Annotated in this window: 106 protein-coding genes and 1 tRNA gene (1 of these 107 only partly in view); 51 read left to right on the top strand and 56 right to left on the bottom strand. The window is 66.9% G+C overall.

Going from position 1 to position 112,008, the window contains the following annotated elements:
* Window positions 1-207 precede the first annotated feature (207 nt).
* Complete coding sequence (locus ACP15H_RS07350; protein ID WP_425065551.1) at window positions 208-882, top strand: alpha/beta hydrolase; 675 nt, start codon at window positions 208-210, stop codon at window positions 880-882.
* 15 nt (window positions 883-897) lie between these two features.
* Here the strand turns inward: ACP15H_RS07350 and ACP15H_RS07345 are convergent, their stop codons facing one another.
* Window positions 898-1,980: an anhydro-N-acetylmuramic acid kinase gene (locus ACP15H_RS07345; RefSeq protein WP_425065550.1), complete on the bottom strand. Its 1,083-nt coding sequence runs from the start codon at window positions 1,978-1,980 to the stop codon at window positions 898-900.
* A gap of 54 nt (window positions 1,981-2,034) precedes the next feature.
* Between ACP15H_RS07345 and tyrS the strand changes: the two genes are divergently transcribed.
* On the top strand, window positions 2,035-3,288 hold the full coding sequence (gene tyrS, locus ACP15H_RS07340; RefSeq protein ID WP_425065549.1) for a tyrosine--tRNA ligase: 1,254 nt from the start codon (window positions 2,035-2,037) through the stop codon (window positions 3,286-3,288).
* Window positions 3,289-3,294: 6 nt separating this feature from the next.
* Here tyrS and ACP15H_RS07335 read toward each other — a convergent pair whose 3' ends face one another.
* Window positions 3,295-6,441 (bottom strand): DUF3971 domain-containing protein, encoded by a 3,147-nt coding sequence (locus tag ACP15H_RS07335; RefSeq protein WP_425065548.1) that lies wholly within the window; start codon window positions 6,439-6,441, stop codon window positions 3,295-3,297.
* 85 nt (window positions 6,442-6,526) lie between these two features.
* Between ACP15H_RS07335 and ACP15H_RS07330 the strand changes: the two genes are divergently transcribed.
* Together ACP15H_RS07330 and bcp are read left to right on the top strand one after the other, a co-directional pair.
* Entirely contained in the window at window positions 6,527-9,469 is a 2,943-nt protein-coding gene (locus ACP15H_RS07330) for a bifunctional [glutamine synthetase] adenylyltransferase/[glutamine synthetase]-adenylyl-L-tyrosine phosphorylase (RefSeq protein WP_425065547.1), read from the top strand.
* Window positions 9,466-9,930 carry a thioredoxin-dependent thiol peroxidase gene (gene bcp, locus ACP15H_RS07325; RefSeq protein ID WP_425065546.1) on the top strand — a complete coding sequence of 155 codons (465 nt, stop codon included), beginning with the start codon at window positions 9,466-9,468 and terminating at the stop codon, window positions 9,928-9,930. The genes ACP15H_RS07330 and bcp overlap by 4 nt, the downstream gene beginning before the upstream one ends.
* 162 nt (window positions 9,931-10,092) lie before the next feature.
* Here the strand turns inward: bcp and ACP15H_RS07320 are convergent, their stop codons facing one another.
* Window positions 10,093-10,989, bottom strand: coding sequence for a LysR family transcriptional regulator (locus tag ACP15H_RS07320; RefSeq protein WP_425065545.1), 897 nt, complete (start codon window positions 10,987-10,989; stop codon window positions 10,093-10,095).
* Window positions 10,990-11,063: 74 nt separating this feature from the next.
* Here ACP15H_RS07320 and ACP15H_RS07315 point away from each other — a divergent pair, with 74 nt between their 5' ends.
* Window positions 11,064-11,798 (top strand): GNAT family N-acetyltransferase, encoded by a 735-nt coding sequence (locus ACP15H_RS07315; protein ID WP_425065544.1) that lies wholly within the window; start codon window positions 11,064-11,066, stop codon window positions 11,796-11,798.
* Here ACP15H_RS07315 and ACP15H_RS07310 read toward each other — a convergent pair.
* Entirely contained in the window at window positions 11,771-12,613 is an 843-nt protein-coding gene (locus tag ACP15H_RS07310; protein ID WP_425065543.1) for an amidohydrolase family protein, read from the bottom strand. The genes ACP15H_RS07315 and ACP15H_RS07310 overlap by 28 nt on opposite strands.
* A gap of 166 nt (window positions 12,614-12,779) precedes the next feature.
* Between ACP15H_RS07310 and ACP15H_RS07305 the strand changes: the two genes are divergently transcribed.
* From ACP15H_RS07305 to ACP15H_RS07295, 3 genes are read left to right on the top strand one after another with little or no spacing between them, the layout of a single operon-like run.
* A complete protein-coding gene (locus ACP15H_RS07305; protein WP_425065542.1) occupies window positions 12,780-13,316 on the top strand; it encodes a VOC family protein in 537 nt (178 codons plus the stop codon).
* Window positions 13,313-13,786 (top strand): YbaK/EbsC family protein, encoded by a 474-nt coding sequence (locus tag ACP15H_RS07300; protein WP_425065541.1) that lies wholly within the window; start codon window positions 13,313-13,315, stop codon window positions 13,784-13,786. Before ACP15H_RS07305 ends, ACP15H_RS07300 begins: the two co-directional genes overlap by 4 nt.
* Entirely contained in the window at window positions 13,783-14,472 is a 690-nt protein-coding gene (locus ACP15H_RS07295) for a substrate-binding domain-containing protein (RefSeq protein ID WP_425065540.1), read from the top strand. The genes ACP15H_RS07300 and ACP15H_RS07295 overlap by 4 nt, the downstream gene beginning before the upstream one ends.
* A gap of 6 nt (window positions 14,473-14,478) precedes the next feature.
* On the opposite strand, the gene ACP15H_RS07290 is transcribed toward ACP15H_RS07295, so the two are convergent.
* Window positions 14,479-15,453 (bottom strand): aldo/keto reductase, encoded by a 975-nt coding sequence (locus ACP15H_RS07290; RefSeq protein WP_425065539.1) that lies wholly within the window; start codon window positions 15,451-15,453, stop codon window positions 14,479-14,481.
* Between the two features lie 99 nt (window positions 15,454-15,552).
* Between ACP15H_RS07290 and ACP15H_RS07285 the strand changes: the two genes are divergently transcribed.
* Window positions 15,553-16,245 carry a TetR/AcrR family transcriptional regulator gene (locus ACP15H_RS07285; RefSeq protein ID WP_425065538.1) on the top strand — a complete coding sequence of 231 codons (693 nt, stop codon included), beginning with the start codon at window positions 15,553-15,555 and terminating at the stop codon, window positions 16,243-16,245.
* Window positions 16,246-16,348: 103 nt separating this feature from the next.
* On the opposite strand, the gene ACP15H_RS07280 is transcribed toward ACP15H_RS07285, so the two are convergent.
* Entirely contained in the window at window positions 16,349-16,795 is a 447-nt protein-coding gene (locus ACP15H_RS07280; protein WP_425065537.1) for a VOC family protein, read from the bottom strand.
* A gap of 155 nt (window positions 16,796-16,950) precedes the next feature.
* Here ACP15H_RS07280 and ACP15H_RS07275 point away from each other — a divergent pair, with 155 nt between their 5' ends.
* From ACP15H_RS07275 to ACP15H_RS07245, 7 genes are all read left to right on the top strand, one after another.
* Complete coding sequence (locus tag ACP15H_RS07275) at window positions 16,951-18,195, top strand: acyl-CoA dehydrogenase family protein (protein ID WP_425065536.1); 1,245 nt, start codon at window positions 16,951-16,953, stop codon at window positions 18,193-18,195.
* A gap of 44 nt (window positions 18,196-18,239) precedes the next feature.
* Window positions 18,240-19,376: an ABC transporter substrate-binding protein gene (locus ACP15H_RS07270; RefSeq protein WP_425065535.1), complete on the top strand. Its 1,137-nt coding sequence runs from the start codon at window positions 18,240-18,242 to the stop codon at window positions 19,374-19,376.
* 70 nt (window positions 19,377-19,446) lie between these two features.
* Complete coding sequence (locus ACP15H_RS07265; protein ID WP_425065534.1) at window positions 19,447-20,334, top strand: branched-chain amino acid ABC transporter permease; 888 nt, start codon at window positions 19,447-19,449, stop codon at window positions 20,332-20,334.
* A 4-nt stretch (window positions 20,335-20,338) separates the two neighbouring features.
* Window positions 20,339-21,292, top strand: coding sequence for a branched-chain amino acid ABC transporter permease (locus tag ACP15H_RS07260; protein ID WP_425065533.1), 954 nt, complete (start codon window positions 20,339-20,341; stop codon window positions 21,290-21,292).
* Window positions 21,285-22,043, top strand: a complete 759-nt coding sequence (locus ACP15H_RS07255) for an ABC transporter ATP-binding protein (RefSeq protein ID WP_425065532.1) — start codon at window positions 21,285-21,287, stop codon at window positions 22,041-22,043. Before ACP15H_RS07260 ends, ACP15H_RS07255 begins: the two co-directional genes overlap by 8 nt.
* Before the next feature lie 3 nt (window positions 22,044-22,046).
* The gene (locus tag ACP15H_RS07250; protein WP_425065531.1) at window positions 22,047-22,763 is read left to right on the top strand and encodes an ABC transporter ATP-binding protein; all 717 of its coding nucleotides are present in this window, start codon (window positions 22,047-22,049) and stop codon (window positions 22,761-22,763) included.
* A 217-nt stretch (window positions 22,764-22,980) separates the two neighbouring features.
* Window positions 22,981-26,136: an AsmA family protein gene (locus ACP15H_RS07245; RefSeq protein WP_425065530.1), complete on the top strand. Its 3,156-nt coding sequence runs from the start codon at window positions 22,981-22,983 to the stop codon at window positions 26,134-26,136.
* 49 nt (window positions 26,137-26,185) lie between these two features.
* Here ACP15H_RS07245 and ACP15H_RS07240 read toward each other — a convergent pair whose 3' ends face one another.
* The 5 genes from ACP15H_RS07240 to ACP15H_RS07220 form a co-directional block, all read right to left on the bottom strand.
* Window positions 26,186-26,902, bottom strand: coding sequence for a DUF7168 domain-containing protein (locus tag ACP15H_RS07240; RefSeq protein ID WP_425065529.1), 717 nt, complete (start codon window positions 26,900-26,902; stop codon window positions 26,186-26,188).
* Window positions 26,899-27,171 (bottom strand): hypothetical protein, encoded by a 273-nt coding sequence (locus ACP15H_RS07235; RefSeq protein ID WP_425065528.1) that lies wholly within the window; start codon window positions 27,169-27,171, stop codon window positions 26,899-26,901. The genes ACP15H_RS07240 and ACP15H_RS07235 overlap by 4 nt, the downstream gene beginning before the upstream one ends.
* A complete protein-coding gene (locus ACP15H_RS07230) occupies window positions 27,171-28,130 on the bottom strand; it encodes a hypothetical protein (RefSeq protein WP_425065527.1) in 960 nt (319 codons plus the stop codon). The genes ACP15H_RS07235 and ACP15H_RS07230 overlap by 1 nt, the downstream gene beginning before the upstream one ends.
* A gap of 66 nt (window positions 28,131-28,196) precedes the next feature.
* Complete coding sequence (locus tag ACP15H_RS07225; RefSeq protein ID WP_425065526.1) at window positions 28,197-29,192, bottom strand: Bug family tripartite tricarboxylate transporter substrate binding protein; 996 nt, start codon at window positions 29,190-29,192, stop codon at window positions 28,197-28,199.
* A gap of 39 nt (window positions 29,193-29,231) precedes the next feature.
* Window positions 29,232-29,453, bottom strand: coding sequence for a KTSC domain-containing protein (locus ACP15H_RS07220; RefSeq protein ID WP_425065525.1), 222 nt, complete (start codon window positions 29,451-29,453; stop codon window positions 29,232-29,234).
* Between the two features lie 61 nt (window positions 29,454-29,514).
* On the opposite strand from ACP15H_RS07220, the gene ACP15H_RS07215 reads away from it, so the two are divergent.
* Entirely contained in the window at window positions 29,515-30,192 is a 678-nt protein-coding gene (locus tag ACP15H_RS07215; protein WP_425065524.1) for a hypothetical protein, read from the top strand.
* Here ACP15H_RS07215 and ACP15H_RS07210 read toward each other — a convergent pair.
* From ACP15H_RS07210 to ACP15H_RS07185, 6 genes are all read right to left on the bottom strand, one after another.
* Entirely contained in the window at window positions 30,176-30,571 is a 396-nt protein-coding gene (locus tag ACP15H_RS07210; protein WP_425065523.1) for a hypothetical protein, read from the bottom strand. The genes ACP15H_RS07215 and ACP15H_RS07210 overlap by 17 nt on opposite strands.
* Before the next feature lie 155 nt (window positions 30,572-30,726).
* Window positions 30,727-31,521 carry a hypothetical protein gene (locus ACP15H_RS07205; RefSeq protein ID WP_425065522.1) on the bottom strand — a complete coding sequence of 265 codons (795 nt, stop codon included), beginning with the start codon at window positions 31,519-31,521 and terminating at the stop codon, window positions 30,727-30,729.
* A complete protein-coding gene (locus ACP15H_RS07200) occupies window positions 31,521-34,604 on the bottom strand; it encodes a hypothetical protein (RefSeq protein ID WP_425065521.1) in 3,084 nt (1,027 codons plus the stop codon). Before ACP15H_RS07200 ends, ACP15H_RS07205 begins: the two co-directional genes overlap by 1 nt.
* Before the next feature lie 492 nt (window positions 34,605-35,096).
* The gene (locus ACP15H_RS07195) at window positions 35,097-35,516 is read right to left on the bottom strand and encodes a hypothetical protein (protein WP_425065520.1); all 420 of its coding nucleotides are present in this window, start codon (window positions 35,514-35,516) and stop codon (window positions 35,097-35,099) included.
* 321 nt (window positions 35,517-35,837) lie between these two features.
* The gene (locus tag ACP15H_RS07190; protein ID WP_425065519.1) at window positions 35,838-37,391 is read right to left on the bottom strand and encodes a hypothetical protein; all 1,554 of its coding nucleotides are present in this window, start codon (window positions 37,389-37,391) and stop codon (window positions 35,838-35,840) included.
* 186 nt (window positions 37,392-37,577) lie between these two features.
* Complete coding sequence (locus ACP15H_RS07185) at window positions 37,578-39,425, bottom strand: hypothetical protein (protein WP_425065518.1); 1,848 nt, start codon at window positions 39,423-39,425, stop codon at window positions 37,578-37,580.
* Between ACP15H_RS07185 and ACP15H_RS07180 the strand changes: the two genes are divergently transcribed.
* Window positions 39,415-40,233, top strand: a complete 819-nt coding sequence (locus ACP15H_RS07180) for a helix-turn-helix domain-containing protein (protein WP_425065517.1) — start codon at window positions 39,415-39,417, stop codon at window positions 40,231-40,233. The two genes, ACP15H_RS07185 and ACP15H_RS07180, sit on opposite strands and share 11 nt — an antisense overlap.
* On the opposite strand, the gene ACP15H_RS07175 is transcribed toward ACP15H_RS07180, so the two are convergent.
* Together ACP15H_RS07175 and ACP15H_RS07170 are read right to left on the bottom strand one after the other, a co-directional pair.
* Window positions 40,191-40,946, bottom strand: coding sequence for an SDR family NAD(P)-dependent oxidoreductase (locus ACP15H_RS07175; RefSeq protein ID WP_425065516.1), 756 nt, complete (start codon window positions 40,944-40,946; stop codon window positions 40,191-40,193). The genes ACP15H_RS07180 and ACP15H_RS07175 overlap by 43 nt on opposite strands.
* A 16-nt stretch (window positions 40,947-40,962) precedes the next feature.
* Window positions 40,963-41,940 carry an NADPH:quinone oxidoreductase family protein gene (locus ACP15H_RS07170; RefSeq protein ID WP_425065515.1) on the bottom strand — a complete coding sequence of 326 codons (978 nt, stop codon included), beginning with the start codon at window positions 41,938-41,940 and terminating at the stop codon, window positions 40,963-40,965.
* A 105-nt stretch (window positions 41,941-42,045) separates the two neighbouring features.
* On the opposite strand from ACP15H_RS07170, the gene ACP15H_RS07165 reads away from it, so the two are divergent.
* Genes ACP15H_RS07165 through ACP15H_RS07155 form a run of 3 tightly spaced genes read left to right on the top strand, consistent with a single transcriptional unit; the run spans window position 42,046 to window position 43,996 of the window.
* On the top strand, window positions 42,046-42,501 hold the full coding sequence (locus ACP15H_RS07165) for a MaoC family dehydratase (protein ID WP_425065514.1): 456 nt from the start codon (window positions 42,046-42,048) through the stop codon (window positions 42,499-42,501).
* A gap of 5 nt (window positions 42,502-42,506) precedes the next feature.
* Window positions 42,507-43,370: an HpcH/HpaI aldolase/citrate lyase family protein gene (locus ACP15H_RS07160; RefSeq protein ID WP_425065513.1), complete on the top strand. Its 864-nt coding sequence runs from the start codon at window positions 42,507-42,509 to the stop codon at window positions 43,368-43,370.
* A complete protein-coding gene (locus ACP15H_RS07155) occupies window positions 43,367-43,996 on the top strand; it encodes an exopolysaccharide biosynthesis protein (protein WP_425065512.1) in 630 nt (209 codons plus the stop codon). The genes ACP15H_RS07160 and ACP15H_RS07155 overlap by 4 nt, the downstream gene beginning before the upstream one ends.
* Window positions 43,997-44,107: 111 nt before the next feature.
* Here the strand turns inward: ACP15H_RS07155 and ACP15H_RS07150 are convergent, their stop codons facing one another.
* The 3 genes from ACP15H_RS07150 to ACP15H_RS07140 are packed head-to-tail and all read right to left on the bottom strand — an operon-like array spanning window position 44,108 to window position 48,429.
* On the bottom strand, window positions 44,108-45,274 hold the full coding sequence (locus ACP15H_RS07150; protein WP_425065511.1) for an acyl-CoA dehydrogenase family protein: 1,167 nt from the start codon (window positions 45,272-45,274) through the stop codon (window positions 44,108-44,110).
* Window positions 45,275-45,284: 10 nt separating this feature from the next.
* Window positions 45,285-46,205, bottom strand: coding sequence for a glutamate cyclase domain-containing protein (locus ACP15H_RS07145; RefSeq protein ID WP_425065510.1), 921 nt, complete (start codon window positions 46,203-46,205; stop codon window positions 45,285-45,287).
* Window positions 46,186-48,429 (bottom strand): CHASE2 domain-containing protein, encoded by a 2,244-nt coding sequence (locus tag ACP15H_RS07140; protein WP_425065509.1) that lies wholly within the window; start codon window positions 48,427-48,429, stop codon window positions 46,186-46,188. The genes ACP15H_RS07145 and ACP15H_RS07140 overlap by 20 nt, the downstream gene beginning before the upstream one ends.
* Window positions 48,430-48,501: 72 nt before the next feature.
* Between ACP15H_RS07140 and ACP15H_RS07135 the strand changes: the two genes are divergently transcribed.
* The 4 genes from ACP15H_RS07135 to ACP15H_RS07120 all read left to right on the top strand — a co-directional run bounded on the left by ACP15H_RS07135 (window position 48,502) and on the right by ACP15H_RS07120 (window position 51,795).
* On the top strand, window positions 48,502-49,389 hold the full coding sequence (locus tag ACP15H_RS07135) for a DMT family transporter (RefSeq protein WP_425065508.1): 888 nt from the start codon (window positions 48,502-48,504) through the stop codon (window positions 49,387-49,389).
* Between the two features lie 57 nt (window positions 49,390-49,446).
* The gene (gene erpA / locus ACP15H_RS07130) at window positions 49,447-49,779 is read left to right on the top strand and encodes an iron-sulfur cluster insertion protein ErpA (protein WP_425065507.1); all 333 of its coding nucleotides are present in this window, start codon (window positions 49,447-49,449) and stop codon (window positions 49,777-49,779) included.
* Window positions 49,780-49,986: 207 nt separating this feature from the next.
* On the top strand, window positions 49,987-50,967 hold the full coding sequence (locus tag ACP15H_RS07125; protein ID WP_425065506.1) for a Bug family tripartite tricarboxylate transporter substrate binding protein: 981 nt from the start codon (window positions 49,987-49,989) through the stop codon (window positions 50,965-50,967).
* 39 nt (window positions 50,968-51,006) lie between these two features.
* Window positions 51,007-51,795, top strand: coding sequence for an exodeoxyribonuclease III (locus ACP15H_RS07120; protein WP_425065505.1), 789 nt, complete (start codon window positions 51,007-51,009; stop codon window positions 51,793-51,795).
* A 112-nt stretch (window positions 51,796-51,907) separates the two neighbouring features.
* Here the strand turns inward: ACP15H_RS07120 and ACP15H_RS07115 are convergent, their stop codons facing one another.
* Window positions 51,908-52,675, bottom strand: a complete 768-nt coding sequence (locus ACP15H_RS07115; protein WP_425065504.1) for an SDR family NAD(P)-dependent oxidoreductase — start codon at window positions 52,673-52,675, stop codon at window positions 51,908-51,910.
* A 190-nt stretch (window positions 52,676-52,865) separates the two neighbouring features.
* Between ACP15H_RS07115 and ACP15H_RS07110 the strand changes: the two genes are divergently transcribed.
* A complete protein-coding gene (locus ACP15H_RS07110) occupies window positions 52,866-53,462 on the top strand; it encodes a hypothetical protein (RefSeq protein WP_425065503.1) in 597 nt (198 codons plus the stop codon).
* Between the two features lie 126 nt (window positions 53,463-53,588).
* On the opposite strand, the gene ACP15H_RS07105 is transcribed toward ACP15H_RS07110, so the two are convergent.
* Genes ACP15H_RS07105 through ACP15H_RS07090 form a run of 4 tightly spaced genes read right to left on the bottom strand, consistent with a single transcriptional unit; the run spans window position 53,589 to window position 57,822 of the window.
* Window positions 53,589-54,842, bottom strand: a complete 1,254-nt coding sequence (locus tag ACP15H_RS07105; protein ID WP_425065502.1) for a class I SAM-dependent RNA methyltransferase — start codon at window positions 54,840-54,842, stop codon at window positions 53,589-53,591.
* An 8-nt stretch (window positions 54,843-54,850) separates the two neighbouring features.
* Window positions 54,851-55,852: an asparaginase gene (locus ACP15H_RS07100; RefSeq protein WP_425065501.1), complete on the bottom strand. Its 1,002-nt coding sequence runs from the start codon at window positions 55,850-55,852 to the stop codon at window positions 54,851-54,853.
* The gene (locus tag ACP15H_RS07095) at window positions 55,849-56,556 is read right to left on the bottom strand and encodes a PP2C family protein-serine/threonine phosphatase (protein ID WP_425065500.1); all 708 of its coding nucleotides are present in this window, start codon (window positions 56,554-56,556) and stop codon (window positions 55,849-55,851) included. The genes ACP15H_RS07100 and ACP15H_RS07095 overlap by 4 nt, the downstream gene beginning before the upstream one ends.
* Before the next feature lie 30 nt (window positions 56,557-56,586).
* Window positions 56,587-57,822 (bottom strand): cytochrome P450, encoded by a 1,236-nt coding sequence (locus tag ACP15H_RS07090; protein WP_425065499.1) that lies wholly within the window; start codon window positions 57,820-57,822, stop codon window positions 56,587-56,589.
* A 60-nt stretch (window positions 57,823-57,882) separates the two neighbouring features.
* Here ACP15H_RS07090 and ACP15H_RS07085 point away from each other — a divergent pair, with 60 nt between their 5' ends.
* Window positions 57,883-59,442 (top strand): acyl-CoA synthetase, encoded by a 1,560-nt coding sequence (locus tag ACP15H_RS07085; protein ID WP_425065498.1) that lies wholly within the window; start codon window positions 57,883-57,885, stop codon window positions 59,440-59,442.
* On the top strand, window positions 59,442-60,974 hold the full coding sequence (locus ACP15H_RS07080) for an acyl-CoA synthetase (protein WP_425065497.1): 1,533 nt from the start codon (window positions 59,442-59,444) through the stop codon (window positions 60,972-60,974). The genes ACP15H_RS07085 and ACP15H_RS07080 overlap by 1 nt, the downstream gene beginning before the upstream one ends.
* Window positions 60,975-61,085: 111 nt before the next feature.
* On the opposite strand, the gene ACP15H_RS07075 is transcribed toward ACP15H_RS07080, so the two are convergent.
* Window positions 61,086-61,439, bottom strand: coding sequence for a cupin domain-containing protein (locus tag ACP15H_RS07075; protein ID WP_425065496.1), 354 nt, complete (start codon window positions 61,437-61,439; stop codon window positions 61,086-61,088).
* A gap of 117 nt (window positions 61,440-61,556) precedes the next feature.
* Between ACP15H_RS07075 and ACP15H_RS07070 the strand changes: the two genes are divergently transcribed.
* Window positions 61,557-62,201: a glutathione S-transferase family protein gene (locus ACP15H_RS07070; RefSeq protein ID WP_425065495.1), complete on the top strand. Its 645-nt coding sequence runs from the start codon at window positions 61,557-61,559 to the stop codon at window positions 62,199-62,201.
* A 3-nt stretch (window positions 62,202-62,204) separates the two neighbouring features.
* Here the strand turns inward: ACP15H_RS07070 and ACP15H_RS07065 are convergent, their stop codons facing one another.
* The 3 genes from ACP15H_RS07065 to ACP15H_RS07055 form a co-directional block, all read right to left on the bottom strand.
* Entirely contained in the window at window positions 62,205-62,723 is a 519-nt protein-coding gene (locus ACP15H_RS07065; RefSeq protein WP_425065494.1) for a hypothetical protein, read from the bottom strand.
* A 131-nt stretch (window positions 62,724-62,854) separates the two neighbouring features.
* Window positions 62,855-63,310: a GNAT family N-acetyltransferase gene (locus tag ACP15H_RS07060; protein WP_425065493.1), complete on the bottom strand. Its 456-nt coding sequence runs from the start codon at window positions 63,308-63,310 to the stop codon at window positions 62,855-62,857.
* Between the two features lie 395 nt (window positions 63,311-63,705).
* On the bottom strand, window positions 63,706-64,647 hold the full coding sequence (locus ACP15H_RS07055; protein WP_425065492.1) for a dihydrodipicolinate synthase family protein: 942 nt from the start codon (window positions 64,645-64,647) through the stop codon (window positions 63,706-63,708).
* Between the two features lie 19 nt (window positions 64,648-64,666).
* Here ACP15H_RS07055 and ACP15H_RS07050 point away from each other — a divergent pair, with 19 nt between their 5' ends.
* The 3 genes from ACP15H_RS07050 (at window position 64,667) to ACP15H_RS07040 (ending at window position 68,147) form a co-directional block, all read left to right on the top strand.
* A complete protein-coding gene (locus ACP15H_RS07050; RefSeq protein WP_425065491.1) occupies window positions 64,667-65,842 on the top strand; it encodes a fumarylacetoacetate hydrolase family protein in 1,176 nt (391 codons plus the stop codon).
* A gap of 131 nt (window positions 65,843-65,973) precedes the next feature.
* Window positions 65,974-67,395 (top strand): amidase, encoded by a 1,422-nt coding sequence (locus tag ACP15H_RS07045; RefSeq protein WP_425065490.1) that lies wholly within the window; start codon window positions 65,974-65,976, stop codon window positions 67,393-67,395.
* 86 nt (window positions 67,396-67,481) lie between these two features.
* Window positions 67,482-68,147 carry an RluA family pseudouridine synthase gene (locus ACP15H_RS07040; RefSeq protein WP_425065489.1) on the top strand — a complete coding sequence of 222 codons (666 nt, stop codon included), beginning with the start codon at window positions 67,482-67,484 and terminating at the stop codon, window positions 68,145-68,147.
* Here the strand turns inward: ACP15H_RS07040 and ACP15H_RS07035 are convergent.
* From ACP15H_RS07035 to ACP15H_RS07020, 4 genes are read right to left on the bottom strand one after another with little or no spacing between them, the layout of a single operon-like run.
* On the bottom strand, window positions 68,119-68,781 hold the full coding sequence (locus tag ACP15H_RS07035) for a hypothetical protein (RefSeq protein WP_425065488.1): 663 nt from the start codon (window positions 68,779-68,781) through the stop codon (window positions 68,119-68,121). The two genes, ACP15H_RS07040 and ACP15H_RS07035, sit on opposite strands and share 29 nt — an antisense overlap.
* Before the next feature lie 23 nt (window positions 68,782-68,804).
* The gene (locus ACP15H_RS07030) at window positions 68,805-69,419 is read right to left on the bottom strand and encodes a glutathione S-transferase family protein (RefSeq protein WP_425065487.1); all 615 of its coding nucleotides are present in this window, start codon (window positions 69,417-69,419) and stop codon (window positions 68,805-68,807) included.
* A gap of 40 nt (window positions 69,420-69,459) precedes the next feature.
* Window positions 69,460-70,479, bottom strand: a complete 1,020-nt coding sequence (locus ACP15H_RS07025; RefSeq protein WP_425065486.1) for a zinc-binding dehydrogenase — start codon at window positions 70,477-70,479, stop codon at window positions 69,460-69,462.
* Entirely contained in the window at window positions 70,476-71,363 is an 888-nt protein-coding gene (locus ACP15H_RS07020) for an alpha/beta fold hydrolase (protein WP_425065485.1), read from the bottom strand. The genes ACP15H_RS07025 and ACP15H_RS07020 overlap by 4 nt, the downstream gene beginning before the upstream one ends.
* Before the next feature lie 46 nt (window positions 71,364-71,409).
* Here ACP15H_RS07020 and ACP15H_RS07015 point away from each other — a divergent pair, with 46 nt between their 5' ends.
* Genes ACP15H_RS07015 through cutA form a run of 4 tightly spaced genes read left to right on the top strand, consistent with a single transcriptional unit; the run spans window position 71,410 to window position 75,551 of the window.
* Window positions 71,410-72,741, top strand: coding sequence for a Rieske 2Fe-2S domain-containing protein (locus tag ACP15H_RS07015; protein WP_425065484.1), 1,332 nt, complete (start codon window positions 71,410-71,412; stop codon window positions 72,739-72,741).
* A 4-nt stretch (window positions 72,742-72,745) separates the two neighbouring features.
* A complete protein-coding gene (locus ACP15H_RS07010) occupies window positions 72,746-74,176 on the top strand; it encodes a glutamine synthetase family protein (RefSeq protein ID WP_425065483.1) in 1,431 nt (476 codons plus the stop codon).
* A 29-nt stretch (window positions 74,177-74,205) separates the two neighbouring features.
* Entirely contained in the window at window positions 74,206-75,240 is a 1,035-nt protein-coding gene (locus tag ACP15H_RS07005; protein ID WP_425065482.1) for a S1C family serine protease, read from the top strand.
* Entirely contained in the window at window positions 75,237-75,551 is a 315-nt protein-coding gene (gene cutA / locus ACP15H_RS07000) for a divalent-cation tolerance protein CutA (RefSeq protein ID WP_425065481.1), read from the top strand. The genes ACP15H_RS07005 and cutA overlap by 4 nt, the downstream gene beginning before the upstream one ends.
* On the opposite strand, the gene ACP15H_RS06995 is transcribed toward cutA, so the two are convergent.
* A complete protein-coding gene (locus tag ACP15H_RS06995) occupies window positions 75,548-76,015 on the bottom strand; it encodes a VOC family protein (RefSeq protein WP_425065480.1) in 468 nt (155 codons plus the stop codon). The two genes, cutA and ACP15H_RS06995, sit on opposite strands and share 4 nt — an antisense overlap.
* A gap of 45 nt (window positions 76,016-76,060) precedes the next feature.
* Between ACP15H_RS06995 and ACP15H_RS06990 the strand changes: the two genes are divergently transcribed.
* On the top strand, window positions 76,061-76,654 hold the full coding sequence (locus ACP15H_RS06990) for a TetR/AcrR family transcriptional regulator (RefSeq protein ID WP_425065479.1): 594 nt from the start codon (window positions 76,061-76,063) through the stop codon (window positions 76,652-76,654).
* On the opposite strand, the gene ACP15H_RS06985 is transcribed toward ACP15H_RS06990, so the two are convergent.
* Window positions 76,635-77,588 (bottom strand): formylglycine-generating enzyme family protein, encoded by a 954-nt coding sequence (locus ACP15H_RS06985; RefSeq protein ID WP_425065478.1) that lies wholly within the window; start codon window positions 77,586-77,588, stop codon window positions 76,635-76,637. The genes ACP15H_RS06990 and ACP15H_RS06985 overlap by 20 nt on opposite strands.
* A gap of 78 nt (window positions 77,589-77,666) precedes the next feature.
* Window positions 77,667-79,271, bottom strand: a complete 1,605-nt coding sequence (locus ACP15H_RS06980; protein WP_425065477.1) for an arylsulfatase — start codon at window positions 79,269-79,271, stop codon at window positions 77,667-77,669.
* A 78-nt stretch (window positions 79,272-79,349) separates the two neighbouring features.
* On the opposite strand from ACP15H_RS06980, the gene ACP15H_RS06975 reads away from it, so the two are divergent.
* On the top strand, window positions 79,350-80,330 hold the full coding sequence (locus ACP15H_RS06975) for a LysR family transcriptional regulator (protein ID WP_425065476.1): 981 nt from the start codon (window positions 79,350-79,352) through the stop codon (window positions 80,328-80,330).
* 12 nt (window positions 80,331-80,342) lie between these two features.
* Here ACP15H_RS06975 and ACP15H_RS06970 read toward each other — a convergent pair whose 3' ends face one another.
* Complete coding sequence (locus ACP15H_RS06970) at window positions 80,343-81,416, bottom strand: NAD(P)H-dependent flavin oxidoreductase (protein WP_425065475.1); 1,074 nt, start codon at window positions 81,414-81,416, stop codon at window positions 80,343-80,345.
* 94 nt (window positions 81,417-81,510) lie between these two features.
* Here ACP15H_RS06970 and ACP15H_RS06965 point away from each other — a divergent pair, with 94 nt between their 5' ends.
* From ACP15H_RS06965 to ACP15H_RS06955, 3 genes are read left to right on the top strand one after another with little or no spacing between them, the layout of a single operon-like run.
* Window positions 81,511-82,383 (top strand): LysR family transcriptional regulator, encoded by an 873-nt coding sequence (locus tag ACP15H_RS06965; protein WP_425065474.1) that lies wholly within the window; start codon window positions 81,511-81,513, stop codon window positions 82,381-82,383.
* A complete protein-coding gene (locus ACP15H_RS06960; protein WP_425065473.1) occupies window positions 82,380-82,742 on the top strand; it encodes a VOC family protein in 363 nt (120 codons plus the stop codon). Before ACP15H_RS06965 ends, ACP15H_RS06960 begins: the two co-directional genes overlap by 4 nt.
* Before the next feature lie 11 nt (window positions 82,743-82,753).
* Window positions 82,754-84,160: an amidase gene (locus ACP15H_RS06955; RefSeq protein ID WP_425065472.1), complete on the top strand. Its 1,407-nt coding sequence runs from the start codon at window positions 82,754-82,756 to the stop codon at window positions 84,158-84,160.
* An 8-nt stretch (window positions 84,161-84,168) separates the two neighbouring features.
* Here the strand turns inward: ACP15H_RS06955 and ACP15H_RS06950 are convergent, their stop codons facing one another.
* Together ACP15H_RS06950 and ACP15H_RS06945 are read right to left on the bottom strand one after the other, a co-directional pair.
* Entirely contained in the window at window positions 84,169-84,429 is a 261-nt protein-coding gene (locus ACP15H_RS06950) for a hypothetical protein (protein ID WP_425065471.1), read from the bottom strand.
* Window positions 84,430-84,484: 55 nt separating this feature from the next.
* Window positions 84,485-86,275: a hypothetical protein gene (locus ACP15H_RS06945; RefSeq protein WP_425065470.1), complete on the bottom strand. Its 1,791-nt coding sequence runs from the start codon at window positions 86,273-86,275 to the stop codon at window positions 84,485-84,487.
* 67 nt (window positions 86,276-86,342) lie between these two features.
* On the opposite strand from ACP15H_RS06945, the gene ACP15H_RS06940 reads away from it, so the two are divergent.
* Complete coding sequence (locus ACP15H_RS06940) at window positions 86,343-87,374, top strand: 5-methyltetrahydropteroyltriglutamate--homocysteine methyltransferase (protein WP_425065469.1); 1,032 nt, start codon at window positions 86,343-86,345, stop codon at window positions 87,372-87,374.
* A 13-nt stretch (window positions 87,375-87,387) separates the two neighbouring features.
* Here the strand turns inward: ACP15H_RS06940 and pobA are convergent, their stop codons facing one another.
* From pobA to ACP15H_RS06920, 4 genes are all read right to left on the bottom strand, one after another.
* Complete coding sequence (gene pobA, locus ACP15H_RS06935) at window positions 87,388-88,569, bottom strand: 4-hydroxybenzoate 3-monooxygenase (RefSeq protein ID WP_425065468.1); 1,182 nt, start codon at window positions 88,567-88,569, stop codon at window positions 87,388-87,390.
* Window positions 88,570-88,643: 74 nt separating this feature from the next.
* Window positions 88,644-90,809: a hypothetical protein gene (locus ACP15H_RS06930; protein ID WP_425065467.1), complete on the bottom strand. Its 2,166-nt coding sequence runs from the start codon at window positions 90,807-90,809 to the stop codon at window positions 88,644-88,646.
* Window positions 90,806-91,522 carry a class I SAM-dependent methyltransferase gene (locus tag ACP15H_RS06925; RefSeq protein WP_425065466.1) on the bottom strand — a complete coding sequence of 239 codons (717 nt, stop codon included), beginning with the start codon at window positions 91,520-91,522 and terminating at the stop codon, window positions 90,806-90,808. Before ACP15H_RS06925 ends, ACP15H_RS06930 begins: the two co-directional genes overlap by 4 nt.
* 109 nt (window positions 91,523-91,631) lie before the next feature.
* On the bottom strand, window positions 91,632-93,350 hold the full coding sequence (locus tag ACP15H_RS06920; protein WP_425065465.1) for an N-acyl-D-amino-acid deacylase family protein: 1,719 nt from the start codon (window positions 93,348-93,350) through the stop codon (window positions 91,632-91,634).
* Between the two features lie 183 nt (window positions 93,351-93,533).
* Between ACP15H_RS06920 and ACP15H_RS06915 the strand changes: the two genes are divergently transcribed.
* From ACP15H_RS06915 to ACP15H_RS06900, 4 genes are read left to right on the top strand one after another with little or no spacing between them, the layout of a single operon-like run.
* Entirely contained in the window at window positions 93,534-95,237 is a 1,704-nt protein-coding gene (locus tag ACP15H_RS06915) for a GMC family oxidoreductase (protein WP_425065464.1), read from the top strand.
* A 9-nt stretch (window positions 95,238-95,246) separates the two neighbouring features.
* Window positions 95,247-96,212 carry a peptidyl-alpha-hydroxyglycine alpha-amidating lyase family protein gene (locus tag ACP15H_RS06910; RefSeq protein ID WP_425065463.1) on the top strand — a complete coding sequence of 322 codons (966 nt, stop codon included), beginning with the start codon at window positions 95,247-95,249 and terminating at the stop codon, window positions 96,210-96,212.
* 11 nt (window positions 96,213-96,223) lie between these two features.
* Window positions 96,224-97,195, top strand: a complete 972-nt coding sequence (locus ACP15H_RS06905) for an NAD(P)-dependent oxidoreductase (RefSeq protein WP_425065462.1) — start codon at window positions 96,224-96,226, stop codon at window positions 97,193-97,195.
* Window positions 97,192-98,169 carry a Bug family tripartite tricarboxylate transporter substrate binding protein gene (locus ACP15H_RS06900; RefSeq protein ID WP_425065461.1) on the top strand — a complete coding sequence of 326 codons (978 nt, stop codon included), beginning with the start codon at window positions 97,192-97,194 and terminating at the stop codon, window positions 98,167-98,169. Before ACP15H_RS06905 ends, ACP15H_RS06900 begins: the two co-directional genes overlap by 4 nt.
* Window positions 98,170-98,178: 9 nt before the next feature.
* Here the strand turns inward: ACP15H_RS06900 and ACP15H_RS06895 are convergent, their stop codons facing one another.
* Entirely contained in the window at window positions 98,179-99,435 is a 1,257-nt protein-coding gene (locus ACP15H_RS06895) for an MFS transporter (RefSeq protein ID WP_425065460.1), read from the bottom strand.
* A gap of 150 nt (window positions 99,436-99,585) precedes the next feature.
* Window positions 99,586-101,085, bottom strand: a complete 1,500-nt coding sequence (locus tag ACP15H_RS06890) for a flavin-containing monooxygenase (RefSeq protein WP_425065459.1) — start codon at window positions 101,083-101,085, stop codon at window positions 99,586-99,588.
* Between the two features lie 290 nt (window positions 101,086-101,375).
* On the opposite strand from ACP15H_RS06890, the gene ACP15H_RS06885 reads away from it, so the two are divergent.
* Together ACP15H_RS06885 and ACP15H_RS06880 are read left to right on the top strand one after the other, a co-directional pair.
* Complete coding sequence (locus ACP15H_RS06885) at window positions 101,376-102,980, top strand: GMC family oxidoreductase (protein ID WP_425065458.1); 1,605 nt, start codon at window positions 101,376-101,378, stop codon at window positions 102,978-102,980.
* 10 nt (window positions 102,981-102,990) lie between these two features.
* Window positions 102,991-103,434: a hypothetical protein gene (locus tag ACP15H_RS06880; protein ID WP_425065457.1), complete on the top strand. Its 444-nt coding sequence runs from the start codon at window positions 102,991-102,993 to the stop codon at window positions 103,432-103,434.
* A gap of 7 nt (window positions 103,435-103,441) precedes the next feature.
* On the opposite strand, the gene ACP15H_RS06875 is transcribed toward ACP15H_RS06880, so the two are convergent.
* Both ACP15H_RS06875 and ACP15H_RS06870 read right to left on the bottom strand, forming a co-directional pair.
* Window positions 103,442-103,804, bottom strand: a complete 363-nt coding sequence (locus tag ACP15H_RS06875; protein WP_425065456.1) for a hypothetical protein — start codon at window positions 103,802-103,804, stop codon at window positions 103,442-103,444.
* A gap of 80 nt (window positions 103,805-103,884) precedes the next feature.
* Window positions 103,885-105,162, bottom strand: coding sequence for an acyl-CoA dehydrogenase family protein (locus ACP15H_RS06870; protein ID WP_425065455.1), 1,278 nt, complete (start codon window positions 105,160-105,162; stop codon window positions 103,885-103,887).
* Between the two features lie 171 nt (window positions 105,163-105,333).
* Between ACP15H_RS06870 and ACP15H_RS06865 the strand changes: the two genes are divergently transcribed.
* Both ACP15H_RS06865 and ACP15H_RS06860 read left to right on the top strand, forming a co-directional pair.
* Window positions 105,334-106,137 (top strand): cobalamin-binding protein, encoded by an 804-nt coding sequence (locus tag ACP15H_RS06865; RefSeq protein WP_425065454.1) that lies wholly within the window; start codon window positions 105,334-105,336, stop codon window positions 106,135-106,137.
* Between the two features lie 118 nt (window positions 106,138-106,255).
* Window positions 106,256-106,459: a hypothetical protein gene (locus tag ACP15H_RS06860; RefSeq protein ID WP_425065453.1), complete on the top strand. Its 204-nt coding sequence runs from the start codon at window positions 106,256-106,258 to the stop codon at window positions 106,457-106,459.
* 26 nt (window positions 106,460-106,485) lie between these two features.
* Here ACP15H_RS06860 and ACP15H_RS06855 read toward each other — a convergent pair whose 3' ends face one another.
* Together ACP15H_RS06855 and ACP15H_RS06850 are read right to left on the bottom strand one after the other, a co-directional pair.
* Window positions 106,486-106,917 carry an FKBP-type peptidyl-prolyl cis-trans isomerase gene (locus tag ACP15H_RS06855; RefSeq protein ID WP_425065452.1) on the bottom strand — a complete coding sequence of 144 codons (432 nt, stop codon included), beginning with the start codon at window positions 106,915-106,917 and terminating at the stop codon, window positions 106,486-106,488.
* A 163-nt stretch (window positions 106,918-107,080) separates the two neighbouring features.
* Window positions 107,081-107,173: transfer RNA gene (locus tag ACP15H_RS06850), tRNA-Ser, on the bottom strand.
* Between the two features lie 148 nt (window positions 107,174-107,321).
* Between ACP15H_RS06850 and argE the strand changes: the two genes are divergently transcribed.
* Window positions 107,322-108,482, top strand: coding sequence for an acetylornithine deacetylase (argE, locus tag ACP15H_RS06845; protein ID WP_425065451.1), 1,161 nt, complete (start codon window positions 107,322-107,324; stop codon window positions 108,480-108,482).
* A gap of 20 nt (window positions 108,483-108,502) precedes the next feature.
* Here the strand turns inward: argE and ACP15H_RS06840 are convergent, their stop codons facing one another.
* The 5 genes from ACP15H_RS06840 to ACP15H_RS06820 all read right to left on the bottom strand — a co-directional run.
* Window positions 108,503-109,021, bottom strand: a complete 519-nt coding sequence (locus ACP15H_RS06840; protein WP_425065450.1) for a Dps family protein — start codon at window positions 109,019-109,021, stop codon at window positions 108,503-108,505.
* Window positions 109,022-109,077: 56 nt separating this feature from the next.
* Window positions 109,078-109,461 carry a DUF3574 domain-containing protein gene (locus tag ACP15H_RS06835; protein WP_425065449.1) on the bottom strand — a complete coding sequence of 128 codons (384 nt, stop codon included), beginning with the start codon at window positions 109,459-109,461 and terminating at the stop codon, window positions 109,078-109,080.
* A gap of 40 nt (window positions 109,462-109,501) precedes the next feature.
* Window positions 109,502-110,128 (bottom strand): glutathione S-transferase family protein, encoded by a 627-nt coding sequence (locus ACP15H_RS06830; RefSeq protein ID WP_425065448.1) that lies wholly within the window; start codon window positions 110,126-110,128, stop codon window positions 109,502-109,504.
* Between the two features lie 44 nt (window positions 110,129-110,172).
* A complete protein-coding gene (locus tag ACP15H_RS06825) occupies window positions 110,173-110,859 on the bottom strand; it encodes a DUF2076 domain-containing protein (protein ID WP_425065447.1) in 687 nt (228 codons plus the stop codon).
* Window positions 110,860-110,928: 69 nt separating this feature from the next.
* Window positions 110,929-112,008: the 3' portion of a serine hydrolase domain-containing protein gene (locus tag ACP15H_RS06820; protein ID WP_425065446.1), read on the bottom strand. 210 nt of this gene lie beyond the right edge of the window; only the last 1,080 of its 1,290 coding nucleotides appear in the window; its start codon lies off the right edge, out of view — the gene reads right to left on this strand; the stop codon is at window positions 110,929-110,931.

Here is a 112,008-nt window from a genome sequence, read left to right as displayed (position 1 = left end):
TTCGCTACGGAAACGCCTAAAGTTCTTGAAAACCAAGGCGTTACTACGATATGCCAGCGCCCCAGACTGGGGCTCTGGGCAAAACCAACTGCGTAGCTCGGATTTAATTAATCCCAGTAGGTTGGTCAAGTATCAATAATCCCCCCGAATCCGCCGCCGAATCGGTTACGACCGGAGGGTCGAATAAGGTGAAGAACCGGAGTTTCGATGCCTGACGTGATGTTTACCGGCCCCGAGGGTCGTCTCGAAGGCCGCTATCACCAGAGCAAGGAAGAACGCGCGCCCATCGCGCTGATCCTGCACCCGCACCCGCAATATGGCGGGACGATGAACCATAAGGTGGTCTTCTCGCTGTTCCATGTGTTCGTGAACCGCGGCTTCTCGGTGCTGCGCTTCAACACCCGCGGCGTGGGTCGCAGCCAGGGACGCTTCGACAACGGCATGGGCGAACTCTCCGATGCCGCGGCCGCGCTCGACTGGCTGCAGGGCATGAACCCCAATGCCAAGTCCTGCTGGATCGCCGGCTATTCGTTCGGCGCGTGGATCGGCATGCAGCTCCTGATGCGCCGTCCCGAGATCGATTGCTTCGTCTCGGTGGCGCCGCCCGCCAACTCCTACGACTTCGCCTTCCTCGCCCCCTGCCCCTCGTCCGGTCTCATCGTCGGCGCGGAAAAAGACGAGGTCGTGCCCCAGGCCGACATCCAGAAGCTCGTGGCGCGCCTGTCGCTTCAGAAGGGCATCACCGTCGAGTCCCGGACCATCAAGGGCGCCAACCACTTCTTCCACGACGCGCTCGACCGGCTCGCGGTCGACGTCGACAAGTATGTCGCCCAGAGCCTGCTCAACCCGCCGGGCCGCGCGACCAGCAACAAGGAGCCCTGATCGGGGCTCTCCGGACTAAGGCTCGCTGAGGCGCCCACCCGTCATCGGACGGGGGGCGCCGGTGGTCCCGGGAAAGGTTAACGGCAGGCCTTTCACGGACCGCACCGCGAGGAAGGCGAAAGCCTGCGCTTCCAGCGCATCGCCGTCCCAGCCGAGATCCGCTGCGGTGAAGACCCTGGCCCGTGTTTCCTCGGCGATGGCACGCAGCAGCGTCGGATTGCGCGCGCCGCCGCCGCAGATCACCCATTGCGACACCGGCGCCGGAAAGTGCCTTTCGGAGAGTGCGATGGCGCGGGCCGTGCCCTGAGTCAGCGTGGCGGCACCGTCGGCGGCGCTCAGCCCGTCGGCCCAGGCATCGTTGAAATCGCCGCGATCGAGCGACTTGGGCGGGGCTTTCGCGAAGAAGCGATGCTCCGCGAAGCGCTCCAGCCTGCCGCGATCGACCTTGCCCGCTGCCGCCAGCGCCCCATCCTTGTCGTAGCGTTGCCCGGCACGGCGCGCGCACCAGTCGTCGATCGGCCCGTTGCCCGGACCCGTATCGAAGGCGAGCAGCGACCCATCGGCGCCGATCCAGGTGACGTTGCCCACGCCGCCGACATTCACGACGGCGAGCGGCCGCGGCAAGTTGGCGGCCAGGGCGGCATGATAGACCGGCACCAAGGGTGCGCCCTGCCCGCCCGCCGCCACGTCGGCGGTGCGCAGATCGTTCACGACCCGCACGCCCAGCGCCTGCGCGAGCGCAGCGCCGTCGCCGATCTGCCAGGTGAAGCGCCTCTCGGGGCGGTGCGTAATGGTCTGGCCGTGGAAGCCCACGAGGTCCAGGGACGACAGGTCCACCCCTCGCTCGCTCGACCAGCGGCGCACGGCCGCCACATGGGCCGCGGTCACGGCGTCCTCGGCGGCATGCGTCGCTTCCGACCGCTGCTCGGCACCGAAGACCGCACGAATGGTGCGCCGCACCTCGTCGGCATAGGGAACGGTCAGGCTGGGGCCGAAGGCCGCGATGCGCTCGCCGTCGGTTTCGATCAGCGCTACGTCGACTCCGTCGAGCGAGGTGCCGCTCATCAGGCCGAGAGCCCGGAGGGGTGATGATGGCATGGCGGGAATGTGTTACACCCGCCGCCCTTCAGGAACAAACGGCCGGACGGCGAGATGGCGGACTTCAAGTCGGACTTCATGCGCATCGTGCACGAGCGCGGCATGGTGCATCAGTGCAGCGATACCACACGGCTCGACGAGCTGCTGTCGAGCGGCGTCCGCACCGCCTATATCGGCTTCGACTGCACCGCCGATTCGCTGCATGTCGGCCATCTCCTCCAGATCATGCTGCTGCGCTGGTGGCAGAAGAGCGGCCACAAGCCGATCGCGCTGATGGGCGGCGGCACGACCAAGGTCGGCGACCCGTCGGGCCGCGACGAGACGCGCCAGCTGCTCACCACGGCACAGATCGACGCCAACATGGCGAGCATCAAGAAAAGCTTCGCCAACTACCTCGCCTTCGGCGACGGCGCGACCGACGCGGTGATGGCCAACAACGCCGACTGGCTCGACAGCCTGCTCTACATCCCGCTGCTGCGCGACGTCGGCCGGCACTTCTCGGTCAACCGCATGCTCACCATGGATTCGGTGAAGCTGCGGCTCGAGCGCGACCAGCCGCTGTCGTTTCTCGAATTCAACTACATGATCCTGCAATCCTACGATTTCGTGGAGCTCAACAAGCGCCACAACTGCATCGTCCAGATGGGCGGATCGGACCAGTGGGGCAATATCGTCATGGGCGCCGACCTCGGCCGTCGCATGCAGGGCGCCGAACTTTTCGCGCTGACCTCGCCCCTCCTGGCGACCGCATCGGGCGCCAAGATGGGCAAGACCGCGGCCGGTGCGGTGTGGCTCAATCCCGAACGGCTCTCGCCCTACGAGTTCTGGCAGTACTGGCGCAACACCGAAGATGCCGATGTCGGTCGTTTCCTCAAGCTCTTCACGGACCTGCCGCTGACGGAGGTCGCCCGGCTCGAGGCCTTGCAGGGCCAGGAGATCAACGAGGCCAAGAAGATTCTGGCCACCGAGGTCACCACGCTCGCCCACGGCAAGCAGGCAGCCGAGAGCGCCGCCGAAACCGCACGCCGTACCTTCGAGGAAGGCACCAAGGCCGATACGCTGCCGACCGTGGAGCTGCCGCTCGCCCGGTTGAAGGCGGGCATCGCGGCTTTCGAACTGATGCACGAGGCCGGGCTCGCCGACAGCAAGACCGAGGCGCGCAAGCTGATCAAGGGCGGCGGCGGGCGCCTGAACGACAAGCCGATCGCCAGCGACACTGCGACGGTGGGCGAAGCCGATCTCGATTCCGAAGGAACGCTGAAGCTCTCGGCCGGCCGCAAGCGGCACGTGCTGGTGCGCGCCGTCTAACGACGGTCAGGGCGCGCGCTGGGGCTCCGGTGACCCGCCAGGCTGGGCGGGCGGCGCGCCGGTATTGCCAGGCGCGGTCAACAGATCGCGCAGGGCACCCGGCGCCATCGCCGACATCATGTTCACGTCCGTCTTGAGGTCGCCGAACGGACCGTAGAGCTGGTAGGAAACGGCGAACAGGCCGCCGTCCTTGCCGCCGGTCAGCAGGGTTCCGAGCAACGGCACGTTGGACAGGAGATTGTTCAGCGCGAAGGCCGGAACCACGACACCGTTCAGCCGCGCCGTGTCCTGCGCGAGGTCGATGACGCCCTGGGTGGTGAGGCCGATCGACTGACCGCTGGTGCGGCCGTTGCGGACCTGGATGAGATCCCCCGTTTTCGTCAGGTTGGCGCTCAGGCTGTCGAACTGCTGCAGCGCGTTGCCGGCGCTGCTCAACCCGTCGATCGCCGAATTCAGCGTGCCGATGTCGCGACGCGCGGTCATGCGCTGGAGCCGGAACGGCCCCATCTTCAGCGTGCCCTCCAGGGGCGGATTTGCCCAGGTATCATTGAACTTGCCTTCGATGTGCAGGTAACCGTTGACCAGGCCATCGATCCAGCCTGCCTCGCTCAGCAGTTGGCCGAAGTCGGCGACATAGAAGAACAGCGTGCGGCCCTGCGCCGCCGGCGTCACCCGGAACGTCGAGCCCTTGCCGCCGCCCATCGTCAGATCGGCGGAGGCGACGCGATCGCCGATCATCTCGAGGCGGCCGTTGAGGTAGCCGAGGGACCCCCGCTTCACGAGCACGTTCTGCAGCTGAATGGTCGCCCGGGTGCTCTGCCTCGAGACCGACGCCGCGCCCTTGGGCTCGTGTGTCGCGACCTCGTCGCGTGCGTGCAACATGTCACGTACGCGCTGCAGTTCGAGCGACTGCCCCTTGATGGCGATGTCGACACCGCCCGGACTCCTGCTCCAGTCGACAGCCACGTCGGTCTGGCCGAGCGTCACCTGCGGCAGGCTGATCTGCTGCACGCTGCCGTCGCTGCCGAACCGTACCTGCCCCTTGGTCTGCAGACCACTGCCGCGGCCCTCGAAGTCGGCCGTGGTGATCTTGCCGCCCGGGGCGAGTTTCAGCGTCGTGGTGGCGAGCGCATCCGTGCCGGGCTCCTTGCTCCAGGCCAGGGGAGCGACCGACAGTTTCGCCGCCTTCATGTCGAAACGGCCGACGACTTCGCCCGTGCCATTGGTCGCGACCTGATAGCTCAGCGTCGTGCCGATCGGACCCATGACATAGGGTTCGATCGAAGGGAATCCGGCCTTCTCGACGAGGCCCGCTTGTATCGTCCCCTTCACGTCGTACCGCCGCCGAAAGGGTGCCTTCGCCGCGAACATCTCGCGCCAGGTGACGTCGACGGCGCTGCCGTCGAGCTTTCCCTGCCCCACGACGTTCAGCTCGGAATTGCCGTACTTCACGCGCGCCGTCGCGTCCGTGAGATCGACGTGGCCCAGAACGTCCTGCAGCGAAAAGGCGGTGAGTTGGGCATCCGCCGCGACATCGATCTCCGCGACGGTCAATGCATCGATCAACGGGAAACCGAGGGACACGTCGACCGCGACCTGCCCTCCCAGGCGGCGATGATCGTAGAGAGTCTCCTTCGGCAGGCCGAGTCGCGGCCGTGCGAGGAAGCGCATCACGTCCTGCGCGGAACCGGTGATCGGCAGCCGGATCGCCGCCATTTGACCCGACTCTTTGTCGAGCCCCGTAAGGTCGATCGTGCCGTCGGTCACCTTCAGATTGACCGCGCCGCCACGGGCGATGTCGAAGTGCAGGCTGCCATTCTCGTAGCGGGCCTTCCCCGACACGTCCTGCATCTCGGGCATGTCCGGCATGTAGCGCACGGTCAGGCCGCCGTAGTCGAGGAAGGCGGCCATGCCGTCCATCTTGATGTCGGCGATGTGGTCGACGGGCGCACTCGCAGAGAACTCGGCGGCGACGTCGACGGTCCCGGCTGTAACGTTGGCAATCGCCCACCTGCGGCCGCCTTCGGCGAACTCCAGCGGCCAATAGTCGGCGAGCTTGTCGACCGGAATCTGCCTGATCTCGGCGCGTCCCGCGAAGTGCCGGGTGTCCGAGACACGGTGACCGGCGCCGGTGACGACCACCCTCGCCGCGCCGAAATCGAAGTCGACACGCTCGATCTTCGAGGTGTGCTCCACATTGTCGATGCTGAACCGCGCATCCATCGAACGCACCTGATGCGCCACCGGCAGGATGCCCGGCAGGGTCACGCTCCCATCGGCACCGCTGATGTCGACGGCGACCGACTTGAGCTCTCCGTTGCCCGTGCCCTCGATCTGCAGGCGTCCCGACAGGGCCAGATCGACACCGCGCAGGATGGAAAGATCGGACGAAAGGTCGGCGAATATCCAGGGTTTGAATCCCGATACCTTGGCCTCCAGCGAGATGCGGCTGCGGTCTCGCGTGTAGACCCCGGCCAGCGAGAGGTCGACGGGGTCGCCGTGCCCGGCGAACCGGGCGTTGGCCGTGATGAAGACGCCCGCGGCGTCGCGCCGGAGCTGCGCGGTGGCATCCGGTGCGGTCCAGGTCAGTCCCGATTTCAGATCCCGGATCGTCACGTTGGCCCGCTCGATCAGCACCGAATCGAGCTGGCCGATCAGCGATTGGTAGTTCGGCTCCGCCAGCAGCTGGTCGACCAGGATCGAAATCGCCTCGCCCTGCGCGCCGCCTTCCGGCGACGTGAAAATCCGCTGGAAGGCTCCGCCCTCACGGGCGACGTCGGCCTCGATGACGGGCCGGATGATCGTGATCGACGTCGGCAGGAGTAGACCCCGAACGACCGAGCGCGGTTCGAAGGTCAGGGCCGCCTCGGGGGCGGTGGCGATGACCTGGCCCTGCCCGTTCGTGAAGCGCAGACCGGTGAAAGCCAGCCTGATCGGCCGGCTGATGCCGCTCCATTCGAAGAATATCCGATCGAAGTCCGGGTGAATGTCGTTGCCCGGAGCGTCGATCAGCCCGGCAATCCGCGGCTTCATGAAGTCGAGATCGACGGGGCCGGCCATCAGCCTCAACGCCGCCACGACAACCAACGCGGTCGCGGCAAGCACCAGACCGACCGCAACACGCACAACTACCCGGCAGGTCCGCTTGACCAAACTCGACTCTTCCGTTTCTTGACGATGGCGGCGCGCTTGGGCAAGCGTTCCGCAGCAAATGAGAATTTACCCGTCGACACATTGAATGTCTTGGCTTTCGACTGCCCGCCTTCCACGTCCGCACGATCCCGAACGGCAAGCCGTGGCGTGGACGCGCTGGGATGAGCGCGCCGCACGGCCTGACGATCCCTTGGCCGTCGCGCTGCTCGATGCTCTGTTCGGCAACAGTCCCTACCTGACGGAGACAGCGCTACAGAGCCCGGATTTTATGACCGATCTATGGCGTCGTGGTCCGGACGCCGCGGCCGCCGACCTCACGGCCGAACTCGCCATCGTTCGAGACGACGCCTCGGCGGGCGCCGTACCAACCGACATTGCGTCCCGGCTCCGACGCCTGAAGCGCCGCGTGGCGCTCGCGGTCGGCGTCGCCGACATCGCCGGCGCCTGGCCGCTCGACCGCATCACCGGCGAGCTCAGCGACTTCGCGTCGGGCTGCCTGTGCGCCCTCACCGATTCGATCCTCCTCCAGCTCGAACGCGACGGACAGCTCGCGCTCGGCGGAAAGCCCGAGGCCGCCGCCTTCACGGTGCTGGGCATGGGCAAGCTGGGCGCCGGCGAGCTGAACTATTCGAGCGACATCGACCTGATCCTCTTCTACGACCGCGATGCGCCGGCGCTGTCGGGAAACGAGCAGGTGTCGCGCCACTTCGTACGCGCCGCACGTCTGCTCGTGCAGCTGATGTCGGAGACGTCGGCCGACGGGTATATCTTCCGCACCGACCTGCGGCTCCGGCCCGACCCCGGCTCGACACCGCTGGCCATGTCGGTCCAGGCGGCCGAACTCTATTACGAGAGCGTCGGCCAGAACTGGGAACGCGCCGCCATGATCAAGGCGCATCCCGTAGCCGGCAACGAGGCCGTAGGCGGCGCTTTCCTGCGCGACATGACGCCGTACATCTGGCGCAAGCATCTCGATTTCGCGGCCATCCACGACATCCATTCGATCAAGCGCCAGATCGACGCCCATCGCGGCGGCGGCACGGTCAAGGTGCTGGGCCACAATGTGAAGCTCGGCCGCGGCGGCATCCGCGAGATCGAGTTCTTCGCCCAGACCCAGCAGCTCATCTTCGGCGGCCGCAACCCGTCCCTCAGGCTGCGCGCCACCTGCCCTACCCTGCGCGCGCTCGCGGCCGCCGGTCACGTCACGGACAAGGCGGCGGACGAGCTGATCGAGGCCTACGGCTTCCTGCGCCGGGTCGAGCATCGCCTGCAGATGATCGACGACCGCCAGACCCATTCGATCCCGGCCGACGAGGCGGGCGTCGCGGCCGTCGCGACCTTCCTCGGCTATGACACGTCGCAGGCCTTCCAGGCCGCCCTGCTGCAGACCTTGCGCCTCGTCGAGGGCCACTACGCCAAGCTCTTCGAGGAAGCCCCCAGCCTCGCCGGGCCGGGCGGCAACCTGGTCTTCACGGGAACCGACGACGATCCCGGCACGCTGGAGACGCTGACGTCCCTGGGCTTTCGCGATGCCTCGGCCGCCGCCGGCATCGTGCGCCGCTGGCATCATGGCCGCTATCGCTCGACCGCGACGGCGCGCGCCCGCGAGCTGCTCACCGAGTTGATGCCCGGCCTGCTCAAGGAGCTGGGCGGGACGGCGGCGCCCGACCAGGCGCTGCTGAACTTCGACCTGTTCCTGAGCAACCTGCCGGCGGGGGTGCAGCTCTTCTCCCTCTTCAAAGCCAATCCCGCCCTGCTCGAGTTGCTGGCGACGATCATGGGCAGCGCGCCGGGCCTCGCGGCCCATCTGGCGCGCCGTGCCCTGCTGCTGGATTCGGTTCTGTCGCCCGACTTCTACAGACCGCTGCCGTCGGCGCCCGAGATGACCGCGGACCTGGCCGCTACCCTCGCGCGGGTCGACCACGAACAGGACATCCTCGACCTGGCGCGGCGCTGGGCCAACGACCGCCGCTTCCAGGTGGGCGTTCAGCAGCTCAAACGCATCGTCACGCCCGCAGAGGCGGGCCGCGCCTATTCCGACATTGCGGCCGCCACGATCTCCGCCCTCTGCGACCGGGTGGAAAAGCGCTTTGCCGAGACCCATGGCGGCTTCCAGGGCCAGCGGCTGGCGGTGCTGGGGCTGGGCAAGCTCGGCAGTCGCGAGATGTCGGCCACCTCCGACCTCGACCTGATCTTCGTCTACGACATTCCGGGCGGCATGGAGGCGTCCGACGGGGCGAGGCCGCTGTCGCCCATCCAGTATTACACGCGGCTCAGCCAGAAGATGGTGACGGCGCTCACTGCCCATACCAACGAGGGGGCACTCTACGAAGTCGACATGCGCCTGCGGCCGTCGGGCCGCTCCGGACCGCTCGCCAATTCGCTGGAAGGCTTCGAGACCTATCATGCGCAGTCGTCGTGGACATGGGAGCACATGGCGCTGACGCGCATGCGCGTCATCCATGGCCCGCAAGCGCTGGTCGAGCGCCTGACCGAGATCGTGAAGCGCACGCTCTGCCGCCCGCGCGATGCCGACACGCTGGTCCGCGACGTTGCCGACATGCGCAACCGCATCGCCCAGCATGCGCCGGCCAAGAGCCTGTGGGACTTCAAGCATCTGCCCGGCGGCCTCTTCGACATCGACTTCGTGGCGCAGTACCTGGCGCTCCGTCACGCCTGCGAACACCCCGCCATCCTCGATCCGCACCCCGCCGAGATGCTGCAGCGCATGGCGTCGGCGGGGCTCATCGACCCCGCGGACGCCGACCGGCTGCGCGCCACGCGGACCCTGCTGTCGGACGTCCAGAGCCTGCTGCGCCTCACGCTCAACGGCGACGAGGCGGCGTTCGACGAGACCAAGGCGCCGGAAGGCCAGCAGCGCCTGATCGCCGCCACCGAAGGCGCGACAGATCTGGCGACCCTGCGGGCGCGTATCGAAACCGAATCGCAGACGGTGCGTGCTATATACCAGCGCATCGTGGAGGCGCCGGCCCTGGCGGCTGGCTGGCAACCGAGGAGCAGGAAATGAGCGTCGTCGAAGGCAAGAAGGCCCCGGATTTCACCGCTGCGACCGATGGTGGCGGCACGCTCAAATTGTCGGACCTGCGCGGCAAGCCGGTGGTGCTCTATTTCTATCCGAAGGACGACACGCCCGGCTGCACCACCGAGGCCTGCGGCTTTCGCGACGGGGCGGCGGCCTTCAAGAAGCTGAAGGCCCAGGTGGTTGGTGTGTCCAAGGACAGCGTCGCCCGCCACGACAAGTTCAAGGCCAAGTACGAACTCAACTTCCCGCTGGTGTCCGACGAGGACGGCAAGGTCTGCGAGAAGTACGAGACCTGGATCGAGAAGAGCCTCTACGGCCGCAAATACATGGGCATCGATCGCGCCACCTTCCTGATCGACGGCGAAGGCGTGGTCCGCAAGATCTGGCGGAAGGTCAAGGTCGCCGGCCATGTGGAAGACGTCCAGGAAGCCCTCAAGGCGCTTTAGCAGTCTGCCGCAATAAGTTTTTCAAAAGGACTGGCGAGCGCCGGGTCACCACGCCCCCGATTCCCAGGGGGTGCGACTCCGGATTCGTTTGTTGCGTTTATTTCGTTTGTTTCGTTTAGTAGCCGGGACTCCGGCAATTTCGACGACCTGCCGGCCGTCCGCTCAGGGCCCCATGCGTTTCAGGGTCTTCAGAGCGCGGATCGTCTCACGCAGGCCGAGATGCAGGACCTTGTCGCGCCGGATCACGATGGCGAGTTTCCGGTAGAGCCGCGGCGAGAGCGGCCGGACCACGAGGTTGGCCCGGTCGGCGGCCTCGCGCACCGCGACCGCCGGGAGGATGGCGCAGCCCAGACCCGCCTCCACCAGCCGCTTGATCGCCTCGACGCTGCCCAGCGCCATCTTGGGCTTGAGCTCGGCACCGCCTTGGAAGAACCATCGATCGGCGACCACCCGCGTATGGCCGCCGGGCTCGAACATGATGACCGGGAGGCGGGCCATGATCGCGGGCGTGACCCGGCTCGGCAGCGTCACGCCGTCGCGCGCGGTCACTGCCACGAACTCGTCGTCGAGCAAGGGCGTCACGTCGAGGCCCCGGCCGCTGGCGGGCAGCGTCACCAGGCCGATATCCAGCGCATTGTCCTGCACGCCCTTCACGATGTCGGAGGTGTTGCCGGTGGCGATCGTGATCTCCAGCTCCGGCAGCCGGCGGCGCAGGTCGCGCAGCAGCGGCGGCAGGCGGAAGATCGCCGCGGTCGCACCGGTGCCGAGCCGCACCCGCCCGACCTCGCCGCTCCCGAATCGCGCCAGCGCTTCGAGCAGCGACGCCACGGCGCCGTCGATCCGGGCTGCATGGTCCAGGAGTTCGCTGCCCGCCGCCGTCGGCATGGCGCGCCGGCCCATCCGTTCCAGCAGCCGCACCCCCAGGCGCTTCTCGAGCTGGCCGATCTGCTGGCTGATCGCCGGCTGGGTCAGGTTGAGCTGGGAGGCCGCGGCCGAGAACGAGCCCAGCCGCACGACCTCGGTGAAGGCATGGACATGATCGAGATTGAGGCCGCGCATCTCAAATTCCTGCTTATGGCTCTCATAAGATAACAAGATTTTCCTTATGCCTCTACCCGCCGCAGAGTGCCCGCATGTCGCTTCGCAACGGGTTTGGAGACATCGTCATGGAGATCGGTCGCTTTATCGGCGCCTCGCCCTGGTCGCGCCTCCGCCAGCGCGAGGCCCTGCGCAATCTGGACGACCGGCTGTTGTCGGACATCGGCCTGTCGCGCGAGCAGGTTCTATCGGGAGGGACTGTGATGAGAACGGCGGTCGATGTGCGCGACGCCCGCGAAGGCGACGTGCGCTTCGTGCAGGAGATCTACGCCCACCATGTGCGGCACGGCCTGGCGAGCTTCGAGGAAGAACCGCCCACCGTCGCCGAAATGATCGGCCGCCGCGAAAGTGTGCTGGCGCTCGGCCTGCCCTATCTCGTGGCCGAGTTGGACGGCCGCATCGTGGGCTACAGCTATGCCTCGCTCTACCGCCCGCGCCCGGCCTACCGCCATACGATCGAGGACTCGGTCTATGTCCGCGACGGCTTCGCGGGCAACGGCATCGGCCGCGAGCTGCTGGCCACCCTGATCAAGCGGTGCGAAAGCGGCCCGTGGCGCCAGATGCTCGCCGTCATCGGCGACAGCGCCAATGCCGGATCCATTGGCCTGCATGGCAGCCAGGGCTTCCGCCAGATCGGCAAGCTCGACGCCGTCGGCTTCAAGTTCGGCCGCTGGGTCGATTCGATTTTGATGCAGCGGCCTCTCGGGAAGGGCAGCCTGGCCCTTCCCCGAAGCCCGACGAGCTACTTCTTCGACGGCGACCAGCCGTAGATCTTCTCCAGCGATCCCCCCATCAGCGTGGCGCGATCGCTGTCGGACAGGCGGTCGGTCACGCGGAAGGCATCGACGCCCTCCTTGTAGGTGAGCAACGCCACCGCGCGCGTCCAGTCGGTGCCCCACATGCAGCGATCGAGGGTGAAGGCATCGAAGATGCGGCCCAGCGGGTCCCAGATGTCCTTGAAGGGGAACTTCTCGTGGCTCAGCGTGCAGGCGCCGGTGATCTTCACGACGACGTTCTTGTGCTCCGCCAATGCCAGCAACTGCGGCAGCTCGTGCCACGGCTCCTTCGGGGCCGGCGGCGCCATCGGCTGTTCCAGGCCGAGATGATCGATCACCAGGGTGGTGTTCGGGTTGCGCCTGGCGAGTTCGGCGACCTGCGGCAGGCGCCCACGCGCCATCAGGTTGACCGGCAGGTCGTGTTTGGCCGCCGCGGCCAGCACCCGGTTGATGCCCGGGTCGGCCGCGTCGGTCGAAATCTCCGGCGTGAACATGATGCGGATGGCGACCGTGCCGTCCATCGCCGCCCAGTCGGCGATCGTGCCCTCGACCTTGGGATCGTTGGCATTGACCGGCTTGATGACACCGAACCGGCCGGGATGCGCCCTCTGGACGCCGACCGCATAGCTCTCGTCCCAGCGGTACATCGTGTAGACCGAGACCAGCAACGCGCCGTCGACGCCGACCGAGTCCATCGCCTTGATCATGTCCTCGGCGGTGACCTCGGGCGGGCCTGCAAGCACGGCCGTCCACGGGCGGCCCGGGTGATTGCGTTCGTAGCAGTGAACCTGGGCGTCGATGATCGGCATGCGCTTCTCCCGTGGTGAGTTGGCGGACGGTACCGCCGCCTCCGCATTTGTCATGGAAATTCGCGCGGCCCCTTCACCATGCGGTACGATTCCCACAGCGCGATGAAGGCATCGATCCCGTAAGAATCGACGCCACGCTCACCCCTCTCCACCGGAGGATGTCGCAATGGCCATCAAGGGCAAGCAGTCGGTCGGACAGATCGGCATCAGCCTCATCGTTAAGGACGTGGCCGCCGCGGCCGACTTCTATCGCGACATCATCGGCGCCGAGGAGATCCGGCGCCGCTTTGCGCACAATCCGGGCGAACCGCCGGGTCCGGAGCCTCTGAGCGCCGAGTTGGTCGTTGCGGGTGCTCGCCTCTATGTGGCGAAAGAGAACCCGCGTTGGCGCGAAGCGCCCCGGCCCGACTGGCCACGCTCGCCTCTCTCGGCCGGAGCCTCCTCCGGGTTCCTGATCGTCTATGTCGACGACGTTGACGACGTCTTCGCTCGCGCCCTGGCCGCCGGCGCGACATCCCTTGCCCCGGGACAGACTCCGGAAGAAACCTATTGGGGCGACAAGGTGGTTCGCATCCTCGATCCCTTCGGCCATGGCTGGGTCCTCCAGAGCCGGCTCGAGGATGTTGCAGAGGAGGATCTCGCCGCGCGCTTCGCGGCCCAGCGCGACCGCATCCGCGCGGAGCGGGCGGCGCGGCAGGCATGACCGTCGACGCCGTACGCGCCTTCCTGTCCGCGCATGCGCCCGATCTAAAGGTCGTCGAGCTGGAAGCCAGCACCGCCACCGTCGAGATGGCGGCACGGGGCCACGGCGTCGCGCCGGCGCAGATCGCCAAGACCCTCTCGCTGCGCATCAAGGACCGCGCGCTGCTGATCGTGACGTGCGGCGATGCGCGGCTGAACAATCGCAAGATCAAGGACGTGCTGGGTGGCAAGCCGCGCATGCTGGGCGCCGACGAGGTGGTTGCGCTCACCGGCCATCCGGTGGGGGGCGTCTGCCCGTTCGGCCTGGCGACGCCGCTCCCGGTCTATTGCGACGTCTCGCTCAAGGCCTTCGACGAAGTCGTACCCGCCGCCGGCTCGATCAACTCGGCCGTGCGCATCGCACCCGAGCGTATGGCGAGCCTCGTAAACGCCGAATGGATCGACGTCTGCGATCGGCCGGAGCCCGCATGAAGCTCTTCAGCGCCATCGCCGTCCAGGGCGTCGTCGAGCCGCTGATCCCGGCCTTCGAGCAGGCGCACGGCTGCAGCCTCGACGTCACCTGGGCCACGGCCCCCCTGCTTCTGAAGCGGCTGCAGGCCGGCGAGACGGCCGATGTGTTGATCCTCAACCGTGCGGTCACCGACACGCTGCTTGCCTCGGGTGGGATCGTTGCCGGGTCCGATGTCGTGATCGCCAGCTCCGCCACCGCCATTGCGGTGCGCGCGGGCGCACCGAAGCCCGACATTTCCACACCGGAAGCCTTGAAGCGCACGCTGCTGGAGGCCAGGGCGATCTCCTACACCGATCCCGCGGCCGGCGGTGCGAGCGGCATCCATTTCGCGAAGCTGCTGGAGAAGATGGGCATCGCGGACGAGATCAACGCCAGGACGAAGTTCCCGCCACCCGCGGGCTACTCGGCCGTGTTCCTGCCGACCGGCGAGGCCGACCTCGCGGTCCAGCAGGTACCGGAACTGCTGCATGTTCCCGGCGTCGAGATCGTCGGGCCCCTGCCCGGCGACCAGCACATGGTCACGGTGTTCGTGGCCGCCATTCCGGCCGACAGCGCCCAGCCGGTGTTGGCCAGGGCGCTGATCGAGAGCCTGCGGACGCCCGAAGCGAAGGCCCTCTTCCGCGCAAAGGGCCTCGAGCCGGGCTGATCCGGCTCAGGCCTTCACGACCTTCTGCTCTTCCAGCCGATCGGTGGCCGGCGGCGGCGTCCGCGACAGGGCGGCGATCTCGGCGCGCAGTTCCGGCGTCATGTCGACGTTCACCGAGGCGAGCGAATCCTTGAGCTGGTCGAGATTGCGCGCGCCGATGATGGGCGCGGTGATGGCGGGATGCGCGCCCACCCAGGCGATGGCGGCGCTGACCGGATGCAGCCCCTTCTGCTGGCAGAGGGCGACGTACTTCTCGGCCGTCTCGAAGGCCCATTCCTCGCCGTAGCGCGCCTCGTACATCTTGTTGGTCTTGAGCCGGCCGGACGCCTGCCCGAAATACTTGCCCGACAGGAGACCGGCGGCCGCGGGGCTATAGGGAATGACACCGATGCCGTTGGCCGCCGCCATCGGCAACAGCTCGACCTCGGCCTGGCGCTTCACCAGATTGTACATCGGCTGGATGACCTGCAGGCGCGCCCAGTTGTTGCGCTCCTGGATGTCGACCGCGCGCTGGGTCTGCCAGGCCGACCAGTTGCTGACCGCGGGATAGATCACCTTGCCCGCGCGCACGAGGTCCTCGAGGCCGCGCATCATCTCGTCGATCGGCGTCACCGGATCGAAGCGATGCAGGAACAGCACGTCGATCCGGTCGGTCTGCAGGCGGCGCAGGCTCGCCTCGACGGCCTGCACGACGTGCCGGCGGTTGGCGCCGCCCGCGTTCACGTCGGGGCCGGTCTTGTTGAAGCACTTGGTGGTGATCACCAGATCGTTGCGATGATCCTTCGCCAGCCGGCCCAGGATCTCCTCCGACTTGCCTTTGTTGTACTCGTTGGCCGTGTCGAAGAAGTTGATGCCAGCGTCGCGCACCGCCTTGTACATCGACGCCGAGGTGCCCTCATCGGCGTCGCCGCCGAAGGACATGGTGCCGAAGCAGAGTTGCGAGACGTGGATGCCGGTGCGGCCGAGGAGCTTGGTTTTCATGGCTGCCTTCTAGCATGCGGCGACACGGTTCGGCAGCCACCATGGAAAACCACGCCGCTTCCCCTTATGAGAAGCAAACGAGTTCGAGCAGGGTGTGTCGTGGCGAGAAAGACAATCGCGAAGAAGCCGAAGGCTGCGACGCCGCGGCGCAAGAAGGCCAACCGTCCCAACCTGCCGGAACGCATCCTCGATGTCGCGGAAGAACTGTTCGGGCGTGTCGGTTATGGCGGCGCGACCACGCGGGCCATCGCCAGCCGCGCCCGCGTGAACGTCGGCCAGCTCCACTACTATTTCGAGTCCAAGCGCGCGATCTTCGAGGCAGTGGTGGCGCGTCACGGCAAGGAAGTGACCGAGCGGCGGCGCCAGCTCCTGCTGGAGGCCGAGGCCCGCTATCCGCGCGGCATCGTCCCGCTCGACGTGCTGGTCGATGCGCTGGTCCGGCCCCTGCTGATGGCCGAGCCGCGGGCCAGCGGGCGCCGGGCGTCGATGCAGATGCACGCCCGCCTCTTCACCGATCCCGACGATACCGCGAGCATGGTCCGCGCCGACATCTACGACGAGACCAACGCGCTCTATGTCGACGCCATCCGGCGCGCCTTGCCGAAGATTCCGGCCAAGACGCTCTACTGGCGCTACTACTTCATGATGGGCGCCTACGTCTGGACCCTGCTGCAGCCCGGCCGCCTGGAGGCGATCTCCCAGGGCCGCTGCGATCCCGCGGACATGGAAACCGCCATCCGCGAGATCGTTCCCTTCGTCTGCGCCGGCCTCGCCGCGCCGGTCGGAGGCTAGACCGGTTCAGCCGGGCACCTCATTGGCGCGCGCAACTCCAGTTGCGCTCATGAGGTGGCGGCGGATCAAGCATGAGCGCAACGGGAGTTGCGCTCTCCCATGACTAGGCCGGCTTCACCCGGCTCTTCAGGCGGCAGCGGCATTTGTCGTACTGGTGGAGTTCCACCATGTTGCCGCACGGATCGTTGAGGAAGAGCTGCTCGGCATCGGGGCCCGTGGCGCCCTTGAGCGACCAGTAGTCCGCACCGAGCCGGTCGAGTTCGGCCTTGGTCTCGACGATGTTCTCGACGGCCAACGCCACGTGCGGCACGGTCGGATCCTTGCCCGGCCCCTGGGCGAAGCGCGACGGCAGGTCGCCGCCGATCAGGTGGATCTGTCCCACCTCGCCGATGTTGATCCACATGCCCGGGATGCCCGGGATCTCCGGCCGGCCGGTGTCGTGCTCGAGGCCGAGGACGCCGGTGTAGAAATTCTTGAGGTCCTGGATCGTCTTGTCGTCGGCGTCGATCCGCACGCCCTGATGATGAAGTTCGAGCACCTTGATCGCCATCTCTGCTCCTCCCGAGCGCTGTCTGATTGACGCGAAGTATCGTGATCGCGCGCGACATGGTCAATCGACCAACAAATTAGGTCGCTTGACCTGAACGCGCGACGCAAGCATCGTTGCGACAAGAACAAGCGCCGCGGCGCCGGGAGGAATTCGATATGCGGACCAAGCGGGCCGCCGACTGGACACCGTCGGCGACGTTGCCCAACACGCCGGTTTCGTTCACCGGCGTCACCTACGCGGAGATGCTCGACCGCGCCCGCGCGCTGGTGCCGGCGATCGCCGCCCGCGCCGAGACCTGCGAGAGGCTGCGCCGCCTGCCCGACGAGACCGAGCGCGACCTGCACCGCACCGGCCTCTTCCGCATGGTCCAGCCGGCGAGGGTCGGCGGTGCCGATCTCGATGTCGGCATCCTGGTCGATACCTGCGCGGAGATCGCGCGCGTCTGCCCGTCGACCGCGTGGAACCTCGGCAATCTCTCCAGCCATCACTGGATGCTGGGCTACTTCCATCCCGAGGCGCAGGACGAGATCTGGGACGCCTCGCCCGACGTGCTGATCGCCACCTCGCTCGTCTTCCCCGCCGGCCGCGGCCGCAAGGTCGAAGGCGGCTACGAGGTCTCGGGCCGCTGGCCGCTCTCCTCCGGCGTCGACAATTCCGACTGGAACATGCTGGGCTTCATGGTGCGCGAGCGCGACGACGGCCCGCCCGTCGACCAGCGCTTCGCCCTGGTCCATCGCTCGCAATACGAGATCATCGACACGTGGCATGCGGTCGGTCTCTCCGGCACCGGCTCGAACGACGTCGAGGTAAAGAACCTCTTCGTCCCGGACGTGCGCACGATCTCGGCCTGGACGATGAACGGCAAGGCGCATGCCGGCTCGACGGTCAATCCCTCGCCGCTGTTCCGCCTGCCCATGCTGGCCCTCGGCCCCTACGTCCTGTCCGGCGTGATGCTGGGCTGCGCGCGCGGCGCCTACGAAACCGTGGTGGGTACGGCCCGCAAGCGCAACGCGACCACGACCGGCCAGCCGGTGGGCGCCAGCCAGCCCGTGCAGATCAAGGTCGCCGAGGCGAGCGTGCGCATCGACACCGCCGAGATGCTGATGCGCCGCGCCTGCGAGCATGCGATGGCGGTGGCGCGCTCGGGTGCCGACGCGGCCCACGAAGACAAGCTGCGCTACCGGCGCGACGCCTTCTTCTCCGCCCGGCTGTGCCTCGAGGCCGTCGACATCCTGATGGGCATCGCCGGATCGGGCGGTCTCCATCTCGCCGGCCCGGTGCAGCGTCTGTTCCGCGATGCGCACGCAGCCAATGCGCACATCATGTTCTCGACCGACGTTCAGGGTGCATTGTTCGGTCAACACGCCCTCGGCATGGCCGGGCCGCCGCCGCTGCTCTGAACCAGCGGCGCCATAAGAAGATCAACGAGTGGGAGGAAAGAAGAATGTCACTGTCGTCGTTCATTGCAAGATTGGCCGGCGCCACGGCGCTGGTCGGCCTGTCGGCCCTCGCCGTCCAGGCCCAGACCTCGGGCGAGCCGGTCAAGATCGGCGCGATCGTGTCCGTCACGGGCGCCGGCGCCGGCCTCGGCGTGCCCGAGCGCAACGGCCTGCTGCTGGCCGAGAAGGACATCAACGCCAAGGGCGGCATCAAGGGCCGTCCGATCAAGATCATCGTCGAGGACGACGCGTCCAATCCCGACACCGCACTGAGCAAGGCCAACGACCTGATCTTCGGCCAGAAGGTCCAGGCGCTGCTCGGCCCCTCCCTCACCGCCAGCACCGTCGCGGTCGGCGGCGTGACCCACGCCAACAAGATCCCGCAGATCGCCTTCACCGGCATCGGCCCGGCGGTCGAGCGCGAGCGCAAGTGCGTGGCGCACGTCCTGCCGCCGCAGCGTCTCAATGCGATGGCGCTGCTCGAATACGCCAAAAGCATCAAGGCGACCAAGGTCGGCGTGCTGCATGACGCGGGCTACGGCAACGTCGTGATGGCCGAGCTGAAGCCGCTCGCCGACAAGTACGGCGTGAAGCTGGTCGCGGTCGAGAAGTTCGAGATCGGCGCCACCGACACCACCACCCAGGCGGCCAAGGTCAAGGCCGCGCAGCCCGATGCGGTGTTCATCATCGCCACCTCGGCGACGCCGTTCCGCAACGTCAAGCAGATCCAGATCGCCCAGCCGGTGGTCGCCGCGATCGGCTCCTCGTCCTACGAATACGTGAACGCCATGGGACCGGCCGCCGACAACATCGTGATCCCCGAATTCGTGGTCGGCGAGGATCCGCTGCCGCACCAGAAGGCGTTCGTCGAGCTCTACAAGGCGGCCTACAACTCGACGCCGAAGAACTACGAGGCGGCAGCGTGGGATGCGGCGCACATCATCGCCGCGGCCCTCAACAAGGCCGGCGCCGATGCCACCGGCGAGAAGCTCTGCGACGCCATGCGGGCGCCCTATAGCGGCGTGCTGGCCAACTACGACTTCTCGGCCGACGACATGACGGGCATTCCGATCTCGAGCTTCGTCTTCTCCAAGCTGGTCGGCGGCAAGTACACGCGCACGCCCTTCCGAGTCGCCCAGTAGCGGTCCCGGCGGCGCAGGTCCCCCTCGCGGGTCCTGCGCCGCGCCTTCATTCGCGCGGAAGCATCATTCCATGACCCTGAGCCTGGTCCTGCAGGCCCTGTTCGCGGGCGTCACGAACGGCATCGTCTACGCGCTCGTCGGCATGGGCCTTTCCGCCATCTTCAAGGGCAGCCGCGTGATCAACGCCATGCAGGGCGAGTTCGCCGTGATCGGCGCCATGACGACCGTACTGCTGCTCACCAAGACGGGCTGGCCCTATGCCGCCGCCATCGCCGGGGGCGCGATTGCCGGCGCCCTGGTCGGCGCCTTCATCGAGGTCGCGTTCGTGCGCTACATGGCGAAGAAGAATGCGAGCGAGGACAGCTTCCTGCTGCTGACCATCGGTCTCGCCCTCACCCTCTCGGCCAGCGTGCTGTTCTTCATCGGCCGCGACGGTCACCTGCTGCCGCCGCTCGGCGGCGAAGGTGTCCTGATCGTGCTCGACGCCGTCATCCAGTTCCACGCGCTGTGGCTGATCGCCATCGGCATCGGCGCCACCCTGGCGCTGCGCGCCTTCTACCATCGCACCACGATCGGCCTGTCGATGATGGCGGCGTCGATCGATGCCGACGGCGCGGCGACCACCGGCATCAACGTCGCGCGCATGCGCACCTTCACCTTCGTGCTGGGCGGCCTGCTGGGCGCCCTGGGCGGCATCCTGGTGACGCCGCTGATCGGCGTCGACTATCAGCTCGGCCTCAACCTCACCCTCAAGGGCTTCGCCGCCGCCGTGCTGGGCGGGCTCACCAATCCGCTGGGCGCCGCCGTGGGCGGCCTCACGCTGGGGCTGGTCGAGTCGCTGGCCATCATCGGCATCTCGTCGAGTTACAAGGACGTCGTCGCCTTCTCCGTGCTCATCATCATCATGATCCTGATGCCGCAGGGCATCCTCGGCCGCGCCGGCCGGCGGGGAGGCTGAGCCCATGGCCCCGCGCACCCTCCTCTGGCTGGCCGCAGGCCTTGTGGTCTGGGCCGTCCTGCCCTTCGTCGTGCCGCGCCACACGGCCGACCTGCTGGTGTTCACCGGCATCTACACGGTGGCCGGCCTCGGCATCGGCCTGCTGCTGGGCCATTGCGGCATCGTCAACCTGGCGCAGGCGACCTTCTACGGGCTCGGCGCCTATGCCAGCGCCTACTGCACGGTCATGATGGGCCTGCCCAGTGTCGTGGGCTTCCTCGCCGGCGCGGCGATCAGCATGGCCCTGGCCTATGTCATCGGCCGCCCGATCCTGCGCCTCACCGGCTACTTCCTGGCGCTCGGCACGCTCGCCCTCAGCGCCATCGCCAGCGCGCTGTTCTTCGAGTGGGACTGGCTGACCGGCGGCACCCTGGGCATCGGCGGCATCCCCAAGCTCGACCTGTTCGGCTTCCTGCTCGACCGGCCCTCGCGCTACTACTTCTTCGTCTGGATCGTGGCCTTCGCTTGCATGGCGGTAGCGCGCAACCTGGTCGACAGCCGTACCGGCCTGATGCTGCGCGCCATGCGCGATTCCAGCACCGCGGCCGCCGCCCTCTCGATCGACCTCCAGGCGCTGCGCACCAAGGTGTTCGTCGTCTGCGCCCTGTTCGGCAGCCTGGCCGGCAGCCTGTTCGCCCACCACGCCTCGTTCGTGAGCACGCAGAGCTTCACCGTCGACCGTTCGATCAGCTTCCTGCTGATCCCGGTGATCGGCGGCGCGACCTCGATCCCCGGCATCGTCGTCGGGGCGCTGTTCGTCACCTTCCTGCCCGAGCTGCTGAGCAAGCTGGGCGACATCCACCAGATCCTGTTCGGACTGGCGCTGGTCGCCGTCGTCGTCCTCATGCCGGAAGGTCTGGTCGGCGCCTTTGGCAAGCTGCGGACCCGACTCGCCCGCAAGGGAAGCGGCAATGGCTGAGCCCCTTCTCGCCCTCAAGGAGGTCGGCCATTCGTTCGGCGGCCTCTCCGTGCTGCGTTCCGTCACCTTCGACGTGCCCGAAGGCGGCATCATCGGTCTCATCGGGCCCAACGGCTCGGGCAAGACCACGCTGTTCAACATCGTGACCGGCTATATCCGCCCGCTCGCCGGCACGGTCACCTATCGTGGCGCCGTACTGGGACGCGACACGATCCAGCAGCGCGGCCTGCAGGGCCTCGTGCGTACCTTCCAGACGCCGCAGGTCTTCGAACAGATGACCGTGCTGGAGAACGTCATGGTCGGCTGCACCAAGCTGACGCGCACCACCATGCTGCAGGACCTGCTGCGCACCCCGGCCGCGCGCGGCCAGATGCGCGAGATCCGCGACCGCGCCGAGGCGGCCTGCGAGCGCTTCCAGCTGACGGCCTTGCGCGACCTGCCGGCGGCCAGCCTGACCGCCGGCCAGCGCCGCATCCTCGAGATCGCCCGCGCCGTGGCCGGCGAGCCGCGCCTGCTGATGCTCGACGAGCCCTCCTCGGGACTTAACGTCCAGGAGATCGACGATCTGCGCGACTGGATCGTGCGGCTGAACCAGGAAGGCATCACCATCCTGCTGGTGTCGCACGACATGGGCCTGATGACCGTCGCCCGCACCGTGCACACGCTCTATTTCGGCGAGATCATCGCCAGCGGCGACATGGCCGCCATCCAGCGCGACCCGCGGGTCCGCGAAGTCTATCTCGGGGTCTGAGCCGTGCTGGAAGTGACCTCCGTCTCCGCCGGCTACGGCGCCCTCACCGTCCTGCGCGACGTCTCGCTCACGGTTGGCGACGGCGAGGCCGTGGCCCTGGTCGGCGCCAACGGCGCGGGCAAGACCACCCTCGTCCGCACCGTCTGTGGCCTGTTGCGCGCGCGTGGCGGACGCATCGTCAAGAACGGTACCGACATCACCGCCACGCCCGCGCATGACCTTGCCAAACACGGGTTGGCCGTCGTGCTGGAGAACCGCCGCCTGTTCGGCGAACTGTCGGTACGCGAGAACCTGATCCTGGCCGAGACGGTTGGCCGCAAGGTCCGCGGCGCCGACCTGCGCTTCTCCTGGGACGAGGTGACGGAACTGTTCCCCGTCGTGAAGGAGCGCATGGCCTCGCCGGTCGAGCTCTTGAGCGGCGGCCAGCAGCAGATGGTGGCGATCGCCCGCGCGCTCCTGCTGCAGCCCGACCTGCTGATCATGGACGAGCCCTCGACCGGCCTCGCGCCCAAGGTCGTGAAGGACATCCTGTTGGTCATCAAAGCGCTGCGCGAGCGCGGCATGGGCCTGCTGCTGATCGAGCAGAATGTCGGCATCGCCTCGGAGATCACCGACCGCGCCTATGTCATGTCGGTCGGCACCATCGTGCACGAGATCGGACCCGGCGAATGGCAGTCCTTCCTCACCGACGAGCGGCTGGTGAAGGCCTATCTCGGCTGACCCGGCAGGGATCCCTGGCGGTACTCCGCTTACGGGCATACATACGGCCCGCTGCGCCGGCCGGTGCCTCCGTCGGGTCATGCCGCGGACGCGGCCGCCATCATCCAGATAGAGCCGTTTTGGTTCTATCTCCGCTTCCCTGCAGGCCAAGGCCCGTTATGAGTGATCCTCGCCACCGTCGCGACGGGCCGGCGGTTGGAATTTCGTGAATCCCCCAATGTCGATGCAACTGCTCGGGTGGTGCCTCCGCCAGACCCTTTTACTCGTCAAGATCGTGGCATGGACGGTCGGCTTGACGTCGGCCGTGGCCGGGACGTTGCTCGCACTGCCGGGCGCGATCGACTGGAATGACCTGAAGCCGAAGCTGGCCAACGAATTGACCGCCATCACGGGCCGAACGGTCTCGCTGGAGGGGCCGCTCTTCGTCGAATTTCTCCCATGGCCGACTGTGACCGTCGACGATGCCCGCATCGCGAATGCGCCAGGCGCCCTGGCTCCCAGCTTGCTCGCGGTACGCCGCCTCAGCATTCGGCTGTCCCTGAAGTCGCTCATGGGCGGACGAATCGAAATCACGCGCATCATCCTCGACCAGCCCCAGCTGGCCATCGAGCCCGGGGCAAATGGCCGGCCAAACTGGTGGTTGCCAAGTCTCGAATCCGGCGGTGCCGAAGGGGCAACAGTCTTGCCTCTCACCCTCGACCGACTGGAGGTTCGCAATGGGCGGCTTCTGCGCGCCGTCGGCCTGGTCGACCAGCCTCTTGAAGCGCAGGCCATCGACTTTCTCGTCACGCTCGATTCCCGGACCGGACATACCCATCTCGAAGGCAGCGGCATCGTCAACGGATTGGCGACAAAAGCCTCCGTCGACAGCTACCCCGCAAGGGAGTCGCGACCGCCTCTCGTCGTCCGGGCCGATCTGCCCGGAGGCCGCCTGACCTTCGAAGGTTGGACGGGGCAACGCTCCGGCACCGATCCGCTGCGCGGTCGCATGACCGTGGCGACCAGCTCACCGGCGAAACTCATCAGCTCCCTGGCGCAGATGATGGGCCGCCCGCCCGTACATCTCGACGAGGCCTTGCTGCAACAGCTCGATGCATCCGCCGACGTCTCGTTCGATGGCTGGCACTTCTCCATCAAGCAGCTGGCCTTCGCTGTGGACGGCGTGAAGATCGACGGTGACCTCGACGTCTCCTATGGCGACGCCACCGTCGTAAGCGGTCATTTGTCAGCACCGACCCTAGATCTCGACCGATGGATCGCCCGCCTGCGGACCCATCCTCTGCTTGCACGCTCCGAAACCACGGCAGGCAGCGCCCCGGCGGCCTTGCCGGTCGCCCCTCGCCTCGATCTCGTGGTCCGCATCGGCGAGATGCGCTACCGCCGCGATCTGGTCCGAAACGTCGTCGTCGCGTTCGAGTTCGACGACGGGAGCCTCCATGTGCGGGAGGTCGTGGCCGTCCTTCCGGGTGATTGTCGCCTGTACTATCGCGTCGACCCGGCAGATCAGTCGCGTACCGACCGGCCCGACATGGTCGATATCGAGACGCACCGCCTGCGCGAGACGCTCGCATGGATCGGCATCGAGACCCGCTCCGTTCCGGCCGACCGACTCCAGCGCCTCCACCTGAGGGGTCGAACCGAGGTCGTCGAAGGCGCCATACTGGTCACCGACGCGACATTCGCTCTCGACGATCAAGCCGGTACCGGGACGGCCCGGGCAGCCTTTGCAATCCCGACGACGATCAGTGCCCAGTTCCAGTTACCGCGCCTCGACCTGGATTCCTACCGCCTGACCGAACAGGCGTTGCATGAGATCGCCCCATCCACCGGCGAGAGCCCCCGTGGTCAGGAGGACGCGGTTGCTCCCCCGAAGATCGACATCAGCGTCAAGGTGGACCAGGTCAAGTATCGGAGCGAACCGGTCCAGGGGGTGGAGGCGCAGCTCACGGTCCAGGGAAACCGGCTGACCCTCGAGCGCGTCGCAGTGGAAAATCTGCTCGGTTCCCGCCTCGAGATCACCGGCGCGGTCGATGACTTCGCCACGCGTCCGCGCCTCGACCTTGCCTGGCAGGGAGTCCTGCCAGACGCCGATCGCGTGCTCGACTATGCCGGTTTGCCGCGCTTCACACACGGTCGCATCGGGGCTGCCCGGACGGCCGGGCACGCCATCGGCACGCTCAGCTCAGTCCGGCTTTCCGAGCTCTCGATCGACATGCTCGATGCCAAGATCGAGGCGGTGGGCCATGTGTCCTTTGGCGAAACGCTGAGCTTCGACTTCACGCATCTGTCTCTCGTCACGCCCGACATCGGCGTGCTCGCCGCGGCCGCGAGCGGCGCGGCGCACCGGTCGATCGCCGCTCTCAGCGCCACCGGCAGCTTTCGCGGTGACGCTCGCCGCGCCGCGTTCAAGGGCGAGGTCACGGTCGATGGGATGCAGATGTCGGGTGAGTTGTCGTCGACCCTGGACAGCCATCCGACCGTGTCCGTCGCGTTGCAGACGCAGCAGACCCTCAGGCTCGATCGCTGGCTGCCCGCGCCACCGGTGCCGGCGGCGGGATACGCCTTGCCCGTCTCGGCCAATGACACGATGCCGGAAGGCGAGCCGAACTGGCCCTCGACCTTGAAACGGCTGGATGGCAGCCTCTCGCTGATTGCTCCGGCCCTCGCCTGGGGTCCCTACGAGATGACCGGCTTCGCGCTGTCGGCTCGCCTGGACAAGGGACTCCTCACGGTCGAAAGCTTCGCCGGCAGCCTGGGAGGAGCGACGTTTCGTCTCTCGGGAACGGTCGACGCGCAACAAGTCCCGGTCGCGCTCTCGGTCGACGGCGAGCTGCGCGACGTCGACGTCTCGCGTACCATTGCCGGAGCACAGACGGCCAACGACTTCGGGACCGATGAACTTGCCGTGGCTCTGAAGGGGAAGGTCTCGCTCGAGGGAGTGACCCTCCGCGCCCGCGGCGCAACTCTGCAGGCAGCCCTCCCGACGCTCTCCGGCAAGGGGCAAGCGACCGGGGTCATTCAGCCCGTCGTCACGCGCGGCTCACTTTCGATGGCGAGCCTGGCGACGGGCATATTCAGCCTGTTCAGCAGCGAGATGGGTTTCGCCTCGGCCATAATCGAGAACTTCGTGGGACGCTGGGTGAATTCACGGGGCACCGTGGAAGTCAGCAACGGCATCGTTCACGTGCGCGAATACCTGTTCGAGGGCGAGAATGCGACGGCGCTCTTTCACGGCCAGATCGATGCGTTGAACGAAGCTCTGGATACCCGCATCGAACTCAACAACAAGGACGGAACGATCGACTATTCGATGTCGTTGCGCGGCCCGTTGCGCACGCCGGAGCTGAAGAGCCATACGCCCCAAGGTCGATAGCGGCGAGAGCCGATGCCGAGCCTGAGCGATGCCCGGCCCGCGCGGCAACCTACTTCCGGCGGATCGCCGGATTGAGCGGCACCGCGCCGCCCGCGACGCCGCCGGCATCGTAGGCATCGGGTGAGATGAAGCGCCCCGGTCCGGCCTCGACGGTGCGCAGTTTCAGACCCAGCTTTGCCAGTTCGGTCTCCACGACAGCGGCCTTCAGCACGACCAGCCCGCGCCCGCTGCTCTGGATCACCCCGTCGCGCTCGGCCTTCATGGCCACCAGCCGGTCGGCGATGGAGGCGCACATGCCCAGGGTGAAGGACGCGTTCGCGAGATGGCGCTCCTGGTGGCGGAAGCGCTTGTAGTCGGCCGAGACCTTGTAGCGGCCGAGTTCGGCCCGGACCGCGCCGTCGATCAACTCGGTCAGGTAGTGCGCCACCTCGACATCGGCGGGCAGGCCGAAGAAGACATAGCGCGCCTCGCCGGCCGCGTTCTTCTCGCGCCAGACGCGGCAATCGCAGAAGGCGGCGATGGCGCCGATGCATTCGTCGATCGGGATGCGCTTCTTGAGATGGGTCTCGTAGACCCGCTCCTCGCACTGGGTCTCGCGGATCTCGACGTCGCTCAGAGACAGCTCGTAGCGGTCGAGCAGTTCGGCCACCTTGGCCGCCGCCGCCAGCGCCTCGCCCTCGGTGCAGCCATTGTCGATCGTCTTGGCGCGCAACGCCTGGATGCGGCCCCGGAGCTTGTCGAAGGCCGAAGCGTCCGGCGTCGTCACGACTGCACGGCCGGTGGCGAGGGCGGCGTCGAGCGCTTGCTGCGGAAATGCCGGTACAGGGCGAAAGCCACCCCGATCGCCAGGCCCGGCAGCGCCGAGAAGAGGCCGATCGACGCCGCGCCCATTTCGCATCCGCCCGAATCCCCGGGCGTCCCGCAACGCGGATCGAACAGATGCGCGAGGGTCAGGACCGTGATCGCGACCACGATCGGCGTCACGACCAGACCGAGCAGGCCGAACGCCAGAATCCGTCCGACGAGTCCGGCCATCAGCCGGCCACCCGCCGCGCGGCTTCCTCGAAGCGCTTGCGGCGCATCTCGACTCTCGGATCGTCCATGTCGGGGGCTGTCGGCTCAGGCACCCAGCCGTCCCGGCCCGGCACGTAGCTGCGATTGGTCTGGAGCGGATTGCGGTTGACCAAAGGCCGCGCATGCATCGGATGACGCAGACTGCGAACCTCGTGCTCGATCTCGAACAGCGCCTTGCCGGTGGCCGGATCGGCGATGTGCTGGAAGCGGTACTGGTGCTGGTTGCTCTCCTCGGTCAGGAGGCCGCGTTCGACCAGCCCGCGATAGGGGCCGGAGAAATTGGCGACATAGACCTGGATGTGATGCCCGTCATAGGCCTCGGGCGCGGCATCGCTCTCGCGGAAGATCAGCTCCTGCCCGATGCCGACCGAGACGTGCGCGGCCGATCCGGCACCCGCTCTCTCCACGCGCGCGCCGGTCGAGAAGACCTCGCGGTAGAAGCCGGCGATCCCCTCGGCCGCCCCATGCGGCACGTCGAATTCGACATAGGCCATTCCCAGCGTCATGCCGTCGAAGCGCGCCGAGGGATCGTGGCAGAGGATGCGGTTGCCCCAGGGACAGATCGTCTCGACATGGTCCTCGCGCTCGACGAAGGCGAACCGCGTCTCGCCGAGCAGGCCTTTCACCCGGTCGAGCCGCTGCAGCAGCGATTCGCGGTCGGGGATCACGAGGCCCACGCGTCCGCGCAGGCGTTGCGCCCGGACCATCGTCGGCAGGTGGAACTGGCTGCGCCCGACATTGACCCACATATTGTCGATGCTGGTCATCATGTAGGGATCGCGCGTCAGGCCGAGCCCGCTCATGTAGAAGACCGTCGCCAATCCCTGGTCGGCGATCCCGAGATTGACGTGCTCCAGCGCCACGACGTTGCCCACGTCCTCGGCGGCGCGATCGTACTGTTTCACACCCGGCTCGCTCATGGCCTGCCCTCCTCAACCCACCGCAGTATAGGGCGGTGAGAGATACCTGTCAGAGGGCGACGCCTCTCAGATCCTGATGTCCGCCTTCCTGATGATGTCGCCGAACGACACACGCTCGCGCTCGATCGTCGCCTGGAAGGTCTTCGTGTCCTGGAAGCTCGAATAGTTTCCGCTCGCGACCAGCTTCTCGTTGAGCGCGGGATCCTTGACCGCCTCGCCGATCGCCGCCGACATCCGGTCGATGGCGGCCTGCGGCGTCCCCCTGGCCGCCAGAATGCCATACCAGGCATCGCCGCCGATCTTGCCCAGCCCCTGCTCCTTCAGGGTCGGCACGTCGGGCTTGCCGGGCCAGCGCTTCTCGCCCAGCACGGCGAAGCATTTCAGCCGGCCGGCCGCGATGTGCGGCAGGGTGGTCGGGTCGAACTGGACCTGGATCTGGCCGGACAGCAGGTCGACGGTCGCCGGCGCGCTGCCCTTGTAGGGCACGTGGACCATCTTCACGCCGGCCTCGATGTTGAAGATCTCGCCGTAGAGCTGGGTGATGGTGGCAAGCCCCGCCGAGCCGAAATTGACCTTGCCGGGATTGGCCTTGGCGTAGGCGATGAACTCCTGGAGGTCGTTGGCCGGCACCTGCGGGTTGATGCCCATGCCCATCCACGAGGTCGCGGTGCGGGCCACCGCCACCAGGTCCTTCGACGTATCGTAGGGCAGCGGCTGGAGATGCTCGGTGATGCAGACCATGGCCGTGGTCGTCGTCAGGAAGGTGTAACCGTCGGCCGGCGCGCTCTTGATGACGTGCTCCGCCCCGATCGCGCCGCTGGCACCGGCCTTGTTGTCGAACAGGATGCTCTGTCCCAGAAGCGAACCGGCGCGCTCGAGAACGATGCGGGTCGTGACGTCCGAGGGGCCGCCCGGCGGATAGGGAATGACGACGCGGATCTGCTTGTTGGGCCAATCGTTCTGGGCCGACACGATCGCCGGCGCCGCGACGAGACCCGCCGCCGTGCCGCCGAGGAAAAGACGTCGTCCGACCTTCGCCGGAGTCTTCCTGCGGTTGTCCATGGTCGTTTGCCCTCCCAGGCACTTGTTTTGCCGGGAAGGCTACACCAAACGTCGGGAAAGGCCAGTCGGCGCCCCTTCAGCGTTGCGCTCGAACGCGAAGTGATCGCGGATGTGCCGGTTGAAGAACTCGCCCTTGGAACGGGCTGCGTTCATGGCCTCGTATGTCTCCTGCGGCACGTCCCGGTAGGTGTAGCGACGGCGCGACTGGAAGACGATGTCGAGCGCTCGCCGACGGCGGTCGTAACGATAGGATCGGATCACGCTCGAAGGCATGATGGGATAACGCCCGGTGCCGTTCCGAGGATGCGAGGAGGAGAACGCCGTGAGTCTGGCCGAAGGAAACCTGCCCACTGTCTCGCCGACCGGTCCCCTGCGCCCTGCCTTTCCGGTCTGGGGCCTGTTCGGACGTTCGCTGCTGTACGTCGTGGGTCAGGTCCTGGTCATACCGGCTCCCTGGACGGCCACGGGGTACTACCGTTTCCTCTGCGAACAGGTGGCCCTGCCCGACGGAAAGCGCCTCCGGTTCTCCGGCCAACCGGCCGACATCTGGTACGTCTTCATCGGGCTGGCCGTGCTGGGATGGTTGCACAATGTCCACCATGCCGGCGTGAGCGGCGCGGTGACACTGGCGACCATCCTTCTCACCTTCCCGGTCCTGCGCTGGTTCTGCGGCAACGTCCGCACCGAGGACGGCCAGCTCAAGCTCTCGTTCGATGGCGAGGCGCTGGCCTGGCTCGGCTGGAACCTCCTCCTCTTCGTCTCCATCCTCACCATCATCGGCTGGGCCTGGGTGCTGCGGGCGATGGTGCAATGGATCTGCCGCAACACCAGCGGGACCGTCAGCTTCGCCTTCACCGCGACGGGGCCGGCGATCCTCGGTCACGCGCTGCTGCTGATCCTGATGTGTGTGTTCATCCTCCCGATCCCCTGGGCGATGCGCTGGTACGCCGACTGGTTTGCCAGCCAGTTCTCCGTGGTCGCGCCTAGCGCGGCCCGCTGACCCGGCGCCACAGGCCGAACAGGCCGAACAGGCCGAACAGGCCGACGCCGAAGGCGAGCGTTCCGCCGATGAGGAAGCCGGTGGCGTAGCCTCCGGTCAGCGACAGGGCCGCGCTGAACAGAAGCGGCAGGACCAGCGCACCGGCATCGCCGAACGCCAGCACGGCACCCGTGGTCGCGCCGATCCGGCCGACCGGCGACAGGCGCGCCAGCTCGGCCAGCAGCACGCCATGCCATCTCAGGCCGGTGACGCTCAAGGCGGTGGCGGTGGCGATCGCGGCCGCCGCCCAGGTGGGCCAGTCGGGATCGATCGAGGCCGTGAGCACGGCGGCGGCCGCCATGCCGATGCCGAGGAAGGCCAGCAGGGTCGCGGGCGGCACGACCGAGGCCAGCCAGCCCCAGCCCTTGGAGCCTGAAGGGTTGTTCTGCCGCCGCTTACATCGACGCGGCCGGGCTTCCCGTCACCGGCGATCCTTGCCTGGCTCGACGGCATCGCCGTCCGGTGCCGCAGCTGCTCGCTAAACTGTTCGCAACGTCAGATCTTTGCGAAGGCTGGCTTCTCAACGCCGGTCATGGTGTCGTAGGCCTTGAGGATCGTCTCCTCCGGCGTCCGCGTGACGCCGCTGTCGTGGTAGATCGCCTTCAGCCACATCGCCAGCGGGATTCGGGACCCGTTCGGGATGAAACGCTCTATCGTCGTCTTGCGCAGCATCTCCTCGCCCTTGGCGACATAGGCCGCGTCGGGCTTGCCACCGTCGGCAAGATGACGACAGGCCCACTGCCCGTACATCAGTTCCGCCCGCGAGATGGCCGGCGCCGACGAGGCCTTGGAGGTGAGTCCCGCCTCCTGACAGAGCTTCAGGCCGACGTCATGGCGTCGCGCCGCCAAGTTGAGCGGCAACGCTCCTTCGAGCACCTCCCGCATCAGCAGCTTCCTCCCGTTAGGCAGGAGGCGGTCGAACTTGTCCCACTTCCGCCAGACGGCTTCGCTCGCGCGCCCGAACTCGGCTACCGCCGGATCACCGTCGATCAGCCACTTGCACACCCCCAATGTCTCCCACCATTGGTAAGCACGGAAAGATTCGCGGCTATCCTTGCCCTCCGGGGGAGCGGCTTGTCCTTCCATCCAGGCGACGAGCGCCTGCGCGTTCGGCAGCACCCGATCGCGCAAGCCCAACAAGTAGCCCTGGATCACTTCACCCAAGCTGCACGCCATGTAGTGCGAGCGATTGGATGGACCAGTCTTTTCCGGTTCGAACTTCATTATGCGTGGCAAATACACGTCTAAGTAGAACTGGCGATCTTTTTCGAAATCGAGTGTCCTTGACATCACGGCCTCCGTTTCGGATGGACGACAGCTCGCTCGTCCCCGGCAATTCGTTCAATCACACCGTTGCGTGCGTTGCCAGTACCCACCGTGACGATCGTCAGGTTCCCGTTTCTCCAATTCTCCATCGCCGTGGCGCCGGCCTCTGGCGACACGCGTCCGCTCTTCATCGCCGCGTCGATGCTGAGTCCGATGCGTTGCAGCGCGCTTTGGAGTGAATTTTCCGTCTGATGTGCGCGCCTGCTCGGACTGATCGACGTATCCGCCCCGCGCCATTTGGAATCCAAGACGGTGATCTTGCCGTTGGGGTCGACCGAGATCACGTCCGGCCCGTGCTCGCCCGCCTTGCGGCCGAACTCGATGATCGTGTGGTCGGGGAATTGCCGCGCGAATTCGTTGACCAGACCGAACTCTCCTTCCAATCCCTTGCGATGGTTCGGGTGGTCGGGCTGGTAGTCTCGCCCTGCCGCCGGTTCGCCGACACGAGGATCGAGCCGGACGCCGATAGCCGTGTCGGTGCCGTCGGCGGCCTTGTATTTGTCCTTGTCGGCCCGCAAGTCCCTCTTGGTCAGCCAATCAATAATGTGCTCGAATTCCCCGAAGTCGGGCTCTTCGGGCGGCGAGCTGTTCGGGCTGGCTGCGGTGGAATTTCCGGTGCCATCGCGTCGCCCCTCCTTGACCAGCGGACGGCTCGAATAGATCGGCACGACATCGAAGCGAGTCTCGGCCTCCGCCAGCACGCGGTCGGCGGCCTCCGGCCCGATCGCCCTCTCCAGCGCCGTGGCGTCGATCGTCAATATCCGCGGGCGATCCGACGTGGCGCCGTCCCGGATGTGCACTGCCACGGGCGTGCGATCCCACAGGCTGCCACCAAGGGCGCTCTTCTCGATGACGCCGCTGGAACCCCCCGGCGGTTGGCGCAGACGCACGCCATCGCCCAAGTCAACCGTGGTGCCCTGGCTGTTCACCGGTGTGAGGAGTACCGCAGCGCCTGCCGCGACTCCGGCCGCGGCTCCGGTCACTGCGGCACCAGCCAGGCCGAGAGCTCTGGCTCCCAGTGCCAGCATGTCGCCGGCGATGGCCTTGGCAGTAGCGGTCAGCGAGTCGGCCGCCAGCGATCCCGCGGAGCCGAGACCTCCAAGAGCGCCAATGCCGGCGTTCGCCAGGTGCACGTCGCCGGACGGCGGCTCAGCTTCCCAACTCGCCGTCTGCGCGGGGCCATCGGTCGGCTCCCATGTCTGCGTGACGCGCGTGCCATCGAAGGTTGTCGTTTGCGTGCCGACGACGGTGCCTTGCGGATCGCGGATCGTGTCGATTTGCGACCAGATCCCGCCGTTGGAGTTGGTCCGCCGGCTCTCGACCCGGTGCCCGTTGGGCAGGACCATCTCCGACGACGCGCCCGACCGGTCGCGATCTATGTGGATGGTGGCCTCGGCCGGGCCACCCGGCGTGGGGATTTTGCCGGCGGTGACCTCGGCGCTGCCGTCGTCATTGTGGACGACGCGGGGCTCTGTCCCATCGAACGCGCCCTTCGCCGTATATTCAGGAGTGCGCGGAACCGGCTTGGTTGGCGGCGCAACCTGCCGGGACGAGTCGATTGGCTGTTGCAGCGGCGCAATCTCCGTATTGCCGCTCGCTTCGACTGGCTCGCTGCCCGACGTCCGCACGGTATTCGGATCGCCTTCCCCGCGCGGCAGCACATCGCCGACGAGGCCGCGAATGTCCACCATCTTCGGCGGCTTGCCCTCGACGGATTCGAAGGCGCCCAAAAGCCTGTCGAGCTGTTGCCGTGCGGTCTTGGCCTCCTCACCCTCGGGATCGAGGTTGGCGGTGCGCAGTCCTTCGTCCAGGAACAGGCGACCGAGACGGTGGCGCTCGAAGGCCGGATCGGATTTGCCTTCGGCGAGAGCCTGCTGGAGTTTGGTCAGTCGGTTGTAGTCGCTGTCGCCGAGCGACAGCCGGTGTTGCGTGAGGTCGAGGCCGGCAAAGTCTTCCGGCGTGCGCACGGCCAGGTCATCGAGCTTGTCGTAGAGGTCGCGGTCCGTGACGACGCGGCCGCCGTTCATGGCCGTCCGGTCGAGCGCCTCCATCTGCTCCGGGCTCAACCCGTCGCGCAGCGCCGTCGGCATCGCCATCAGCGGTGCGGCGGGATTCTCTCCCAGCCAGTCGAGCGCGCTTGCGGCCGCGCGGCCCCGCGTCGCCTGCCACGCCCGGTCGGCGCGCGCCTGTTCGATCCGCGCCATCCGGGTCACTTGCGCCCGCACCTCGGGCGAGGCGTCTGGCGGCGTCAGTTCGGCGGCCCGCGCCTGGTAGTCGTCGAGGTCGGGCCGCCGCGTCGGATCGTCCGGCGTGTCGGACAGACCGCCGACGATCTCCGTCACACGACGCTCCTCGCGCGCCCGCTCGATCCTGCGCTCGACCGCGGCCTGCCGCTCCGGCTGGATCACGTCGCGTGCGTGGTCGTAGAGTTTCGCCGCGCGCTCGGGATCCTGGTCGATCGCGGCCTCGACCGCGCCGGCATAGAGATCGCTCAGGCCGGTGCGCACCGCCGTATCGGTCCGGCCCGCGTCCCAGCCCTTTCGTTCGCCCTGGTAACGCAGCTCGCCCACCGTGGTGCGGCCCAGCGTGCGCAGATGCGCCGGGTCCTGCCAGGACAGCGACGCGTCACGCGCCAAGTCGGCGAGGCGCTCGGCCACGATGCGGTCGTCCAGCACCGACGTCGCCTGCTCCGCGATCCGCCCGAGGTCGTCGCTGGCGCGGTCGAGACGCCGGTCAATCACCGGTTCGAGCAGGGCCTTCTGGCGGGGCCCGATCGCCTGCGCCAGATAGCTGTCCTTCAGCTCGCCCAGAAGCCGCGTCGTCTCGCCGATCCCGGCCAGCGCTTCCTCCGGGTCCTTGCCCGCGAGACCGGTCGTCGGGTCGGTCACCAGGCCACGCACCTCGCCCGCGAACCGGGTGTCGAGCTGGCGCGCGAACATCTCGTCGGCCTGGAGGCCGAGTGCGCTGTCGTCGCCTAGCTCGTGACGCGGCCATGGGTCCGCGGCAGGCGCTGCCGAGAGCAGCCCATCTGTCATGATGCTTGCCATGTTCGTCTCCGTTCAGCGCCGATCGGGGCCTGGAGGGCGCTCCTGCCGTCGCGTGCCGCCTCGCAGACGAAAGCGGCTCCGACGCCCGGACAGCCCCGGTCAGCGTGCTCGTTGGTTCTGGTGATTTCGGCGCGTTCGACCCGGTCGATGCGACGGTCTGCAGTTACGCCGTGGGGTCAGCCCTCCGGCTGATCGGTGCTCAATGGCCGCGACAAGGCATGCGGCAAGAGGGCCGACGACGACGAGGGATAGGCAGTGTCATCGCCAGGGGCGTCAAATGTTCCCAAAGACATCTCTCCTGTGAGAAGCGAGCCCTCGAGTTACTGATGAGCCGGACTTTGAACTTGCAAGCGGGTCGTTTGATAAGGCCTTGAAAAAATTCGGCGGTTTCGGTGTAGCCGCAGCGCGGCAGAACCTCGAACAGGCGACCCGCGAAGGGCGCGCTAATGACGAGACCGGCGAGCCGTTCTCGTGGGCCGTCGAGCGTGGCGCTCAACGCATGCAGTACCGCGGCCTGGCCGAGCGCTCGGTAGGTCTCCATTCTGGCGGTCGGCGGCGGCATCGCCGCAATGATCCGGCGGAGGCCGCCCCGGCGTGGTAGAGACGGCTGTTGATCAGCGATTCGAAGATGGCCCTCTGGCGCGGGCCCTGCGCCTGCGCCAGATAGAGGTCCTTCAGCGCGCCCAGCAGCTGGATCGTCTCCGCGATACCGGCCAGCGCGTCCTCGGGATGCCGGCCCATGTGGCCCGTCGCCGAATCGTGCGCCGCGCCCGCGAACCCGGTGTCGAGCTGGCGCGCGAACATCTCGTCGGCCTGAAGACCGAGCGCGCTGTCGTCCCCAAGCTCGGTGCGCGGCCATGGATCCGTGGCAGGCGCTGCCAAGGGCAGCCCTTCTGTCTCGATGCTTGCCATGTTCGTCTCCGGGTCAAGCTGCTGAGGCCAATCGGCTCAATCAAGATGCGAAGGCTTGGCCACATTCCACCAGTCATGATAGTGTTACTTTATGCATACACAACTATACGTTGTCTTATCCGGTGGGATGCGTTTGCTGGCGCGCTTCGTCATTCTTCTGGTCGTCCTGTCCGTTCTGTTCGACCTGATCGGATGGACTTCCATGTGCTTCGATCCGTCACTGCCTTTCGTAGCGCTAAGCCCGCCTATTTGCTTCGTTCTTAGCTCTAACCTGCTGATCGAAGATTTGGAGAAAGGCGGCCTTCCCGGCCTCCTGTGGCATTATCTGCCGGCGAAGCCCGTTCTCGAGTCTTCGCTTGGCATACTCTTACCATTCGGCAAGATCACGATCTTTTCCCCGTTCGGGCTCGTGGCCGTCTTCGCCATTGCAGCTTGAAACTCAGGGCTCCCCGGGGCTGGCTCCGTTGGCGGTGCAATTCCTCGGAGAGCCTTAGCTGGCTCTTGCAGTGGCGCGATTTCCGTATCGCCGCTCGCTTCGACTGGCTCGCCGCCCGACGCCCGGACGGTATTCGGATCGCCTTCCCCGCGCGGCAGCACGTCGCCAACCAAGCCGCGAATGTCGGCCATTGTCGGCGGCTTGCCCTCCACGGACTCGAAGGCGCCGAAAAGCCTGTCGAGCTGTTGCCGTGCGGTCCGGGCCTCCTCTCCGTCGGGATAGAGGTTGGCGGTGCGCAGTCCCTCTCCCACGAACAGACGGCCGAGACGGTGGCGCTCGAAGGTGGGATCGGATTTGCCTTCGGCGAGAGCCTGCTGGAGTTTGGTCAGCCGGTTGTAGTCGTTGTCGCCGAGCGACAGCCGGTATTGCGTGAGATCGAGGCCCGTAAATTTCTCGGGCTCGTTTACCGCCTGGTCGTCGAGCCTGTCGTAAAGGTCGCGCTCGGTGACGACGCGGCCGCCGTTCATGGCTGTTCGGTCGAGCGCCTCCGTCTGCTCCGGGCTCAACCCGTCGCGCAGCTCCGCAGGCATCGCTATCAGGGGCGCCGCGGGATTCTCGACGAGCCAGTCGAGAGCGCTCGTCGCCGCACGTCCCCGCGCCGCCTGCCACGCCCGGTCGGCGCGCGCCTGTTCGATCCGCGCCATCCGGGCGACCTGCGCCCGCACCTCGGGCGAGGCGTCTGGGGGCGTCAGTTCGGCGGCGCGCGCCTGGTACTCGTCGAGGTCCGGGCGGCGCGTTGGATCGTCCGGCGTGTCGGCCAGGCCGCCCACGATCTCCGTCACGCGACGCTCCTCGCGCGCCCGGTCGATCTGGCGCTCGACCGCCGCCTGCCGCGCCGGCTGGATCACATCGCGCGCGTGGTCGTAGAGCTTCGCCGCGCGCTCGGGATCCTGTCCGATCGCGGCTTCGACCGCGCCCGCATAGAGATCGCTCAGGCCGGTGCGCACCGCCGTATCGGTCCGGCCCGCGTCCCAGCCCTTTCGTTCGCCCTCGTAGCGCAGCTCGCCCACCGCGGCGCGGCCCAGCGTGCGCAGATGAGCCGGGTCGTGCCAGGACAGCGACGCGTCACGCGCCAAGTCGGCGAGGCGCTCGGACACGATGCGGTCGTCCAGCACCGACGTCGCCTGCTCCGCGATCCGCCCAAGGTCGCCGCCGGCGCGGTCGAGACGCCGGTCGATCAATGGTTCGAGCATCGCCTTCTGGCGGGGCCCGATCGCCTGCGCCAGATAGCGGTCCTTCAGTTCGCCCAGCAGCGGGATGGTCTCGGCGATCCCGGCCAGCGCCGCCTCGGGGTCGCGGCCCGCGAGACCCGTCGCCGGATCGGTCACCAGGCCGCGCACCTCGCCCGCGAACCCGGTGTCGAGCTGGCGCGCGAACATCTCGTCGGCCTCCGTTCAGCGGCTCATCGAGTCCTGGAGGGTGTTCGTGCCGCTATATGCGTTGGCACGGGATACAAGTTTAGGTTGCTTGCCTATCGACACTTTCCTCATCACTCTTCGGCTCAGCCGTCGCGCGCAAAGGTTACCGGGAGTCGATGCCGCCGAAGACCCGTCCTAGCTGCTTTCTCACTCAAGTCGAAACGAATATTTAAGATGTACGCAGGAACGGCGCCTCTGGTAGTCGAACCACCCGCCTTGGCCTAGGGCCTCGCGGACCAACTCGCGGCCATATTTCTCTGCTTCCGAGCGGCTTGTTGGCATCCTTTTCAGGATCTTCCAGAGCACTTCCCTACCGGCCTCAGCAACGTCGCTGAGGTCCTCGGTCGGCGACATCAGGAACTCCGTTTTCGGATCTTCAAAGCTTGGGACGTTCTTGCCGTTCGGCAAGACCACGCGCTTTCCTGGGTCCGTGGTCGTCGCGGCTCGAGACTCAGGGCTTCCCGGAGCTGACTCCGTTGGCGGTGCAACCTTTTGGTCTACCTTGGGTGGCTTTTGCTGCTGCGCAATTTGCGTATTGCCGTTCGCTTCGACCGGCTCGCCGCCCGAGGTTCGAACGATGTTCGGATCGCCATTTACGGGCGGCAGCACGTCGCCGGCCAAGCCGCGAATGTCGGCCATCGTTGGCGGTTTGCCCTCGACAGGCTCGAAGGCGCCTAGGAGCCTATCGAGCTGTTGCCGTGCAGTCCGGGCCTCCTCGCCGTCGGGATCGACGTTGGCAGCGCGCAATCCCTCGTCGAGGAACAGGCGGCCGAGACGGTGGCGCTCGAAGGCCGGATCAGATTTGCCTTCGGCGAGAGTCTGCTGGAGTTTGGTCAGGCGGTTGTAGTCGCTGTCAGCGAGCGACAGCCGGTGTTGCGTGAGGTCGAGGCCGACAAAGCTTTCCGGCTCGTGCACAGCCTGCCCGTCGAGCCTGTCGTAAAGGTCGCGATCGGTGACGACGCGGCCGCCGTTCATGGCCGTCCGGTCGAGCGCCTCCGTCTGCTCCGGGCTCAACCCGTCGCGCAGCGCCGTCGGCATTGCCATCAGCGGTGCCGTGGCATTGGCGTCAAGCCAGTCGAGCGCGCTTGCGGCCGCGCGGCCCCGCGCCGCCTGCCACGCCCGGTCGGCACGCGCCTGTTCGATCTGCGCCATCCGGGTCACCTGCGCCTGTACCTCAGACGAGGCGTCTGGCGGCGTCAGTTCGGCGGCGCGCGCCTGGTAGTCGTCGAGGTCGGGGCGCCGCGTCGGATCGTCCGGCGTGTCGGCCAGACCGTGCACGATCTCCGTCACGCGGCGCTCCTCGCGCGCTCGTTCGATCCTGCGCTCGACCGCGGCCTGCCGCTCCGGCTGGATCACATCGCGTGCGTGCTCGTAGAGTTTCGCCGCGCGCTCGGGATCCTGGCCGATCGCGGCCTCGACCGCGCCGGCATAGAGATCGCTCAGGCCGGTGCGCACCGCCGTATCGGTCCGGCCCGCGTCCCAGCCCTTTCGTTCGCCCTGGTAGCGCAGCTCGCCCACCGTGGTGCGGCCCAGCGTGCGCAGATGAGCCGGGTCGTGCCAGGACAGCGACGCGTCACGCGCCAAGTCGGCGAGACGCTCGAACACGATGCGGTCGTCCAGCACCGAGGTCGCCTGCTCCGCGATCCGCCCGAGGTCGCCGCTGGCGCGGTCGAGACGCCGGTCGATCAGCGGTTCGAGCATCGCCTTCTGGTGCGGGCCGATCGCCTGAGCCAGATAGCGGTCCTTCAGCTCGTCCAGAAGCCGCGTCGTCTCGCCGATCCCGGCCAGCACGCCCTCGGGGTCCCGGCCCGCGAGACCCGTCGCCGGATCGGTCACCAGGCCACGCACCTCGCCCGCGAACCGGGTGTCGAGTTGGCGCGCGAACATCTCGTCGGCCTCGAGGCCGAGTGCGCTGTCGTCCCCAAGCTCGGTGCGCGGCCATGCGTCCGCGGCAGGCACTGCCAAGGGCAGCCCTTCGATCTCGATGCTTGCCATGTTCGTCTCCGTTCAGCGGCCCATCGGGGCCTGGAGGGCGTTCTTGCTGTCGCGTGGAAAGGAAAGCGGCTCCGGCGCCCGGACAGCTCCGGTCATCGCCTGCTCGTTGGCTGGTGATTTCGGCGCGTTCGACCCGGTCGATGCGACGGTCTGCAGTTACGCCGTGGGGTCAGCCCTCCGGCTGATCGGTGCTCAATGGCCGCGACAAGGCATGCGGCAAGAGGGCCGACGACAACGAGGGATGGGCAGTGTCATCGCCAGGGGCGTCAAATGTTCCCAAAGACATCTCTCCTGTGAGAAGCGAGCCCTCGAGTTACTGATGAGCCGGACTTTGAACTTGCAAGCGTCAAATCTCGAGACGAACCGCCGACCGGAGTCGATACTGCTACCGGCTACTTGTTTCTGGCCGGATCCTGGCGATCGCGATGGTGCTGGAGGATGGTCGTGCACGGAGGCGGCGGTAGCCAGCGGGATGGATCGTCAGACGCTGCGCGACTGGGTTCGCCGCTACAACCACGACGGCGTCGGAGGCTTGAGCAATGCCAAGCGCAGCGGTCGTCCAGTGGCTCGGTCCGCGGACCAGCTGGAGGAACTGAAGGCTCCGGTCCTTGCGGTTCGCGACCGGGCCATCCATGGCTTAATCGGATGGCGCTGCCTCGACGAGTGCACGGTCGGCAACACGTTGCAGCTCGGAGACTGCAGTCGCGCGCGCCTAACCCCAGGAAGGATGGCGCCGCGTAGCAGGCTACTAAAAAAGCCTGCGTCTCACGTGCGCAAGGTGAGGCCGCCATCCACCACCAGTTCGTGACCGGTGATGAAGTCGGCATCGTCGGACGCCAGCAGCAGCGCGCCGCGGGCGATGTCGATCGGCTGGCCGAGCCGGCGCAACGCTGCCTTCTTCTCCCAGACCTCGCGGATCTCCGGCTTGTCGAAGTTGGTCTGAGTCATGCCGCTGTAGATCGCGCCCGGGCAGACATAGTTGGCCGTGATGTTGAACTTGCCCAGCTCCAGCGCCAGCGTGCGCGTCAGGCCGCCGACGCCTGCCTTGGAGGCGCAATAGGCCGCCAGGCCGTAGTCGGTGTCGAAGGCCATGACCGAAGCGGTGTTGACGATGCGCGCGCGGCCCTTTTCGCGGGCCCGCAGCTTCAGCGCCGGAATGGCTTCGCGACACAGCCGGAACATCCCGCGCACGTTCACCGCGTTCACCCGGTCCCACATCTCGTCGGTCATTTCCTCGACGAAGGCGCGGCCGCTCACGCCGGCATTGTTGAACAGGATGTCGAGCGCCCCGAACCGGTCGAGGGCCGCCGCCACGATCTTCTTCGGCGCGTCGTCGCCCGTGATGTCGGCCGCGAAGGCCTCGATCGCGGTGTTCCCGGCATGTGCCGTGTCGATCGCCGACTCCGGCCGGTCGACCGCCAGTACCTGGGCGCCCTCCTCCGCGAACAGCTTGGCCGACGCCGCCCCGATACCCGAGGCGGCCCCTGTCACGATCGCGATCTTGCCGGCCAGTCTGCCCATGGGAGCCTCCGTGTTCTCAGGCGACCTCGATGATGACCTTGCCGGTCGCCTTGCGCGACAGCAGGGCGTTCATGGCGTCGGCCGCCTTCTCCAGCGGGAAGCGCATGGAGATGTGCGGCTTCAGCTTGCCCTCGCCGTACCAGGCCAGCATCTCGTCGAAGTTCTTGCGCGCCTCGGCGGGCTCGCGGCCGCGCCAGGCGCCGTAGAACACGCCGCGCACGTCGCAGCTCTTCAGCAGCGCGAGATTGGCCGGCAGCGACGGGATGCGGCCCGCCGCGAAACCCACCACCAGAAGGCGCCCGTACCAGGCGATGCAGCGGATCGATTCGTCGAAGGCATCGCCGCCGACCGCGTCGTAGATGATGTCCGCGCCCGCGCCGCCGGTCAGTTCCTTGACCTTGTCGCGCATCTTCTCCTTGGCGTAGTTCACGAACATCGTGGCGCCGTACTTCTTGCAGATCTCCATCTTCTCGTCGGAACCGACGGCGGCGATGACCTTGAGGCCCATCAGGGCGCCCAGCTCGACCGCAGTGAGGCCGACGCCGCCCGAGGCGCCGGTGACCAGCAGGGTCTCGCCCGGCTTGTAGCTGCTGCGCTGCTTCAGCGCGTAGTACGAGGTGCCGTAGGTCATGGTGAACGCCGCACCATCCTCGTAGCTCATGTTCTTCGGCATCGGCAGCAGCTGGATCTCGTCGACCACGGCCTCGGTGGCATAGCCGCCGCTGCCGATCATGCCGATCACGCGGTCGCCAACCTTGTAGCCGGTGACGCCCTCGCCGACCTCGGTGATGTCGCCCGCGATCTCGTGGCCCGGCGCGAAGGGGCGCGGCGGCTTGAACTGGTACTTGTCCTGGATGATCAGCGTGTCGGGGAAGTTGACGCCCGCCGCCTTGGTCGCGACGCGCACCTGGCCCTTGCCCAGCGGCTTGGACGGCATTTCCACCAGCTTCAGGCTCTCCGGCCCGCCCGGCGTTTCGCTCAGCATTGCGCGCATCGACTTACTCCCGTCTCGGTGTTTCATCCTGTGGCACCCTTGATACGATGGCGAGCCGGGCAGCGTCCATCCATGCTAGGAAGTCGCCCTTCCGCGAGGAGAAAGATGGCAGGACTTCATTACGAGGACTTCACCGTCGGCCGCGTGTTCGAGCACGAATGGACGCGCACCGTGACCGAGATGGACAATGTCCTGTTCAGCTCGCTCACCATGAACGTCCAGCCGCTGCATCTCGACGAGGAATTCGCCTCCAAGACCGAGTTCGGCCAGCGCATCGTGAACAGCCTGTTCACGCTGGGCCTGATGATCGGCATCACCGTGAACGACACGACCCTCGGCACCACCATCGCCAATCTCGGCATGACCGACGTGCGCTTTCCCAAGCCGGTGTTCCACGGCGACACGCTGCGGGTGCGAACCCGCGTCGTGAGCCTGCGCGAGAGCAAGTCGCGCCCCGATGCCGGCATCGTCGAGTTCGCCCACACCGCGATCAACCAGCGCGACGAGATCGTGGCCGAGTGCACCCGCCAGGCGCTGATGCGCAAAAAGCCCAGGAGCTGAAGACCGTGCGATCCTTCCTGTTCGTTCCCGCCGATTCCGAGCGCAAGCTCGCCAAGGGCCCCGCCTCCGGCGCGGATGGGCTCATTCTCGACCTCGAGGATTCCGTCGCCACCGACCGCAAGACGATCGCGCGCGATATGGCGCTGGCCTATCTGAACGGTGCTGACCGTGCCGGCCCCAAGCTCTACGTAAGGGTCAACGCGCTCGACACCGGCCTGACCCTGGGCGACCTCGCCACCGTCATGCAGGGCAAGCCCGACGGCATCGTGTTCCCCAAGTGTGTCGGCCAGGCCGATCTCGACCTCTTGTCCAACTATCTCGACGCGCTGGAGGCGCGCGAGGGCATCGAGGCCGGCGCGACCCGCATCCTGACCATCGCCACCGAGAGCGCAGCGGCGATCCTCGCCCTCACCGCGGCGCCGGCCAGGCATGCCCGCCTGATCGGCCATTCCTGGGGCGGCGAGGACCTGATGGCCGATCTCGGCGCGCTGGCGAAGGGCCCCTCGCCCGGCGTCTACGACGATACGTTCAAGATGGCGCGCACGGTCAACCTGATGGCTTCGGTCGCAGCCGGCGTCACGGCCTACGACACGGTCTATCCTGACATCCGCAACGTCGAGGGCCTGCGCGCCGAGGCGCACGACGCACGGCGCATGGGCTATGGCGGCAAGATCGCGATCCATCCCGACCAGGTCGCGATCATCCACGAGGTCTTCACGCCGACAGATGCCGAGATCGACTGGGCCCGTCGCGTCATCGCGACCTTCGAGGGCAATCCGGGCGCCGGCGTCCTCACGATGGACGGCAAGATGCTCGACAAGCCGCATCTCGTGCTGGCGCGCCGCCTGGTTTCGCGGAAAGGGGGATGAAGGACAATTTCGGCCTTCTCGCGACCCTCGACCGGCTGTTTGCCGGGGACCGCAACTCGGTCCTCTCGCTGAACGAATTCCTCGAGGGTTTCGAAGGCCGCTCCTACGCCTTCGCGGTTCTGGCGATCAACATCGCGAACATCATTCCGTCGGGCATACCCTGGCTGTCGACGATCACCGGCGTGCCGATGCTCTACGTGCTCGCGCAATACTTCGCCGGCCACCCCGTCCCGTGCCTGCCCGCGACGATCGGCAAGCGCGGTCTGCCGCGCGGCAAGCTGCAGGATTTCCTGAACCGCGCGCGCCGCTTCATCCGCTGGCTCGAGAACACCGTGCATGCGCGCCACGAAGGATGGGTGAACGGCGTGCCGCGCCGGCTGCTGCTGATCGCTTTGTCGATCGACGTGCTGATCCTCGCTCTGCCGATTCCCTTCGACAATTTCTTCCCGGCCTGGGCAATTCTCTTCTTCTGCTTCGCTCTCATCGAGGATGACGGGTTGATGGCCATGTTCGGCTGGGCAATGACGGCGGTCACCGCCTGCTGGACCGTGTTCCTCCTGATGGTCGGCCATGCGGCCATCTCGGCCGCAATCTCGGCGCTGAAGTCGGCTGTGTTCCAGCATTGAAGGATATCGAGCGGGCCGTTAGCGGTCGCTCACCCGTCATTGTCATCCCCAGCGCAGCGACGGACCTTCTTGCGACTGCAGAAAGGTCCATCGCTGCGCAAGCAGGGAAGGCTAGTACGACCGCGGCAATCCCAGAACGTGCTCCGCGACGAAGTTCAGGATCATGTTCGTGGAGATCGGCGCCACCGTGTAGAGGCGGGCTTCGCGGAACTTGCGCTCGACGTCGTATTCCTCGGCGAAGCCGAAGCCGCCATGCGTCTGCACGCACATCTCGGCGGCTGCCCAAGAGGCTTCCGACGCCAGCATCTTGGCCATGTTGGCCTCGGCGCCGGCATTGATGCCGGCCTCGAACATCGCGGCGGCCTTGCGCACCATCAGGTCGGCCGCCTCGATCTGGGTATAGGCGCGGGCGATCGGATACTGGACGCCCTGGTTCTGGCCGATCGGGCGGCCGAACAGCTTGCGCTCCTTGGCGTAGTTCACGGCCCGCTCGATGAACCACTTGCCGTCGCCGATGCATTCCGAGGCGATCAGCACGCGCTCGGCGTTCATGCCGGAGAGGATGTAGCGGAAGCCCTGCCCCTCCTCGCCGATCAGGTTCTCGGCCGACACTTCCATGTTGTCGAAGAACACTTCGGTGCTGTTGTGGTTCATCATGGTCCGGATCGGCCGGATGGTAAGCCCCTTGCCCAGCGCCGAGCGCATGTCGACCAGGAACACCGACAGGCCTTCCGTCTTCTTCTTGGTCTGCTCGCGCGGCGTGGTGCGGGCGAGCAGCAGCATCAGGTCGGAATGCTCGGCGCGGCTGGTCCAGACCTTCTGGCCGTTCACGACGTAGGTGCTGTTGTCTTTCTTCACCGCCGTGGTGCGAAGACTCAGCGTATCGGTGCCGCTCGACGGTTCGGTGACGCCGAACGCCTGCAGGCGGAGCTCGCCGGTCGCGATCTTCGGCAGGTAGCGTTCCTTCTGCTCCTTGCTGCCGTGCCGCAGCACCGTGCCCATGATGTACATCTGGGCGTGGCAGGCCGCGGCGTTGCAGCCGGCCTTGTGGATCTCCTCGAGCACCGCGCTGGCCGCCGAGATGCCCAGGCCGGCGCCGCCATATTCCTCGGGGATCAGGATCGACAACCAGCCGGCCTCGGTCAGCGCCTTCACGAAGGCGGTCGGATAGCCGCGCTCGCGGTCGAGATCGCGCCAGTAGGCGCCATCGAACTTCAGGCAGAGCTGGCGAACGGCGTCGCGGATCTCGGGATGCGTCGGAGCGTAGGGATTTTCCATGGCGCGCAAGCTAATGCGCGCCTTCTCCCCATGCAATGCGACCGAGCCTGTCGACGAGCGGGCCGTGGATTTCCGGCCCGAATCCGTCGACCGTGGCGACGCGCTGCGCCGTCACGCCGTCCACGGCGCCCGCTTCCCTCACGATCGTATCGGTGACGAAGAAGTCCCGTTCCGCGGTCAGGAATTTCGCAATTGTCGGACGCCAGTCGGGACGCAGCACGGCGAGTGCCGCCATCAGCCCGTAAGCACCCCAGTTCGAGACGCCGGCGACCACGAGGTGATCGCACGACGTCACGCAGGCGATCTCTGCGCCGTTGGGCACGTGCCGGGCGATCAGGCCCGCCGGCAGCTTGCCCATGCCGACCTCGTTGCCGCCGTCGCCCACCGCGACCTTCGTCCAGTCGCCGCCCTCGAACAGCGAGTCGAGCGGCAGGGTCCAGGGCGAGACGTCGACGCCGCGCATGTTGCGCGGCTTGCCGTCGGCACTGCGCCCGCAGCGCTCGATGGCGACGACATGGGAGAGATTCTCCTGCCGCCAGACCTCCGCCAGCGCGTCGATCGCGCCGTCATCTCCCAGCACAATCTCGTCGACGATCACGGCTTCGCCGGTCGCCCGGACGGCCGCGCGCACGGCCTCGACACTGGGCGTGTCGACGGCGATGCGCGCAGGCACGCCGCAGGCCGCCAGCGCCGCCGCCAGCAGCGCGGTGCCCACGGGCCCATCGGTCTCGGGCGCCGCCACGTCGCCGCGCGGCACGAAGAAGCCGGTGATCAATCCCACACGCGTGGCCATCGCCAGCGACGCCGCCGCATCGGCGAGGCCGCCGAGATTGGCATCGATCAGCGCCTGGGTCTTGCGACCGACGTCACGACATACGAGGGCCTCGATGGCTTCGAGGCGACGGTCCTGCTCACTTGTCCTTGGCGACATAGACTCCCTTCCAGTCCACCGGCGAATCGTCGATCAGCTCGTCGAGTCGCCCGCGCATCATTTCGTAATAGCGCTGCCGCCAGCCGGCCGCATCCGCCGCCGCCCGGCACGTCCCGATCATCTCCAGCGCCTCGGCGAAGGCACCGCTGCGATAGAGCCGGAGGAACTCGTCCTGCTGCCCGACCAGCGCGGCATAGGCCGGCGATTTCGCGAGCGCGGCGTCCCCCAGCAGCGCGTAGACCCGCTCTGGCTCGGTCTTTCCCTTCACCGTGACGAGGTCGATCTCCAGCGTCGCATAGGCTTCAATCGCCTCGCGCGTCCTGTGCCCGACGATGATGCCGACACCATAGGTCTTGCACTGGCCTTCGAGGCGCGACGCCAGGTTCACGGCATCGCCCAGGCAGGAATAGGTGAAGCGCTGGGTCGAGCCGAAATTGCCGACGGAAGCGAGCCCGGTGTTCAGGCCGACGCCGATGTTGACGGGGATGTGCTTGCGGCCCTCGGCCACGGCCTCGACGCGCCACTCCTCGTTCAGCACGGCAAGACGGGCCTGCATGGCGAGCGCCGCGTCGCAGGCACGCGCGGCATGGCGATCGACCGGCAGGGGCGCGTTCCAGAACGCCATGATGGCGTCGCCCATGTATTTGTCGATCGTGCCCTTGCGGCTTAGGATCAGGTCGGTCATCGGCGTCAGGAAGCGGTTCATGAACCGCGTCAGCCCCTGCGGATCGAACTGCTCCGAGATCGTGGTGAAGCCGCGCACGTCGGTGAACATCACCGTGACCTCGCGCTGCTCGCCGCCGAGCTGCAGCAGGCCGGGATTGCGCGCAAGCTGCTCCACCAGGTCTGGCGACAGGTACATGCCGAAGGCCCCGCGGATCTCCGCCCGCTCCCGCTCCGTCCGCATGAAGGCAAGCGCCGTGCCGCCGACATAGATCGCCGTCAGGGTGAGCGGCGGATAGATCGGATCGAACAGCAGGTGGAGCCGGGAATAGGCCAGCCACGGCACGATCAGCCCGGCGCCGATCAGGATCGCAGCGACGAACGCCATCCTGCCGGCCGACAGCAGCGGCAGCAGCACGACCATCAGCAGGCCGACGGCCGCCAGATAGAGGAACTCCGCGCCATCGGCATAGTCGGGCCGGGCGAGGAACTGCTGCTCCAGCATCTGCTCGGCGAGCTGGGCGTGGACCTCGACGCCCGGCACGCCGTCCTGCACCGGCGTGTTGCGCAGGTCCTTCAAGCCAATGGCGCTGGTGCCGACGAAGATCACCTGACCCTCCAGCGCCTTCGCGGGGACCTCGTCGCGCAGCACGGCGCGCGCCGAGATGAACCGTTCCTCCTTGTGGCCGGTGTCGTAGAGCACGACCCGGCCACGGCCGTCGGTCGGCACCTCGAGGGCGCCGGTCTTGATCGCGACGATGCCCGTCTTCTCGCCGAACGACAGCTCACCGCTCGCACCGGACGACTTGATCAGATAGGACGAGGCCTCCTGGGCCACCCGCAGCGCTTCGATCGAGAGGGCCGGGAAAAGGCCGTCGTACCCCGCGACGCGGAACAGCATCGGCACACGGCGGATCACGATGCTGTCGACGTCGGTGTTGACGCTGCCATTGCCCTTGGCCGCGGCTTCGAGGATCTCGATGGATTTCACCGTGCCGCCCTGCTGCGGCAGGAATTGGCTGGGCTGGTCGCCGGCGAAGGCCACGCCGTGGAAGGTGCGCGGCGGCGCACCCAGGCCTTTCACGTCGAAGCCGAAGCCGGTGACGACGCGTGAGCGGGCCATGGCGTCGGCCAGCACCTTGTCGTTGTCCTCGACCGCGGCCGCGAGCTTTTCCACCGTATCGGGATCGGCGACCACCACCAGGTCCTGGATCATGCGGCTGATCGACGAGCGGTCCGGTTCGGCGAACACCGCGTCGAACGCCACCACCACCGCGCCCTTCTCGGTCAGCTTGTCGACCAAGCGCGCAACGATCGTGCGCGGCCACGGCCACTGGCCATAGGCCTCAAGCGCTGCCTCGTCGATGTCGACGATGCGTACCGGAGTCTCGGGATTGTATTCGCGCGGTTCGATCCGCTGATAGCCGTCGAAGGCAAAATCCCGGATGCGCGTCAGCGCCCCCGGATCGGCGATGCGCAGCGCCAGGGCGCCCACGAGCACGAGCAACGCGATGACCACGGGAGCATGAGGCGAATTGATGCGGCGCAACAGCCAGCTCACGCGCTTTCGATCCTCTGATCCCCCACGAACGTCACTTTACAGAGGATGGCGCCCAAGCCAAATAGCGCGACCTTGACCAACGCCCCCAGCCAGACCGCCCTGCACGGCATCTACTTCAAGATGAGCGCGCTCGTGCTGTTCTGCACGATGGACGCAATGGTCAAGGGGCTGGGCGGCACCTACGGCTCCTTCCAGCTCATGGTCTTTCGCAGCGCCGTGGCCCTGGTGCCCGTCGCGGTGCTGATCTGGCATGCCGGCGGCCTCCGGGTGGTCCGCAGCACCCGGCCGGGGCTGCAAGCGCTCAGGGTCGGCATCGGCTTCTGCAGCATGTTCGGCTTCTTCTACGCCTTCCCGCGCATGCCGCTCGTGGATGCCTACGCCATCTCCTTTTCGGCGCCGCTGTTCATGGTGGCGCTGTCCGTGCCGATCCTGCGCGAGGAGGTCGGCTGGCGGCGCTGGACGGCCGTGGGCGTGGGTTTCGCCGGGGTGCTGATCATGCTCGATCCTTTCGCGATCGAGTTCCACCCGGTCTCGCTGGTCATCCTGGCCGCGACCTTCTGCTACTCGCTCTCGACCGTGCTGGTCCGCCTGCTCAGCCGCCACGATCCCGACGTCGTGACCCTGTTCTGGTTCGCGATCGTGGGCACCGTCGTGTCGGTCGCCTGCGCCATCCCGGAATGGAAATGGCCGCCGCTGCTCGACTGGATCTGGTTGCTCACCCTCGGCCTGCTGGGTGGCTGCGCGCAGGTGCTGATCACCCGGGCCTGGCGCCTCGCCCCGGCCGCCATCCTGGCGCCGTTCGACTATACCGCCATCGTGCTCGCCATGGCCTACGGCTACCTGTGGTTCAAGGAAGAGCCGTCCTGGACCGTCTGGTACGGCCTGCCGCTGGTCACGGGCTCCGGCCTCTACATCCTTCATCGCGAGCGGGTCCGGGCGCGACTGCGCAAAAAGCCCTAATCTCCGAGGGTTTTTGTCGGGATTGACGAATCGCCTCTCCCACCACATCTTGTAGGCATGAACGACACCACCTTCTCCGTGACCTCCAACGCGGCCAAGCGGATTGCCTTCCTGGCCTCCAAGGAGCCCAAGCCCGTCATGATGCGGGTGGCGGTCCTGGGCGGCGGCTGCTCGGGCTTCCAGTACAATTTCTCGTTCGAGGAAGCGCGCAACGACGACGATCTGGTCATCGAGCATGACGGCGCCGCCGTCCTGGTCGACGCCACGTCGCTCGAGTTCCTCAAGGGCAGCCAGCTCGACTACGTCGAGGAAATGGTCGGCTCGGCGTTCCAGGTGAAGAACCCGAACGCGACCTCCTCCTGCGGCTGCGGCAACTCGTTCAGCGTGTGAGCCGAGCGAATCTCGGCTGCTGAGGGGCAAGTCATCGCGCAGCGATGTTTGGGAGCGCCGAAGACGAACGACCACTGTGACCGATCGCGCCGTACGACGGCGCACTTCCACATTCGAATGGAAAGTCGTTAGTCCGTCCGCGTTGCGGTTGCGGCTTCTTCTTCCCTGACGGGCCGGCTGATAGCGTGCCGCCCTCAGGGAGCTTCAATGAACATCGGACGACGGACCTTCGCCTTCTCGGCGGCGAGCCTTCTTGCCTTCCCCGCGACGGCGCAGGAGGCCTGGCCGGCCCGTCCCGTCACCCTCGTCGTGCCCTATCCACCGGGCAACGCCGCCGACATCAGCGGCCGCCTGCTGCTCGAGCCGTTGTCGACCGAGATCGGGCAGCGCCTCGTCATCGACAACCGCGCCGGCGCCTCGGGCATCATGGGCAGCGCCGCCGTCGCCCGCGCGGCGCCCAACGGCTACACCCTTCTCCTCACCTCGAATTCGCCGATCGCCAGCGGCCCATGGGTCACGAAGAACGTGCCCTATGTGGTCGAGCGCGACTTCACGCCGATCGCCGGCATCGCGCGCGGCGCCCTCGTCCTGCTGGCCGCGTCAGACGTGCCGGTCAGCACCACCGCCGAGTTCGTGGCCTACGTGAAGGCCAATCCCGGCAAGACCAGCTACGGCTCGTTCGGCCAGGGCAATCTCAACCACCTGATCATGGAGATGCTGCGGCTGCGCCTCGGCCTAGACATGGTGCATGTCCCCTATCGCGGCAGCGGCCCGGCGCAGCTCGACCTCGCGGCCGGCCGCATCCAGTTCCTGTTCGACGGCGCCCCCGGCGCCCTGGCCCGCATCAAGGCGGGACAAGCCAAGGGCATCGCCGTCTCGACCCTCAAGCGCTCGCCCACCCTGCCCGACATGCCGACCTTGGCCGAATCGGGCCTGCCCGAGCTGCGCGGCATGGATGCCGGCGGCTGGGTCGGCCTGTTCGGCCCGGCCCAGACCCCGGCCGCGATCGTGGAGCGCCTCAACGGCGCGCTGCAGGCCGTCATTCCGACGGCGCAGGCCAAACTGCTCGAACAGGGGCTGGAGATCTTTACCGACAACAGTCCCACCGACTTCGCGGGGTTCGTGCGCGCCGACAGCGAGAAATGGCGGCAGGTCGTGCTCGAGGCGAAGATCGAGCCGCAGGACTGAGGCATGCTATGAGGGCGGCAAGAGAGGCAGCCTGAACTCATGAAAATCGCGACCTGGAACGTGAACTCCGTCCGCAAGCGCACCGGCAATCTGGTGGCGTGGCTGCAGGAGGCCAAGCCCGACATCGTCGTGCTGCAGGAAATCAAGGCGCAGGAGCCGCAATTCCCCACGGCCGAGGTCGAGGCCGCGGGCTACAAGGCGGCGATCGTGGGCCAGAAGGGGTTCAACGGCGTCGCGTTCCTGTCCCACCACGCCTTCGATGTGACGGCGCGCGCCCTGCCCGGCGCCGCCGAGGACGAGCCGGCGCGCTATGTCGAAGGGCGGGTCTACACGCCGCGCGGGCCGCTGACGGTCGGCGGACTCTACCTGCCCAACGGCAATCCGGTCGGCACCGAGAAGTTCGCCTACAAGCTCGCCTGGATGGAGCGGCTGCTCGCCCACGCGCGCGAGCTGCTGGCGCGCGAGGAGATGTTCGTGCTGTGCGGCGACTACAATGTCTGCCCGACCGAGATGGACGTCTTCGATCCCAAGGCTTTCGCCGGCGACGCGCTCTGCCAGCCCGAGTCACGGGCGGCGTTCCGCAAGCTGCTCAACCTCGGCCTGACCGACGCGGTGCGGGCGTTCCATCCCGACGGCGAACAGTACACGTTCTGGGATTACCAGGCGGGCGCCTGGCCCAAGGGCAACGGGCTCAGAATCGACCACCTGCTGCTGTCGCCACAGGCCGCCGACCGCCTCACTGCGGTCGGGATCGACAAGGCCGAACGCGGCAAGACCGAACCGTCGGATCACGTCCCGGTCTGGTGCGAGCTGGACGTGGCGGCTTAACGCTCGATCACAACTTGAGAACGAGCAATGGAGCGCGCCACTCCAGTGGCGCTCATCCTCTGCTCGTCACCTAAGCTCCATGCGCTACTGGAGTGGCGCGCTCCAATGAGTGCTACTCCGCGCCCGCGCCAATGACGCCGCCGTCGGCGATGATGCACTGGCCGCAGATGAAGTTGCCGGCCTTGGAGGCCAGGAACACAGCGACGCCGCCGATGTCGTCGGGCTGGCCGATGCGCTTCAGCGCCGCCTTGCCCTCCTGCGCAGCCCGGATCTGCGGATTGTCCCACAGCGCCTTGGCGAAGTCGGTCTGGATCAGGCCGGGCGCGATGGCGTTGACCCTGATGTTGTGCTTGCCCCACTCCATGGCGAGGGACTTCACCAGCGACAGGTCAGCCGCCTTGCTCATGTTATAGGCTGCGATATGGGCCGAGCCGACCAGCGCGCCGATCGACGAGACGATGATGAAGGCGCCGTCCTTGCGCTCCGCCATCTCCGGACCGACCATGTTCATCAGCCACAGGTTCGACATCACGTTGTTCTGCATGATCTTCTGGAACACTTCGTCCTTCAGCCCGCTGAGCGGGCCGAAATACGGATTGGAGGCGGCATTGCAGACCATGATGTCGATGCGGCCATAGGCCTTGCGGGCCTCGGCCACGAGGTTCTCGAGCTGGGCCTTGTCGGAGATGCTGGCGGCGACCGCCGTGGCCTCGCCGCCCTTGTCCTTGATGGCCTTCACCACCTCCTCGCAGGCCGGCAACTTGCGGCTCGACACCACGACCTTGGCGCCATGGGCGGCCATTTGTTCGCAGATCGAGCGGCCGATACCACGGCTCCCGCCGGTCACCACGGCCACCTTGCCGGAAAGGTCGAACATCATCGGTCGTCTCCTCGTTTTCCTGTCAGCGGATCAATTGTCCCAACATGAACCGGCCAGGAGAATTGGTCGATAGGCATGAGTTTCTCCAGTCGGCATCGCCTCGCGTCACGGCGCTTCGAGGGCCGGTTGCGCGAGACGCTTGTTCTCGCGGTTTCCTTGGGGCATTTTTCCAGCGAGGCGGGAGGCGGCATTGAAGATACACGCGCTGATGGTGATGGTGGTCGCTTCCGTGGCAGCCTGTAATCCCGAGTCGAAGCCCACCTCCCAGGCCCCGGCGCAACCGGTGGCCGTGTCGGCGTCGGCGGAGGTTTCCCCCAGCGCCCGGGCGCGCATCAACGAGCAGGCCAACGCCTGGGTCCAATGCGCGGCAGCCAAGAGCCGGGATCTGGACGATGGGCGATCAGACGCGGGGACGATCGCGCAGGCCGTGCGCAGTGCGTGCCGCTCGCTGTATATCTTGAAGGACAATGAGGATCTCGGCTTCGCCACCCAGATCGTGCTGCAGACGCGGGCCAACATTGCCCAGCTCAGACAGGCCATCACCGCCCCCTGGGCGGCGTGCGTCGAGCCGTTCATCAAGGCCGACCAGATCCGGCAAACCTCGGTTGAGTCGGCGGCCACCACGGCCGCACGGGAATGCAAACAGCATTTCCGCGGCAAGGACGGTCAGGACGTCCTGATCATCACCGCGGTCGCACGACAGAGACTGAACAATCCCGGCCAGGGTCAGGGCCCGATCGTCGTCGGCAAGCCGCAGCCCCTCCCGCCGGTCGACAAGAAGATGTGAGACAAGCTCCTGTCGTCCTGAGCAGCGCGAAGGACGTGACGAAACGGTCAGCGGACTCCCTAGCGGGCGTGAGAGGCTCCACCGCGCTCGGGATTACAAGAACGACAGCGGCGCGCCGACACGACTCTATCGCGTCAGCAGCGCGATCAGCTCGACATGCGCGGACCAGAGGAACTGGTCGATGGGCATGAGTTTTTCCAGTCGGTAGCCGCCGTCCTGCAAGGTGCGGACGTCGCGGGCGAAGCTGGCGGGGTCGCAGGAGCCGTAGACGATGCGCTTGACCTTCGAGGCGGCGAGTTCGGCACATTGCGCGGCAGCACCCGCGCGCGGCGGGTCGAGCACGATGGCGTCGAAGGCCTCGAGTTCCTTGGTGCTGAGCGGCCGCCGGAACAGGTCGCGCAGTTGCACGGTCACGCGGTTGCCGCCCAGCTTGCGTGCCGCGGCATCGACGGCGGCGACCGAGGGGCGGTCGTATTCGAACAGGCTGAGCTTGCCCGGCTTGCCGAGCGACAGCGCGCCGATGCCGGCGAACAGGTCGGCGAGATGCGCGGCCTCCCCGGCCCAGACATTGACGCCGGCACGCATCACCAGCTCGGCGCGCTTGGTGGCCTGCAGGAATGCGCCCGGTGGCGGCTCGATCGTGACGTCGCTCAGGATGAGCTGCGGCGTGCGGCGCACCAGTACCGGCTCGGCCGTCGCGCGGTCGCCCCAGCTCACGCGCGCCAGGTCGGCGCTTTCGGCCAGCGCGATCAGCGCCTCGCGGATAGCGAGCGTCATCTCGAAGCGCTTGTGGGGGCGGATCAGTACGTCGAGGCCGGTGTCGGTCTCGTTGACCACGGCATCGGCCGAGGTGCCGTCACGCAGGATGTCGGCCATCGCCGACCTCAATGACGCGATGGCGGCGTTGACCTTCGGACGTGCCACCACACAGGTGCCGACGTCGACGACGCTCTGGCTCGCCCGTTCATGATAGCCCGCCAGGACGCGCTTGCCCTCGCGCCGCAACACGATGTCGGCGCGCCGGCGCTCGCCCGGCTCGCAGGTGACGGGCGCCTCGAAGCGCGGGGCCTTCACGCCGCGCTGCGCCAGCGCCTTGGCGATCAGCTCGGTCTTCCAGCCGGTGTAGATATCGCGACGCCAGTGCTGCAGGGCACAGCCGCCGCAGGTGCCGAAATGCGCGCACGGCGGCGTCTCGCGGTGGCGCGACGGCGCCAGCACCTCGAGCAGCTCACAGGCGATGCCGTCGCCGCGCTTGTCGAGCGGTTCGGCCTCGACCGTCTCTGCCGGCAGGCAGTAGGGCACGAAGTAGCGCTTGCCCTCGAGATCGGCGACGCCGTCGCCGCGGGCGCCGACTTCCAGGATGTCGAGCGTGAGACTCATGATGGACCTCAGCCCAGCCAGCTCTTGGCCGGCCTCATCTCGCCGACCAGCAGGCCGACGACGTTCTTGATCTGCGGATGCAGCACCTCTTCGCGCTGCCCCGCCGGCAGCACGCCGAGATGATCGAGCAGCGCCGCCATCGCGACCTCGGCCGCCCGGCCCGCGCCGTCCCAGACCTTCAGCGCCACGCCGAGGCCGAGCGTCGGCAGCATGCCGCAGAACACGCCCTCGGCGCCGGTCTTCACCTGAATCACGCCGGGCGCGGCCTCGTTGATGCGCGTACAGAAGCGGCCGGTGCCGGCCACCATGAACGGCTCGGCGTTCATCGCCTTGCGGATGCGGATTGCGGCGTCGGCACGCTTGCTCGACAGGCCCGACGGATCGGCCATCGAGGCCATCGCCTGCGCGAGACTCTTGAGCGGCGTGGCAAGCGTGGGAATTCCGCAGCCATCGGTGCCGTGGGGAAAGGCGTTGGCGTCGAGGCCGCACAGCGCGCTCATCGTCTCGCGCAGCCGGCGCTGCACCGGATGGTCGTAGGTGATGTAGCCCTTGGTCGGCTCGCCATAGTGCACGGCCGTCGTCAGGAAGCCGCTATGTTTGCCCGAGCAGTTGTTGAACGCCGCGGTCGGCAGCGTATTGGCGCGGGCCAGGGCCTCGATGCTCGACTGCAGGCGCGGTGCGTGCGTGCCGCATTCGAGATCGGCCTCGCTCAACCCGACCTTCGCCAGCCAGGCGCGCACCGTCTCGACATGCCGCGTCTCGCCGCTGTGCGAGGCGCACGACAGAGCGACATGCTCGTCGCCCAGTCCGAAGCGCTCGACCGCGCCGCTCTCGACGAAGGCCATCGCCTGGATCGGCTTGTTGGCCGAGCGCGGCAGGATCGCCGCCTCGATGTCGCCCCAGGACTCGACGACCGTGCCGTCGGCCTTCACGACCGCGGCGATGCCCTCGTGACGGCTTTCGACGACCGGACCGCGCGTGACTTCGATGACGACAGGGCCCCGGCTCATCGCACGCGCTCCAGCTTGACGACGGTTATGTTGTCCTGATGCTCCGCGGCCGCAGCCAGCACCGCCGCGACGATGCGGTCCGCTGGCAGCGCCGCCTGCGCCAGGATCTGTTCGTTCTTCAGGCTATGGACGCCGTCGCTGCATACCAGCAGGCGCGCGTCCGGCCCCAGCCGGCGGCGGCCCCGGTCGACCAGGGTGAGGGGCTCGCCCATCACCGCCTCGCGCAAGGTATGCCGGCCGGGATGATGCTCGGCGTCCTCGGCCGAGAGCATGCCGCGGGCGACCAGCGCGTCGATCTGCGGCGCCATCGAATGATCGGCGTTCAGGCGTTCGATCCGGCCGGCCTCGACCAGGTAGAAGGGCGAATCTCCGACGCTTATCCAGCGCACCTCGTCGCCGCGCAGATGAGCCGCGACCAGGGTGGCGCCCATGCCGGTGAGTTCGCCCCGGGCGAGAGCGCCCCGGCCGACCGCCTGGTTGGCGTCGTGCAGCCCGTCGTCCAGATCGCCGCCCTGCTCCACCGCATGGATGAAGGCGTCGACCGCGAGCTGGCTCGCGACTGCCCCACCGGCATGTCCGCCCATCCCGTCGGCCACCACCGCGAGCACGGAGCCGTCGCCCAACGTCACCAGACGCCAACTGTCTTCTTGATACGGGCGGGCGCCCTGATGTTGGTCGCCCTCGCCTCGCCAGCGTGTCGCCATAGCCGGTGCCAAATCCTGTGATGTCGTGAGCTAGTGCCAGACCGCCGGGAGCTTGCTGAGGCCGCGCAGGGTGAAGCTGCGGCGCCAGGCCGGCGTGTCCTTTTCGGGGAGCGTCAGGTTCGGCATGCGCTCGATCAGCGCCGCGAACACCAATTCGGCCTCCAGCCGCGCGAGTTGCGCCCCCAGGCAATGATGGATGCCGCCCCCGAACGACATCGGACGGATATGCTCGCGGCCGACATCAAGCCGGTCAGGATCGGGATACTGCGCCGGATCGCGGTTGGCCGCGCCCAGCAGGGCGACGATGCTCTGCTCCGCGCCGATCGTCACGCCGCCCAGCTCGACTTCGGCATGAGTGACACGGCCGGTGATCTGAACCGACGAGTCGTAGCGCAGCAGTTCCTCGACCGCGTTGGGGATCAGCGACGGGTCGGCCTTGAGCCGCTCCCACTGATCGGGATTGCGATGGAGCGCCAGCAGGCCGTTGCCGATCAGGTTGGTCGTCGTCTCGTGCCCGGCGCCGAACAGCAGGCCGATATTCGCCTGCAGCTCCTCGGCCGACAGCTTGTCGCCTGCCTCCTCGGCCCTCACCAATTCGGTCGTGAGGTCGTCGCGCGGCTCGCGGCGGCGCAGCTCGCAGAGCTGGTTGAAATAGACCGCGGCCATCTGGGTGTTGCGGTTGGCCAGGTCGAGCTCTTCGCGCGTCATCGGAACCGGTTCGAGGATGCGACCGTTCACGTTGCTCCCCGCCAGGAACGGGGCGCGATGCTCTTCGGGAATGCCCAGCATGTCGCAGATCACGATGACCGGCAGGCGATGAGCCAGGTCGCGCATCACATCCATCTCGCCCTTGTCGGCGACCCGGTCGAGCTGTTCCTTGACCAAGGCCTCGATGCGCGGCCGCATGTCGGCGACACGGCGCGCCGTGAAGGCCTTGGTGACCAGCCCACGCAGGCGCGTATGATCGGGCGGGTCCTGCACCAGCATGGTCTTCGCGAGACTCGCCACCGCCGGCTCGTCCATGCGGTCGGCGCCGTAGCGGCGTCGCATGTTGCCTTCGAAGTCCTTGCCGAAGCGCTTGTCGCGGAGCGACAGCGCCACGTCCTCGTAGCGCGTGATCAGCCAGAAGCCCTGCGGCGTCTTGAGAACTGGGGCGGCCTCGCGCAGCCGGCGATAGAATGGATAGGGATCGGCGATGAAGGCCGGGTCGAGCGGATTGAACTCGAGGTCCTTCGCAGGTGCGGTCGGCTGGGCGATGGTGTCCATCCCTCTCCTCTACCACGAAGCCCCTTGCCGCGCGAACGAACGAGCCCCTAGCATCGCCCCATGTTTGCACTCACCCAGGGACTTCGCCGCGCCGTCCAGATCCGCCCCAACGGCCTCGCCACCTCTTTCGCCGGCCGCCGCCGCACCTGGCAGCAGAGCGCCGAGCGGATCAGCCGGGTCGCCGGCGCGCTTTCGGCATTGGGCGTGCGCCGCGGCGACCGGGTCGCCCTCCTCGCCCTCAATTCCGACCGCTATCTCGAGCTGATGTACGCGCTGCCCTGGATGGGGGCGGTGATGGTGCCGGTCAACACGCGGCTCGCCGCCCCCGAGATCGAATACATCCTGAACGATGCCGGTGCGGTCGCGCTGTTCATCGACACCGGCATGTCACACCATCTGAAGGCGCTCGACGGACGGACACCGTCGGTGCGCGAGGTGATCTGGCTCGACGATCTGGCGAGCCCCGACGGGATCCTCCATTACGAGGACCTCACGAGCTACGAGGCGATGGAGGATGTGGGCGCGCACGACGACGATCTCGCCGGCCTGTTCTACACCGGCGGCACGACGGGGCGTTCCAAGGGCGTGATGCTCACACACACCAACCTGGTGGTGAACGCGCTGAATGGTGTCGCCGGCATGGGCTTCGATTCCGACACCGCCTATCTCCATTCGGGGGCGATGTTCCATCTCGCCGATGGCGCCTCGACCTTTGGCGTCACCCTGTCCGGCGGGCGCCACGCCTTCGTGCCGCGCTTCGAACCGGTCGAGGTGCTGCTCACCATCCAGACAGAGAAGGTGACGCACGCGCAGTTCGTGCCGACCATGATCAACATGCTGGTGAACCACGAGCGCTTCGACGAGTTCGACATCGGCACCCTCTCGTTCATACTCTACGGCGCCTCGCCGATGCCGGAGGGCATCGTGCGCAAGGCGATCGAGCGGATGCCGCGGGTGCGCCTGATGCACGGCTACGGCATGACCGAGGCCTCGCCGATCGTCACCCTGCTCGACCCGCGCTACACCGTGCTCGACGGTCCCCATGCCGGCCGGCTGAGATCGTGCGGCCAGGCGGCGCTCGCCTGCGAGGTCAGGATCGTCGACGCCGACCGGCTGGAAGTGCCGCGCGGCACCACCGGCGAACTCAGCGTCCGCGGCGCCAACGTGATGAAGGGCTACTGGAACAAGCCGGCCGAGACCGAAGCGGTGCTGGAGGACGGCTGGTACTACTCCGGCGACGGCGCCTACATGGACGAGGAAGGCTTCGTCTTCATCGTCGACCGGCTGAAGGACATGATCATCTCCGGCGGCGAGAACGTCTACTCGGCCGAGGTCGAGAATGCGATCTCGACGATGCCTGGCGTTGCCGAGGTGGCGGTGATCGGCGTGCCCGACGACCAATGGGGCGAACGCGTCCACGCCATCGTCGTCCCCCGGCACGGCGCCCCGCTCGCGGCCGACGACGTGATCGACCATTGCCGCAACCAGATCGCGGGTTACAAATGCCCCCGCAGCGTCGACTTCCGCGACACGCCCCTGCCGCTGTCCGGCGCCGGCAAGGTCCTCAAGCGCGAGCTGCGCGAGCCGTACTGGAAGAACTTCACCGAGGCCGTGAACTGATGCCGACGATTCCCTACTTCGACTGGATCGCCCACCATGCCGGCCGGCGTCCGCATCACCTCGCGATTCACGATCTGCATACGGGGCGGAAGCTCTCCTATGGCGACCTTGACGGCCGCATCGGTCGGCTGGCCGCGGCACTGGCGGCGAGAGGCATCGAGAAAGGTGACCGCATCGCCCTGCTTGCGCCCAACTGCGCCGAATATTTCGAGCTTCAGTTCGCCTGCGGCCGGCTGGGCGCCATCATGCTGCCGCTCAACTGGCGGCTCACCGTCCCGGAGCTCGAGTACATCCTGGGCGATTCGAGCCCGAAGCTGCTGATCCACGACAAGGGCTTCGCGGAAGCGGCCGTCGCGCTTTCAAAGAACCTGCTGGAGATCGACCACGAGCGACCCGACAGCGCCTACGAGCGCGCGCTCGCCGAGGCCGGACCGGCGCCGGCTTCCGCGGCCCTGACGCACGACGATATCGGCATGGTCATGTACACGTCGGGCACGACCGGGCACCCGAAGGGCGCGATCATCACCCACGGCATGGTGTTCTGGAACTGCGTGAACCTGGGCATCCCCGCACTGATCACGCCCGAGACGGTGCAGCTCGTGGTGCTGCCGCTGTTCCACACCGGCGGCCTGAACTGCTACGCCAATCCGGTGCTGCATGCCGGCGGCACGATCGTGGTCATGCGCACTTTCGATCCCGGACAGGCGCTCGACTGCCTCTCCGATCCTGCGCTGGGCATCACGCATTTCTTCGCCGTGCCCGCGCCCTATCAATTCATGATGCAGCATCCCAAGTTCGCGACGGCCGATCTCTCGCGCCTGCGGATCGCCGGCGTCGGCGGTGCGCCCTGCGCGCTTGCCATCCTCGAGACCTGGACTGCCCGCGGCGTGCCGCTCGTCCAGGGCTGGGGCATGACCGAGACCAGCCCCGCCGGCACGATGCTCGATGCCGCCGACGCCATCCGTAAGCTGGGCTCGGCGGGCAAGGCGATGATGCACACCGCGATCCGCGTGGTCGACGACGAGGGGAACGACGTGCCGGCGGGCGGCATCGGCGAGCTCCTGATCAAGGGACCGAACATCACGCCGGGCTACTGGAACAATCCCGCCGCCACCGAGAGGAGCTTTACCGACGGCTGGCTGCACACCGGCGATGCCGCGCGGCTCGACGAGGAAGGCTTCGTCTACATCGTCGACCGCTGGAAGGACATGTACATCTCGGGCGGCGAGAACGTGTATCCCGCCGAGGTCGAGAACGTGCTGTTCCAGATCCCCGCCATCGCCGACGCCGCGATCATCGGCGTTCCCAACGAGCGCTGGGGCGAAGTCGGCATGGCGATCATCGTGCGCAAGCCCGAGCAGGACCTCGCCGAGGGCGACGTGATCCAGCATTGCCTCGCCCGCCTCGCCAAGTTCAAGGTCCCGCAATCCGTCACCTTCGTCGACGCCCTGCCGCGCAACGCCACCGGCAAGGTCCTGAAGCGCGAGCTGCGCGTCCAGTTCGTCGGCCAGGAGGCGCCGGCGATCAGTTAGGGCGCTCGCCCGTACAATGTCGTCCTGAGCGACGCGAAGGACCTTGCGGATCGACCGGGGGACTCCGTTGCCAGCGCGAGATCCTTCGCTGCGCTCAGGATGACAGCAAGGTCAAACCAACGGCACGTAGTCGTACTCGCCCACGCCTTGCATGATCAGGAACGTAAGCGAGGCGTCGCCGCCGTTGGTCACGAGGTGCGGCCTTCCCGGCGCGGCGACGAAACTCTCGCCCGGCTTCAGGATCACCTCTTCCTTCGGCTCCTGCAGGAAGAGCCGCATCGTCCCCTCGACCACGTAGAACGTGTCGCTGATGTTGTTATGAAAGTGCCAGGGCACCTTCTGCGTGGGCGAGAGCTGCAGCTCGGCCACCCGGAAGCCCGGCCGCTGCAGGTGGTAGGCACGCCGCTCGACCTCGTAGAAGTGGCTGGCGTCCTTCAGCGCTTCGAGTGTGCTGGGTGCCGACATCGTCGATCCTCCTTGCTGGAGAGCCCGGTCCGGTTTTTCGCTGTGCCTTGAACTCGCCAAGCCTTAATAACGGGCGCGATCCCGTCAAGAAAACAGTTCGATGAAGTAGGATTTTCCATGCTTACGATCTACGGCGTCTACCGGTCCCGCGCGTCGCGCAACATCTGGCTGGCAGAGGAACTCGGCATTCCGTTCAAGCACGTCGCGGTCATCCAGCACTATCGCACCGTGCCGGCCGGGATGCTGCATACGCAGTCGCCGGAGTTCCTGAAGATCAATCCGAGCGGCCTGATCCCCTCGATCGACGATGACGGGCTGGTGCTGCACGAGTCGCTGGCCATCAACCTCTATCTCGCCCGCAAGCATGGCGGCCCGGTCGCCGGCGCGACTGTCGCCGAAGAGGGCCAGATCGCAATGTGGGCGTTGTGGGCCGCGACGGGCGTCGAGCCTCACGCCATCAACGTGCTCTATCATCGCCTGGGAAATCCGAGCGGCGTGAAGGATCCGAAGATCGCCGATGCCGCGGTCGAGGCGCTCAAGGGCCCCTTCGCCGTGCTCGACAAGGCGCTGGAAAAGAGCGGCTGGCTGGTCGGCGACCGCTTCACCGTGGCCGACCTCAACGCCGCCGAGATCGTGCGCTATGCGCAGCCCGCCCCGGAACTGTTCGAAGCCGCGCCGCGCGTGAAGGCCTGGCTCGCCGCCTGCCAGGCCCGTCCGGCCTTCAAGAAGATGTGGGCCGCGCGCGACGCCGAGCCGGCCTAGAAATCAGGCCTCGGGCGCCGCTTTGGTCAACGTCGCAAGACGCGCCGTGGCGCCCGCGACCGCTTCCGGCGAAAACCTGTCGGGATAGGTCAGCACCAGCTGCTCGCCCGTCATCTCGACCATCCCGTTCGCGACCAGCAGTTCGAAGGATTCGGGCGGTTCCTTGCTCTTCGCCCAGTCCTCCAGGCAGGCGACCACGCCTTTGCCCTTCAGCTTCAGGCGGGTGCGGCTCGCCCGGGTGGCGCGACCGTTCTTCTGCGTCAGCAGCTGCTCGTAGGCCGCCAGGGTGCTGTAGAAGGCGCGGTCGAGCGGGTCCGTCTGCGTGGCCCCTTCCAGCGAGCAGAGCTGGTCGAACGCCTGTCGCCAGATATCCTCGCGACCCATGCGTTTTGCATTCTGCATGAGCGTGCGCAGATGCTCCGGATCCGTGTAGCTGGAGATCGGCTTGCTCATCGTCTGCTTGATGGCGACGGGTGCCTTTTCGACGGGCACGTTCGCACGCTTCGTTGAACGCTTTGCCACGGGCAACTCCTGCACATTAGTCCGGCACTGGGTGTGCAAGAAATTCACCATACCACATTGTTCGCCGTGCAACCGGATTGTTCACAGCGCGAAAACCAGCCGCCGGACCGGCCCGGCGCGGGGGGCGGTGGTCAGGCCGCCAGCACCAGCCGATCGTTGGCGACGGCGAAGCCGAAATTCTCGTAGAAGCGCTTGGCCGGTCCCTCGCCCACGACGGCCTCGACCTGCACCGCGCGGCGCTGGCGCGACCATTCGACGGCGGCGGCCAGGAGGCGTCTTCCAACCCGACGGCCGCGCTGGTCGGCGCGCACGACGAGGTTGTCGACCTCTATGACCTTGTGGGCGCCCATACCCTCCAGCGGCACCAGCCGCGTCATCAGCACGGCGACGGCCAGCACGCCGATCTCGCTTTGCGCCACGAGCAAAGTCGTGCCGGGGGTCTCGAGCCAGGTCAGCACCTGCTCGCGCGCGGATTCGCCGTCGCCGAGAAGTTCGCTGAGTTCCTCGAGGTCGCGTGGGCCCGCCAGCCTCACACGGATGGCGAGCGGCAAGTGGTGCGGTTCAAGTTCTGCTTCGATGATCGACATATCGTCCTCCGGTTGCGGGTTCCGCCGCGGCCCGGAGGCCAAGTCCTAAAACACGAAAGCCGCCGGGATGCGGCGGCTTCGTTGAGTCATGACCCTTCGCGCCGCCTATGTCAGGGGCGTAAAATACCAAGCGTTGTGGGACAGGGTCTTGAACATGAAAATCTTATAGGGTTCAGGACACAAGTTTGTCAACGCTCGCCAAAACATGAAACACCATCGCGCAACATTATTGCGTCCACGATCACCGCAGCCCGGGATCCGGGAGGTGCGACATTCGCTTCGATTGTTTCGTTTATTTCTGTTATTTCGTTTGCCGGTCCCCGGCAGCAGTCGCTCCCCCAGCGGAGCGACCCATCGAGGATGGCGCCGATCGGCCTCATCCGACGCCCGGATCGCTACTCCGCGGCGACGGCCATCGCCTGCTTGAGGCCGGGCATGGTGAAGCCGAGCTTGTCGAGCTTCTCGATCATGTCGCGGCCGGTCTTCTCGTCGAGCTCGACGAGTGGCGGACGGACCGGGTTCCAGTGCGGGTCGCTGCCATAGTGCGCGATCACGTATTTCAGCGCTGGGATCATCACATAGCCCTGCATGACGCCGCGGACCTCGTTGATCCAGGCCTGGAGCTTGTCGCCTTCCGGCGTGCCGTAGGCCTTGATCGTCTCGGCGATCTTGCCCGGGTTGATGTTCGCCGTGGCGCTGATGCAGCCGACGCCGCCGGCCTTCAGGTTCTCCAGGATCGGCTTCTCGTTACCGGAGAAGACGTCGAATCCGTCCTTGGCGAAAGCGTCGATCATGCTCTTCGTGTGGGGCCAGTCGTCCGACGAATCCTTCATGCCGACGATCTGCGTCGGATAGGCCTTCATCAGCCGCTCGACCAGCTTGTGCGTGATCGGCACGCCCGAGACCCCGGGAATATGATAGAGATAGACGCGCAGGCGGTCGTCACCGACCCGCTGCACGACTTCCGAGTAGAAGCGGAACAGCCCCTCTTCCGGCACGCCCTTGTAGTAGAACGGCGGCAGCATCAGCACGCCGCCGACGCCGAGCTTCACCGCATGGGCGCTCACTTCGGCCGCCTCGGTGATCGAGCAGGCGCCGGTGCCGGGCATCATGCGCGCGGTCGGCACGCCCGCCGCGACGACGGCCTCGAGCAGGCTCATCCGCTCCTTGGCCGACAGCGAATTGGCTTCCGAGTTGGTGCCGAAGACCGCGAGCCCGCAATCCTGGCTGATCAGCCACTTGCAGTGGGCGATGAAGCGGCCGACATCCGGCGACAGGTCGCGCTTGAAGGGCGTGACGACGGGCGAAAGAACGCCTTTGATCCGTGCTGCGGCCATGATCTTATTTCTCCCGGGAATGGCGCGCCTTTCTGCAACGAAGCGCCGGAGACGTCCAGTGTCACCATCACTCAGCGAAATCCTGCCCGAGGACGGCACATCGGGCACGCTCGTCGGCCGCCTCTGGCGGGCCGACCATCCGGCGGGCCCCTCGGTCGTCGCGATCAGGGGTGGCGGCGTGTTCGATCTCTCGGCAACCGTGCCGACCATGGCCGATCTCTGCAATGCGCCGGATCCCACGTCCATCGCGCGCAACACGCCGGGCGAGCGCGTCGGCGAGCTGAAGGACCTGATCGGCGACCTGCTCGCTCCGGTCGACCTGCAGGCGCTCAAGGCCGCCGGCGTCACCTTCGCGGTCAGTCTGCTCGAGCGGCTGATCGAGGAACATGCCAAGGGCGATCCCGCGCGCGCAGAGCAGGTGCGCGGCGAGCTGAACTCGATCATCGGCGCCGATGTCAGTGCCATCAAGCCGGGCTCGCCCGAGGCCGAGGCGCTGAAGAAGACGCTGATGGCGCGCGGCGCCTGGTCGCCCTACCTCGAAGTGGGCATCGGTCCCTATGCCGAGATCTTCACCAAGGCGCCGCCCATGGCCGCGGTCGGCTACGGCGCCGAGATCGGCATCCGGCCGGACTCCGACTGGAACAATCCCGAGCCCGAAGTGACGCTGATCGTCAGCGCCAAGGGCCGGATCGTCGGGGCGACGCTCGGCAACGACGTGAACCTGCGCGACATCGAAGGCCGCAGCGCGCTCCTGCTGGGCATCGCCAAGGACAACAACGCCTCCTGCGCGCTCGGTCCCTTCATCCGCCTGTTCGACGATACCTTCTCGTTGGACGACGTGCGCCAGGCCAAGGTCGATCTCGAAGTGACGGGCCCCGACCAGTTCCGCCTGCGCGGCTCGAGCGACCTCTCGAAGATCAGCCGCGATCCCACCGATCTCGTGGCCCAGGCGATGAGCGCGCATCAATATCCCGACGGCATGGCGCTGATGACCGGCACGCTGTTCGCGCCGACCGAACCGCGCAAGCCCGGCGGCACCGGCTTCACGCACATGGTGGGCGACCTGGTCTCCATCCGATCGCCCAAGCTCGGCACGCTGACCAACAAGGTGGCCCATTGCGACAAGATCGCGCCCTGGACGTTCGGCGCGGGAGCCTTGATGCGAAACCTCGCGGCACGCGGGTTGCTGCGGTAAAGCCTTCGGACCTTTTCAAACTCCTCTCCCCCGGTAGGGGGAGAGGCAGGGTGAGGGGGTTGCACGCGATCCTCGACGCCCCCTCACCTAACCTCTCCCCCTATCGGGGGAGAGGAACATGAAACGAGACCATGACCGACCTCACCCGCCTGCCCGCCTCCGACCTCCGCGAGAAGATCGCCGCGAAGAAGATCTCGCCCGTCGAGTTGACCGAGGCCGTGCTGGCGCGCGCCGACAGGCTGCAGCCGGTGCTGAACTGCTTCGTCACTTTGGTGCCGGATCAGGCCCGCGCGGCGGCCAAGGCGGCGGAAGACGCCGTCATGAAAGGCGAGCGGCTCGGCCTGCTGCACGGCATCCCGTTCGCCGCCAAGGATCTCGTGAACACGGCGGGCGTGCGCACCACCTTCGGGTCGCTGCTCTACGAGAACAACGTGCCGAAGGAAGACGCGGTGTGCGCGGCGCGCGTGAAGGCCGCGGGCGGCATCCTGTTCGGCAAGACGACGACGCCGGAGTTCGGCCACAAGTCGCTGACCGACGGGCCGCTGTTTGGCCGCACGCGCAATGCCTGGAGCGCCAAGCACACGTCGGGCGGCTCGAGCGGCGGCGCAGCGGTCGCGGTCGCGGCGGGCATCGGGCCGATCGGAATCGCCACCGACGGCGGCGGCTCGACCCGCATTCCCGCCGCGATCAACGGCATGGTCGGGCTGAAGCAGAGCAACGGCGTCATCCCGCACAGCCAGGTGGCCGACGCGTTCGGCAACTACACCTATGTGACGCCGATGACGCGCACGGTGATGGACACCGCGCTCATGTTGCAGGCGATGGCCGGACCGCATCCGTCGGACCCGTGGTCGATCGGCATCGAGCCGCCCGACTATCTGGCGGCGGCCCGCGCCGAAGGCGATCTCAAGGGCAAGCGCATCCTCTACAGCGCCACGCTCGGCAACACGCTGGTGGCCAAGGACGTTCGCGCCGCCTTCGAGCAGTCGCTGTCGCGGCTGCGCGAGCTGGGGGCCGAGCTGGTCGAACTCACCGAGGAGCTGCCCGATCTCAGTTCGGCGTGGAAGGTGATCAACCACACGACCTGGAAGGCCCGCTTCGACGAGATGATCCGGCGCGACGGCAACCGCATGACGCCCTCGCTGGTGCGCCAGGTGGCCGAGGCGGCGGACTGGTCGGGCGCCGACTATCAGCGCGCCATGTTCCAGCGCAGCGATCTCTTCCGCATGGTCCAGGGCTGGTTCGAGTCCGCCGACTTTCTCGTGACACCGACCGTCTCGCGCACCGCACTGCCGATCGACCAGGACCTGTTCGATCCGATCACCATCGACGGGGTCGAGGCCGGGGAGCTGCGGCGCAACTGGTTCCCCTACACGATGCCGTTCAACATCACCGGCCACCCCGCCCTCTCGATCTGCAACGGCTACGATTCGGAGGGCCTGCCGACCAGCCTGCAGATCGTCGGCCGCTTCCGCGACGAGGCTTCGGTGCTGCGCGCCGCCGCGCTCTACGAAGCGAGCGAGAGCTGGCTCGACCGATGGCCCGACCTTTGAGGCCGCATCCGGCGCGGCGCCCGGGATCATCCAAGCCGCCGCCCAAAAGGCCGCCGCCGCTCACGGCCGAGCAGATCCAAGCCCGCGTGCTGCATCGCGACGGGCTGATCCTGGTGGTCGACAAGCCGGCCGGGCTTGCCGTGCATGCCGGGCCGAGCGGCGCGCCCAACCTCGAAGAGTGCTTCGACGATCTGCGTTACGGCCTGCCGCGACCGCCGGCGCTGGCTCATAGACTCGATGCCGACACGGCGGGCGTGCTGGTGCTGGGCCGCCATCCCAAGGCACTGGCCAAGCTGGGGCGCCTGTTCTCCGGCCGCGACACCGAGAAGACCTACTGGGCGGTGGTCGAAGGCTCGCCGCCGGCCGACGAAGGCGTGTTCGACATGCCGCTGCTCAAGCTCAACACGCGCACCGGCTGGTCGGTGAAGGTTTCCGACAAGGGCCAGCCTTCGGTGACACGCTACAAGGTGCTCGGGCGCGCGCCTGGCATGAGCTGGCTGGAACTCAAGCCCGAAACCGGCCGCACGCATCAAATCCGCGTCCACTGCGCTGCCGCCGGTTGCCCGGTCATCGCCGACCGCCTGTACGGCCGCGCCGTGCCGGACAGCCAGCTCCATCTGCAGTCGCATGGCATCGTGCTGCCGCTGTCGAAGAGCAAACCGCCGATCTCCGTCACCGCGCCGCCACCCGCCCATATGCTGGCCGCACTGACGGCCTGCGGCTTCAGTCCCGAGCCGTCACCCACACTCTGAGCTTGTCGCCGGCCTCGAAGCCCGACTTTACGGCGGCCTGAAGCTCACGGCCGGATTCGTAGCCCACCAGCGGCAGGCGCGGAAACGTCTGCGCCGCCAGCAGGGTGAGCGAACGCCAGACCGCCGGCGCATCGGCGGCCTCGGCGACGACGTTGGAAACGCCCACGACGTCCTCGGCACGGTAGAGCATGAAGCCGGCCACGACCTTGAAGCCGCGCCGCCCCTTGAACATCGCAAAGTCCGGATCGTCGACCGGCAATCCTTCGCCGCCCTTGTCCTCGCGCTGCCAGACGATGTCGGTCGAGGGCCCTTCGGCGGGCATGACGCTGCGGATCCACTTCGCGTCGAACAGCAGCTCGAAGCCGCGGCGCGACAGGTCGAGCGTGTGGAAGCTGTCCTTCACCGACCAGCGGCCGGGCAGGTTTGACTTCTGCAGAATCTCGATCGTGGTCCGCTGCTCCTCCAACGCGGTCTCGCCGACGGCAAGCGTGACCGCGTTCGGATAGAAGCGCGGCACGACCGCGGCGTTCACCCACATGTGCGGCAAGAAGCGCCCCGCCTGGCCGTGTGCGCGACAGACCGCATCGCACCAGCGTGCATTGTTGCTTGCTGCGGCGACGGTCCAGTCTTTCACGCGTTCCCTTCCTGCCCTTACGATCAGGCCGCGGCGCTGGGTCGGGCCTTCATGCGTTCCATCCAGGCCACGATGTTCTTGTTCGCCGGATCGAGCGGCTGGCCGACCTTGGCCAGGAACTCGAGGAAGGTGAACAGCAGGATGTCGGCCATCGTGAGCTTGTTCCCGGCGACGAAGGGCTTGGAGCCCATCTGTTCGTCGAGCCAGACCAGCTTCCTTCGCGCCGATTCCTTGAGACCGTCGGCCGCCTCGGGAATGCAATGCACGCGATCCTGGAAGAGCTTCAGCCCCTGCGAGAAGCGGAAGCCGTTGGCCGCGGGCTCGAGGATGTTGAGATCGATGCGGCGCACCCACATGCGGGTGTTCGCGCGCTCCTCCGGCGTGTCGCCGATCAGCGACGGCGTGTCCCTCTTGATCTCGTCGATGTACTCGCAGATCGCCGTGATCTCGGCCAGCACCGTGCCGTCGTCGAGCTCGAGCGCAGGACATTGCCCCGACGGGTTGAGCTTGAGAAAGGGCTCGCGCCGGTTCTCGCCGCCACGCAGGTCGACCTCGACCTTGGGCACGTCGAAGCCCTTCTCGGCCATGAACATGCGAACCATATGCGGGTTGGGGCCGACCGAATTATAGAATTTCACTTTGCTTTTCCTCCCTCGAAGGCCTGAAGCGCTATCAAAGTCAGCGCCACGGCTCCACGAGAATCTTGGTGTGGTTCTCCGGATTGCCGAGTTCCGCGAAGGCCGCCTTCACGCCGTCGAGCCCGACCTTGCCGGTGATCAGCGCGTCTGCATCCACCTGGCCGTCCGCCAGCAGGCGAAGGCAGCGCGCGAACTCCTCGGGCGTGTAGCCCAGCACGAACTGGAGCGAGAGTTCCTTCAGGATGCCAAACAGCGGCTCGATGCGGTCGGGCTCCATACAGACGCCGGCGACGACGACGCGCGCGTCGCGCGGGGATGACTCGAAGACCTGCTGTAACAGGCCCGGCACGCCGACGCATTCGAAGATCACGGCGCGCCGGCCCGGAGGCAGTTTCGCATAGGCCGACTCGACCCTGGGATCGATCACGATGTCGGCGCCCATCTTCGCCGCCAGCTCACGCCGCTTGGGCGAGAAATCGGCGGCGATGATCGGATGGATGCCCTTCAGCCGCAGCCCGACGATCGCAGCGAGCCCGACCGGGCCGCAGCCCACGACCAGCGGCGCGTCATTGTCCTGCAGCGCCGCCTTCTCGACGGCGTGGATGCCGACGGCGAGCGGTTCGGTGAGGGCTGCATGATCGGCCGACAGGCCGTTGGGCACTTCGAGCAGCAGAGGCGCCGCCAGCACCATCCGTTCGCCATAGCCGCCGGGAAACTCGTTCGAGTAGCCGACAGTGCGATGCCCGTCCGCCTGCGGGATCACCGGCATGGAACAGACCAGCGTGCCGGGCTTCAGCTTGCGCTCCGTGCCGGGACCGTAGTCCAGCACCTCGCCGCAGAACTCATGGCCGAACACGACGTCGCGCGACAGGTCGAGTGGCTGGCGGCCGGGAATGCGCTTCGACATCTCGACCATGTGCGGCGCGTGCTTGGCATAGTGCAGGTCCGAGCCGCAGATGCCGCAGCACAACGTCTTGACCAGCACCTGCCCGGCCGCCGGCACCGGCTCCGGGACCTGGGCCACGACCATGTCGCCGTCCCGCAGGACCGCCGCCTTCATTTGATGAACTCCCGCGTCGTCGCCACGAAATCGTCGAGCCGGTCGTGCTGGACCCAGTGGCCTGCCCGTTCGAACTCGACCACCGTGGCAGTCTTGAAATGCTTGATGCGGCCGTCCTTCTCCGGATTGGAGGCCCAGCTTTCCTTGCCGTAGACCAGCAGGGTCGGACAGGTGATGCGCGACCACAGCTCCTCGATCGCCTCGTAACTCATGTCGTAGGGCTGGTTGACGCGCACATAGTTGTCGAACTTCCAGCTGTAGGTGCCGTCCTCGTTCTGGTTGACGCCCTGCTCGGTCAGGTGACGCGCCTGCGCGGCGGAGAGATGCTTGTTCTCGTCCTGCATGCGCTTGAAGGCATCCTCGATGGTCGGGTACTTGCGCGGCGCGCGGGCCGACAGCTTGCGCTGCTCGTCGATCCAGGCGGTCATGCGCTCGCTCATCGACTTGTGGCCACGCTCCTCGATCACCTTGGGCGACGGTCCGAGCCCCTCGATCGCCACCAGCTTGCGCACCTTGTCGGGATGGATGCCGGTGTAGCGCAGGCAGATGTTGCCGCCGAGCGAATGCGCCACGATCGTCACCGGCGCCAGGTTCTGCTGGTGGATGAGTTGCGCCAGATCGTAGATGTAGGCCGCCATCGAATAGTTGCCGTCCGGCGACCACTGGCTGTCGCCGTGCCCGCGCAGGTCCGGGCAGATCACGTGCCAGTCCTTGCGCAGAGCCTGTGCAACCCAGTCCCAGTTCCGGCAGTGGTCCCGCCCGCCATGGACCAGCAGGAGCGGCGGGGCTTCGGGGTTGCCCCAGTCGACATAGTGCAAACGCAGACGCTGGGAAAAGAAGACGCGGGAAGTGGGCCCCGGCATGCCGTTCAGAGAGGGGTTCATGCGGTCTTCTATAGCGAATCCGGGTGGTTTGCGTCACTCTCGGGGCATGATGAGCCCCGAGCAGAACGAGCTGATGACCCGCGTCGGTCCGGGCACCCGATGCGGCGCCCTGATGCGCCATTACTGGCATCCCGTCGCCCTCGCCGACGAACTGCCCGCCGAGCGGCCCGCCAAGCCGGTGCGCGTGCTGGGTCAGGATTTCGTGCTGTTCCGCGACGAGCGTGGCCGGCACGGTCTGCTGGACCGCGACTGCCCGCACCGCGGCGCCGACCTCGCCTTCGGCCGGCTGGAAGATGGCGGCCTGCGCTGCCTGTTCCATGGCTGGCTGTTCGATGTCGACGGCAAGTGCCTGGAAACGCCCGCCGAGCCGGAAGGCAGCGTGCTGTGCCAGAGGGTGCGCCAGCGCAGCTATCCGGTCGTCGTGAAGAACGGCATCGTCTTCGCCTATCTGGGTGACGGCGAAGCCCCCGCCTTCCCGGACTTCGACTGCTTCCTCGCGCCCGGCACGCATGCCTTCGCCTTCAAGGGGCTGATCGAGTGCAACTGGCTGCAGGCGCTGGAGGTGGGCATTGATCCCGCCCACGCCTCCTACCTGCACCGCTTCTACGAGGACGAGGATACGGGCGCGGCCTATGGCAAGCAGTTCCGCTCCGCCTCCGCCGATTCCGAGATCCCGATGACCCGCCTGCTGCGCGAGTTCCCGCGGCCGAAGCTCGATGTCGAAGCGACCGACTACGGCCTGCGCCTGTTCGCGCTGCGCAAGCTGAACGAGCAGCACACGCATGTGCGGGTGACCAATCTCGTCTTTCCCTATGCCTTCGTGATCCCGATGAGCGCGGAGATGACGATCACGCAGTGGCACGTGCCGATCGACGATACGAGCTGCTACTGGTACGCGATCTTCACCAGCTTCGGGAAGCCGGTCGACCACGCCGCCATGCGCGAGCAGCGACTGAAGCTCTACCAGCTTCCCGACTACCGCCCGCTGATCGGCCGCCACAACGACTACGGCTACAGCGTCGCCGAACAGAAGAACCAGACCTTCACCGGCATGGGCTTCGACATCAACGTCCACGACCAGTGGGCGGTCGAGAGCCAGGGCCGCATCCAGGACCGCACGCGCGAGCATCTCGGCACCACGGATAAGGCGATCGTCGCCTACCGCCGCATGCTGCTGTCGGCCATCGGACAGGTCGGCAACGGCGAGCGGCCCATCATGTGGCTCGACCAACAGCGCGCTGCCGCGATCCGCGGTCCCGTGGCGATCGACGGCATGGGGCCGACCGAGGGCTGGGAAGCCTACTGGAAGGATGTCGACGTGCGCCGCCGCCGCGCCTCGAGCTGGGCGGCCGACACCATCCCGCCGCTGGTCGCGTGAGCCGATGAGCCTGGTCGAACGCGCGGGCCTCTGGACCGAGGACCGCAAGGTCGCGACGCGCGAGGCCGAGCAGCGCATGAAGGCCGGCGACATGTCGGTCGTACGGCTGGCCTTCGCCGACCAGCACGGCATCCTGCGCGGCAAGACGCTGATGGCCTCGGAAGTCGATGCCGCACTCAAGAACGGCGTCGGCTTCACCACCACGATGCTGCTGAAGGACACGTCGCACCGCACGGTCTTCCCGGTCTGGCAGCCCGGCGGCGGCTTCGGCATGAAGGAACTCGAGGGCGCGGCCGACGTGGTCATGCTGCCCGATCCCACGACCTTCCGCGCACTCCCCTGGGCGCCGCATTCCGGCTGGATGCTGTGCGACATCTACTTCGCCGACGGCCGTCCGATGCCGCTGTGCACGCGAAACATCCTGCGCCGGACGCTCGGGGCGCTGGGCGATCGCGGCTACGATTTCGTCGCCGGACTCGAAGTCGAGTTCCATCTGTTCAAGCTGGAGAAGGCCAGGCTCGGCACGGGCGATGCCGGCCAGCCGGGCGAGCCGCCCGAGGTGTCGTTGCTCAATCAGGGCTATCAGTACCTGACCGAGCAGCGCTACGACGAGATGGACCCGATCCTCGAGATCCTGCGCACCAACCTCGTCGATCTCGGCCTGCCGCTGCGCACGCTCGAAGTCGAGTTCGGCCCCAGCCAGGTCGAGTTCACCTTCCGCACCGGCACCGGCCTCGACCCGGCCGACACGATGGTGCTGTTCCGCAGCGCCACCAAGCAGATCGCCCAGCGCAACGGCTTCCACGCCTCGTTCATGTGCCGGCCGAAGCTCGCCAACGTGATGTCGAGCGGCTGGCACCTGCATCAGTCGCTGACCGACCGGAAGCGCCACACCAACGCCTTCGCCGATGCGGTCGAGCCCCTGTCGGCGACCGGCCGCCATTACATGGCCGGCCTGCTGGCGCATGCCCGCGCCGCCGCGGCGTTCAGCACGCCGACGCTCAACGGCTACAAGCGCTACCGTCCCTTCTCGCTGGCGCCCGACCGCGCCATCTGGGGCCGCGACAATCGCGGTGTCATGGTGCGGGTGCTGGGCGGGCCCGGCGATCCGGCGACGCATCTCGAAAACCGCGTCGGCGAACCCGCCGCCAATCCCTATCTCTACATGGCCAGTCAGATCGTCTGCGGCCTCGACGGGCTGGAGCGCAGCCTCGATCCCGGCCCGTCCGCCGACACGCCCTACGAGGCCAAGGCACCGATGCTGCCTCGGTCGCTCGGCGAGGCGCTGGCGGCGCTGAAGGAGGGCGCGGTGCTGCGCGCCGGGCTCGGCGACTTCTTCGTGGACTACTATCTTCACCTCAAGCAGGCCGAGATCGCCCGCTTCGAACTCGAGGTCAGCGACTGGGAGCAGCGCGAGTATTTCTCCCTGTTCTAGAAATCCGCTTCGCTCACCATATAGCGGGCATGTTCGACTTCGATCCTCTGCTCGTCGATGACGAGCGCCGCGATGGCGAGATACCTGGTATCTCCCGTGAAACCACCATCGACGACACCCGGCTTTTCGATGCCTATTCGCAGGCGGTCGTCGATGTCGTCGACCTCGTCGGCCCCTCCGTCGTGCGGGTGGAAACAGCGGCGGACCCCGCAGCCAAGCGCCGCGGCGGCACCGGGTCGGGCGTCGTGATCTCGCCCGACGGGCTGGTCCTGACCAACAGCCATGTCGTGCAGGGCGCCTCGTCGGTGCGTCTCGCCCTGGCCGATGCGCGCACCGTGAACGCCCGGGTCATGGGCAACGACCCGCACACCGACCTCGCCCTCCTGCGCATCGTCGACGACGTCTCGCTGCCGGCGGCGCGGCTGGGGGATTCCAAGGGTCTGAAGCGCGGCCAGCTCGTGGTCGCGATCGGCAATCCGCTGGGGTTCGAATCGACGGTGACGGCCGGGGTCGTGTCGGCGCTGGGCCGATCGCTGCGCGCCCAGACCGGCCGGCTGATCGACGACGTCATTCAGACCGACGCCGCGCTCAATCCCGGCAATTCGGGCGGGCCGCTCGTCTCCTCGCGCGGCGAGGTGATCGGCATCAACACCGCCGTCATCGCGGGCGCCCAGGGAATCTGCTTCGCCGTCGCCAGCAACACCGCGAGCCACGTCGTGAGCGAGATTGTGCGTCACGGCCGCGTGCCCCGCGCCTTCATCGGCGTCTCCGGCCAAACGGTGGTGCTGCCGCGGCGGCTGGCGGTGGCGCTGGGCCTCGCCCAGGCGCGCGGCGTCGCCCTCGATGCCGTCGAGGCCGGCGGGCCCGCCGCCCATGCGGGCCTTCAGACCGGCAATATCGTGATCGCGCTCGACGGGCAGCCGGTGACGGGCGCCGACGATCTGGTGCGATTGCTGAGCGGCGCGCGGATCGGTATCGAGACGGTGCTGACCGTCATCGCCGGCGCGGCCCTGCGCCGCGTCACCGTGATGCCGGTCGAGCGCACCAGGGAACGCGAGACATGACCGCCATTGCCGTCGTCACGACCGTCGCCAGCCGCAAGGATGCCCGCTCGCTCGCCCGGGCGATCGTGGAAGCGAGGCTCGCCGCCTGCGCCCAGATCTCGCGCATCGAGAGCGTCTATACCTGGAAGGGCGCCCTCGAGACCGGCAAGGAATACCGCATCCTGTTCAAGACGCTCGACGAGCACTACGCCGCCGTCGAGCGCGCGATCCTCGACCTGCATCCCTACGAGGTGCCGGCGATCCACGCCTTCCCGATGATGCACGTCGCCCCGGCCTATGCCGCCTGGATCGAGGAGAGCGTGGCCGCCTAGCCCTGCCCGCCCTCCAGCATCTTCGTCCAGCGCTTCTGCATTTCCTCAGGGCTGACCACCTCCTTCGCCGCGGCGAGGAACCAGCGATAGCCGAAGGGACAGGCCACCATGCCGGAGCGGTCGCCGTAGAACTGGTCCTGCACCGGCCGCACCAGGGTGGCACCCGCCGCCACCGCGCGCTCGACGGCCTTGTCGGCATCGGGCACGGCGATGTGGAAGGCGACGGGAGACCCGCCGATGGCGCCCGGGCTCCGCGCGCCGAAGTCGGGATACTCGTCGTTCATCATCAGCACCGTGTCGCCGATTCGGATCTCGGCATGGCCGACCCGGCCGGCCGGCTCGACCAGGCGGAACAGTTCGACGGCGCCGAAAGCCTTCACGTAGAAATCGATCGCAGCCTTCGCGTCGTGAACGGTCATGTGGGCTTTGACGGTCTGACCCGATGTCGCGGTCTTTGCGGCCATGGCATCACCTGTGTTATATTACGTTACGTATCGTAACGTTAATAGATGCCCCGTCAACCCTCCTCAGCCCCACCGGTGCGCGGCCGTCCCCGCGATCCGCGCACCCGTGCCGCGATCCTCGTCGCGGCGCGCGATCTGCTGGGACGCGGCGGGCTGACGGCCGTGACCATCGAAGCGATTGCGCAGAAGGCGGGGGTCAGCCGCCCGACGATCTACCGCTATTGGCCAAACGCGCCCGCCGTCGCGATGGCGGCGTTCCTGGAAACGACCGGCGCCACCGAGGCCGCGAAGTCACCCCGGACCGCGCTCGCAGCCCTGCGCGCCCAGCTCCATGCGCTGGCCGATGCCTTCGCCGCCCCCGCCGGACGCAGCGTCGCGGCCATGGTGGCGGCGGCCCAGTCCGAGACCGAACTCGCCAAGGCCTTCCGGAATGAATTCATCGCCCGCAACCGGGACGCGACGCGCGCGCTGCTGGAGCGCTGCATCGCCGACAAGGCGATCGAAGCGCCGGACGACATGGAGCTCACGCTCGATCTCGTCTTCGGTCCGCTCTTCTACCGCCTGCTGATGGGCCACGCCCCGATCACGCGCGACTTCGTCGATCGGCTTCTCGACACGGTCATTCGCCCGCGCGGCTGATGCACCTGAAACCGACATGGCTGGTCGTCGTGTCGATCTGCTCGGCATGGCGCGCGGCCGGGCGATAACGCTTGCAGTAGCTGGGGGCGCAGAGATGGGAGCCGCCCTTCAGCACCTTGCGCGGGATCTGCACCGCATCGCGCGGGTCGTAACTCTGCTCGAGCGCCGCGCCGCGCGGGTTTTCCGGCACGCAGCAGGCCTTGGCGGCATCGGCGGCGTGTTTGGCGGCATACCAGTCGGCCGTCCATTCCCAGACATTGCCGATCATGTCGTAGACGCCATAGCCGTTGGGCGGGAAGGCGTGCACCGGCGAAGTGCGGGCGAACCCGTCTTCGCGGGTGTTCTCGGCCGGGAAGCGGCCCTGCCAGGTATTGGCCATGTGGCGGCCGCCGGGCGTCAGTTCGTCGCCCCACGCGAACTCCGCCCCGTCGAGCCCGCCACGCGCGGCGAACTCCCATTCCGCTTCGGTCGGCAGCTCCTTGCCGGCCCATTTCGCATAGGCCTCGGCATCTCGGAAGGCGACCTGCACCACGGGATGATCGTCGAGGCCGCCGATATGGCTGCCCTTGCCATAGGGCCGCCGCCAGGTGGCGCCGAAGGTGAACCGCCACCATTGGCTCCAGTCGGTGAGATCGACCGGCTTCGAGGGTGGCGTGAAGACCAGCCCGCCCGCCTTGAGCATCCCGGGGCGCGCGCCGGGATAGTCCTTGGGATCGGGGTCGATCTCGGCCCAGGTGACATGGCCGGTGGCCTCGATGAACCGCCGGAACTGGGCGTTGGTGACGGGCGTCTCGTCGATCCAGAATCCATCGATCGTCACCGTATGAGCCGGCTTCTCCTCGGCATAGTGATGGTCGGAGCCCATGCGGAACGTGCCGCCGGGAATCCGGACCATCCCGGGGGCAGGCGAAACGGTTCCAGCGACGCTCTTCATGGTCCCCAGTCCTACGCGCGTCACCGGCCGTCCGCTATGCGCGGACGGCCGGATGCCCTCTCCCCGGGATTTACTCTCTCAGTTCGCGCTTTGCGGCGGAGACGTGAGCTTGTTCAGAACGCCTTCGAGGTTGAACGAGCCGGGCTTCTGGCGCGGCGGGAACTCGACCAGCGTCTTGATGAAGTTGGTCACGTAGGCCTGCGCCGGCACCAGCAGGTAGATGCGATCGATGCGCCAGCGCCCGTAGCCCATGCCCTCATGATCGGCCCGCTCGAACGGATCGGCCTTGAGATCGAACAGCTTGGGCACGCGCAAGGTGACCATCGGATCCTGCCAGACGTCAAAGCCGTGCTTGCGCTGCTCCATGAAAGCCAGCTTCCACTTGTCGTAGCGCAGCCCGGCCAGGCCGCCGTCGTCGGTCCAGTAGAAGAACTCCTTGCGGGCGCTGCCCGTGCCGTTCTTCAGCAGTTCGCGCTGGTCGTAGCCGTCGAGATGGACCTTGAAGCTCTTGGGCCCGAAGGTGGCACCCTGCCTCAGCTTGGCCGCGAGATCGGTCTCGCCCACCGAGGCCAGCAGGGTCTGCAGCCAATCCTCGGCCGAGAACACCTCGTTGATCTCGGTGCCGGGCTTCACGAGGCCCGGCCAGCGCACCATGGCGGGCACGCGATAGCCGCCCTCCCAGTTGGTGTTCTTCTCGCCGCGGAACGGTGTGGTACCGCCGTCGGGCCAGCTCATGACCTCGGCGCCGTTGTCGGTCGTGTAGATCACGATGGTGTTGTCGGCGATCTTGAGATCGTCGAGCTTCTTCAGCAGCTGGCCGACCTGGGCGTCATGCTCGACCATGCCGTCGGCGACGACGCCGAGACCGGTCTTGCCCTCGGACGACGGCTTGAGATGCGTCCAGATGTGCATGCGCGAGGAATTCACCCAGGCGAAGAACGGCTTCTTGTCGCGATTGGCGCGGTCGATGAAGTCGAGGGACGCCGCGACGAATTCCTCGTCCACCGTCTCCATGCGCTTCTTCGTCAGCGGACCGGTATCCTCGCACTTCTGCTTGCCCCACTTGCCGAAGCGCGGATCCTCGCCCGGCGTTTCAGTGGCGGTCGCGACGCATTTCAACACGCCGCGCGGGCCGTACTTGGCCTTGAAGGTCGGATCCTTCGGATAGTCGATGTTCTCGGGCTCCTCCTCGGCGTTGAGGTGATAGAGATTGCCGAAGAACTCGTCGAAACCATGCACGGTGGGCAGGAAGTCGTTGCGGTCGCCCAGATGGTTCTTGCCGAACTGCCCGGTCATGTAGCCCTGCGGCTTCAGCAGGTCGGCGATGGTCGGGTCCTTTTCGGACAGACCCTCGGGCGCGCCGGGCAGACCGACCTTCAGCAGTCCGGTGCGGATCGGCGACTGGCCGGTAATGAAGGCGGCGCGACCGGCGGTGCAGGATTGCTGGCCGTAGTAATCCGTGAAGATCGCGCCTTCGCGGGCGATGCGGTCGATGTTGGGCGTGCGGTAGCCCATCATGCCGCGATTGTAGGCGCTGACGTTCCAATAGCCGATGTCGTCGCCGAAGATGACCAGGATGTTGGGCTTGGCCTGCGTCTGGGCTTGCGCGGGAACAACCCCGCCCGCGAGTCCTACCAGGAGCGCGGCCGCCGACAACAGGCGCCCGATCTTGTTTCCCGCCATGGCTTCCCCTCTGGTGATTTGCGGAAAACTGTTCTCATTGGCGATGCAAAACAACACCCCGAACGATACAGTTCTTGAATGAACATCGATCTGAAGTTGCTGCACCACGCCCTCGTGCTTGCGAGGCACCGCCACTTCGGACAGGCCGCCGCAGCCATGAACATCAGCCAGCCGACCCTCAGCCGGAACATCGCTGCCCTCGAGAAGCAGCTCGGCATGAAGGTCTTCGAGCGCTCGCACCGCGACGTTGTGCCGACACCGGCCGGACAAGACGTGCTCAGGATGGCCGAGGAACTGGTCGGTTGCGCCGAGTCCCTGTCGAATCGACTCGAGCTCCTGCGCGACGGTCGCGGCGGGCGGCTTCGTGTCGTCGCCGGCGCCTATATGGATGACATCGCGGTGCAGCCCGCGGCGATCGAACTCATCAGGGCCAATCCCTCGATCCGTCTCGAGATCCTGGAACGCGAATGGACGGCGGCGCTGTCGTCCCTGATGTCGGACCAGGCGGACTTCGCCGTAGTCGATGTGCTTGCCCTGCGGGAGATGCCGTCGCTCCGCGTCGACAGCCTGGGCCTGCTCCAGGGCGTCTACTTCTGCCGCGCCGGCCATCCGCTCCTGGCGAGGCCCGGTCCGCAGCCCGCCGACCTGCGCGCCTACCCGCTCGTGATGCCGGGCATGTCGTTGTCGCGCATGTCCTTCATCGCCGACATCGACAGCGGCATGAGGATCGATGAGCGCGGCGGCGGCGTTCTGCCGTCAATCGCCGTGTCGTCGTTCCGCAGCGCCAGCGACATCGTGGCCGAAACCGACGCGATCAGTCTCGGCCATCCGACGCAGATCGCCACGGGCATCGCCGCCGGGCGTTTAGCGCCATTGCATCTGCCATGGATCAGGAAGTTGCCCTCGGTCGAAATGGGCGTGGCCTGGAAGAGGGAGCGCACACTGCCGCCGGCCGCGCGCGCCTTCATCGATCTGATTCGCAAGCACGTCCGCAAGGCGCAGGCCGCAGAATCTTCCGTGGCACCAAAACCAGGCAGACGCCCCTCCAGGCGCCCCTGACGACGACGACGGTCAGCCGCGCACGCGCCTGAGCACGGCCTCGGTCTCGCGCACCATCGTCTTCACCAGTTCGCCGGCCGGCATCTCGCGCGCCAGGGTTGGGGCCTGACCGCTCCACAGCGGCGTGAAGTCGGTCGAGCCTCCGGCTTCTGCCGGCCCGCGCAGCGGCTGGGTCGCCTCCGCGGTCAACGGGAAGGAAGGCGCCTCGGCGCTCATCGGTCCGACCTCGCTTACGATCCGGTTCACGATGCCGCGCGCGGGGCGGCCAGTGAAGACGTTGGTGAGCGTCGTGCTGTTGTCGTTGGCCTTCTTCAAGGCAGCCCGATGCAAGGCACCCGTCTTCGCCTCGGGCGTCAACATGAAGGCCGTGCCGATCTGGGCTCCCGCCGCGCCTAAAGCGAGCGCCGCCGCGATGCCGCGGCCGTCGCCGATGCCGCCCGCGGCGATCACCGGCACCTTCACCGCGTCAACGACCTGCGGCACGAGCGCCATCGTCCCGGCCTGACGTGAAACATCGTCGACGAGGAACATGCCGCGATGGCCACCTGCCTCGGCACCCTGAGCGATCACGGCATCGACGCCCTCACCCTCCAGCCAGCGCGCCTCCTCGGCCGTCGTCGCCGAGCCGATGACCAGGATGTTGGCCCCCTTCAGCCGCTGCATCAGCGACTTGTCGGGCAGGCCGAAATGGAAGCTGGCGACCCTGGGCTTGAACTCCAGCACCAGCTCGCAGGCCGCGGCGTCGAAGGCGGCGCGCGACGGCCCCTTGGTCCCGGGCGCCACGCCCAGCTCCTGGTAGTAGCCCGCAAGCTTCTTGCGCCAGGCTGCGTCACGCGCCGCGTCCACGGTCGGCGGCTTGTGCACGAAGAAGTTCACGTTGAACGGCCGGGACGTTCCCTGCTTCACCATCTGGAATTCCTGGCGCAGACCGTCCAGGGTCAGCATCGCGCCGGCAATGGATCCCAGCGCACCGGCCTCGGACGCAGCGATCGCCATCTGCGGCGACGTCACGCCGGCCATCGGCGCCTGGAGGATGGGATGTTCAATCCCGAAGAGATCGAGAAGGCGGCGGTCCTGCCATTTCATGGCTGTGCTCCTTGTTGCCCCTGCAGTCTAGGCCACGCTCCTTCATTCCAATCAGCGATTTATACTAATTGGCGTCATCTGATATTCTGATGATATGGATGCCAGGGACCTCGCCACCTTCGAAGCCGTCGCGCGCCTCGGCGGTATGGGTCGTGCCGCGCGCGAACTCAACACCGTTCAGTCCAACGTCACGCAGCGCGTGCGGCGCCTCGAAGAGGCGCTGGGCGTTTCCCTCTTCGAGCGCAGCCGGGCCGGCGCGCGCCTGACAGCGGCCGGGGAACGGCTCATGCCCTATGCCACGCGGGTCGATGCGCTGCTCGATGAGGCCGGCCGTGCCGCCCGTGACGATGGCGCGCCCCGCGGCACGCTCACGATTGGGTCGCTGGAAACGACGGCGGCGCTGCGGCTCTCGCCCCTGCTCGCCTCCTATGTGCAGGCCCATCCCGGGGTCGACTTGGTGCTGCGAACCGGCACGACGGCCGAAATGGTCGAGCGCGTGCTGGGTCGCGAGCTCGAAGGTGCTTTCGTCTGCGGGCCGGTCGTGCATCCACAACTCGTTGCCGTGCCCACCTTCACCGAGGAGCTGGCCCTGCTCAGCGCGCCCACGGAAACGACGCTCGCGATCGCGCTGCGGCGGCCCGACCTGCGCCTCGTCATCCTGCGAGCCGGCTGCTCCTATCGCCAGCGGCTCGAGGAACTGCTGGCGCGGCGCGGTGTGGTCGGTCTGCGGCGGCTTGAGTTCGGCACGCTGGAGGCGATCCTGGGCGCCGTCGCCGCCGGCCTTGGCATCACGCTGATGCCCCGCGCCCTGATCGGACCGGCATGGCGGGGCGGGCAGATCCGCGCGCACCGGCTGCCTGCAACCGAAGCGCGGGTACAGACCGTCTTCGTGCGCCGGCGCGACAGGCTCCCCTCGAGCGCCCTCCTCGCCTTCCAGAAACACGTGACGAAGGGGCAAACGAAATGATGCGCGGCAGCACCACGATCTTCACCGTCAAGGACGTGGCCGCGAGCCTCGCCTATTACCGCGACCGTGTCGGCTTCGCTGTCGCCTTCGAATACGGCACGCCGACCTTCTATGTGGGCCTGTGCTCGGGCGAGGTGTCGCTCCACCTGATCGCCGCCGCGCGGGCCCCGCGCCCGCCCGGTCACGGCGCGGTCAGCATCCATGTCGACGATGTCGATGCGCTGCACGCCGAGCTCGTGAAACGTGGCGCGAAGATCCTCAATGCGCCGAAGGACCAGGATTACGGGCTACGCGACTTCGGCATTGCGGATATCGACGGCAACATGATCTTCTTCGGGATGGAACTGGGTAAGAGTTGAGCGAGGGTATCATGGAGCTTTGGCAGTACGACGCGACCGATCTGGCGCGTTTGATCCGCACCGGACAGGCCTCGGCACGGGAGGCGGTCGATTCCGTCCTCGGCCGCCTGCACAAGGTGAACCCCGCCATCAACGCCGTGGTCCGCGTGCTGGAGAGCGAAGCCCGCGCCGAGGCCGAGACGGCCGACGCCGCCCGCGCGCGCGGTCATGCCCTGCCGCCGCTGCACGGCGTTCCGGTCACCACCAAGATCAACGTGGACCAGGCGGGTCTGCCCACCGACAACGGCGTCATCCCGCTGAAGGAACTGATCGCCCAGGAAGACAGCCCGGTCGTGGCCAACCTGAAGCATGCCGGGGCGATCATCGTCGGCCGCACCAATGCGCCGGCCTTCTCGATGCGCATCTTCTCAGACAACGCCCTGCACGGCCGCACGCTCAATCCGCGCGACCCCAGCGTGACGCCGGGCGGTTCCAGCGGCGGGGCCGGCGCGGCGACTGCGACCGGCATCGGCGCCATCGCCCACGGCAACGACATTGGCGGTTCGGTGCGCATTCCGGCCTACTGCAACGGCGTGGTCGGGCTCCGCACCGGCTTCGCCCGCATCCCCGCCTTCAATCCGACCGGAGTCGCTGCGGGTCGTCCGATCGGGGCGGTGCTGATGGCGACGCAGGGTCCCCACACCCGCACGGTGCGCGATGCCCGGCTTGCCCTCGAAGCGATGGCGCGCGGCGACCGGCGCGATTGGCGCTGGAACGACGTGCCGATGCGCGGCCCGGCGCCCGCACGCCCCATCAAGGTTGCGATCGTGCCCGAAGTGCCGGGCGGCAAGAGCCATCCCGCCCAGGTCGAGGCGGTGCGGCTGGCGGGCAAGCATCTGCGGGGCGCCGGCTACGTCGTCGAGGAGGTGCTGCCGCCGGACATCGAGCGTGGCGTCGAGCTGTGGCACCAGATCTGCGTCACCGACGTGTTCGGCGGACTGTGGCCCGCCATGCAGAAGATGGGCGATCCGGACGGCATTGCCGCAATGCAGGCCTGGCTCTCGATCCACAAGCCGGTCGATCTCGCGACCTATGTCGCGGCGCTGACGGAGCGCGAGGCGCTGGCCTTCCGATGGATGACCTTCTTCCAGCAATGGCCGCTGGTCATCTTCCCGACCCTGTGCGACCTGCCGCCCAAGCAGGTGGCCGACATCACGCCCGACGGGCAGCGCGAGGTGCTCGACTCGATGCGTGCCGCGCTGATCGCCCCGCTGCTGGGCCTGCCCGGGCTCGCGGTGCCGGTCGGCAGCCACGGCAAGCTGCGCACCGGCGTCCAGATCATGTCGATGCGCAACCGCGAAGATCTCTGCCTCGATGCCGGCGAGGTGATCGAGGCCTGCGAAGGAATCGTGACGCCGATCGACCCGGTCGGCGCCTAGCCTCGAACTCAGCTGCGCGGCGGAAGGTCGATCTTCTGGTCGCGCAGCTTCTGTTCGAGCACCGGAATGCCCGCGGTGTTGCCGTTCTTGCACTGGTCGAGGGCAACGCTGGTTTCGAGCCCGTTCTGGATTCCGCCGCGACCGCTGCCTCTCTTCATCAGGAGGGTCTCGTATGTCGAGGCCAACGACTTGCAGTAAGCCACGTCGTCGGGGGCCGCCGACGCAGCGATCGGCAGGATCAGGACCAGGCTGGATATCAGGATCTTCATGTGATTTTTCATCCGCGGAGAATACGCGCTTTGCCTGACGAACGCCTGACTTCGCTCACTTGATTATGTCGCGAAAGATGCACTTCTCGACCCCCTGGCCCGAGACGGCGGCGCGGCTGGACCATTGCCAGAGCGGGTTCCAGTAGGACTCGATCAGAGTGTCGGCGGCCTTTCGGTCGTCGACGATGTAGCCGAACTCCTGCAGGTTCACCGGGTACATGTTGTCGGACCCGATGTAGAAGATCCGCTCGTCGACCATCCAGAGCTTGGCATGGTTGGAGATGGTCTTGCCGCCGGGCCAGGAATCGTCCGGGCCAAAGCGAAAGGGCGCCAGGTGGAAGCGGTTGCACAGCAGCGCGTTCACCGGATCGGGCCCCGTGCGGATCGCATAGCGCGACCTGGGGTCGGCCGTGTCGATGCGCTTCTGCACATTGTCCTTGAGGCGCTTCGCCAGCGCCTGCAGGGGCACATCGTTGTGATAGGGGCTGCCGCCATTGCCGATCGAACCCAGGTTGGACAGCACGACGAAAACGTCGCCGCCCCGCTCCATCAGGTCGATCATTTCATCGAGCGCATTCTCGGGAAACAGGGTGTCGGAGCGACCGAGCCGAAAGCCGAGATCCTGCTGCGAGACGCGAATACTCTTGCGTGCGGCACCGAACATCAGATCGCGCGCCAGTTCGCTCTGGTTGGCGAAGTCATCGGTGATTCCGGCGCCCAGCCGGCCGATACCCATGATTTCGACGGCTGCCGTGCCGCCCGCGGCGCGCCGGGTCGCCAGTGCCGCCGGGCAGTGCTGGCCGAGCGCGGGCTGGCCCGCCGAGTAACTCACCAGCGAGATCGAGTCCTTGTAGTTCAGATTGCTGCAGACGTAGCTCCAGAGCCGGTCGGCGAAGCGTGACGCGCTGGCCGCCGCCGGGCCCCGCACCTGCATCGAGAGATCGTGCACGGGATTGTCGGTGAGATAGTCCTCCGTCCACAGATTGTGCCCGCCGACGATGGCCTCGCGGCCGTCCACCACGATGAACTTGCCGTGATTCCAGGAGAAGCTGTTACACGATTCCATGGCGGTGCAGGTCCTCATGGCCGAGACGCTGACGGTCACGCGCGATCCTGAGATATTGCGCGCAGGTTCGACGAGTTCGTCCAGGAAGGCCGCCGCGTCGACGCCCTTGGGGGGAAACTGTCCGATCAGGACCCTCACCTCGATCGGGCGTCGGCTGAGCGCCAGTTCGGCGATGGCGGCCCGAAGCGAGGCCGTAAATCGTCCGTTCGGCGCCGGCTGCAGTTCGACGATGTCGACGCTCTGGCGGGCGCTGGCCACCAGGTCGTGGATCCGCAGCGGCAGCGCATCCGAATGACCAAGGCACACTTTCCGCGCTGCGGTTCGCTGGCCGGGCGTGCGCGGCCAGATCGCGGTGCAGGTGCCGCCTTTGCAGTCGGCATCGGTAGTGCAGGCCGGCAGCGAGATGTCTGCCTCGCAATCCTTGCAGCCCATCTCGAACCATGTGAGATCGTCGGCCCGGCGCCCCCAACGGTTCGGCGTCTGGACCAGCCAGTCCACCGCCAGGTTGTTGCCGCGTGTCAGGTCGTAGGTGATCCCCGCAAAGACGCCGGCCGGGTCGCTCTTCGCGAGCTCGCGCTGGAGTTGCTGCAGCGGGTCCGGCGCCGAGAGATCGGGCGGCCGGAGATCGCGGTCCTTCACGAGGCCGACGATGGAGGTGGAGGATCGCAGGACGCCGAAATCGCGCTCGGCCTGGCTGTCACTCACCGCACTGCTGGGCAGGTCTCCGCTGCAGGAACCGACGATGGCCAGGACCAGCAGCAACACGACGCGTCTGAACATGGACAGGGACTTAATCGGGTCCCAGACTGACGTGCAATCACAGCTTCGCGAGAAACAGGATCTTATGATGATTGAAACGCTTCTGCAGACAACCGTCGTCGGCTCCTATCCCCAGCCGGACTGGCTGGTGGACCGCCAGCTGCTGAGCAAGGGCGTGCCGCGCACCCGCGTGAAGGACATGTGGCGCGTCCCGGAACCCTGGCTCGAGCAGGCGCAGGACGATGCCACGCTGCTCGCCATCCGCGATATGGAGCGCGCTGGAATCGACGTCATCACCGACGGCGAGATGCGCCGCGAGAGCTACTCCAACCGCTTCGCGACGGCGCTCGAGGGTATCGACGACGAAAATCCCGCCGAGATCGTGAACCGCACCGGCAACCGCACGCCCGTGCCGCGGGTCGTGGGCAAGATCCGACGGACCGGGCCGGTCGAGCTGCGCGACATGCAGTTCCTGCGCGCCAACACCGAGCGGCTGGCGAAGATCACCCTGCCCGGCCCTTTCACGATGGGCCAGCAGGTCCAGGACGAGTACTACAAGGACGCCGAGGCGATGTGCATGGACTACGCCGCCGCGGTGAACGAGGAGGCGCACGAACTCGTCAAGGCCGGCGCCGACGTGATCCAGCTCGACGAACCCTGGCTGCGCAACAATCCGGAGGAAGCCAAGCGCTATGCGGTCAAGGCCATCAACCGGGCCCTCCAGGGCATCACCGTGCCGACGGTCATCCACCTCTGCTTCGGCTATGCCGCCGTGGTGACCGGCCTGAAGCCCACCGGCTATTCCTTCCTGCCGCAGCTCTCCGACACGATCGCCCAGCAGATCTCGATCGAATCGGCACAACCGAAGCTCGATCTCGGCGTGCTGAAGGACCTTGCGCCCAAGAAGGTGATGCTGGGCGTGATCGACCTCAGCGATCCCGCGGTCGAGACGGCGGAGACGGTCGCCGGCCGCATCCGCGCCGGCCTGAAGCATGTCGGCCCGGACAAGCTCCTGCCCGCGCCCGATTGCGGCATGAAGTACCTGCCGCGCGCCACCGCCTTCGGAAAGCTCAAGGCCCTGAGCGAAGGCGCCGCGATCGTGCGGCGGGAACTCTCTTAGATCGTTCGGCCTCCTAGAACGGCAGGCCGACGTAGTTCTCGGCGAACACGGTCTGGCCGGCCGGCGAGGACAGCAGGTAATCGATCTCGGCCCGCTGCATCTGCTCGGCGAAGCTCCCCTGCTGATGCACCTTGTGCATCAGCAGGGTGAGCCACCACGAGAAGCGCTCGGCCTTCCACACGCGGGCCGAGGCCTGATCGCTGTAGGCGCCGAGCAGTGCGCTGTCGTTGCGAGCGTAGTGCGAGACCAGCGCACGCGACAGATAGTAGATGTCGGAGGCCGCGAGATTGAGGCCCTTCGCACCGGTCGGGGGCACGATGTGCGCTGCGTCGCCGGCGAGAAACAGCCTGCCGTGTCGCATCGGTAGACAGACGAAGCTGTGCAGCCCCGTGATGCTCTTCTCGAGCGCGGGGCCCGTCGTGACATGCGGCGCGACGTCGGGGCCGAGGCGCCGTTTCAGCTCGTCCCACAGCCTGTCGTCGGGCCAGTCCTCCAGCTTCTCGTCGCGGCCGCACTGGATGTAGTAACGGCTTCTCGTAGGGGAACGCATCGAGGCCAGCGCGAAGCCGCGCGGATGGCTGGCGTAGATGAGCTCCTCACTGCAGGGCGGCACGTCGGCCAGGATACCCAGCCAGCTGAACGGGTAGTCCTGCTCGTAGCTGCGCAGGCTCGACGCAGGCACGGAGGAACGGCTCACGCCCCGAAAGCCGTCACAGCCGGCAATGAAATCGCAGGTGAGTTCGTGCTCGATGCCGTCGGCCCGGTAGGTCAGCCGCGGCCGGTCGGTCTCGATGTCATGCAAGGCGACGTCCGACGCCTCCCAGACGATCTGTCCATCGCCGGCGAGCCGCGCCGCGATCAGGTCCTGCACGACCTCGCTCTGGCCGTAGACCGTGATGGTCTTGCCCGCCAGCCGGGCGAGGTCGATGCGGAAGCGCCCGCCGTCGATCCCGAGTTCGACCCCCTCGTGGACCAGTCCCTCGCGGTGCAGGCGCTCGGCAACGCCCGCCTCCTCCAGCAGCTTGACGGTGCCATGTTCGAGAACGCCGGCACGAATGCGCGCCTCGACATAGGTCCGCGACCTGGCCTCGAGGATGACGCTGTCGATCCCGTTCAATTTCAGCAGGCGCGCCAGAAGCAGTCCTGCCGGCCCGGCACCGATGATCCCTACTTGCGTGCGCTGCTGACGTGCCATTCGCTTCCTCATTTCCCCAGGATCAGAATGGGGCATCCGGTCTGCCAAGAGAAGCCGCGCTTGTCCTGCACGGTTTACAACGGGGCACCCGACTTGCAGGCAAGGATGCCGTACTCGCGCCGGCCGGTGATCGGCTCCGTCACCATGGTCTGGGGCGGCTTGACCGACCGCATCCAGGCCTCGACCAGCTGCTTGTTGGACTGCGCGTCGAAGAAGAGGCAACCGCTGCGGGCGCTGGCGATCCGGCTGATCCAGTCCTGCTGCTCCGACCGCAGCCAGAGGCTGTTCTTCGGCGAAGTGATCCCCGAAACCGAACGCAGCCCGCCCAGGAAGTAGGCCGTATCGGGATGCGCGACGAGGTCGTCGAACTTGTAGGACCCCAGCTCGACGGACCGCCCTTGGAGACGGTCGCGCAGCAGGCGGAAGAATTCTTCCGCCTCGGCGAAGTCTGGATGCGTGCGGAAGGCTGTCTGGAACCGGGGAAGCGGTGAATAGAGGCCGGCAAAATCCGGAGCTTCGCCGCGATGGCCGCGCAGCTCGCCATAGAGATCGAGCACTGCAGCCGACTCGCGCCGGATTTCGCCGAAACCGGCCACCCGCCGCTCGACTTCGACACGGCCGGATACGATGGCCTCGGCGATGACGGCGACCGACACGACCATCAGCGCGGTCCGTGTCCTCCCGGGCGTCAGGCAGCGCCAAAGGAAGACCGGCAGCATCAGCAGGAACAGCGCCAGCAGGAACGAAGGTCCCGCCAGATGCGACGTGTCGGAGCGCAGCAGCGAGAAGAGATGCAGTACGAAGGCGCCGACCAGAACGCCCGCGAACTTCCGGCAGAACACCCGTGTCGGCTCAGCGACGGTTGTCCACCGCCGTCCGAGGAAGGCCGCCAGCAGACCGATCGCCAGCAGGAAAGGCAGAACCAGAGCGTAGGTCAGGATGAGGTCCCTGAAGTCACCGGATTCCAGCAGATCCGTTTCCAGTCGGCCGTCCACGATGTTGGCGGTAAGCTTCAGGCCGAGATTGTCCGACCATATCGAGTTGGAGACGCCGGCCATCACCAGGCTCGATTTTGCATTGGCCAGCGCCACGACCTCGAAGAGGTGCGACGGTCCTACGAAGGCAGAGACCAGCGCCACGAAGGTCACGCCGCCGGCGAGGACGAACAGGCCCGCGAAGCTCGCGAGCCGTCGGAGCGGCAACCCTGACGCCGGGCCGAACAGGGCGAGCGAAAAGGCGAAGACGAGAAGGCCGCCGCTCAGATTCTCCTGGCTGAGGAAGCCGCCCACACCCCAGAGCATTCCCGCCAGCACGGCCGGCGGCCAGCCGCGTCGCGCGGCCCCCGCTCCCAGCAGCAGCCAGGCGAGCCACAGCGACAGGATGGGAATCGCCATCCATCGCGTGAGCACGGCCCATCCCGCCAGATCGATCCTCTCGGCCGGGCTCGGCCACAGCGTCCAGCCGACGAGCCCGGCGACGGCCCAACCGAAGCCCAGGAATTGCTGCAGCACGACGAAGAAGACGATGACGCAGACGACGTTGAGCAGGAGGTTGGCGGCGAAGAAGCCGTGATTGCTGAAGTGCACGAAATCCGTGAGGGCGCCCATCAGGAGTTGGTTGCCCGGTCCGTACTGGGTCTGCGCCTCCAGGTAAGGGATCGCGCCGAGCCTGATCTGCTGCAGCGCGCTCAGGTGGACGTGCGAGTGCAGGTCGTAGAACTTGGCCAGCCCGACTTCGCCGACGATGCCGACGCTCCTCAGCGCCGGGAGGCCGAGCCAGCAATAGGCCAGCAGTGCGATGCCGAGAGCGCCCAGAAGCCGCACGGGCCATTCGCGCCGGGCCACGGCCGCCGCCGGGCGAGCGGCCGGCGGTGCGCCCCGCCTGTAGGCCCTCCAGAGCCAGTGAAAGGCGATGAAAGCCGCGATGCCGAGATAACCGAAGACCAGCGCACGCTTGTCCATCCGGCCCCAGTCGATGACTTCGTCCTGGGGAGAGATCGCGCCCGAGGGCGCCAGCGCCAGGTAGCAGTATCCGGCAACGGCCCCGAGCACGCCCACGGCGTAGAGCAGCCCGCCGTATCCGTCCCCGCGCCGTCCCGCCGTCAGATGCACGAGCACCAAGGCCATGGCCGCCGTGAACGTGCCGGCGAGCAGAAAGCCATATCTCGACCCGACGACGGCGACCTCGCCCAGCATCAGCGCCGCCGCAGCGAGGCAGATCAGCCCCTGCAGGCGGGTCACGGCCGCGCCGTAGCCAACAGAAGATTACCGGCGCCCAGACACTTCAGACGCGCCTCGAGACCATGCAGGGCATTGGCCGTCCCGAGGCCTAGTACGGCCGCGAACGGCGCCAAGCCGACCGCGGTGCTGATCGAGACGTCGCGATAGCCCGCGGCAGCGAGATGCTCGCCCAGCAGGCTTCGGCAGTACTTGTTGATGTGCTGTTCGACATAGGTCACGGGAGACACCGCGTTGACGCCCAGTTCGATCAGTGGCCAGAGCGACCGGTAGTTAGGCGTGGTCACGACGAGGAGACCGTCGGGTGCCAGCAGCGCGCGCGCCTCGGACAGGAGATGGATCGCCGCCGCCGGCGCCAGATGTTCGATCAGTTCGATCACCGTCACCACGTCGAAACGCTCACCGCTCTCCAACAGGCTGGCCGGCGATCGGATGGAAAAGCGATGCGTCGCACTTCCGTAGGTGCGGGTTGCGTAGTCGACCTGGGCGGCGCTGATGTCGAGACCGAGCGCCTCGACACCCGGCAGATAATTGCCGATGAAGGTGCCTGGGCCACAGCCGATGTCCAGAACCCGCCGAGGACGCCCCAGGAGAGCCGTCACGGTCCGGAACTTGAAGTCGTGCCAGCAATACCGGATGCCGATTTTCTGCCGGTAGACCTTGTCGTAGAATCCCGCAGGGATTCCCTTCTCATAATCGTAGACGGCGTCTTCCATCGCTGGGTGTCGGTCTCTTCGCCTCGCTCACAGACGGGCTGCAGGACCATCCGCCTGCAAGACCATCGGCCACGTCTTGAACCTCGGCAGGTGAAGTGGCAAGAGCCCGTCAGCGGGCAAGCGGTCCCTTCAGCACCGTGCCGGCATAGGCGCCCGTCGCCTCCCCGTTCTCGAAGGCCACGGCGCCGTTCACCAGGGTGGCCCGGATTCCTTCCGCCTTCTGGACCAGACGGCGGGCACCGCCGGGCAGGTCGCGTTCGACCGTCGGCAATGCCGGGCGGATACGATCCTCTTCGAACAGCACCAGATCGGCCCGGTACCCCTCGCGGAGCAGGCCGCGGTCGGCGAGGTCCCAGGCGACGGCGTTGTCGCGGGTGATCTTCTTCACGCCCTCTTCGAGCGTGAAGGCCCCGCGCTTGCGCACCCAGTAGCTGAGAAGATGCGTCTGCAGCGACGAGCCCATCTCCTGCGCGACATGGGCGCCGGAATCGGAGAAGGTCGCCAACGTGCGCTCGTGCTTCAAAATGCCGAGCACGTCGTCCGGCGATTCGTTGACCAGTGGCTGGACGTAGACCTGGTTCTCGTTGGCCAGCGACAGGTCGATCATGACTTCGACCGGATGTTGACCGCGCGCCCTGGCGAGCTGCTCGACCGTTGGATCGTCCCAGTCGACGCCGTTCAATGCGTACAGGTTGGAATAGTCCGGCTTGCGGGGATCCGTCGTCGCCGCCCCTCCGCCCTGGAAGACGTTGTCGCGCGGCTTCATCCGCTCCTCGGCTGCCACCAGTTCGCGCCGCACCTCGGGATCGGCCAGCCGCCGCTTCTGCTCGTCGAGAGGCAGATCGCGGACCCTGCGCCAGGCCGGCAGCACGTCGAACGGCAGGTAGGATTTCAGCGAGAAGATCGCGTTGATCGAACGGGTCGTGCCCTGGCCGAACATGCGCCCGCCAGCCGCCACCGTCTCGTCGATGTAGCGCGTCTGGTAGGCCCAGCCCGTCGGATCGTCGCCCTGCTTGGTCGCGAGCACGCCGAACATGACCGGACGCTTGTAGGTCAGCGCCACCTCCCGCAGCCGCGCGAGGAAGGCGCGGTGGGCCGGCCCGCTCGCAATGTCGGGTCCCACCTGGAAGATGCCGGCATTGAGCTCGGCCATGGCCGCCACGATGCGGTCGATCTCCTCCCACTCGGCGATGCGGCTGGCGACCGGCGTGTTGTCCGGCGTCACGTGCGTCGAGGCGCGAGAGCTGGAAAAGCCCATGGCCCCTGCCCGCAACGCCTCCTTCACGAGGTCGGCCATGCGGACCATCTCGTCCTCGGTGGCCTTCTCGGTGAAGGCCCGCTTGCCCATCGCGTACATGCGCAGCGCCGAGTGGCCGATATACATGCCGTAGTTGATCGCCTTGGGCAGGCGCTCCACGGTCGCGAGATATTCCGGGAAGGTCTCCCAGGTCCAGTCGATGCCCGCGGCCATCGCCTCGGTCGGGATGTCCTCGACCGCCGAGAGACAGCGCGCATAGAGGTCGCGATCCTCCGGCTTGCAGGGAGCGAGGGCAAATCCGCAATTGCTCATCACCACCGACGTGACGCCGTGCCAGCAGGAACAACTGCCGAGCGGATCCCACGCGACCTGCGCATCCATGTGCGTGTGGCCGTCGATGAAGCCGGGCGAAACGATCAGCCCGTCGGCGTCGATCGTCTGCGACGCCGCGGAAGTGATGCGACCGATCTCGGCGATCATCCCGTCCTTGATGCCGACATCGGCGGTGAAACGGGGAGCGCCGGAACCGTCGACGAGCGTGCCGCCGCGAATGACGAGATCGTAGGCCATCACGAGCCCTCCCCAGATCGATTGATTCCGGCGAAGGCGGCATTCGCGGACGCAACGTCCGGCATACGAAACCGCCCTCGACGCTTTTGCCGACGATTGCAGGCTTGTTCGCGTCACGCAAGCGGACGGACACAACCGCCCATAACCGTGCTAGCGTGGCTGCAATAAACGGGGAAACGCCAAGTGTACGACTACATCATCGTCGGCGGCGGGTCGGCAGGCTCGGTCATGGCCCATCGGCTTTCGGCCCGCAGCGCCAACAAGGTCCTGCTGTGCGAAGCCGGTCCGGATACGCCGCCCGGCCAGGAGCCGAAGGAGATCACCGACAGCTATTCCGGCACGGCTTACTTCGATCCGCGATTCCACTGGACCGACCTCAAGGTCCACACCCAGGTCGTGAGCCACAACAATCCGCAGGAGAACCGTCCGCCTCTGCGCAAGTACGAACAGGCGCGTGTGCTGGGCGGCGGCTCCTCCATCAACGGCCAGATGGCCAACCGCGGTGCCCCGACCGACTATGCCGAATGGGAAAGTCGCGGCGCGTCCGGCTGGGGATGGAACGACGTGCTGCCTTATTTCAAGAAGGTCGAGCGCGACCTCGATTTCGACGGGCCTCTCCACGGCAAGGACGGCCGCATCCCCGTGCGCCGTATCCCGCGCGAGCATTGGGCGGGTCACGCGCAGGCCGTCGGCCGCGCCTTCGAGGAAAAGGGGTTCAAGTACCTGCCCGACCAGAACGGCGAGTTCGTCGACGGCTATTTCCCGGTCACCCATTCCAATGCCGATGAACGGCGCGTTTCGGCCGCCATGGGCTATCTCGACGCCGAGACGCGCAAGCGCCCCAACCTCACCCTCTCGACCGACACGCAGGTGACGTCGCTGCTGTTCGAGGGCACGCGCTGCGTCGGCGTCACGGCCCGGGTCGGCGGCAGGGAGCAGGAATTCCGCGCCCGCGAGGTGATCCTGTCCAGCGGCGCCATCCATTCACCGGCACATCTGATGCGCGCGGGCATAGGCCCCGTCGGGCAGCTCGCCGAGCTGGGAATTCCCGTCGTCTCCGCCCTGCCCGGCGTCGGCCAGCGGCTGATGGATCATCCCTCGATCGCGCTGTCGTCGTTCATCAAGCGCGGCGCCCGCCTGCGCGAACACACGCGGCGGCACATCCATGTCGGCCTGCGCTATTCGTCGAACCTGCCCGGTATCCCGAAGGGCGACATGTTCGTGGCCGTGGTCAGCAAGTCGGCGTGGCATGCTTTGGGCGAGCAGCTCGCCTCGCTGCTGACCTTCATCAACAAGACCTATTCCGAGACGGGGCAGGTCAAGCTCGCCTCGCGCGACTGGCGCACCGAGCCGGTCGTCGAGTTCAACCTGCTGTCCGACAAGCGCGACCTCGACCGGCTGATGAGCGGCTTCAAGCTGATGGCCGCGGTGCAGATGACCGAGGCACTGCGCGAAGTGACCGATGTCCCCTTCCCGGCCTCCTACAGCGACCGGGTACGTCAGATCGGCGTCGTCAACAACAAGAACAAGTGGCTGACCCGGCTGATCGCCACGATGCTCGACGGCCCGGCGGCGCTACGCCGCTACATGATCGAGAACTACGTGGTCGAGGGCTTCACCTTCGACCAGGTGCTGAACGACGACGATGCGCTGGAGGCCTTCGTGCGCAAGGCGGCGATTGGCGTGTGGCATGCCTCCTGTACCTGCCGCATGGGCCGCGACGACGATCCCATGGCCGTGGTCGACACCCAGGGACGGGTGCGCGGCGTGCAGGGGCTGCGCGTGGTCGACGCCTCGATCTTCCCTGTGGTGCCCTGCGCCAATACAAATTTCCCGACGCTGATGTCGGCCGAGAAGATCTCGGACGCCATGCTCGCCGGTCACTGAGGAGTCGTCATGTCGGTCGTGCTTGGCAGTGGGGAACATCGCTACAGGGTGGTCGAGAACTGGGCGAAGCTGCCCGACGGCTGGCAGTTCCGTGACGTCGCCGCCGTCGCCTGCGACAGCAAGGACCGCGTCTACGTCTTCAACCGCGGTGACCATCCGATGATGGTGTTCGACCGGGACGGCAACTTCCTGCGCTCCTGGGGCGAAGGCCTGTTCAGCCGCGCTCACGGCCTCCACGTCGACAGCGACGACAATCTCTACTGCACGGACGACGGGGACCATACGGTCCGCAAGGTTTCGACCGACGGCAAGGTGCTGATGACGATCGGCGTGCCCCATCAGCCCGCGCCCTTCCTGAGCGGCAGGCCGTTCAACCGCTGCACCCATACGGCCCTCTCGCCCAAGGGCGAGATCTACGTCTCCGACGGTTACGGCAACAGCCGCGTCCACAAATATTCACCCGGCGGCAAGCATCTGATGTGCTGGGGCACCACGGGCACCGATCCCGGCGAATTCAACATCGCGCACAATATCGCCACCGACGCCGACGGCTGGGTCTATGTCGCCGACCGCGAGAACCATCGCGTGCAGGTGTTCGACGGCAACGGCAAGTACGAGGCGCAGTGGAACAACATGCACCGGCCTTGCGCGCTCTATTGCTGCGGTGGGGCGAAGAATCCGACCTTCATCATCGGTGAGCTGGGCCCCGGAATGCCGGTAAACACCAAGCACACCAATCTCGGCCCGCGCCTGTCGATCGTCGACGGCAAGGGCAAGCCCCTGGCCCGGCTCGGCGGCCAGGATGGACCGGGCCATGAGACCGGCCGGTTTCTGTCGCCGCACGGCCTGGCGGTCGACTCGCGCGGCGACATCTATGTCGGCGAGGTGAGCTATACCAACTGGCCGAGCACCTTCCCCGGCACTGCGGTGCCGAAATACCTGCGCACGTTGCAGAAACTCGAGAAAGTCGTCTGAGGAGAATGGTTATGGTTGAACGCGTACTCGTCGTCGGGCCCAAGGACACCCTGTCCATGGTCGACGATCTCGCCCCCAAGGGCTACGAGATCATCAAGGCGCTGCACAATTCGCCGGAGCAGAAGGCCGCCCTGCCCGGCACCCACTATTTCGTGGGCTTCATCCAGCAGTATGTGACGCCGCAGCTCTTCAAGGATGCGCCGAACCTCAAGCTGATCCAGATGCTGAGCGCCGGCTACGACCGCGCCGATCTCGAGGCGGCGCGCAAGAGCGGCGTGCCGCTCTGCGCCAATGGCGGCGCCAACTCGGTCGCCGTCTCCGAGCATGCGATGCTGCTCATGCTGGCGGTCTCGCGCCGGCTGATCACCCAGCACACCAACGTCACCGCCGGCCGCTGGCACGGCAACTCCCCGCCGACCGTTCACGAGGTCCGCAACCGCGTGCTGGGCATCATCGGCCTCGGCACGATCGGCAAGAAGGTCGCCAAGCTGGCGCTCGCCTTCGGCATGACCGTCCACTACTACGACATCGCCCGCCTCAAGGAGGAGGAGGAAGACGCGCTCGGCGTCCGCTTCCGCCTGTTGCCCGAAATCCTGAAGCACTCTGACATCGTGTCGCTGCACGTGCCGCTGAACGCTTCGACCCGCCACATGATCGGCAAGGACGAGCTCGCCGCCATGAAGAAGTCGGCGATCATCGTGAACACTTCGCGCGGCCCCGTGATCGACGAGAAGGCGATGACGGCTGCCCTCTCCACCGGCAACCTGTTCGGCGCCGGCCTCGACGTGTTCGACGAGGAGCCGACTCCACCGGACAATCCCCTGCTGAAGCTCGACAACGTCATCCTGACCGCGCACCTCGCCGGCCCGACCTTCGAGAGCAACATCACCCGCCTGCGCAACGGCTTCGACAACGTCCAGAGGGTTGCCCGCGGCGAGCCCGCGCTCTGGGTGGTGCCCGAACTGCTGGAACCGAAGACATGAGCCGAATTTCAAGGCGCAGCATCCTTGCGGGGGGCCTCGCGGCCCCCTTCATCGCCCGCGAGGGCTTTGCCCAGGGCGACTGGCCCAAGGGTCCGGTCCGCTGGGTCGTTGCCTTCGCGGCCGGCGGCGCAGCCGACACGGTGGCCCGCAACATCGCCGTGCGCGTGGCCGAGATCATCGGCCAGCAGGTGATCATCGACAACCGTACCGGCGGCAACGCCGTCGTCGCCGCCAATGCCGTGCTGCAGGCGCCGCGTGACGGCCAGACCTTCCTGGTCGACGCCGCCAACCAGATCACCAACACCCTGCTGATGAAGGACCTGCCCTTCGACTATGCGCAGACCTGGGTGCCCGTGACCCAGCTCGCGAGCTTCCCGCAGGTCGTCGCCGTGAAGCAGGACTTTCCCCCGCAGACCATCCAGGAATATATCGCCGCCGCGAAGGCCAAGCCCGGCACGATCAGCTACGGCACGCCGCCGGCGGCCGGCATGGCACACATGGCCGGCGAGGAACTGCAGCGCCGGGCGGGCATCAAGCTGATCCACGTGCCCTATCGCGGCGGCGCCGACGCGGCGCGCGACATCGGCGCGGGCGCCGTCGATTCGGTGATCATCACCACCAACTCGATCCGCCCGCCCGTGGCGGCCGGTCGCGCCCGCGTTCTGGCCGTCACCAGCCTCAAGCGCTCGTCGGCCTTTCCCGACGTGCCGACCCTCGCCGAAAACGGCTATCCGGGCTTCGACCTCAACGACTGGAACGGCCTGTTCGCCGTCACCGGCACGCCGCCCGCCCTGGTCGATCGCATGCAGGCCGTGGTGGCTGAGGCCATCAAGGACCCGAAGGTCAAGGAACGGCTCGATCCGACCGGCGCCGACCTCGTCGCCAACACGCCGGCCGAGTTCAAGACCTGGATCGCGGGCCAGCGCGAGCTGCTCGGCAAGCTGATCGTCGAGGCCGGCATCAAGCTGCAGTAGAGCGGGCCATCAGGCGGCCTGCAGCTTCACCCTGTAGGTTTCCTCGAACCGAAGGATCGCCGCGAAGGAGACCGCGGCGGCGGCCATGATCATGAAGGCCGGGCTGTAGTCGTTCTCCGTGCGGTGCACGAGCCAGGTGGCGACCAGCGGGCTGAAGCCGCCGAGGATACCCAGGGTCACGTTGTAGCCCAGCGCGATCGCCGTGCAGCGGATCGCGGCCGGCACCGACTCGACCATGAGCGCCGGCTGGCCGCCGATGAAGGCGCCGACCGAGAGAACGAATCCGAGCTGGCCCAGCAGGACGAGTTCGGGCTGCCCCTGGTGCATCAACCAGAAGAACGGCAGTGCGCCAACGAACCCCAGCGCCGCCGCGCCCAGCATCATCGGGCGTCTGCCGTACCGGTCGGACAGCCAGCCCATGAGGACCATGACCGGCAGCATCACCGCCATGCTGGTCGAATTGATCGCCAGCGCCGTGGCGGGCGCGATGTTGTCGGCGAACTGCAGCCAGCTCACGATGTAGACGAACATCAGGTAGAAGCCGACCGAGTTGAACACCGAGAGCGCCGCCAGCCTGGCCAGCAGCGGGCCGTGGTTGCGGACCGTGTCGAGCAGCGGCGAGCGTGCTGCCGAAACCTGGCGCGGCGCCTCGTGGACATGGCGGCGCAGAACGACCCCTGCGATACCGACCAGCAGCCCGAGCAGGAACGGCAGCCGCCAGCCCCAGCTTTCGAGCGCCTGCTCCGACATCACGGAGGCCAGCAAGGCCCCCGTGGCCGACCCCAGCAGGATACCGCCGACCGCACCGCAGCAGCCCAGCGCACCGACGAAGGCCCGCCGATTGGGCGGCGACTGTTCGATGATGAAGATGATCGAGGTCGTGTACTCGCCGCCGACCGACAGACCCTGCACCATGCGCAGCAGGGTCAGCAGGATCGGCGCGGCGATTCCGAGGGTCTGGTAGTCGGGCAGGACGCCGACCAGGAAGGTCGGAACGGCCATGGCGGCAACGGAAAAGGTCAGCGCCGCACGGCGGCCCAGCCGGTCGCCGATGGCCCCGATCACCGCCCCGCCGATCGGCCGCATCAGGAAGCCGACGGCGAAGATGCCGAAGGCTGACAGCACCTGGGCGACGGGATCCTCGCTGGGAAAGAAGGCCCGACCGATCGCGGCGGCGAAGTAGCCGTAGACCGCGAAATCATACCATTCCAGCACATTGCCGATCGCGCCGGCCGCAATCACCCGGCGCGTATTCCCCTGCTCCATCTCCGCTCCCCCGAGCTTATGATCAAGGGTCCCTCACTTCGTTCGGGATGACAGCGACGGTAGGCTGACGCACAGCGTCCCCGCCAGCACCATTGTCATCCTGAGCGGAGCGAAGGACCTTTCGCTTTCCTCAAACAGCCAACCGAACGATCAGCCGTAGACGAACGCCTTGTCCTCCAGGTCGATGGCTGGAAAGACGTTCTTCTCGTTCCAGTAGTCCTGGGTGTGCTGCCACTCCGGCTTGTCGCCGCGCTTGGGCAGCAGATGCATGCCGCGCATCATATAGCCGGGATTGAAGTTCTCCGGATCGATCCAGGGCAGCAAGGGCATGCCCTCGTCCTCGGGGCGCAGGGCGACCTCGACCTTTCGGGCCTGGTGCTTGTCCATGTGGTCAAGCAGGCGGCAGACGAAGTCGCCGACAAGGTCGGCGCGCAAGGTCCAGCTCGCGCGGAAATAGCCGAAAACCCAGATCATATTGGGCACACCGGTGAACATCATGCCGCGATAGGTTACCGTATCGGCGAAGTCGACCGGCTTGCCGTCCACGGAGAAGGCGATGTCGCCCATCACCGACAGGTCGAAGCCCGTCGCCGTCACGATGATGTCGGCCTCGAGCACCTTGCCCGACTTGAGCAGGATGCCCTCCGGCACGAAGCGGTTGATCTCGTCGGTCTCGACCGAGGCCTTGCCGCCCCGGATCGCCTTGAAGAGATCGCCGTCGGGCACGAAGGCGATGCGCTGCTGCCAGGGCCGGTATCTCGGCGTGAAATGCGGCTCCAGCGGAAAGTCCGGTCCGACATGGGCGCGGACACCGGCGAGCAGCTCGCTCCGCACCTTGTCCGACTCCTCGAAGGCGCGCCGGGTGAAGACCGACTGGTCGTGCAGGATCTTGCGGCGCACGATCTCGTGGATCCATGCCTCGTCGACCTCGAGCTGGCGCAGCGTCTCGGCGAGCTCGATGGCGTTGCGGCCGGGGATGAAATAGGTCGGCGAGCGCTGCAGCATCGTCACGTGACCCGCCTTGTCGGCCATGGCCGGGATGACCGTGGCGGCCGTGGCTCCGGAGCCGATCACGACGATCTTCTTGCCCGTGTAGTCGAGATCCTCCGGCCAGGTCTGCGGATGGATGATCTGGCCCTTGAAGCGGTCCATGTCCTTCCATTCCGGCGTGTAGCCGACCGAATGGCGGTAGTAGCCCTGGCACATCCAGAGGAAGTTGGCGGTGAAGCGGACCGCCTCGCCCGTGTCGGTCCGGACGCCCTCGATGGTCCAGAGATTGTCCTTGCTCGACCAGGTGGCGGACTCGATGCGGTGGCGGTAGCGGATGTGGCGCGCCAGGTCGTTCTCTTCGATCACCTCGCCCATGTAGGTCTTGATCTCCTGGGCGGTCGCGATCGGCTTGCCCTTCCAAGGCTTGAAGCGATAGCCGAAGGTGTGGAGGTCGCTGTCGGAGCGAATGCCAGGATACTTGTGGGTCAGCCAGGTCCCCCCGAAGCTCTCCTGGGACTCCAGGATGACGAAGCTGCGGTCGGGCATCTGCTGGGTGAGATGATAGGCGCCGCCGATGCCGGAAATGCCGGCGCCAACGATGACGACTTCGAAATGCTCGGTCGTGGTGGCCGCAGGCCGCGCAAGGGTGGTGTCCGGCATGGGAAGGCTCTTTCCTCGCTGATGAACTCACGTCAGTCTTGCTCGAACATGAGCCTCGAAGCCAGCCCCCAGAATCCACGATCCGAAACCGGGCACCGGCGCCGCGGCGCCGTTGCAGTCCTTGTGGTGGTGGCGCGGCATCGATGTACTGGACCGGCAGCCCATCGTGGAGGCACAAGGTTCTCTCCTGTCCCACTACTTTGCCGACGATGGACAACTGGACTCCCCGCGGTCACGCCCCGGTCGCCCATGCCATCAGCCAGCATCTTGCCCGCTAACGGAAGAACGCCATGCACGAAAAGGTCGACGTCCTGATCATCGGTTCCGGCGCTTCGGGGGCGGCGGTGGCGTGGAGCCTCGCCGACACGAAGATGCGGATCCTCTGCCTCGAACAGGGCGACTGGGTGAAGCCCACGGACTATCCGACCAACGGCCGGGACTGGGAGGCCCGCCTGTTCGGCGACTTCGCCATCAACCCCAACCGCCGGGCGCGCGAGACCGACTATCCGATCAACAACGGCACGTCGCCGATCCAGGTCGTGAACTTCAACGGCGTCGGCGGCAGCACCATCATGTACACGGCGCATTATCCGCGCCTCCATCCCTCGGACTTCCGGGTGAAGACGCTCGACGGCGTCGCCGACGACTGGCCCGTCGACTACGCGACCCTGGAGCCCTACTTCACCGAGAACGACCGCATGACCGGCGTCGCAGGCCTCGAGGGCGACCCGGCCTATCCGCACCATGTCCCGCCGATGCCGCCGCTGCCCCTGGGCAAGACCGGCAAGTGCTTCGGCGAGGCGATGAACAAGCTCGGCTGGCACTGGTGGCCTTCGGATTCCGCCATCGCCACCACCGAATACGACGGCCGCGCTCCCTGCATCAATCTCGGCCACTGCACGCCCGGCTGCGCCCAGGGCGCCAAGGCCAGCGCCGACGTCACCTACTGGCCGCACGCGATCCGAGCCGGCGTCGAGCTGCGCACCCGCGCGCGGGTCCGCGAGGTCACGGTCGGCCCCGACGGTCTCGCCAACGGCGCGATCTACTACGATGCCGAGGGCAAGGAGCATTTCCAGCCGGCCGAGATGGTCATCGTGGCCTGCAACGGCATCGGCACGCCGCGGCTGCTGCTGAACTCGGTGTCGGGCCGCTTCCCCAACGGCATCGCCAATTCGAGCGGGCTGGTCGGTCGGAACCTGATGTTCCACCCGTTCGCCCACACCTACGGCTATGTCGACGAGCCCATCGACGGCAACACCGGCGCCCAGCTGTCGCTGTGGAGCCAGGAATTCTACGAGACCGACAAGGCCCGCGGCTTCGTGCGCGGCTACACGCTGCAGCTCCACCGCGGCGCCGGCACGATCGTCGACGCAATCGCCAATACCGCACGCGGCTTCCTCCCCTGGGGCGAGGCGCATCACGACGTGTACCGCACCATCTTCAACCGCAAACTCGGCCTCTCGGCGATTTGCGAGGACCTGCCCGAGGAGCACAACCGGGTGACGCTCGATCCGGTGCTGAAGGACAGCAACGGAATTCCCGCGCCGAAGATCGACTACACCCTGGGCGAAAACACGAAGAAGATGATCGCCCACGGCGTGGCGCGCTCGAAGGAGATCCTCGCGGCGGCCGGCGCGAAGAATGTCGGCAGCGACGCGCCGATGCTCAATGCCGGCTGGCATCTCATGGGCACGGCCCGCATGGGCACCGATCCCGAGCGCTCAGTGGTCAACGAATGGGGCCGCAGCCACGACGTGAAGAACCTGTTCATCGTCGATGGCAGCATCTGGGTGACCTCCGGCGGCGTGAACCCGACCTCCACCATCCAGGCGCTGGCGCTCTATATCGCCGACAACATCAAGCGGCGCCTTGCCGACGCCACGCTCTTCGATTGAGGCCATCGACATGACCTACGGAACCCTGACGGACGCCGAAGCCCGCGACCTGCGCCTGCTGGCCGGCATCATGATCCCCGCGAGCACCGCTCATGGCGTGCCCGGGGCCGACGACGAGCTGATCTTTGCCGATATCCTGAAGAGCTTGGAACGCGACACCCCGGACGCCCGCACCGCGCTGAAGCAACTGAGCGAACTGTCCGGCGGCCCGTTCGCCGCGCTCGCGCCGGAGCGCCGCACCGAGGTGGCGATGCGGTTCAGGCAGGAAGGCGGCGCCCCGCTCTTCGCCCTCAATCGCGTGGTTCTGCTCTGCTACTACCGCGACGATCGCGTGATGCGCGCGCTCGGTCAGGAGCCGCGCTCGCCCTTCCCCAAGGGCCATGTCGTCGAACAGGGCGACTGGTCGCTGCTCGACCCGGTGCGCAAGCGCCCGCCGATGTGGCGGCAGGTCTAGCGGCGCGTCAGCCCTGGCCTCGCGCCTTCAGCACGTAGCCCATCGCCCGGAAGCTCGAATCCTTCTGGATCGCCGCGGTGATCCGCGGGTCGCTGTAGGGATTGCTGAGCGAGATCAGGACGTCGGTCTGGGTCTGGCAGGAGGCCGCCGCCGTGGCGGCGAGCGACTCGGCGCTGCCAGAGTAGACATCGGCCAGATGGATGTTCGCGACCAGGCAGTTGTCACGCGCTTCGAAGGCGTCGTCGATGCTCTTCATCCGCTTGGGATCGGACAGGCCCGCCCCTCGCAGCGAGGTCGCAGCCTCGCACCCGCCCAACAGGAGCGGCAGCAGCACGAGGGCCGCGTGCAGGGAAGTCCGGGTCGCCTTCATTCGCTCTTCCAGTCTCACTGATCCGTGCGCAACAAAAAGACGGTGGGACCCGGCCTGTCAAGGCCGGGCCCGTCCCGGTCCTAGTGCCGGCTCATCTCGGCGCGGCCCACCACCATGTGATGGACCTCGTCCGGACCGTCGGCGAACCGGAGGTGCCGCTGGTTGACGTACATCTCGCTGAGCGGCGACCACTGGGACAGGCCGGTGGCGCCGTGGATCTGCATCGCCTGGTCGATGATCAGGCAGACCTTCTCCGGCACCATCGCCTTGACCATGCTGATCCAGACGCGGGCCTCGCGATGTCCCAGCACGTCCATCGCCTTGGCGGCCTTCAGCACCATGAGGCGCATCGCCTCGATCTCGATGCGCGCCCGGCTCACCAGCTCAAGGTTCTTGCCGAGCTGGATCAGCGGCTTGCCGAAGGCGGTTCGGGTCGAGCCGCGCTTGACCATCAGCTCGATGGCCTTCTCGGCGGCGCCGATCGAGCGCATGCAGTGATGGATACGGCCCGGTCCGAGGCGGACCTGGCTGATCTCGAAGCCCCGGCCCTCGCCCAGCAGGATGTTCTCGGCCGGCACCCGGCAGTTGTTGAACTTGAGGTGCATGTGGCCGCGCGGCGCGTGATCGTGGCCAAACACGGTCATCGGGCCCACGATCTCGAGGCCGGGCGTGCCCATCGGCACCAGGATCTGCGACTGCTGGAACTGCGGCGAGGCATCCGGGCTGGTCTTGACCATGACGATCATGATCTTGCAGCGCGGATCGCCGGCGCCGGAGATGTAATACTTCTCGCCGTTGATCACCCACTCGTTGCCGACCAGTTCGGCGCGCGTGGTGATGTTCTTGGCATCCGAGGAAGCCACGCCCGGCTCCGTCATCGCATAGGCCGAGCGAATCTCGCCGTTCAGCAGCGGCTTCAGCCACTTCTCCTTCTGCTCGGGCGTGCCGACCTTCTCGAGCACTTCCATGTTGCCGGTGTCGGGCGCGGAGCAGTTCAGCGATTCCGACGCCAGCGGATACTTGCCCAGTTCGGCGGCGATGTAGGCGTAGTCGAGATTGGTGAGGCCGCGGCCGATCTCGGAATGGGGCAGGAAGAAATTCCACAGGCCCGAGGCCTTGGCCTTGTTCTTTGCAGCCTCGAGCAGCTCGAGCTGGCCCGGCGCCCAGCTCCAGCGATCCTTGCGACCCTCGCCCAGGCGCTGGAACTCCTCGAGGATCGGCGCGACGTTCTCGGCGATATGCGCCTTCACCGCATCGAACAGAGGCTGGGCCTCCTTCGACATGGCGAGGTTGTTCAGCTCGGCTTCGAGATCGGGACGGACCGGCTTCCGGGTTGCTGCCGCTGCCTTCTGGGTCATTGGGGTTTCCTCGTTTCTGTCGATCGGACTTTCAGGTGCGGCCAATCCCTACAGACCTGTGGTTTCCGGTCAATGGCACAGTGGTTTTGCCGTGCAGACCAACGGGCCTTCACCGACCACCGCGCAGGCCGGTCGTCGTCCGCATGCCCGGCCTGCTAATGTCGGGCGATCATGTATCCGCCCGAGCGCATCGTCTGCCTGACCGAAGAGACCACCGAGACGCTGTACCTGCTGGGTGAGCAGGACCGGATCGTCGGGATCTCCGGCTATACGGTCCGGCCGCCGCAGGCACGCCGCGAGAAGCCGCGCGTATCGGCCTTCATCTCGGCCGACATGCCGAAGATCATGGCCCTCCAGCCCGACCTGGTTCTCACCTTCTCCGACCTGCAGGCCGATCTGGTGGCCTCCCTCGTCCGCGCGGGCGTCGCGGTCCATGCCTTCAATCAGCGCACGGTGGCGGAGATCCTCGACATGATCCGCATGCTGGGCGCGCTCGTCGGGGCGCAGGATCGTGCGATGGCACTGGCCGACCGGCTTGCGGCCAACGTCGAGGACACGCGTCGACGCACGAGCGGCGCCGGTCATCGTCCCAGGGTTTATTTCGAGGAATGGGACGATCCCATGATCTCCGGCATCGCCTGGGTCTCGGAGCTGATCGAGGCCGCGGGCGGCGCGGACATCTTTCCCGAGCGGGCGCCCTGCAAATCCGCCCGCGACCGCATCGTCACCGCCGACGACGTGATCCGCCGGGCGCCCGACATCGTCATCGGCTCGTGGTGCGGCAAGAAATTCAAGAGCGAGAAGTTCGTCGCCCGGCCGGGCTTCGAATCCCTGCCGGCGGTGCGCAACGGCAGGCTGCACGAGATCAAATCGCCGCTGATCCTGCAGCCCGGTCCCGCCGCCCTCACCGACGGCCTCGCCGCACTGGAAGCGATCATCAACGGCGCGGCAGAACGCGATCCGACCAGACCGTGACCACCGCCACAATACTGTGATGCTTCTCGATCAAAAAGAAGCTCGCCTCGCTTGGCGCGAATATTGCGTGGATCGCGCCAGAGGCAGCCCATCGATCCTTGTGAACAGGAGATCGAAGATGCTCAAAGTCTACGTTCCAAAGATGCTCAGTGGTGAGATTGGTGACTGGTGCAGCAGCCTTTCGCTGGCTGCGGGCGTGCCAATCTGCTGGGGAAGTGACCATCTCGGCCACTTCGTGAATGCGCCCAGCGCGGACTGGGTGCCTTCCCTGTCCGCGGCCATCGCCGATGCCTGCGAGGGCCAGTCGCCAACCCTCAACTAACAATCGAGCCGGCGCGAAGACGATGCCTACTTGATCGCCAGCAACTCGACGTCAAAAATCAGCGTGGCGTTGGGCGGAATGACGCCGCCAGCGCCGCGAGCGCCGTATCCGAGATGCGGCGGAATGATCAGCGTTCGCTTGCCGCCGACCTTCATGGTTGCGACACCCTCGTCCCAGCCGCCGATGACGCGCTGCACGCCGATGGGAAATTCGAAAGGCGAGCCGCGATCGACGGAGGAATCGAACTTCTTGCCTTTCACGTCGCCCTCGTAGAGCCATCCCGTGTAGTGCATGACACAGGTCTGGCCGGTCTTGGGGCTGGCGCCCGTGCCGACGGTGATGTCGATGATCTTCAGGCCGCTTTCGGTTGTCATGGCATTTCCTCGGGTTTGCGCGCCAGCCGGACAGGCAGCGGCGAGAGCTGTGGTCGCGATAATGACGCGGCGTGTCACTTGCAAGGGGCTTGTCCTCCTCAAACGCCCTGAGGGCGTGCTGACCGATAACCCGCTCCACGCTCGGAATAAAGGCGTGCGGCGCGCCGGGTCGCATCACTAGTGTCCGTAGCCACCGGACGCCTCAGCGTCCTCGACGAAACCGGAAACCGGTCGATCGGGCAGGTAATGGCGGAGGGGATGGGATTCGAACCCACGATAGGGATTATCTCCCTATAACGGTTTAGCAAACCGCCGCCTTCGGCCACTCGGCCACCCCTCCGCAGACCCGTTAAGACCCCGGCGACCATAACCACGACGGATGCCGGGCGGTTCTAGCGGGCGGGCTCGGGGGTGTCAAACGAGCCGGTAATTTCGCGAGGTTTTACAGGCTCTTGGCGTCGCGGTCTGAAGCGTGCGACGCTGCGGCCATGAATTCCAGCTCCATCGACATGCTCCAGCGCCTGGTGGCGTTCGACACCACCTCGCGCAACTCCAATCTCGACCTGATCAAGTACATCCAGGGCTACCTAGACGAGCACGGTATTCGGAGCACGCTGGTCCCCAACGCAGAAGGCACCAAGGCCAACCTGTTCGCCTCGGTCGGTCCCGAGGCCGAGGGCGGCATCGTCCTGTCGGGCCACACCGACGTGGTGCCGGTCGACGGACAGGCCTGGGACACCGATCCGTGGACACTGACGGAGAAGCCGGACGGCAATCTCTACGGCCGCGGCACCTGCGACATGAAGGGCTTCATCGCCGCCTGCCTCGCCCACGTGCCGGCGCTCAAGAAGGCGAAACTCAAAGTGCCGATGCATTTCGCCTTCAGCTACGACGAGGAGATCGGCTGCCTGGGCGCGCATTCGCTGGTCGAGAAACTGGTGGGCAACGTGCCGCGCCCGCAGGCCGTGATCGTGGGCGAGCCCACCATGATGGGCGTCGTCAATGCGCAGAACGCCGGCGGCGGCATCATCGCCACCTTCACCGGGGTCGAAGCCCATTCCTCCATGACGCATCTCGGCGTCAGTGCCATCCATTTCGCCGGCGACTTCATCCACTGGCTGAACGAGCTGCAGGTGGAGCTGGCGGGCCGCACGCGCACCGACATCGACACCGTGCCCGGCCATACCACGATCAACGTCGGCATCGTGACCGGCGGCACGGCGGGCAACATCCTCGCGCGCGAATGCACGCTCAACTGGGGCTATCGCACCCTGCCCGGCGACGATCCGTGGGAAGTGCAGCGCCGCGCCGAGGCCTATGTCGCCGAACTGCTGCTGCCGAAGATGAAGGCCAAGCACCCCGACGCCGACATCCAGCTGAAGCGCCGCTCCTTCGTGCCCGGCCTGATGCCGCAGGAGAACGAGGAAGCCGCCAAGCTTGCGTTGCAGTGGACCGGCGGCAATCGCACCTATGCCGTGCCCTACGGCACCGAGGCCGGCATCTTCCGCAGCCACGGCATTCCGACCGTGATCTGCGGACCGGGCGACATCTCGCAGGCCCATCAGCCCAACGAGTTCGTGGCGAAATCGCAGATGGATGCCTGCGACGCGTTCATCGGCCGGATGATCGGCTGGGCCGAGCGCCAGTAGGCGCCCGCCCCGCCTGTCGCTTACCCCTCGGTACGGCGGGTCGTCTCGAACAGGAACCAGACGCGCTTCTCGGTCTCGTCGATCCAGTTCTCGATGAGGCTGGCCGTCGCGATGTCGCCATGCTCGTCGCAGAGTTCGTGGAGCGTCCGCATGTGGACGCAGAGTTGTTTGTTGTCGTCGCGCAGCTCCGCAAGCATGTCGAGCGGCGTCACATAGTCGGCATCGTTGTCGAGCACGCGCTGCAGGCGGGAGATATGGCCGATCGACCGCAGCGTCGTGCCGCCCAGCTTGCGCACGCGTTCGGCGATCACGTCCGTCATGGCGTCGATCTCGGTCGCCTGCTCGTCGAGCAGCAGGTGATAGTCGCGGAAGTTCGGCCCCGACATGTGCCAGTGGAAGTTCTTGGTCTTCCAGTAAAGCGCGGCCACATCGGCCAGCAGGATGTTGAGCCCGCCGCTCAGATCCTTGGTGGCATTCTCGCCGAGGTCGGTCGGAGTGGCGAGCGCGGCCTTTTTGCGTGCATCGACGTCGTTGCTCATGGGCTGACTCTCCTATGGATTATCGCTGAAAAATCTAGCGTGCTTCGCCGAACCCGTCAGCCGGCGCAGACCGGCTGCTCGACCCGGAAGACCTCGTGCTGACCAAAACGCTTCGTATAGGTGTCGACGATCGAGGCAACCTTCGCCCTATGGGCCGGAGGATCGAACACGACCACCACCAGCAGCTTCGTGCGCTCGGCTCCGATGACTCCGGCCGGGTCGCGATGCTGCCCCCGCGCGTCGATCACCGTCAGGCCGGCCGGAAACTGCGGCGTCACGCTCTCGGCCAGGAACGACGCCCACTCCGCATCGCTAACCTCACCGCCCGACGGTCTGTCGCGACCGAAGTAGAGGTTTACCTCGACGGCCGGCTTGAGCGGAGCCGCGCACGCCGCTTGTGTTCCCGGCTGTGCACAGCCGAGGAGCGTCGAGCAGAGCAAGGCTGCTCCCGTAGCTCCGCGCCAGGCCCCGGGCAGCATCCTAGTTGAGATAGGGAACGGCCATGCCCTTGGCGACGGCAGGCCGGGCGTTCACGATGTCGTACCAGCGCTTCACGTTGGGAAAGTCCGCAAGGTTCACGGTGTGCCACTCGTGACGCGCCGTCCACGGGAAGATCGACATGTCGGCGATCGTATAGTCCTCGCCCGCCACGAAGGCATTGCCGGCGAGTTGCTTGTCGAGGACGCCATAGAGACGCTTGGCCTCGTCGACGTAGCGCTTGATGCCATATTCGATCTTCGACGGTGCGGCCCGCAGGAAGTGATGGGCCTGGCCGAGCATCGGGCCGAAGCCACCCATCTGCCACATCAGCCACTGGATCGAGTCGTAGCGCTTCGCGCCGTCGGCCGGCAGGAACTTCTTCGTCTTGTCGGCAAGGTAAATCAGGATCGCGCCCGACTCGAACAGGCTGTACGGCTTGCCGCCCGGACCGTCGGGATCGACGATCGCGGGGATCCGGTTGTTCGGGCTGATGCGCAGGAACTCGGGCTTGTGCTGCTCGCCCTTGGAGATGTCGATCTTGTGGACGCTGTAGGGCAGTTCGCACTCTTCGAGCATGATGGAAACCTTGCGGCCGTTCGGCGTGCCCCACGTGTGAAGCTCGATCATCTCCTGAGTCCCCCGTTCATTGAAATGAGATCGTCCGCCGGGCGTCAGGCCCAGCTGTCGTCGTCGCCGCCGAAGCCGCCATCGTCGACCGACGCCGTGTCGTAGTCGTCTGGCCCCGCGCCCGCCTGGTCGTCGGCAAAGGCCTGCTGCTGGTCGGGCAGCGCATCGGGCGGCAGAAGTTCCGGCGGTGTGGTGCCGCCAATGGCGGCCTGCTGCTGACCAAACGGATTGCTGCCCATCAGGCCGCGAATGCCTTCGAACAGGAGCGCACCGCCGGCCACGCCGGCGGCTGTCGCCATTGCCGTGCGCAGGAAGCCGCCGCCCGCCGCGGGTTGCGGCGGCTGTTGCGGTGCCAGTGCGGCCTGCAGCGGCGAGCGCGTGGGCGGAGCCATCGAGGCGTCCGGTGCCGGCGCGGGTGCCGCCGCGGACGTCTGGGGCACCGATGTGCGCGGCGCCCCCCACGGGCCGATCTTCGGCGCACTGCCGAGGAAACCGGCCTCCGGCTGCGGCGCGGCTGCAATCTTCGCTTCCAGTTCGGCGATGCGGGCCTGCGCGGCCTTCAGCGCCTGCTCCTGCACCAACACGGTTTGCACAAGCAGATAGGCTGAAGCAGGCTGCTTCGATGCCCGGTCCCAGATGAACTGTTCAACCTCATTGTCGCGCGGCTGAGTTTCGAACGGCTTCAGCCGATCGAACAGACCCGAGATCAGATCGCGTTCCTGCTGCTGCATGACTAGTCTCCCGCCCGTCCACGCTGGGCCCCGCCAACGTGGTTGTCCGTCGGCGGAGCGTCAAGGCGGCTAATTTACCATCGCCTGGTAGACGAGGTCGCGCATCAGGTAGCGGTAGCGCAGACGGGCCTGCGGCGATTGCATCATGAAAACGACATACAGCCGCTCCCGCGGATCGTGCCAGAAATAGGTGCCGTAAGCGCCGCCCCAGAAGTAGTCGTTGGGCGAACCGGGCAGCGGGTTGACGCCCTGCACGTTGCGCACGGCGAAGCCCAGCCCGAAACCCTGCCCCATGGCGGCGCTGGGCTCGAGCGCCTCGAAGCGGAACATGTCGGCGCCCATCTTGATGTCGGGCGGCAGTGCGTCGGCCGTCATCAGGTCGATCGTCTTGCGCGAGACCAGGCGCACGCCGTCGAGCTGGCCGCCATTGGCGAACATCTGCAGGAAGCGGGCATAGTCGGCCGCCGTCGAGACCATGCCGCCGCCGCCCGAGCGCCAGGTGAACTTTTCGGTGACATCGGGGATCGCCGGCAGCTCGTTCTTTGGGCCCTCCTTCATCGGCCGGGCGCCGCGCGCCTTCTTGTCGGCGCTGGCCTCGAAGGCCGTGTCGCCCATCTTGAGCGGCTTGGTGATGCGCTCCTCGATGAACTTGTCGAGCGGCATGCCCGATGCGACCTCGACGACGCGCCCCAGCACGTCCGTGGACATCGAATATTCCCAGGTCGTGCCCGGCTGGTACAGCAGCGCGAGCTTGCCCAGCTTGTCGGCCATTTCAGCATTCGTCTGATTGCGGTCGGCGACCTTCATGTCGAGATAGGACTGCTTCACCGGATTGGCACCAACCGCGCCATAGGTCAGGCCCGATGTATGCCGCATCAGGTCGTGCACCGTCATCGGCCGGAACTGCGGCTCCAGCACCATCTCCGTCGTGCCGTCCTCCTTCTTCTTGGGGACCGCGACCTTGGTGTCGGCGAATGCCGGAATGTAGGTCGACACGCGGTCGGCGAGCGTGAGCTTGCCCTCCTCCATCAGCATCATTGCGGCCAGGGTTACGATCGGCTTGGTCATCGACGCGATGCGGAAGATCGTGTCGTTGGTCATTGCGACCTTGGCGTCCTTGTCGCGGAAGCCGTAGGATTCGAACATCAC

This window comes from Reyranella sp. (assembly GCF_965249915.1).
In the GTDB taxonomy this organism is placed as follows: Bacteria; Pseudomonadota; Alphaproteobacteria; order Reyranellales; family Reyranellaceae; genus Reyranella.
The sequence above is the reverse complement of the archived record's forward strand: the minus strand, read 5'-3'. Positions and strand labels throughout refer to the sequence as shown.

Bases quoted from the DNA above. Each gene is read 5' to 3' on its own strand.
- ACP15H_RS07120 (WP_425065505.1), top strand. From the start codon at position 51,007: ATGAAAATCGCGACCTGGAACGTGAACTCCGTCCGCAAGCGCACCGGC.
- ACP15H_RS07255 (WP_425065532.1), top strand. From the start codon at position 21,285: ATGGCTGAGCCCCTTCTCGCCCTCAAGGAGGTCGGCCATTCGTTCGGC.
- ACP15H_RS06825 (WP_425065447.1), bottom strand. From the start codon at position 110,859: ATGCAGCAGCAGGAACGCGATCTGATCTCGGGTCTGTTCGATCGGCTG.
- ACP15H_RS06990 (WP_425065479.1), top strand. From the start codon at position 76,061: ATGCCCCGTCAACCCTCCTCAGCCCCACCGGTGCGCGGCCGTCCCCGC.
- ACP15H_RS07345 (WP_425065550.1), bottom strand. From the start codon at position 1,980: ATGCCATCATCACCCCTCCGGGCTCTCGGCCTGATGAGCGGCACCTCG.
- ACP15H_RS07350 (WP_425065551.1), top strand. From the start codon at position 208: ATGCCTGACGTGATGTTTACCGGCCCCGAGGGTCGTCTCGAAGGCCGC.
- ACP15H_RS06875 (WP_425065456.1), bottom strand. From the start codon at position 103,804: ATGAAGGCGACCCGGACTTCCCTGCACGCGGCCCTCGTGCTGCTGCCG.
- ACP15H_RS06895 (WP_425065460.1), bottom strand. From the start codon at position 99,435: ATGGAGCAGGGGAATACGCGCCGGGTGATTGCGGCCGGCGCGATCGGC.
- ACP15H_RS07005 (WP_425065482.1), top strand. From the start codon at position 74,206: ATGTTCGACTTCGATCCTCTGCTCGTCGATGACGAGCGCCGCGATGGC.
- ACP15H_RS07235 (WP_425065528.1), bottom strand. From the start codon at position 27,171: ATGGCCGGACTCGTCGGACGGATTCTGGCGTTCGGCCTGCTCGGTCTG.
- ACP15H_RS07200 (WP_425065521.1), bottom strand. From the start codon at position 34,604: ATGGCAAGCATCATGACAGATGGGCTGCTCTCGGCAGCGCCTGCCGCG.
- ACP15H_RS06945 (WP_425065470.1), bottom strand. From the start codon at position 86,275: ATGTTCAGACGCGTCGTGTTGCTGCTGGTCCTGGCCATCGTCGGTTCC.
- ACP15H_RS06910 (WP_425065463.1), top strand. From the start codon at position 95,247: ATGTCGGTCGTGCTTGGCAGTGGGGAACATCGCTACAGGGTGGTCGAG.
- ACP15H_RS06980 (WP_425065477.1), bottom strand. From the start codon at position 79,271: ATGGCGGGAAACAAGATCGGGCGCCTGTTGTCGGCGGCCGCGCTCCTG.
- ACP15H_RS07100 (WP_425065501.1), bottom strand. From the start codon at position 55,852: ATGAGCCGGGGCCCTGTCGTCATCGAAGTCACGCGCGGTCCGGTCGTC.
- ACP15H_RS07320 (WP_425065545.1), bottom strand. From the start codon at position 10,989: ATGCGCGGCCTCAATCTCGATCATGTCCATGCCTTCACCGAGGTCGTG.
- ACP15H_RS06830 (WP_425065448.1), bottom strand. From the start codon at position 110,128: ATGATCGAGCTTCACACGTGGGGCACGCCGAACGGCCGCAAGGTTTCC.
- ACP15H_RS07205 (WP_425065522.1), bottom strand. From the start codon at position 31,521: ATGTCAAGGACACTCGATTTCGAAAAAGATCGCCAGTTCTACTTAGAC.
- erpA (WP_425065507.1), top strand. From the start codon at position 49,447: ATGAACGACACCACCTTCTCCGTGACCTCCAACGCGGCCAAGCGGATT.
- ACP15H_RS07105 (WP_425065502.1), bottom strand. From the start codon at position 54,842: ATGAGTCTCACGCTCGACATCCTGGAAGTCGGCGCCCGCGGCGACGGC.
- ACP15H_RS06950 (WP_425065471.1), bottom strand. From the start codon at position 84,429: ATGAAGATCCTGATATCCAGCCTGGTCCTGATCCTGCCGATCGCTGCG.
- ACP15H_RS07045 (WP_425065490.1), top strand. From the start codon at position 65,974: ATGACCGACCTCACCCGCCTGCCCGCCTCCGACCTCCGCGAGAAGATC.
- ACP15H_RS07060 (WP_425065493.1), bottom strand. From the start codon at position 63,310: ATGTCGATCATCGAAGCAGAACTTGAACCGCACCACTTGCCGCTCGCC.
- ACP15H_RS07085 (WP_425065498.1), top strand. From the start codon at position 57,883: ATGTTTGCACTCACCCAGGGACTTCGCCGCGCCGTCCAGATCCGCCCC.
- ACP15H_RS07055 (WP_425065492.1), bottom strand. From the start codon at position 64,647: ATGGCCGCAGCACGGATCAAAGGCGTTCTTTCGCCCGTCGTCACGCCC.
- ACP15H_RS07165 (WP_425065514.1), top strand. From the start codon at position 42,046: ATGGCAGGACTTCATTACGAGGACTTCACCGTCGGCCGCGTGTTCGAG.
- ACP15H_RS07170 (WP_425065515.1), bottom strand. From the start codon at position 41,940: ATGCGCGCAATGCTGAGCGAAACGCCGGGCGGGCCGGAGAGCCTGAAG.
- ACP15H_RS07070 (WP_425065495.1), top strand. From the start codon at position 61,557: ATGCTTACGATCTACGGCGTCTACCGGTCCCGCGCGTCGCGCAACATC.
- ACP15H_RS06865 (WP_425065454.1), top strand. From the start codon at position 105,334: ATGTATCCGCCCGAGCGCATCGTCTGCCTGACCGAAGAGACCACCGAG.
- pobA (WP_425065468.1), bottom strand. From the start codon at position 88,569: ATGGCACGTCAGCAGCGCACGCAAGTAGGGATCATCGGTGCCGGGCCG.
- argE (WP_425065451.1), top strand. From the start codon at position 107,322: ATGAATTCCAGCTCCATCGACATGCTCCAGCGCCTGGTGGCGTTCGAC.
- ACP15H_RS07260 (WP_425065533.1), top strand. From the start codon at position 20,339: ATGGCCCCGCGCACCCTCCTCTGGCTGGCCGCAGGCCTTGTGGTCTGG.
- ACP15H_RS07080 (WP_425065497.1), top strand. From the start codon at position 59,442: ATGCCGACGATTCCCTACTTCGACTGGATCGCCCACCATGCCGGCCGG.
- ACP15H_RS06885 (WP_425065458.1), top strand. From the start codon at position 101,376: ATGCACGAAAAGGTCGACGTCCTGATCATCGGTTCCGGCGCTTCGGGG.
- tyrS (WP_425065549.1), top strand. From the start codon at position 2,035: ATGGCGGACTTCAAGTCGGACTTCATGCGCATCGTGCACGAGCGCGGC.
- ACP15H_RS06995 (WP_425065480.1), bottom strand. From the start codon at position 76,015: ATGGCCGCAAAGACCGCGACATCGGGTCAGACCGTCAAAGCCCACATG.
- ACP15H_RS07270 (WP_425065535.1), top strand. From the start codon at position 18,240: ATGTCACTGTCGTCGTTCATTGCAAGATTGGCCGGCGCCACGGCGCTG.
- ACP15H_RS07020 (WP_425065485.1), bottom strand. From the start codon at position 71,363: ATGAACCCCTCTCTGAACGGCATGCCGGGGCCCACTTCCCGCGTCTTC.
- ACP15H_RS06965 (WP_425065474.1), top strand. From the start codon at position 81,511: ATGGATGCCAGGGACCTCGCCACCTTCGAAGCCGTCGCGCGCCTCGGC.
- ACP15H_RS06880 (WP_425065457.1), top strand. From the start codon at position 102,991: ATGACCTACGGAACCCTGACGGACGCCGAAGCCCGCGACCTGCGCCTG.
- ACP15H_RS06925 (WP_425065466.1), bottom strand. From the start codon at position 91,522: ATGGAAGACGCCGTCTACGATTATGAGAAGGGAATCCCTGCGGGATTC.
- ACP15H_RS06970 (WP_425065475.1), bottom strand. From the start codon at position 81,416: ATGAAATGGCAGGACCGCCGCCTTCTCGATCTCTTCGGGATTGAACAT.
- ACP15H_RS07300 (WP_425065541.1), top strand. From the start codon at position 13,313: ATGACCGTCGACGCCGTACGCGCCTTCCTGTCCGCGCATGCGCCCGAT.
- ACP15H_RS07145 (WP_425065510.1), bottom strand. From the start codon at position 46,205: ATGTCGCCAAGGACAAGTGAGCAGGACCGTCGCCTCGAAGCCATCGAG.
- ACP15H_RS07310 (WP_425065543.1), bottom strand. From the start codon at position 12,613: ATGCCGATCATCGACGCCCAGGTTCACTGCTACGAACGCAATCACCCG.
- ACP15H_RS07150 (WP_425065511.1), bottom strand. From the start codon at position 45,274: ATGGAAAATCCCTACGCTCCGACGCATCCCGAGATCCGCGACGCCGTT.
- ACP15H_RS07315 (WP_425065544.1), top strand. From the start codon at position 11,064: ATGTCGCTTCGCAACGGGTTTGGAGACATCGTCATGGAGATCGGTCGC.
- ACP15H_RS07290 (WP_425065539.1), bottom strand. From the start codon at position 15,453: ATGAAAACCAAGCTCCTCGGCCGCACCGGCATCCACGTCTCGCAACTC.
- ACP15H_RS07330 (WP_425065547.1), top strand. From the start codon at position 6,527: ATGTCTTGGCTTTCGACTGCCCGCCTTCCACGTCCGCACGATCCCGAA.
- ACP15H_RS06920 (WP_425065465.1), bottom strand. From the start codon at position 93,350: ATGGCCTACGATCTCGTCATTCGCGGCGGCACGCTCGTCGACGGTTCC.
- ACP15H_RS06975 (WP_425065476.1), top strand. From the start codon at position 79,350: ATGAACATCGATCTGAAGTTGCTGCACCACGCCCTCGTGCTTGCGAGG.
- ACP15H_RS07245 (WP_425065530.1), top strand. From the start codon at position 22,981: ATGTCGATGCAACTGCTCGGGTGGTGCCTCCGCCAGACCCTTTTACTC.
- ACP15H_RS07275 (WP_425065536.1), top strand. From the start codon at position 16,951: ATGCGGACCAAGCGGGCCGCCGACTGGACACCGTCGGCGACGTTGCCC.
- ACP15H_RS06955 (WP_425065472.1), top strand. From the start codon at position 82,754: ATGGAGCTTTGGCAGTACGACGCGACCGATCTGGCGCGTTTGATCCGC.
- ACP15H_RS06985 (WP_425065478.1), bottom strand. From the start codon at position 77,588: ATGAAGAGCGTCGCTGGAACCGTTTCGCCTGCCCCCGGGATGGTCCGG.
- ACP15H_RS06860 (WP_425065453.1), top strand. From the start codon at position 106,256: ATGCTCAAAGTCTACGTTCCAAAGATGCTCAGTGGTGAGATTGGTGAC.
- ACP15H_RS07115 (WP_425065504.1), bottom strand. From the start codon at position 52,675: ATGATGTTCGACCTTTCCGGCAAGGTGGCCGTGGTGACCGGCGGGAGC.
- ACP15H_RS07190 (WP_425065519.1), bottom strand. From the start codon at position 37,391: ATGTTCGCGCGCCAGCTCGACACCGGGTTCGCGGGCGAGGTGCGCGGC.
- ACP15H_RS06890 (WP_425065459.1), bottom strand. From the start codon at position 101,085: ATGCCGGACACCACCCTTGCGCGGCCTGCGGCCACCACGACCGAGCAT.
- ACP15H_RS07295 (WP_425065540.1), top strand. From the start codon at position 13,783: ATGAAGCTCTTCAGCGCCATCGCCGTCCAGGGCGTCGTCGAGCCGCTG.
- ACP15H_RS07095 (WP_425065500.1), bottom strand. From the start codon at position 56,556: ATGGCGACACGCTGGCGAGGCGAGGGCGACCAACATCAGGGCGCCCGC.
- ACP15H_RS07195 (WP_425065520.1), bottom strand. From the start codon at position 35,516: ATGGCAAGCATCGAGACAGAAGGGCTGCCCTTGGCAGCGCCTGCCACG.
- ACP15H_RS06960 (WP_425065473.1), top strand. From the start codon at position 82,380: ATGATGCGCGGCAGCACCACGATCTTCACCGTCAAGGACGTGGCCGCG.
- ACP15H_RS07225 (WP_425065526.1), bottom strand. From the start codon at position 29,192: ATGGACAACCGCAGGAAGACTCCGGCGAAGGTCGGACGACGTCTTTTC.
- ACP15H_RS07180 (WP_425065517.1), top strand. From the start codon at position 39,415: ATGCTTGCCATGTTCGTCTCCGTTCAGCGGCCCATCGGGGCCTGGAGG.
- ACP15H_RS07175 (WP_425065516.1), bottom strand. From the start codon at position 40,946: ATGGGCAGACTGGCCGGCAAGATCGCGATCGTGACAGGGGCCGCCTCG.
- ACP15H_RS07280 (WP_425065537.1), bottom strand. From the start codon at position 16,795: ATGGCGATCAAGGTGCTCGAACTTCATCATCAGGGCGTGCGGATCGAC.
- ACP15H_RS07265 (WP_425065534.1), top strand. From the start codon at position 19,447: ATGACCCTGAGCCTGGTCCTGCAGGCCCTGTTCGCGGGCGTCACGAAC.
- ACP15H_RS07155 (WP_425065512.1), top strand. From the start codon at position 43,367: ATGAAGGACAATTTCGGCCTTCTCGCGACCCTCGACCGGCTGTTTGCC.
- ACP15H_RS07050 (WP_425065491.1), top strand. From the start codon at position 64,667: ATGGCGCGCCTTTCTGCAACGAAGCGCCGGAGACGTCCAGTGTCACCA.
- ACP15H_RS07025 (WP_425065486.1), bottom strand. From the start codon at position 70,479: ATGAAGGCGGCGGTCCTGCGGGACGGCGACATGGTCGTGGCCCAGGTC.
- ACP15H_RS07015 (WP_425065484.1), top strand. From the start codon at position 71,410: ATGATGAGCCCCGAGCAGAACGAGCTGATGACCCGCGTCGGTCCGGGC.
- ACP15H_RS07075 (WP_425065496.1), bottom strand. From the start codon at position 61,439: ATGTCGGCACCCAGCACACTCGAAGCGCTGAAGGACGCCAGCCACTTC.
- bcp (WP_425065546.1), top strand. From the start codon at position 9,466: ATGAGCGTCGTCGAAGGCAAGAAGGCCCCGGATTTCACCGCTGCGACC.
- ACP15H_RS07125 (WP_425065506.1), top strand. From the start codon at position 49,987: ATGAACATCGGACGACGGACCTTCGCCTTCTCGGCGGCGAGCCTTCTT.
- ACP15H_RS07305 (WP_425065542.1), top strand. From the start codon at position 12,780: ATGGCCATCAAGGGCAAGCAGTCGGTCGGACAGATCGGCATCAGCCTC.
- ACP15H_RS06900 (WP_425065461.1), top strand. From the start codon at position 97,192: ATGAGCCGAATTTCAAGGCGCAGCATCCTTGCGGGGGGCCTCGCGGCC.
- ACP15H_RS06940 (WP_425065469.1), top strand. From the start codon at position 86,343: ATGATTGAAACGCTTCTGCAGACAACCGTCGTCGGCTCCTATCCCCAG.
- ACP15H_RS07230 (WP_425065527.1), bottom strand. From the start codon at position 28,130: ATGAGCGAGCCGGGTGTGAAACAGTACGATCGCGCCGCCGAGGACGTG.
- ACP15H_RS07010 (WP_425065483.1), top strand. From the start codon at position 72,746: ATGAGCCTGGTCGAACGCGCGGGCCTCTGGACCGAGGACCGCAAGGTC.
- ACP15H_RS06840 (WP_425065450.1), bottom strand. From the start codon at position 109,021: ATGAGCAACGACGTCGATGCACGCAAAAAGGCCGCGCTCGCCACTCCG.
- ACP15H_RS07185 (WP_425065518.1), bottom strand. From the start codon at position 39,425: ATGGCAAGCATCGAGATCGAAGGGCTGCCCTTGGCAGTGCCTGCCGCG.
- ACP15H_RS06905 (WP_425065462.1), top strand. From the start codon at position 96,224: ATGGTTGAACGCGTACTCGTCGTCGGGCCCAAGGACACCCTGTCCATG.
- cutA (WP_425065481.1), top strand. From the start codon at position 75,237: ATGACCGCCATTGCCGTCGTCACGACCGTCGCCAGCCGCAAGGATGCC.
- ACP15H_RS07090 (WP_425065499.1), bottom strand. From the start codon at position 57,822: ATGGACACCATCGCCCAGCCGACCGCACCTGCGAAGGACCTCGAGTTC.
- ACP15H_RS06870 (WP_425065455.1), bottom strand. From the start codon at position 105,162: ATGACCCAGAAGGCAGCGGCAGCAACCCGGAAGCCGGTCCGTCCCGAT.